The organism is Streptomyces sp. NBC_00490, assembly GCF_036013645.1.
In the GTDB taxonomy this organism is placed as follows: domain Bacteria; phylum Actinomycetota; class Actinomycetes; order Streptomycetales; family Streptomycetaceae; genus Streptomyces; species Streptomyces canus_F.
Map to the genome: position 1 here is coordinate 4,209,256 of NZ_CP107869.1, position 110,809 is coordinate 4,320,064.

The following is a 110,809-nucleotide window of genomic DNA, read 5'->3' on the forward strand; positions in this document are numbered from 1 at the left end:
GACTCCACGGGCCCCACGGCCCCCGAGCTACTTGGCCTTGCGGGCCACCGTGAAGCGGTCGACCTCCTCGCCCGTCTCGGCGATGCCGCGTACCGTCAGCGTGGCCGTCCGGCCCCTGGCCGCGGGCGTGACGTCGACGCGCAGGAACGAGTAGTCGAGGTAGCGCACCCGGGACCAGGTGACGGTCTCGTTCTGCTTGCCGTCCTTGGTGTTGATGAACGAGGCGACGGACTCGACCTCGTTCTCGTGCCCCTCGTAGGACTCCGCCGCGCTGAACGCGTACAGGCTGCGGCCCGCCGCGCCCGCCGTCACGTACACCACGCCCTCGCTCTCGGGGTACGCCGTGCCGCCGACCGGCAGCTTCTTGGCGACCTCGCCCCCCTTGATGACGTCGGTGCGCTCGTACTGGTGGTTGTGGCCGTTGATGACCAGGTCCACGGTGTACTTCTCGAACAGCGGCACCCACTCCTGGCGCACACCCCCCTCCGAGGCGTGCGCGGTGGAGGTGCAGTAGGCGCAGTGGTGGAAGAAGACCACGACGAAGTCGATGTCGTGCGCCGCCCGGAACTTCCTGAGCTGCGCCTCCAGCCACGTGGTCTGGGTGCCACCGGAGAGGCCGAGGTTGGCCGGGATCTCGTACGAGATGTCGTTGGCGTCGAGCGAGATGACCGCGGTGTTGCCGTAGACGAAGGAGTAGACGCCGGGGAGGTTCTTGGCGTCGGGTCCGTTGGCGGGAAGGTTCCAGCGGGCCTCCTCGCCGCCGTAGCCGTTGGGCGAGTACCAGGCCTCCATGTCGTGGTTGCCGTACGCCGGCATCCACGGCACGGACTTGGCGACGGACTCGGTCTGGGCCAGGAACTGGTCCCACACGCGCGAGTCGAAGCCGGTGTCGGCGGTCTTGCCCTGGCCCGCCGGGTCGGCGTACGCGATGTCGCCGGCGTGGAGGTGGAAGGCGGGGTTCTGGCCGAGGAGCAGGCTGTTGTTGGCAAGGCCGTGGTAGCCGACGCCCTCGTCACCGAAGGCGGTGAAGGTGAACGGCTTCTTGTGCGCGGGGGCGGTGGTGAAGGTGCCGAGGGTGCCCAGGAGGTGCGGCTCGGCGGGGTCGAAGCCCTGGTGGCCGACGCCGTAGTAGTACGTCCGGCCAGGCTTGAGCCGGCTCAGCTCGGCGTGCACGTAGTACTGCGTGTGATCGCCGCTCGCCCCGACGCCGGCCGGTGTGTAGAGGGTGCGGACCTCGGCCTCGATCTTGCGGGAGAGGTCCCAGGGGTGGACGCCGATGCGGAGGAAGGGCTTCTTGACGGGGACCGGGACCTGCCAGGAGACGGTGAGCTCGGTGCGCGGGTCGGCGCCGAAGGCGAGGTGGCGGCCGAAGGGGGCGACGAGGGAACCGTCGACCGTCTCGGTGCGCGGCGTGGCCGACGGGGTGGCCAGGGGTGTGGCCTGTGCGGTGGCGCCCGGCACGAACACGCCGCCCGCGACGGCGCCCAGGGTGACGGCGCCGCCTCTGATCATCGTGCGCCGGGAGAATCTGGTGCGCAGGTACTCGTGCTGCTCGGCCATGCTCATGCGCTCGGCGAGCTGCTCGGGTACGCCCATACGAGGAATGTCCATGGCTCCACAAGCTGCTGGTCGGACACATCGGCCCGGGGAACAGCCGGCCAACGGACTCCCATGGGCAGCCCATAAGTGTTCTAAGTGTCCGAACAGCCTCTTGCCCGAAATCGGGCAGGATTCTTGCGAAACCCGTGCCTGTCCTTCAGGATCTACCGGGTGCACGACGAACTTGTTGATCATCTGACGCGCTCCACGCCCCTCCAGCGGGGCGAGGCGCTGCGGGTGATCCAGGACGTGCTCGCCTACTTCGACGAGACGACCGAGGACTACGTCCGTCGCCGCCACCGCGAACTCCAGGCCCAGGGTCTGGTGAACGCGCAGATCTTCGAACGGGTCGAGGCGGACTTGAAATACCGGGCGGTAGCGCCGCCGGAGCTTACGCTCAGGCAGCTGCGCCGCATCGTCTACGGCTGAGACGGCTGAGTCGCAACAGCCGAGGAACGGAATACATATATATGTGCGGAATCGTCGGATACATCGGAAAGCGCGATGTGGCCCCCCTCCTCCTGGAGGGCCTTCAGCGCCTGGAGTACCGCGGCTACGACTCGGCGGGCATCGTCGTCACGTCCCCGAAGACGGCGGGCCTGAAGATGGTCAAGGCCAAGGGCCGGGTCCGTGACCTGGAGGCCAAGGTCCCGGCGCGCTTCAAGGGCACGACCGGTATCGCCCACACCCGCTGGGCCACCCACGGCGCCCCCTCCGATGTGAACGCCCACCCGCACATGTCGGCCGACCTCAAGGTCGCCGTGGTCCACAACGGGATCATCGACAACGCCTCCGACCTGCGCCGCAAGCTGGAGGCGGACGGCGTCGAGTTCCTCTCCGAGACCGACACCGAGGTCCTCGTCCACCTCATCGCCCGCTCCCAGGCCGAGAAGCTCGAGGACAAGGTCCGCGAGACGCTGCGGGTCATCGAGGGCACGTACGGCATCGCGGTGATGCACGCCGACTTCAACGACCGCATCGTCGTGGCGCGCAACGGCTCCCCGGTCGTCCTCGGCATCGGCGAGAAGGAGATGTTCGTCGCCTCGGACATCGCCGCCCTGGTCACCCACACGCGGCAGATAGTGACGCTGGACGACGGCGAGATGGCCACGCTCAAGGCCGACGACTTCCGCACCTACACGACGGAGGGCACCCGTACGACGTCGGAGCCCACCACCGTCGAGTGGGAGGCCGCCTCCTACGACATGGGCGGCCACGACACGTACATGCACAAGGAGATCCACGAGCAGGCCGACGCCGTGGACCGCGTGCTGCGCGGCCGCATCGACGACCGCTTCTCCACCGTGCACCTCGGCGGCCTCAACCTGGACGCCCGGGAGGCCCGCCAGATCCGCCGGGTGAAGATCCTCGGCTGCGGCACCTCGTACCACGCGGGCATGATCGGCGCCCAGATGATCGAGGAGCTGGCCCGCATCCCCGCGGACGCCGAGCCGGCGTCCGAGTTCCGCTACCGCAACGCGGTCGTGGACCCCGAGACGCTGTACGTGGCGGTCTCCCAGTCGGGTGAGACGTACGACGTCCTCGCCGCGGTCCAGGAGCTGAAGCGCAAGGGCGCGCGGGTCTTCGGTGTGGTGAACGTGGTCGGCTCGGCGATCGCCCGCGAGGCGGACGCCGGCATCTACGTCCACGCGGGCCCCGAGGTCTGCGTGGTCTCCACGAAGTGCTTCACCAACACCACGGTCGCCTTCGCCCTGCTGGCGCTCCACCTGGGCCGCACCCGTGACCTCTCGGTCCGCGACGGCAAGCGCATCATCGAGGGCCTGCGCAAGCTGCCGGAGCAGATCACCGAGATCCTCGACAACGAGGCGGAGATCAAGAAGCTGGCCGAGCAGTACGCGGACGCCCGCTCGATGCTCTTCATCGGCCGGGTCCGGGGCTACCCGGTGGCCCGTGAGGCCTCCCTGAAGCTCAAGGAGGTCTCGTACATCCACGCCGAGGCCTACCCCGCCTCCGAGCTCAAGCACGGCCCCCTGGCCCTGATCGAGCCCGCCCTCCCCACGGTCGCGATCGTCCCCGACGACGACCTCCTGGAGAAGAACCGCGCCGCCATGGAGGAGATCAAGGCCCGCAGCGGCAAGATCCTCGCGGTCGCCCACCAGGACCAGGAGAAGGCCGACCACACGATCGTCGTCCCGAAGAACGAGGACGAACTGGACCCGATCCTCCTCGGCATCCCGCTCCAACTCCTCGCCTACCACACGGCTTTGGTACTGGGCAGGGACATCGACAAGCCGAGGAACCTCGCCAAGTCCGTGACGGTGGAGTAGAGGTTTTTAGGGGCGCGGGGAACTGCGCGGGCAACCACAACGCTCCCGCACAGGCCAGACAACAAAACGGACCCCCCACGTGTGCCACCGCACGTGGGGGGTCCGTTTTCATCGCCGGGGCCGCCCAATACCCCGGCGTCGGCTGCCACTTAGCCGGTGGCCGTCACCCCCCGGCCGGCAGCACGTCGAGGAAGCACCGTCGGCCAGTGAGCCATCGCCGCGGTCGCCGCATACCAGGCCACCGCACCCGCGGCGACGGCGAACCATCCACCCACCTTGGTGAGCCCGTCGTTGCCGGCGAACTGGGCGATGGCCATGAGCACCAGCGCCACGAAGAACAACCCGTAGGCGCCCTGCCCGAGTTGGTCCCCGCCCGCGAGGGTGAGAGACAGCGCCACGAGGGCGAAGAGCGTGAGGAACAGCCCGGCCGCGTTGGCGGAACCGGCGTCCGAGACGGCCCAGGTGAACCACAGCGCACCCAGCGCCGCGAAGGCGGTGCCGTTGGCGGTGTCACGGTCGCGGAAGGCCATGAGGCCCGCGACGAAGAGGGCGATTCCGCCCACGTACTGGGCGATTGACACCGCGTCAGCGGCTGTCACGCCGTCGATCACGTCGGTGTGGCCGAGGCCGAACGCCAGGAGGGTGATCCCGAGGGCGAGTCGGCCGACGACGGTGGTGGTTGCTCCCGCGGAGACGTCATTGTCCACGGCGGGCTCCCTTCATGCTGTGCGGTTGCGCGATGTGCGATATATGCCCTTCACAAGGGCACAAACACCTCTACGCGCGAGTAGATTTATGCGCTGCACAAGGGAGTTCGAAAGGGCGGGGACTGTTCCTCCGGCGCATCCCACCAGGGACGACGACGAGTTACGGAATCACGACGACAGGACGCTTCGCACGCTTGGCGAGCCGCCCCGCGACGGACCCGAAGATCCGCCCGACGAGCCCGTGCGTGGAGCCGACGACGATCGCGTCCGCCTCGTACTCGCGCCCGACCTCTTCGAGTTCATGGCAGATGTCGCCGCCCCGCTCGACGAGGATCCACGGCACCTCGGCGAGATAGTCCGCACAGGCGAGCTCGAGTCCGAGCACCTCGGTGCGATGGTCCGGCACGTCGACGAAGACCGGCGGCTCGCAGCCGGCCCACACGGTGGTGGGCAGCCGGTTGGCGACGTGGACGATGATCAGGCCCGAGCCGGAGCGATGGGCCATGCCGATGGAGTACGCGAGCGCGCGCTCACTGGACGTGGAGCCGTCGAAACCGACCACTACGCCGTGCTTGAAGGCGGGGTCGCAGGAATGGCGTGGCTCTTCCGCCGCCAGGGGCTCGGCCGCCGTGGGGTCGGCGACGGGCCGCTTGCGGTCCGCGGGTTCAAAGAATTCGTGACCGGCCATGGCTGTCTCGGCGTTGTGATCCTTTTTGAGAGGAACGACAGTGTGCGGCGGAGCTGTGTCCGGGAATCATCTTCCCAACCCCATACCCCCAAGGGTACGGCGGCACGCCTCCTTAGCCCAGATCCCGCGCACGGTCGGTGGGGGTTCCAGGGAGCATGCACGAGGGGGCGCCCGTAACGCAATGGTTGCTGCGCTGTACAGGCGGTTTGCACAGGATTCACGCCGCCGTGGGTCCTGACGGCCGTACGCGCAGTGACCGACCGCTCGAACACGCGTTGAACCCGGCAGTCACGCCCCAGGGAGCAACGCATGTCCGGACACCGACCCCCCTCCGAGGACTCCGCCACGGACGTGGTCCGCTGGGCGGTGTTCAGCTGCGTCCTCGTCCCCGTGGTCCTTCTCTGGTACGGCACCTCGCTCGCCGGCGCGGCGGGCACGGCCCTCGGTCTGGCCGCCGTCACGGCCGCCTGCCGGGTGCTGCTGCGCCAGTCCGAGCGCGGTGCGGCCCGGCTGCTCGCCGAGGAACGCGCGCCCCATCGTGGCCGTCATCACAGGACCGGAAGCGGGACCCATCGAGGCGGTCGTCACACTGGGGGAAACTCACCGGGCGCTTGACCGGTTTCCGCGCACGGACCCGTATCTTTTCAGCCAACTTCCGGCCACCGCGCATCCGTTGCCGCTCGTACCCCCCACCCCCCGTTCGACCTGCACGGAAAGGGTCTTCAGGGCCCCCCGCACCCTACGTGGATTGGCCACTACGACGAGGCGCACTTCCCTGCACGGCCCGTGAGTGCAACGCTTCGTGATCGAATGCTTCACGCCAAGTTGCCATGTCGACAATGTGCCGGTTGCCGAACTGGTCACCCCGGCACCATTGGACACAGTAGATTCGATCTTGACGTCTTACGGCGGGGGACTCGTGCAGGACCGAGGGGAAACGTGCAGGAGCGACACAACCGAGGAGCCGCGACCACCGAGGGGGGCTTAGCAGTATGAGCCACGACTCCACTGCCGCGCCGGAAGCCGCGGCCCGGAAGCTTTCCGGGCGACGCCGCAAGGAGATCGTCGCGGTGCTGCTGTTCAGCGGCGGCCCCATCTTCGAGAGTTCCATACCGCTGTCGGTGTTCGGGATTGACCGCCAGGACGCCGGCGTGCCGCGCTACCGCCTATTGGTGTGCGGCGGCGAGGAAGGCCCGCTGCGGACCACAGGGGGCCTGGAACTCACCGCGCCACATGGCCTGGAGGCGATCTCACGGGCAGGCACGGTCGTCGTGCCGGCCTGGCGTTCGATCACCTCACCACCGCCGGAGGACGCGCTCGACGCACTGCGCCGGGCGCACGAAGAGGGCGCCCGCATCGTCGGGCTGTGCACCGGCGCCTTCGTCCTCGCGGCGGCGGGCCTGCTGGACGGCCGCCCCGCGACAACACACTGGATGTACGCACCGACGCTGGCCAAGCGCTATCCGTCGGTGCACGTGGATCCACGCGAACTGTTCGTCGACGACGGCGACGTACTGACATCAGCCGGTACGGCGGCCGGAATCGATCTCTGTCTCCACATCGTGCGGACGGACCACGGCAACGAGGCGGCGGGCGCGCTGGCCCGGCGTCTGGTGGTCCCGCCGCGCCGCTCCGGCGGTCAGGAGCGCTATCTCGACAGGTCTTTACCTGAGGAGATCGGCGCCGACCCGCTCGCCGAGGTCGTCGCCTGGGCGCTGGAGCACCTCCACGAGCAGTTCGACGTGGAGACGCTCGCCGCGCGCGCCTACATGAGCCGCCGGACGTTCGACCGCCGCTTCCGCTCACTCACCGGCAGTGCGCCGCTGCAGTGGCTGATCACCCAGCGGGTGCTCCAGGCGCAGCGGCTGCTGGAGACGTCGGACTACTCGGTCGACGAGGTCGCGGGGCGCTGCGGCTTCCGTTCGCCGGTGGCGCTGCGCGGGCACTTCCGCCGTCAGCTGGGCTCGTCGCCGGCGGCGTACCGCGCGGCGTACCGGGCGCGGCGTCCGCAGAGCGACAGGCCGGCCGAGAGCGACGCAGCGGCGGGTCCGGTGGGCCCGGCACCCGTTCTCCACCCGGAGGGCGGCCCGGTCCCGCTCCAGACCCGGCGTACGGCGGCGGCGAGCTCGATGGGCCCGGCGACCCAGCTGTCGGCGAGCCTGCCGGGACAGCGCAGCGGATCGTAACGACGTACCGGAACGCCGGGCGGGACGAGCGACTCGTCCCGCCCGGCGTTCGGGCGTGTGCTCAGGTCCGCCGCACCGCCGGGCCCCTAAAAGGCGACGTCAGCTTTAGGGTGGTCGCATGAACGATCGCATGGTGTGGATCGACTGCGAGATGACCGGCCTCTCGCTGTCCGACGACGCGCTCATCGAGGTTGCCGCCCTCGTCACCGACTCCGAGCTGAACGTACTCGGCGAAGGAGTGGACATCGTCATCCGACCGCCGGACCGGGCGCTGGAGACGATGCCGGAGGTGGTGCGTCAGATGCACACCGCGTCCGGGCTCCTCGACGAGCTCGCCGGCGGCACGACGCTGGCCGAGGCCGAGGAGCAGGTCCTCTCCTACATCCGGGAACACGTCAAGGAGGCCGGCAAGGCCCCCCTGTGCGGCAACTCCGTGGGCACCGACCGCGGCTTCCTGCTCCGGGACATGCCGACGCTGGAGGACTACCTCCACTACCGGATCGTCGACGTCTCCTCGGTGAAGGAGCTGGCCCGGCGCTGGTACCCCCGGGCCTACTTCAACAGCCCGGAGAAGAACGGCAACCACCGCGCCCTCGCCGACATCCGCGAGTCCATCGCGGAGCTGCGCTACTACCGCGAGGCCGTGTTCGTGCCGCAGCCCGGCCCCGACTCGGACACCGCCAGGACGATCGCCGCGAAGTACGTCCTGCCCGCTCAATAGGTGCGTGAGGGTCCGCCGAAGGGGCGCCGTAAAAGGCGTGCACGAGCACCCCTTCGGACCCTGTACACTTTTTCTCGGCCGGTCAGGGAAACCTGAAAGCAGTAAAGCCGGTCGTGGTGGGTGTAGCTCAGCTGGTAGAGCACCTGGTTGTGGTCCAGGAAGTCGCGGGTTCAAGTCCCGTCACTCACCCTGAGTAATCAGCCGGTGACCTTGATACAGAGGTCACCGGCTGGTTCGTTTTCCCGGGAGCCCGCGTGCACACCGAACTCATCCGCACGGCCCGTCTGGACCTCCTCCCCCTGCGCGTGGACCACGCCGGGGAGATGTCGGCCGTACTCGCCGACCCGGCCCTGCACACCTTCATCGGCGGAACACCCCTGACCGTCGAGGAGCTGCGAGCGCGTTACGAACGTCTGGTCGCCGGTTCCCCCGACCCGGCCGTCTCCTGGCTCAACTGGGTCCTGCGCCGGCACGCGGACGACACCCTCATCGGCACCGTCCAGGCCACGGTCACGGGGAAGCACGAGGCGGAGATCGCCTGGATCGTCGGCACCCCCTGGCAGGGCCAGGGCCTGGCCTCGGAGGCGGCCCGGGGGCTGGTGACGTGGCTGGTCCGTCATTACGTCCGGACCGTCACGGCCCACATCCACCCCGACCACTCCGCGTCGGCGGCGGTCGCCGCAGCGGCGGGTCTGCTCCCCACCGACGAACAGCACGACGGCGAGACGCTCTGGCGCCTGTCGCTGAGCGACTGAGCGGACCGCCAACCGCCTTGCGTTCCCGCGGGGTTGGCGGGCGCCCTACGACGACGTACGCTCCACCAGCTCCGTGGCCAGCACCACCTGGCGTCTCTCCAGCCCCCGTGACACCGCCGGACGGCGGTCCGCGATCTCGGTGAGGAGGAGGTCGATCATGTGGCGGCCCATCTCGGCGATGGGCTGGCGGACGCTGGTGAGGGGCGGGTCCATGTGGCGGGCGATGGCGGAGTCGTCGTAGCCGACGAGGGCGACGTCGTCGGGGATGCGGCGGCCCGCCTCGCGCAGTGCCTGGCGGGCGCCGGCCGCCGTGACGTCCGAGGCGGCGAAGACCGCGTCCAGGTCGGGAACGCGGGCCAGCAGCGCGGCCATCGCTCGGGTGCCGCCCTCCTCCGAGAAGTCACCGGCTTCGATCAGGTTCCCGTTCGCCTCCAGGCCCGCCTCGCGCAGCGCGTCCCGGTAACCGTCGATACGGCGCTGGGCACCGTACACATCGAGGCGTCCGGTGATGTGCGCTATGCGGGTGCGACCGCGGGACAGCAGGTGTTCCACCGCCTGCCGGGCGCCGCCGTAGTTGTCCGAGTCCACCGAGGGGAGCGTTTCCGCGGCCGAGCGCGGACCGCTGATCACCGACGGTATCTCCAGCTGGGCCAGCAGATCCGGCAGCGGGTCGTCCGCGTGCACCGAGACCAGCAGCACCCCGTCCACGCGGTGCGCCGCCAAGTACTGGGCCAGGCGCTGCCTTTCACGGTCGTTGCCCGCGAAAATCAGCAGCAGCTGCATCTCCGTGTCGGAGAGCTCGGCCGCGACGCCCTTCAGCATGTCCGAGAAGTACGGTTCGGCGAAGAACCGGGTCTCCGGCTCGGGGACGACCAGCGCGATCGCGTCCGTCCGGTTGGCCGCCAGGGCGCGCGCCGCCGTGTTCGGGACGTAGCCGAGCTCCGCGACCGCCGCCTCCACCGCCGCGCGGGTCGCGTCACTGACCCGGGGCGAGCCGTTGATCACCCGGGAGACCGTCCCGCGGCCGACTCCGGCACGCGCGGCCACCTCTTCGAGGGTCGGCCGGCCACCGCTCCGGCCACGCGCTCCGTGGGTTGCCATGGGCTCCGCCTTCCCGCCGTATGTGGACGCTGGCCTGGAATGTAACAGTCCCGTCCAGCACAGTGAGCGTCTCTGGGGACTGCCGCCCCCAGACCTCCGCGTCGACCCGGAGGGCCTCGCCCTCACATACCGGGCAGGCCGAAAAGGGTCGGCCGGTCTGCGACCCCCGAGTTAGTTAACAGGCCGATAACTGAAGACATATCTCCTCGCCGACTCCCTTGACACCCCCGCCAAGACCGACGACTCTTCAACTCATCACTGATGGGAGCGCTCCCACAGTACCTGACACATACACATCCCGCACGTTCCCCGCCCGAGCCGCCGCGAGAACTAACGGGCCCAACAATGCAGTTGGCCGGGGGGTCGGCACGTCAGGGCAACAGGAGGACTCAATGCGAGCACGTACCCGAACCGCCCGTCGCAGGGTGGTGGTCCTCGCGGCCGTAGCGTCGCTGGGCGCCGGGCTGCTGGCCGGCTGTGCCGACGACGGTAAGAAAGACGAGGGAGGTTCGTCGTCCGGGGGCGGCGGCAAGACCAAGATCACGCTCGGCCTCTTCGGCACCGCCGGCTTCGAGGAGTCCGGCCTGTACAAGGAGTACGAGAAGCTCCACCCGGACGTCGACATCCAGCAGACCGTCGTCGAGCGCAACGAGAACTACTACCCGGCGCTGATCAACCACCTCACCACCAACAGTGGTCTCCAGGACATCCAGATGGTCGAGGTCGGCAACATCGCCGAGATCGTCGGGACCCAGTCCGACAAGCTGCTCGACCTGTCGAAGTACGGCAAGAAGAGCGACTACCTGGAGTGGAAGTGGGAGCAGGCCACCACCAAGGACGGCGCGACCGTCGGTGTCGGCACCGACATCGGCCCGATGGCCATCTGCTACCGCACCGACCTGTTCAAGGCGGCCGGTCTGCCCACCGACCGCGAGGAGGTCGGCAAGCTGTGGGCCGGTGACTGGAACAAGCTCGTCGACGTCGGCAAGCAGTACAAGGCGAAGGGCCCCAAGGGCACCACCTTCCTGGACTCCCCCGGCGGTCTGCTGCAGGCGATCGTCAGCGGTGAGAAGGAGCGGTTCTACGACGCTTCCGGCAAGGTCATCTACAAGTCGAACCCGGCCGTCAAGGACGCCTTCGACCTCACGGCCCAGGCCGCCGAGGACGGACTGATCGGCAACCAGACGCAGTTCCAGCCGGCGTGGGACACCACGATCGCCAACAGCAAGTTCGCCGCGATGTCCTGCCCGCCGTGGATGCTCGGCTACATCAAGGGCAAGTCGAAGCCCGACGCGGCCGGCAAGTGGGACATCGCCCAGGCGCCGAAGTCCGGCAACTGGGGCGGGTCCTTCCTGACCGTGCCCAAGTCCGGCAAGAACACCGAGGAGGCCGCGAAGCTGGCCGCCTGGCTGACCGCACCCGCGCAGCAGGCCAAGCTCTTCGGCGTCCAGGGCAGCTTCCCGAGCACCCCGGCCGCGTACGACTCGACCGAGGTCAAGAGCGCCAAGAACGACATGACCGGTGACGCTCCGATCGGCACGATCTTCGCCGAGGCCGCCAAGAACATCCCGGTCCAGACGATCGGCCCGAAGGACCAGATCATCCAGCAGGGTCTGACCGACAACGGCGTCATCCTGGTGACCCAGGGCAAGTCCGCCAAGGATGCCTGGGAGAACGCCGTGAAGACCATCGACAACAACCTGGACCAGTGACCCGTATGACCACTGGGCACGAAACCGCCGCCGCGCCCCCCACCAAGGAGGGGGGCGCGGCCCCGGCCCGCCCGCCCGCGGGGCCCTCGGACGACGAGCGCCGCCGGGCCCGGCTGTCGCGGCGCTGGCAGCGCGACATGCGCTGGAGCCCGTACGCCTTCGTCTCGCCGTTCTTCCTGCTCTTCCTGGCGTTCGGCCTGTTCCCGCTGATCTACACCGGCTGGGCCTCGCTGCACCAGGTGGAGCTGACCGCGCCCACCGACATGAACTGGGTGGGCTTCAGGAACTACACGCGGATCTTCGACGACGACTTCTTCTGGAACGCGGCGAAGAACACGCTGACCATCGGGATCATCTCGACGGTGCCGCAGCTGCTGATGGCGATGGGCCTCGCGCACATCCTCAACTACAAGCTGCGCGCCTCGACCTTCTACCGGGTCGCGATGCTCGCCCCGTACGCGACGTCGATCGCCGCCGCCTCCCTCGTCTTCGTCCTGCTCTTCGGCCGTGACTACGGCATGATCAACTGGGCGCTGAACCAGGTCGGCATCGACAACATCGACTGGCAGAACGACAAGTGGGCCTCGCAGATCGCGGTCTCCTCGATCGTCATCTGGCGCTGGACCGGCTACAACGCGCTGATCTATCTGGCGGCGATGCAGGCGATCCCGCAGGACCTGTACGAGTCCGCCGCCCTGGACGGGGCCAACCGCTGGCGGCAGTTCCTGCATGTGACGCTGCCCGCGCTGCGGCCGACGATCCTGTTCACGGTGGTCGTCTCCACCATCGGCGCCTCCCAGCTCTTCGGCGAACCGCTGCTGTTCGACGCCAGCAAGGGGGCCTCCGGCGGATCCCAGCACCAGTTCCAGACGCTCGGCCTGTACCTGTACGAGCAGGGCTGGGTCAACCAACACCTGGGCCGCGCCTCCGCGATCGCGTGGACGATGTTCCTGATCCTCATCGTCATCGGGATCGTCAACTACGTCATCTCGCGCCGGCTGCGCGCCAGTAGTTAGGAGAACCGGCCGTGACGACGACATTGACTCCGCCCTCCGACACTCCCCCCAAGGAGAAGAAGCGGGTACGACGTCCCAAGGCCGCCCGTGCGGGCGGCACCCTGCACGCCGGGCCGATCGCTTATGTGATCCTCGCCCTGTTCACCGTCGGCTCGCTGTTCCCGCTGGTGTGGACGGCGATCGCCGCCTCGCGCGACAACCAGCGCCTGGCGCAGAACCCGCCGCCGTTCTGGTTCGGTTCGGGACTGTTCGACAAGCTCGAACTCGCCTGGACCGACGCCAACCTGGGCGAGGCGTTCATCAACACCACGTTCGTGGCGGGGATTTCGGCGATCACCATCGTCGTCCTGTCGACGATCGCCGGGTTCGCCTTCGCCAAGCTGCGCTTCAAGGGCCGTGGCGCCATGATGCTGATCGTGATCGGCACGATGATGGTGCCGCCGCAGCTGAGCGTGATCCCGCTGTACATGATGGTCGCCAAGCTCGACTGGTCCGACCAGCTGCAGGCGGTGATCCTGCCCTCGCTGGTCAGCGCGTTCGGTGTGTTCTTCATGCGGCAGTACCTGATCCAGGCGCTGCCCGACGAGATCATCGAGGCGGCCCGGGTGGACGGCGCGAGCAGCTGGCGCGTGATCTGGCACGTCGTGTTCCCGGCGGCGCGCCCCGCGATGGCCGTGCTGGGCATGCTGATGTTCGTGCAGACGTGGAACGACTTCCTGTGGCCCTTCCTGGTCCTGACCCAGAACGGCAACCCGACCGTGCAGGTCGCGGTGGCGGGCCTGGGCCGCGGCTACACCCCGGACCAGTCCCTGATCATGGCCGGCGCACTGCTCGGCACGCTGCCGCTGCTGATCGTGTTCGCGATCTTCGGCAAGCAGATCGTCGGCGGCATCATGCAGGGCGCCGTCAAGGGCTGACCTCCGCTTTCCCGGGGGCCGGGTCATCGCCGCCTCGGCCCCTTCCCTTCCCCCCATCTACCCGTCGGTCTCCACGACCTCCAATGGGAGCGCTTCCATGCCTGAGCCCGCTACGCCGGCGACCCCGGTGACCTTTCCCCCCGCCTTCCTCTGGGGCGCCGCGACCTCGGCGTACCAGATCGAGGGGGCGGTGCGGGAGGGCGGCCGTACGCCCTCGATCTGGGACACCTTCAGCCATACGCCCGGCAAGACCGCCGGCGGCGAGCACGGTGACATCGCTGTCGACCACTACCACCGCTACCGCGACGACGTGGCGATGATGGCGGACCTCGGCCTGAACGCGTACCGCTTCTCGATCTCCTGGTCGCGGGTGCAGCCGACGGGCCGGGGCCCGGCGGTCCAGGTGGGCCTGGACTTCTACCGCCGTCTGGTGGACGAGCTGCTGGACAAGGGCATCAAGCCGGCCGTGACGCTCTACCACTGGGATCTGCCGCAGGAGCTGGAGGACGCGGGCGGCTGGCCGGAGCGTGACACGGCCTACCGTTTCGCCGAGTACGCGCAGATCGTCGGTGAGGCGCTCGGCGACCGGGTGGAGCAGTGGATCACCCTCAACGAGCCCTGGTGCAGCGCCTTCCTGGGCTACGCGTCCGGCGTGCACGCCCCCGGTCGCACCGACCCGGCGGCCTCGCTGAAGGCGGCCCATCACCTGAACCTGGCGCACGGGCTGGCCACTTCGGCCCTGCGGGCGGCGATGCCGGCCCGCAACTCGGTGGCGCTGAGCCTCAACTCCTCGGTGGTGCGCCCGGTTTCGCAGGACCCCGCGGACCTGGCGGCGGCCCGGAAGATCGACGACCTGGCCAACGGTGTCTTCCACGGCCCGATACTGCACGGGGCGTACCCGGAGTCGCTGTTCGCGGCGACGGAGCTGATCACGGACTGGTCCTACGTCGAGGACGGCGACCTGCGGGCGATCAACCAGCCGCTGGACGCGCTGGGCCTCAACTACTACACGCCGGCGCTGGTGTCGGCGGCGGACAACGATCTGAGCGGTCCGCGCGCGGACGGCCACGGGTCCAGCGAGTTCTCCCCGTGGCCGGGCGCGGACGACGTCGCCTTCCACCAGACTCCGGGCGAGCGCACGGAGATGGGCTGGTCGATCGACCCGACCGGCCTGCACGAGCTGATCATGCGCTACACGCGTGAGGCCCCGGGCCTGCCGCTGTACATCACGGAGAACGGCGCGGCCTACGACGACAAGCCCGACCCCGACGGCCGCGTCCACGACCCGGAGCGCATCTCCTACCTCCACGGCCACCTGGCCGCGGTCCGCCGCGCGGTCTCGGACGGCGCGGACGTGCGCGGTTACTACCTGTGGTCCCTGATGGACAACTTCGAGTGGGCGTACGGCTACGAGAAGCGCTTCGGCGCGGTCTACGTCGACTACACGACCCTCGAGCGTACGCCGAAGTCCAGTGCGCTCTGGTACGGGCAGGCGGCCCGCACCGGAACGCTTCCGCCGGTGGCGGTGGCCGAGTAGGGGCGGCCCCACCACCACCTCGGGGGAAACCGGGGGAGGGGCGCGGCATCCGAGGGGGATGCCGCGCCCCGGCCCGTGGGGGGCGTCAGTTGTAGGCCGCGAACGCCTTCGAGAACGCGTGCTGGTCCTGGAGGATCGAGCTGCAGGTGGCGTCGGCGTAGTTCTTTGCGCCGCCCGCGCACTGCTTGTCGCGGGTGGCCGACCACATGGACAGCCAGCCGATCCCCTTGGACTTGGCGAAGTTCACCAGCTGGGTGGCGTCGTCGACCGTGAAGATCTCGGTGGTGACGTCGTTGACGCCGATCATCGGGGTGACGGCCACGGCCTTCCAGGCGGCGCTGTCGGAGAGGCCCAGCACGCTCTTGACCTGGGCCTGGGTGGCGGTGGCGGCCTGTTCGGCGTAGGTGCCCATGTCGCCGCTGTAGGCCGGGCCGTAGTCCATCGCCATGATGTTGACGGTGGTGATGTCGACGCCGTTCTTCCTGGCGTCGGCGAGCAGGTCCACGCCCGCCTGGGTCAGGCCCTCCGGCATCACCGGGAGGGTGAAGGAGACGTCCAGGTCCGGGTGGTCCTTCTGGAGTTCGGCGATGGCCTGTGCGCGGCGCGTGTTCGCCGCGGTGTCGGGCAGCGCGCCGCCCTCGACGTCGAAGTCGACCTTGGTGAGGTCGTAGGCGGCCACGGCCTTCTCGTACGCCGTCGCCAGCGCGGCCGCCGACGAGCAGGTCGTCGCCAGCTCCGAGCCCGCCGCGCCGCCGAACGACACCCGGACGTCGCCGCCCTTGGCCCGCAGCGCGCCGATCTGGGCGGCGACGGCGTCGCTCGCGAGGTCGGTCACGCCGCCCCACTTCGGGGTGCAGCCGCCGCCGTCGGTGACGAAGGCGAGGTTGTAGTCCTTGACGCCGGTGGCCGCGGCGGCGGCGACCAGGTCGAAGGCCGGGTAGAGGGAGGTGTCGACGTAGGGGGCGAAGCCGGCGCTCGTCGTGGTGCCGGTGCCACTGCTGGTCGAGGGGGACGCGGTGGCCGTGGGGGTGCTGGTCGGCGTGGGGGTGCTGGTCGCCGTCGGCGTCGGGGTGGCCGTGGGGGACGGGGTCGCCGTCCCGGTCGGGCGGCCGGTGGGCTCCGGCGTGGCACCGCCGTCGGCGGAGCACGCGGCGTCGTCGATGCGACAACCGGCCGGGTCGCCGGTGCCGTTGACGACGAAGCCGACGGTGACGGACTTGCCGGGGGCCAGGCCATCGGTGTCCCACTTGGCCGGCCGCACGGTGACGTGCTGTCCGCTGACGCCGGACTCGGCGTTCCAGAGGGAGCTCAGCCGGGACCCGGTCGGCAGGTCGAACTCCAGCGTCCAGTCCTTCTCGGTCTCCCCGCTGTTGTTCGTCACGACGTACTGCGCGGTGTAGCCGGTCGACCAGTCACTGGTCCTGGTGTACGCGGCGCCGACCCCGGCCGCCTGAGCCGTACCGGTGAGCAGGATCGCGCCGCCGCCCACCACGGCCGCGGCGACGGCCCCGGCGATCACCTTGTTTCTGCCGCTCACCTTGCGCCGGTGCGTGCTCATGACGTGCCTGCCTTCGTGGTTCGGGGGTGGGGTGCGGCAGCACGCTAGCGAGCTCGAATCGGGCAAAAGGCCTGTTCGGGACGGGGGTTCGGGATCTTAGGGTGCGCTTAAGGAAGGGATCGGGACCGGTTAAAGGTCGAGACCAATCTGCCGCGCCGGCGGCGTCGTACGCCCCCTCGGTGTCCCCGGCCGGGTGTGCGCTCGCGCCCGGCCGGCTGGATCCAGATCCGCACCTCGGTGCCGCCCAGCACCGACGCCCCGATCCGCACGTCCCCGCCGGTCTCCTCCGCGAGCCGGCGCACGATGTCCAGGCCGAGCCCGGTCGACCCGGCGCTCCCGGACCCCCGCCCACGGGCCATCGCCGCCTCGGGGTCGCGGATGCCGGGCCCCGCGTCCGAGACCAGCACGATGACCGCGTCCTCGCCGTTGTGCACGTCGACCGCGAAGGCGGTGCCCTCGGGGGTGTGCCGGAAGACATTGCCGAGCAGGGCGTCCAGCGCCGCCGCGAGGTCGGCGCGGGCCACGGGTATGCGCACCGGCCGCTCCACACCGGCCACCCGCACCTTGCGCCCCTCGTCCTCGGCGAGCGCCGACCAGAACGCCATCCGCTCCCGGACCACCTCGGCGGCATCGCATCCGGCGCCGGGCCCGGCGGCCGCGGTCTGCGGCTTGGCCTCCCTCGCCGTCCGGATGATCGTGTCGACCTCGCGCTCCAGCTGGGCCACCGCGGCCCGGGTCTGCTCGGCGGCGGGCCCGTCGCCGAGCGAGGCCGTGTTGAGGCGCAGCACGGTCAGGGGTGTCCGCAGACGATGGGACAGGTCGGCCGCCAGCTCCCGTTCGTTCGCGAGGAGTTGGACGACCTGGTCGGCCATGGAGTTGAACGCCGCCGCCGCGAGCCGCAGTTCGGTCGGCCCCTCCTCGGGCACCCGGCAGCCCAGCTTCCCCTCCCCCAGTTCGTGCGCGCCCTCGACGAGCCGCTGGGCGGGCTGCACCATCCGGACGCCCAGCCGGTCCGCGACCGCGACCGAGCCGACGATCAGGGCGAGGCCGACGCCGGCGAGCACCGCCCATGCCGTGGCGACGCCGTGGCCGACCTCGGACTGCGGGACGTAGACCTCGACGACCGCGATCTCACCGGAGCTGAGCGCGACGGGCTGGAGCAGCGTGGAGCCGCCGTCCACCTCGCTGGTGGAGGCGCGGCCCAGCTTCCGTACGGTCGCGATGTCCCTGTCGGCGGCGCGCTGCCGCCCGATGTCGACGGCCCGGGCGCCGGCAGCCGCCGGGATGTGCACGGCCATCTCGGCCTCCGAGCCGGCGGAGGCGACGACCCGCTCCAGCTGGTCCCGGTCGGTGGTGATGGACAGGGCGGGCGCGACGGCCGCGGCCTCGCGCTCGGCGTTGGAGAAGGCGCGATCCCGGGCCATCTCCTTGATGACCAGGCCGAGGGGGACGGCGAAGGCGACCACGACCATGGTGGTGACGGCGAGGCAGACCTTGACGAGTGCCCATCTCACAGCGGCGGCTCCAGCTTCACGCCGACGCCCCGCAGGGTGTGCAGATACCGGGGTCGCGCGGCGGTCTCGCCCAGCTTGCGGCGCAGCCAGGACAGATGGACGTCGATGGTCTGGTCGTCGCCGTAGGACTGCTGCCACACCTCGGCGAGGAGTTCCTTGCGGGGGACGACGACGCCGGGGCGGCCGGCGAGGAAGGCGAGCAGGTCGAACTCACGGCGGGTGAGGTCGAGGCGGTCACCGTCCAGTTCGGCCTGGCGGCGCAGCGGGTCGACGACGAGGCCGCCGACCCGGAGCACGGACTCCGGCTGCGCCTCGCCGACGACGGCCCGGGAGCGTCGCAGGACGGCGGCCATCCGCGCGGACAGGTGCTCGACGGAGAACGGCTTGGTCAGGTAGTCGTCCGCGCCCGCGTTCAGCAGCCGGACGATCTCCGCCTCGTCGTCCCTGGCGGTGGCGATGATCACAGGGACGTCGGTGATGCCGCGCAGCATCTTCAGCGCCTCGGAGCCGTCCAGGTCGGGCAGACCGAGGTCGAGGATGACCACGTCGAAACGGATGTGGGCGACCTCGCGCAGCGCCTCCAGCGCCGTACCGACACTGCGCACCGTGTGGGCGGCGTCGGTGAGATGGCGGATCAGCGCCGAGCGTACGAACTGGTCGTCCTCGACCACGAGCACACTTGCCATGCGCCGCACCGTACGCCATGCCGGGGAGCCCCATCCGGCGCCTGTGGACAACTCACACCTGTGGACAACACGGGGGACGGGTGAGGCAGTATGGCCGCGATGCGCAGAGGACTCCTACACGTACTGGCGTGGTCGCTCGCCACGGGCGCGGCGGTCACGCTGTCGTGGTGGGGCGTCCACACGGTGATGGCGGGCACCGCCTACGACCCGCCGCGCGCCCTGCCGATCACGGCCGCCGACGCGACGACCCAGGAGTCCAGGCCGCTGGCGTCGTCGACGGCGCGGTCGACACCGTCGGCGAGCCCGTCGCGCACACCGTCCCGCACCCCGGCGCCGTCCCCCTCGAAGACACCGACGACGACCCCCAGCCCCTCCCCCTCCGCGTCGGGCCAGGTCAAGAGCTACGACACCGAGGGCGGTCGCGCGGTTTTCGACCTCGGCAAGACCTCCGCGACCCTCGTGTCGGCGACTCCGGGCGCGGGCTGGTCGATGCAGGTGTGGAAGACGGAGACGTGGATCCGGGTGGAGTTCGCCTCGGGCGCGGACCGGGTGTCGGTGTTCTGCACCTGGCACGACAGCGCGCCTCGCGTCGAGGTGGGGACGTACTGACGTATCAGCGGGTACCTGTCGCAGGGCCCGCTAGCGGAAGACCGACGGCGGCGGCGCGGGTGACGCGACCGCCGCGGCGTCCGTCACCGGTACGGCCCCTCCCGTGAAGTCGGTGAGGGACTTGCCGTGTTCGAGGCGGCCGGGGTGGGGGTCGGAGGCGGCCCGGCGGGTGAGTTCGGGGACGGGGAGCGGGGCGTCGGAGGCGACCAGGACCGCGTTGCCGAAGCGTTTGCCGCGCAGGACCGTCGGGTCGGCGATCAGCGCGAGGTGCTCGAAGCGGGCGGCTGCCGTGGCGATCTGGCCGCGCAGATGGGCGAGCGGGGGGCCGTCGGCGAGGTTGGCGGCGTACACGGCGGAGGGCTTGAGGGCCCTGCGGACCTCGTCGAGGAACTCCGTCGAGGTCAGGTGGGCCGGCGTGCGGGCCCCGCTGAACACATCCGCGATGACGAGGTCGGCCCAGCCGTCGGGCACCTTGGCGAGCCCTTCGCGGGCGTCCGTCGAGCGCACCCTGATCCGGGCGTTCGGGTCCAACGGCAGCTCTCGGCGGACCAGTTGGACGAGGGCCGCGTCGCGCTCCACGACCTGCTGGGTGGAGCGGGGGCGGGTGGCGGCGACGTACCGGGCGAGGGTGAACGCCCCTCCGCCGAGGTGCACGGCGTGGACGGGCTTACCGGGCGGCGCGACCAGGTCGATGACATGCCCGAGGCGGCGCTGGTACTCGAAGGAGAGGTACGCCGGGTCGTCCAGGTCGAGGTGTGACTGCGGTGCCCCGTCGATCAGCAGCGTCCAGGCACGCGCGCGCTCCCGGTCGGGTATGAGCTCGGCGAGGCCGCCGTCGACGGCTTCTACGACAGCTTCGGCGACCGCCTGGCCGCGCCGGCCGCTCCTGGACTTTCCCATGGGGGCATTGTCGCAAGCGGCGGGCGGTCGTGCCGCTCAGCGGCAGTTGTCCGCCGCCTCGATCAACCGCGCCGCCTCCCCCAGCGCCGCCCGCAGCACCGCCGGGTCCGTCGCCAGGTCGGCCTCGCCCGGTGGCAGCAGCCAGTCCGAGCCCTCCACCGGAGGCTCGGGGTTCAGCCGCAGTCCCCGCCCGTCGGTCTCCGTACAGGTGCTGCCCGGGACGTCCCACGCGGCGGCCGTGCCCGGCGGGACCACGAAGCCGAGGGTGTCGCCGCCGTCGTCGTGGAGGACCGGCCCCACCGCGTCCCCCGCCCCGCGCCGCAGGATGTCGACGGCCTCCAGGCCCTGCCGGGTCGGCACTGTGACGAGGTCGCACCCGGCCTCCGGGGCCGGCGGTTCGCCGCCCCGCGTCAGCGGCGCACACACGTCGATGCTCTGCCTGGTCTCCATCCCGGCCTCCACCACGGAACCCCTCCTCGAAACGAGCGAGTACGGGAGTCGGGCGGCTCCCGGTCCTGTGGAGTTCAACGCCCGGGAGCGTCAACGGCTACGGCGCAAGTCAGCCACAAAGGATGGCAGTTCATGGCAGATCTCGGATGAGATATCCGGTTTGTAGCCAAACCCTGCGTGGCGGGTCGGGCACAGCGGGTACGTTCATGCCCGCTGGAAACAGGGTGTCACACGCATAACTCACCCCGAATCCGGCATGGTTCGACGGTTCGCACGAGAGGACCCGGCCATGGCGTCGTCAACGATGACCTCGTCCCAGTACCCCAGGCCACCGCGGCCGAACATCGCGTTCCGGGAGTTGCGCGGACAGCGCTCCCCGGCCGAGTTCGCCGCGGCGGTGCGCCGGGCCGCCCGCGAGATCGGCGAGCGGGTCAGCTGTGACGCGCGCTATGTGGGCCGGGTCGAGGCGGGTGAGATCCGCTGCCCCAACTACGCGTACGAACGGGTGTTCCTGCACATGTTCCCCGGCCGCACGCTCACCGACCTGGGGTTCGCCCCCCGCTCGTCCGTACGCGGACGCGGGGCGCGCACCACCGAGGTCGCGCCCCCGGCATGCGTCTCGACTCCCGTGCACGCCGCGGGTGAGACACGGGGGGCGGGCGAGCCGTATGACACGCAGGACCCCTACGAGACGTACGACAACGAGGAGAGCGACGTGCTGCGTCGCGCATTCATGACCGGCGGGGGCGCCACGGTGGCCGCCGCCTCACTGACGCCCATCGGGCTCACCGTCCCCCACCCTCGAATCGGCTCGGGCGGGGGGACCCCCGTCGCCGCGGCCGCGGGACGTCCTGTCCGCCGGGTGGGGGCGGGCGATGTGGACGCCCTGGACGAAGCGGTCCGCAGGATCCGGCTGCTGGACGACCGGCACGGCGCCGACGGGCTGTACCGGCGCGCGGCGACGCCGCTGCGCGCCGCCTACGCGCTGCTGGACGCCGGAGCCACCCGGCAGACGACCGCCGACCGCCTGCACTCGGGCGCGGGCGAGCTCGCCATCTCGGTGGGCTGGCTGGCACACGACTCGGGGCGGTACGACGACGCGCGTTCGCACTACGCGGAGGCGCTCGCGACCGCCCGGATGACCGGCGACGCCGCCCTGGAGTCGCACGCCTTCTGCAACATGGCGTTCCTCGCCCGTGACGCGGGGCGCCCGCGGGAGGCGTTGCGCGCCGCGCAGGCCGCGCAGCGCGTCGGGCGTCCGCTGGGCTCCGCGCGGCTGATGTCGCTGCTCGCGCTGCGCGAGGCGGGCGGCTGGGCGGGGCTCGCCGACCGCACCGGCTGCGAACAGGCGCTGGCCCGCGCCCAGGCCCTCTTCGACCGCGGCCCCTCGGACGCCGACCCCGAGTGGATGAGCTTCTACGGCGAGGCCGAACTGGAGGGCCTGGAGGCGCAGTGCTGGTCGACGCTGGGCGACTGGCCGCGGGCGGCCCGCCACGCGCACCGCGCGGCCGAGCTGCAGGACCCCCACTTCAGCCGGAACATCGCCCTGTACACGGCCGAACTGGCGGACGACCTGGCCCGTGGCGGCCGGCCCGACGAGGCCTCGGCGGCGGGGATGCGCGTCCTGGACCTGCTGGGCCAGGTGCAGTCGTCACGGATCCAGTCGATGCTGGCGGGGACGGCGCGGGTGCTGCTGCCGCACCGCAGGGCGTCGGGGGTCTCCACCTTCCTGGAGCGGCACGCGAGCGTGCCGAGATCGGCCTAGCCCGCCAGATGCCCCAGGTCGTTCCAGCTCTCGATCGCCGGCTCGCCGTAGGCCCAGCCCAGGACCGACAGCGACGTCGGGTTCAGCCGGATCCGCGCGGCGAAGTCGAGCGGCAGCCCCAGCCAGCGTGCGCCTATGGACCGCAGGATGTGCCCGTGCGCGAAGACCAGGACGTCCCGGTCCGCCTCGCGGGCCCAGGCGACCACCTCGTCCGCGCGGGCCGTCACCTCGGCGAGCGTCTCGCCCCCGGGCACCCCGTCGCGCCAGATGAGCCAGCCGGGGCGGACGGCGTGGATGTCGGCCGGGGTCATGCCCTCGTACGCGCCGTAGTCCCACTCGAGGAGCGTGTCCCACTCGCTCGCGCGCTCCTTGAACCCGGCGATCTCGCACGTCTCACGCGCGCGTGCCAGCGGACTGGTGCGCACCTCGACCCCGGGCAGACCGTCGAGCGGCGCCCGGTGCAGCCGCTCACCGAGTAGTTTGGCGCCCCTGCGCCCCTCCTCCAGGAGCGGCACATCGGTCCTGCCGGTATGTTTCCCGACCAGCGACCATTCGGTCTGTCCGTGCCGGGCCAGCAGGATGCGCGGTGCCATGAGCGGAGGGACCTTTCAAGGAAAATGCGGGCGGGCCGCACCCATCATCCCGCACGCTGTGCGGGGGCAACCCGGCGGGCGATCTCAGCGTCCTAGAGGGCCGGGGGCCCTCAACAGGGACAAACACATACACCGTAAAGTGGTAAGACCGGGCAACCGGACGCCGCAACAAGAAGGGGGAGGCGATCGGATGCCGCACGCCGAGACACCAGGCACCGAGGCTGCCTCGCAAACCCGTCTGCGCTGGTGGACGGAGCTGCCGCTGATCCTCCTGGTGTACGCCTGCTACTCGGCGGGCCGGCTCCTCGCGCGGGGCGACGTCACGCACGCCGTCGACCACGGTCTGGCGATCCTGAAGGTGGAGAAGTTCCTCCACATCAACGCGGAGCACCCCCTCAACCGCCTGTTCACCAACGAGACCTGGATCGGCGTACCGGCCGACTTCTGGTACGCGTCGCTGCACTACCTGGTCACCCCCGTGATCCTCATCTGGCTGTTCCGCTCCCGCACGGTGCAGTACCGCGCGGCCCGCACCTGGCTGATGACCTCGACGTTCATCGGCCTGATCGGCTTCACCCTGCTGCCGACCTGCCCGCCCCGGCTGCTGTCGGAGAGCTACGGCTTCGTCGACACGATGGCCCAGTACAGCTCGTACGGCTGGTGGGGCGGCGAGGCGAGCGCGCCCCGGGGCATGGGCGGCATGACGAACCAGTACGCGGCCATGCCGAGCCTGCATGTGGGCTGGGCCCTGTGGTGCGGAGTCATGCTGTGGCGCTACGGCGGCACGCGTACGACGAAGGCTCTGGGTGTCGCCTACCCGCTGATCACCACGATCGTGGTGATGGGCACCGCCAACCACTACTTCCTCGACGCCGTCGCGGGCGCCGCCGTCATGGGTGTCGGCCTGCTGCTCGCCCCGTTGGTGCTGCGCGGCGCGGACCGGTTCAAGGCGCGCGCGGCGGTGGTCCTCGCGCCTGCCGCGGCGAGCACTCCCGCCGCACAGGCCTCAATTGTCAGTGCCGGATGCCAGACTTCCGCGGGTGAGCGAATTCCACGGCAGCGCGAGACACGGTTCGCACCAGGAACCGAGCCGAGTGCCTCCCCCACGGAAGCGGGGGACGGCGCTCCGGCAACAGCTCGCTGAGCTGCGCGGCCCCGACGTACCGGCCAAGGCGCTGGATGCCCGCGCCCTGGCCGCCCTCGCCGCCAACCCGGGCTGCAGACGGCGCGCGATCCTGGACGGCGCCGGGGTGAACAAGGCGGCATTGGCGGGCGCACTCGGCTCGCCGTCGGCGTTCGGCCAGTCGCAGTTCGCGCTCACTCGGGGCAACGCGTTCGAGGCGAAGGTGAAGGCGGACGGCGGCGCGGAGCTGCTGCGCCTGGTCCACGAGCGGCTGGACCGGTCCGCCGAGCCGCCCGCCCACGCGCGGGTGCCGGAGCTGACCGCGATCGGCCCCGAGGGGCGCACGGCCCGGACGGCGCTGGCGCTGCGCGAGGCCACCGAGGCGGTCGGCGAGTGGACCCTGCTCGACCACCCGATGCTCGCGCTGGACGTCGCGGGCTCCCCCGCCTTCCTGGAGCCGGACGCGGTGGTCGTGCACCCGGACGGCACGTGGACGGTCGTGGAGATCAAGTCGTTCCCGATGCTGGACGGTTCGGCGGACCCGGCGAAGGTGGGCGCGGCGGCGCGGCAGGCGGCGGTGTACGTGCTGGCGCTGGAGCAGGTCGCGGCGCGTCTCACCCAGGAAAGCGCCCCCGCTCCCGAGGTGCGCGACCGGGTGCTTCTCGTCTGCCCCAAGGACTTCTCCAACCTGCCCACCGCCTCCGCCGTCGACATCCGCAAGCAGCGCGCGGTGACCGGGCGCCAGCTGGCCCGCCTCACCCGTGTCCAGGACATCGCCGAGACGCTCCCCGAGGGCACCTGCTTCGACCCCGCCCGGCCCGCAGAGGAGCTGACGGCGGCCGTCGAGTCGGTCCCGGCGACGTACGCGCCCGAGTGCCTGGCCGCGTGCGAACTGGCCTTCCACTGCCGTGACCGCTCCCGCGCGGCCGGCGCGGTGACGTCCCTGGGCCGGTCCGTGCGGGCCGAGCTCGGCGGCCTGACCACCGTGCCGGACGTCCTGGCCGCGGCCCGGGGAGAGGCCGGGGACGCCGAGGACCCGGCGGTGGCCGCCCTGCGCAGAGCCGCGCGGCTGCGGGCCGAGGCGCTGAGCGCCATGGCGCCGGGAGCGACCGCGCCGGAGGCACCGGCATGTCACTGATCACCACCCTCGCCCGCCTGGAAGCCGTCACCACCGGCCGCGCCCAGCCCTCCGCCACGGTCCGGCACCGGCACCTCTCCGACCGCCCCCTCGTCCTCGTGCCGCTCACCACCGCCGGTGAGGCCGGCGCCCCGCTCGGCGCGCTCGTCGGCACCGACCGGGACGCCCCGCGCCTCCTCGTCGTACCGCAGCCCCGCGACCGCGATCTGCGGTTCGCGTTCCTGGCCGAGCTGGCGGACATCGTGCTGCCGTACATCGACACCTGCGCGGAGGCCGTCGAGGCGGCCGAGCGCAACGAGACCGATCCGGAGACCGGCAAGCGGGTCAAGGTCGAGGTCGAGCTGTGCGCGGACGCCCCGCAGCTGATCGTGCCGAGCCGCGCGGGCATCGACCTCGTACGGCTGCTGGGCCGCTCGATGCGTTTTCGGCGTACGGCCGAGCAGGACCCCGAGTCCCCGCATCCCGCACCACCGCACGTGCCGTTGCTGGGCCGGTGGCTGACCCACTTCGGGGAGCGGGCGCGGGTCCCCGGCTCCTCCCTGCTGCTCGCCGCGACGGAGGTCCTGTCCCGGCACTGGGCGACCGGCCAGTCCACCCTGGAGGACCAGCACCTGGGCGCGCTGCTCGCCTGGATCGACCCGCCGGAGGGCAGGACAGGCGCCGAGGCCGCCCTGGAGGCCGAGCTCGGCCGGGACGCGAAGGGGCAGCTGCTGCACCCGCCGGCCGGTCCCGCCACCGACCCGGCGTTCGACAACAAACTGCTCGCCCCGGCCATCGAGCGCTACGACCGCGCGCGTACCGCCCTCGCCGCCGCCGAGGACGGACTGGAGGCGGACGACCGGCTCGGGGAACTCACCACCGCCGAGCGGGAGATCAGGAAGCTGGTCGAGAGCCGGACCCGGCCCACCTGGGACGCGGTGTGGCGGGGCCTGGACCTGCTGCGGACGCTGCCCGAGGGCGCGCGCGTCGAGGAGCGCTGGACCCGGGACCGCTGGTCCTTCACCAGCCACCGCGACCGTGTCCTGGCCGGCGAGCCCCCGCAGCCGCGCCGCGACGACGCGGTCACCGCCGCCAACAAGCTCGCCACGCGCGAGCGCGAGCAAGCCCGTCTGGAGGCGCAGGAGGCCCTGGACGACCCGCTGGTGATGGCGGGGCGGCGACTGTCCGGGGAGGCGTTCGCGGGAGAGGTCACGGACGTCGTGATGACGTACAGCGAGGGCAAGCGGCCCAGCCCGCGCCCGCTCGTCACGGTCCGCACGGACGACCGGCCCTACCTCGGGGAGCGCGTGAAGGTGTACCGCTCGCTGGGCGGCAAGCCGCAGACGGCCGAGTTCGTCGGGTACGAGAGCGAGGGCGAGGAGGCCGCCCTGATCGTCCTGCGGATCCTCGACAAGATGGGCCGCGGCAAGGAGCCCGAGACCGGGTCCGTGCCGGAGAAGGGCGACCGGCTCTGCTTCACCCTCTTCGAGCACGAGCAGCGCGGCGGCGCGAAGCTGCCCGACCCGGAGGCCACGCCCTGGACGCACGGCGGGCCGCCCGGCGAGGCGGTCACGGAGGCCGCCGACCGCATGACCGAGGAGGATGTTCTGTGACCACGGTCTTCGACCCGGGTACGGCCGCCGCGCAGGCCACCGACGCGATCCTCCACGACACCCTGCACAGCGACAGGCGCGGTGTCGTCGTCGACTCCCCGCCCGGTGCCGGCAAGTCCACGCTCGTCGTCCGCGCGGCACTCGAACTGGCCGAGGCGGGGCGCCCGCTGATCGTCGTCGCGCAGACCAACGCCCAGGTCGACGATCTGGTGCTGCGGCTCGCGGAGAAGAACCCGGAGCTGCCGGTCGGCCGTCTGCACAGCAGTGACACGGACGCGTACGACAAGGCGCTGGACGAGCTGCCGAACGTACGGACGTCGGCGAAACCGGCGGACCTGGCCGGTCTCCCGGTCACCCTGTCCACCGCCGCGAAGTGGGCGCACGTCAAGGTCGACGAGCCGTGGCGGCACGCGATCGTCGACGAGGCGTACCAGATGCGCTCGGACTCGCTGCTGGCCGTGGCCGGGCTGTTCGAGCGGGCCTTGTTCGTGGGCGACCCGGGGCAGCTGGACCCCTTCGCGATCGTGGGCAGCGAGCAGTGGGCGGGGCTGTCGTACGACCCGTCGGCGTCGGCGGTGACGACCCTGCTGGCCCACAACCCGGAGCTGCCGCAGCACCGCCTCCCGGTGTCCTGGCGGCTCCCGGCGTCGGCGGCACAGCTGGTCTCCGACGCGTTCTACCCGTTCACGCCGTTCCGCAGCGGCACGGACCACGGTGACCGGAGCCTCGCCTTCGCGGTCGCGTCGGACGGCTCCGGCCCCGACCGGGTGATCGACGAGGCGGCCCGGTCGGGCTGGGGCCTGCTGGAGTTGCCCGCGCGGCACACTCCGCGCACCGATCCGGAGGCGGTGCGGGCGGTGGCGACGGTCGTGCGCCGGCTGCTGGACCGGGGTGGCGCGGCGACCTCGGAGCGCTCACCGGACCCGGCGCCCCTCACCGCCGACCGTGTCGCCGTCGGCACGGCCCACCGCGACCAGGCGGCGGCCGTCCGCGCGGCCCTCGCCGAGCTGGGCGTCACGGAGGTGACGGTCGACACGGCGAACCGTCTCCAGGGCCGCGAGTACGACGTCACGGTCGTCCTGCACCCCCTCTCCGGCCGCCCCGACGCCACCGCCTTCCACCTGGAGACGGGCCGCCTCTGCGTCCTCGCCTCCCGCCACCGGCACGCGTGCATCGTGGTCTGCCGGGCGGGCGTGAGCGAACTGCTGGACGACTATCCGTCGACGGAACCGGTGCAGCTGGGGACGGTGGTGAAGTTCCCGGACGGCTGGGAGGCGAACCACGCGGTGCTGGCGCGTCTGGCGGAACACCGAGTCGGATGGCGCCCTTGAGCTGCCGCCCTACGGCACCTGCGCGGCAAACGGCGAGGCCAGTGCCACCCCTCGCCGGACGGAGTCCGGCACGCCGCCGGAGGCGGCTGATGAATACAGCCCCGACGGCTGGGAGGCGAACCACGCGGTGCTGGCGCGTCTCGCGGAACACCGGGTCGGGTGGCGCCCTTGAGCTACCGCTACAGCACGTGTGTGGCAGGCGACGAGGCCAGTGCCGCCCCTCGCCGGGAACACAAGGTGAGCTGGAGGCCTTGAGCTGGCTTTGCCGCGCTCTTGCGCGGCCACGAGACAATGGACGACGGCCCACTCCCGACGGGCGGGTCATCGGCAACGTACGAGGAGGAGAAGACATGGCGGAGCCCACGCCGCGTCGGCACGAACCGCGGCTACGCCCCGCGCCCCTGCTCTTCGAGCCCGCGGAGGTGGCCTCCGATCCGGAGCACTTCTTCGACCTGGAGTCCATCGACGATCCCCGGGCGCTGCTGGCCCGGGCGACGGAGCTGACGCATGCCTTCCGCGCGGCGACGGACCGTGCCGTGGAGTTCCAGGCGCTCGCGGCGGCCCAGCTCGCGGACCCGCGGCGGTTCGACCGGCTGACGGCGGCGGACATCGCGGAACGGGCCGAGTGGACCGAGGACTATGCCAAGAAGATGATCGAGTTCGGCCGGGACCTGATGCGGGGTGCCGAGGGCCGGGGCACCATCGACCCTGCGTAAAGCTCTGGCATATGCCAGGCGGGCAAGATACTCCCCCGCACCCTCCCCTGTCCCGGTTTCCGGCAACCCTCCGAAACGGCACGCTCACGCCCGGTACACCTTGAGGCATGAGCGACACACGCAAGGAGCTCTTCGCCGACCGTTCCGACGTCTACGGCGTCACCCCGGACGGGGCCGAGTGGCTCGCCTCGGCAGGAACGTATCCGCGGAGCACGCTGGCCCTGTGGAGGGACCGGCCGGGCGCGCCCGTCGTCCTGCCCTGCGGTACCGCCTTCGACGTCGTGAGCGTGCCCGCGATCTTCGGGCGCCGGATGCTCGACCAGCTGTGGGGCGAGGGGCCGGGCTCGGGGCCGGTCGCGGTGTTCCGTGGGCGGACCCTGCTGTTCGCCGCGCCGGGCACGGCGCATCGGCTGCCCTCGCTGCTGCGGTGGGAGGAGTTCGGCCGTACGGGAGCGGTTCCGCCGCTGCTGTGCCATGGCGCCGGAGACGCGGTGACCGTCCCCGCCCCGAGGCCGACGGAGGCCGCCCCGACCCCGTTCGACAGCCGCTGGCTCGTCGCCCCCGACACCCGCCACCCCTGGCTGCCGGGCCCCGAGATCCTGCTGTGGGCGGCCGTCCGAGCGGCCCGCGCTGCCGTGCGGATATCGATTTTTCCTCCCGCCGATCAGGATGCTAAGGTCTACGACGTCAGCAGGCGCCGCTAGCTCAGTTGGTTAGAGCAGCTGACTCTTAATCAGCGGGTCCGGGGTTCGAGTCCCTGGCGGCGCACAGACAACGAAGGCCTCTCACTCAGGTGGGGGGCCTTCGTCATGGGCGGGCGAGATCTCTCCGGCGCGGCAGAGGCGGCCGGGGGTCCGGGGGTTGTCCCCCGGGGGATACAGCATCAGCGGGTCCGGGGTTCGAGTCCCTGGCGGCGCACAGACAACGAAGGCCTCTCACTCAGGTGGGGGGCCTTCGTCATGGGCGGGCGAGATCTCTCCGGCGCGGAAAGCGCGAACCGGCCTCGCTGTCGTCATTTCTTCGCGGCTTCGCCGCGCGTGGTGGGGGCTCCGCCGCTCACACCCCCGTTCGGCCGACCGCAGTGGCCGTCGCCCGGGAGCTCACCGGGTCGCGATCCGCACCGTCCACTGTCCCGAAGCCGTGCGGTCCTCCACCTCCACTCGTACGTCTGTGCCCGGCACCGTGAAGCTTTCGCCTAGGGCGACGGGGGCGTCCGCGAGGGGTGGGTAGACCGAGGTTTCCCAGCAGGCCTCGGTGCGGGGGTGGGCGTCGAGGACCTGGACCGGGCCGCCACCAGAGGGGGAGCCGGCGTTCACGCGGTAGACGAGCACGCCCTCGCGGCAGGTCGCCGTGTCGTTGCCGACCGCGCCGCGCGCCTCGAAGCCGAGGGCACTGTCGGGCCCGGTCCTGACCACCGCGAGCTTGGTGCCGCGGCCCAGGCCGAAGGAAGCCGCCCCTGCCGTACCGGCGCCCGCGCCCGCACCCGCCCCGAGCGGCTCCAGCGTCAGCCGTGTCGAGCCCCGCACACACGCCACCTGCCGCGGCTCCAGCCAGCCCAGCTTCCACTTGTGCCAGGCGAACAGGTCCGGCGAGAGTCCGAACTGGCTGCCCATCAGGTCCCAGTCGCCGACGAACGTGTCCCAGTCCCCCTTCCCGTCCACGGGGCGGTGGTAGAGATCGGGCAGGTCGAAGACATGACCGGTCTCATGAGCGAGCACCAGCCGGTCCGGCGGATGCTGCTCGAAGACCGTGACGACCCGGCGGATGTCCGTGCCGTCGGCCCGCAACGGGACGTCCAGGTTGACGACCTTCGTCGCGTCGGAGTCCACGCCGGGCGCGTCCGGATCGGCGACGAAGTAGACGACGTCGTACCGGGAGAAATCCACCAGCCCGTCCACCGCGGTCAGCGCGTCGCGCAGATAGGCGGCGCGGTGGGACGCGCTCCAGTCGCGCTGTATGGCGTACGCCGTGGACGGCTGCGGCATCCGGATCCACTGCCGCAGCGGATGCGGGCGCAGCGTGAACTTGCCGTAGGAGGCCTGTTCGAAGAAGCGGCTGGTGGCCGGGAAGTGGTCGGCGGCCAGTTCGTCGGGCGTGGTGCGCGGGGTCGCGTCCGGGAAGGACAGGAACACCATCACCGCGTCCAGCGCGCGGGCCGGGCGCGGATAGGCGGTGTTCCAGGTGTCCAGACCCTCGGAGTGGTGCGCCTGAGTGCGGGTCAGGGCACAGGGTTCGGCCGAGAAGGGTTCGGCGGCCGACGGACCGGTGATGAGAGAGGTGGCGGCCAAAGCCGACATGGTGGTGAACAAGGCCGCGGTGCTGCGCAGTCGAGGGCGCTGGAAAGGGCGCGGCACAGAGACCTCCGGGTGCGGTTCGCGGGACACCGCACCCAGCCTGTGTGAGATTGTCGTACTACGCCCTGTTTGTCTGCACCAGACGAGTGAGTACGGCGAAGAACCGTCAGAAGCGACACCCCGAATCGCTCACGGAACGTCACACCTGGTCGGGCGCCCCAACAAGCCGTCCAGGTGCGGGCAGAAACGATCTGCCAGAAGGGCCGGTTGTTCCGGGACACCGGACGGTGGCTGGAAGGGGTGGGGGCCAGCCTCTATGATCGGCACACTTTCCTGCACGGACAGAGATCGAGTGCACTGCGGGAGCGAACGGTGAGCGGAACCTCCGAAGGGCCGGCGCCCGCGGCAGATCTCGACCGGGCGGTCGTCACGGACAGTGACTTCAGTGCGTCTCCTCGTACAGAACCCCCGACGTACCAATCGGCGTTCGCGGCCGCGCCGCTGGCCATGGCCGTCGTGGACCGCGAGGGTCTGGTCGTCGGCGCCAACGAGACGCTGGGCGAACTCCTCGGCAGCGTGCCCGAGGCGCTGGCCGGGCAGGTCGCCGCCGAGCTGGTGGATCTGGCCTCGGACGCGCGGACCTGGCACGCGTACCAGGAAGTGCTGCGCGGCCGGCAGGCCAGGCTGCGGTGCACCCGCCGGCTCAAGCACCCGGACGGCCAGTCCGTATGGGTGCAGGTGACGGTGGCGCCGCTGGGCACGGGTGAGCCCGGTGTGCTGCTGTCCCTCGCCGACATCAGCACACAGCGCGAACTCCAGGCCCGGCTGCGGCACTTGCAGATGCACGATCCGGTGACCCGGCTGCCCAACCGGACCCTGTTCTTCGAGCGCCTGTCGGCCGCGCTGGAGGTGGAGTCGTACGCGCAGGGCGGCACCGGGCGGATCGGGCTCTGCTATCTCGACCTCGACGGCTTCAAGGCGATCAACGACACCCTCGGCCACCGGGTCGGCGACCGGCTGCTGGCGGCGGTGGCGGAACGGCTGACCCGCTGCGCCGACGAGGCGGGCCTCACCCGCGGCAGCGCGCCACTGGTGGCCCGACTGGGCGGCGACGAATTCGCCCTGCTCGTCGAGGACTCCACCGGCACCGACCAGCTGGCGGACCTGGCCGAGGCCGTACTGAAGGCGATCCAGGCGCCCTTCGACATCTCCGGGCGCCGGCTCTCGGTCTCCGCGTCGATCGGCGTCGTGGAACGGCACGCGGCCGGCACCACCCCCACCGCCCTGGTCCAGGCCGCCGACACGACGCTGTACTGGGCGAAGGCCGACGGCAAGGCCCGCTGGACGCTCTTCGACCCGGAGCGCAACGCCCACCGGATGACCCGCCAGGCGCTCGCCTCCACGCTCCGGCCGGCCATCGAGCGCGGTGAGTTCACGCTCGAGTACCAGCCACTGGTCGGCATGGAGGACGGCCGTCTGCGGGGCGTCGAGGCGCTGGTCCGCTGGAACCACCCGCAGTTCGGCATGCTGACGCCGAATCGGTTCATCGGATTGGCCGAGGAGGACGGTTCGATCGTTCAGCTCGGCCGCTGGGTGCTGGCCACCGCCTGCCGCCAGGCGCGGCAGTGGCAGCTGGACCACCCCGGTGAGCCGCCGATCTTCGTCAGCGTGAACGTCGCGGTCCGCCAGGTCTGGGACTCCGACCTCGTCGAGGACGTCGCCGAGATCCTCGCGGAGACGGGCCTGGCCCCGGGCCTGCTGCAGCTGGAGCTCACGGAGTCGGCGGTCATGGGCTCGGCCGGCCGCCCCCTCCAGGCGCTCCAGGCCCTCAGCGACATGGGCGTCCACATCGCCATCGACGACTTCGGCACCGGCTACTCCAACCTCGCCTACCTCAGCCGTCTCCCGGTCGCGGTCCTGAAGCTGGACGGCTCCTTCGTGCGGGGCTTCCAGTACGAGGGGACGGGCGCCCCGCCCAACCCGGCCGACGAGGTCGTGGTGGAGGCGATGATCCAGCTGGCCCACCGGCTGGGGCTGACCGTCACCGCGGAGTGCGTCGAGACCTCGGCCCAGGCCTCCCGGCTGCGCCGCATCGGCTGCGACACCGGCCAGGGGTGGCTGTACTCGCGGCCGGTGGCGCCGGATCGTATCTCCGAGTTGATGAGCGGTCAGACCGCCGGCAACCCGTAGGCGTCGGCGATCAGTTCGTAGCTGCGCAGCCGCAGCTCCGCGCTGTGGGCGTGGGAGGTGAGCATGAGCTCGTCGGCGCCCGTGCGCTTCTGGAGGTCGTCCAGGCCGGCGCGGACCTCGTCCACCGAGCCGTGGATGACGTTGGCGTTCCAGGACGTGATGAAGTCGCGTTCCATCGGGCTGAAGTCGTAGGCCTCGGCCTCTTCGGGGGTGGGGACCAGGCCCGGGCGGCCGGTGCGCAGGCGGACCATGTTGAGGCTCGCGGCGAGGACCTGGCGGCGGGCCTCCTTCTCGTCGTCCGTGGCGAGGGCGGAGACGCCGATGAGGGCGTACGGCTCCTTCAGGACCGCGCTCGGGCGGAAGGACTCGCGGTAGAGGTCCAGGGCCGGGACGGTGTTCTGCGCCGAGAAGTGGTGGGCGAAGGCGAACGGCAGGCCGAGGGTGGCGGCGAGGCGGGCGCTGAAGCCGGAGGAGCCGAGGAGCCAGATCGGGGGGCGGTGCGGGGACTGGACGCCGCCGGGGGACGTCGACTGGATGGGGCCGGGGACCGCGTGGATACGGCGGTAGGGGTGACCGTCGGGGAAGTCGTCGTCCAGGAAGCGGGTCAGCTCGACGAGCTGCTCGGGGAAGTCGTCGGCGCCCTCGTTGAGCGTGTTCGTGCGGCGCAGGGCCGCTGCCGTGGCGCCGTCGGTGCCGGGGGCGCGGCCGAGGCCGAGGTCCACGCGGCCCGGGGCCATCGCCTCCAGGGTGCCGAACTGCTCCGCGATCACCAGCGGGGCGTGGTTGGGCAGCATGACGCCGCCCGAGCCGAGGCGGATGCGGGTGGTGTGGGCGGCGAGGTGGGCGAGGATCACGGCGGGGGACGAGGAGGCGACGCCGGGCATGGAGTGGTGTTCGGCGACCCAGTAGCGGTGGAAGCCGCGGGACTCCGTCAGTTTGGCCAGGTCGACGCTGGTGCGCAGGGCGTCCGTGGCGGTGCGGCCGGCACCTACGGTGACCAGGTCCAGTACGGACAGGGGGACGGGGGCGGTGCCGTGGATCGTTCCCCGAATCTCGTCTGCCGTCACTGTGGTGCCTCCTGTGGTGGGTGCCGTGCGCTGTCCTTCGGCGTGTAACAGGAGGGTGGCTCCGGTTATTCCTTCGCCCCCGCCGCCCCTACCCATCCCCGTCCCTGGGGGCTGCCGCCCCCAGACCCCCGCTTCGGCCCTGAAGGGGCCTCGTCCTCAAACGCCGGACGGGCTGGTTGGTCAGCCCGTCCGGCGTTCGAGGAGCGGGGTCGCGTCCTACACCTGGACGATCGGCTCCTTGGTGAACAGGGAGCCCAGGGTCGGGGCGTTGACCCTGCGGTCGGTCAGGCGTAGGCCCTCCCAGACTGTGACCTGGTTGGCGGTGAGGACCGGTTTGCCGAGTTCCTTCTCCAGGGCGGGGAGGTGGGCGGCGGTGTGCAGGGCCGTGTCCGGGAGGAGGATCACGTCCGCGTCGGGTGTGTCGGCCGACCTCGCCAGGGCGAAGACCTCCTTCTCGCCCCAGGTGCCGACCTCGGCCGCCGTGACGATCCCGGCGCCCTTCACACCGGTGACCTCCAGGCCGCCCGCCCGCAGGAACTCCGCGAACAGTGCCGCCACGTCGTCCGGGTAGGTCGCCCCGACCGCGACCCGGTGTGCCCCGACCTCCCGGGCCGCGTGCACGAAGGCGAAGGAGGTGGAGGAGGCCGGCAGGCCCGCCGTAAGGGCGAGGCTGCGCACCTGCTCGTGGGCGCCCTCCCAGCCGTAGACGAAACTGCCGCTGGTGCAGGCCCACACCACGGACTCGGCGCCCGCCATGCGCAGTTGCTCGACACCTGCCGCGAGCCGTTCGGCGGAGCCCATGCGGCGCAGGGCGTCGGGACGGTGGGCGTCCTCGCCGATGTCGGTGTGGACCACGTCGAGGCGGACGTCGCTGCCCAGGAGCTGCTCGATGCGCGGATAGTCGTCCTCGGCGGAGTGGCCGGGGTAGAGAAATCCGAGTGCGGTCATGACCAGCCTTCCTGCTGCTCTTCTTTCGGCTGCTTCTCTTGCGGGAACACGGGGCCGGACCGTGCCGCCGGATCGACCAGCGCCTGGTACGGCCCCACTGCCCGGGTACCCAGTCGGCGCAGCGCCGCCCACATCGTGACCTGGTTGGCCGAGATCACCGGGATGCGCAGTTCCGCCTCCAGTTGCGGGATGACGTCGTAGGTCGGGAGGTTGGTGCAGCTGATGAACAGGGCGTCGGCGCTGTGGCGGACGGCCTTGTGGGCCATGGCGACGACCTCCCGGTACGGGACCTTCCAGATGTGCCTGGTCAGGCCCATGAAGGCGCAGCCGGTGACCGCGATGCCCGCCTCGGCGACGTACTCCTCCAGGGCCCGGGTCACCGACACGGTGTACGGCGTCACCAGGGCGACCCGGTGTACGCCGAGGTCGATCAGCGCCTCCAGAAGTGCGCCGGAAGTGGTCACGGACGGGACCGCGCCCGCCCTCGTCATCGCCTCGCACATCGCCCGCTCCCCGGCGACCCCGCCGACGAAGCTGCCGGAGGTGCAGGCGTAGGCGACGACCTCGGGCGTGATGGCGTTCAGGGTGCGTACCGCGTCGTGCAGTGTCTCGTGCTCGCTGACGAGACGGGCCAGGTCGAGGCTGACCTCGACGGGGACGTACGGCGTGCGGGTCAGATGGAGCGACACCTCGTCGGGGACCCAGCGCCACAGCTCGCGGTCCAGCGCGAAGTCGAAGGGAGCGACGACACCTACACCGCGCTGGGGGCGCGGTCCACCAAGAAAGGAGAGGTCCATGGCAGGCACCGGCCTCACGGTGAGAGACGGGGGGACAACGGACCGTACGCGCGCCCGTGTTGACGAAGGTAGGTTCGGGTGCGAGCGTGGTCAATCCGCGCATGTCAGACGCCTGTGGAGGAACGGCTTCGGATGACCGCCCCCACCCTTCTCGTCCTGGACGCCGATCCCCTCCCCCGCCTCGGCAGTCTCACCGGCCGCGCCCGCGTCGAGCACACGGACGCGTCGGCGCTGGCCGAGCGGCTGCCGTACGCCGATGTCCTGCTGGTCTGGGACTTCACCTCCCACGCCGTGCGCGCGGCCTGGCCGGGTGAGGGGCCCCGGCCACGCTGGGTGCACACGGCGAGTGCGGGTGTGGACCATCTGATGTGCCCCGAACTCGCCGCGTCCGACACGGTGGTGACCAATGCGCGCGGTGTCTTCGACCAGCCCATCGCGGAGTACGTCGCCGCTCTCGTTCTCGCGATGGCGAAGGATCTGCCCCGGACGCTGGACTTCCAGCGGGAGGGTGTGTGGCGGCACCGGGAGTCGCGGCGGGTGGCGGGGACGCGGGCGGTGATCGTCGGGTCGGGGCCCATCGGGCGGACGATCGCCCGCACGCTCAAGGCACTTGAGATCACCACGGCCGTCGTCGGCCGTACCCCGCGCACCGGCATCCACGGTCCGGGCGACCTGGACCGGCTGATCGCCCGCGCGGACTGGGTGATCGCGGCGGCGCCGTTGACCGAGCAGACGGACGGGATGTTCGACTCGCGGCGGTTCGGGGTGATGCAGCCGTCGGCGCGGTTCGTGAACGTCGGGCGTGGCCGGCTCGTCGTCGAGGACGACCTGGCGGACGCGCTGCGCAAGCGGTGGATCGCGGGTGCGGCGCTGGATGTCTTCGCGGACGAACCCCTCGGCCCCGACAGCCCGTTGTGGCAGGTCCCGGATCTGATCGTGTCCCCGCACATGAGCGGCGACACGATCGGCTGGCGGGAGGAACTCGGCTCGCAGTTCCTGGAGTTGTACGACCGCTGGGCGGCGGGCAAGCCACTGCTGAACGTGGTCGACAAGAAGCGCGGATACGTACCGGGGCACTGACGGCGCCACGTCACAGAGAGCCGGAGGGGCGGATGACGGAGCTCACCGAACTGACCGCAGTACAGCTCGTCGACGGTTACCGCAAGGGCGAGTTCAGCCCCGTCGAGGTGACCCGGGCGGCCCTGGAGCGGGCCGAGCGGATCCAACCGGAGGTGAACGCGTTCGTTCGGATCACCGCCGAGGAGGCGCTCGCGCAGGCCCGGGAGTCGGCGGACCGCTGGCGGCGCGGTGAGCCCGCGGGGCTGGTCGACGGGGTGCCGGTCACGGTGAAGGACATCCTGCTGATGCGGGGCGCCCCGACTCTGAAGGGCTCCAAGGCGCTGTCGGAGAAGGGCCGTTGGGACGAGGACGCGCCCTCCGTGGCCCGGCTGCGTGAGCACGGCGCGGTGTTCCTGGGCAAGACGACGACGCCCGAGTTCGGCTGGAAGGGTGTCACGGACTCGCCGCTGTCCGGGGTCACCCGCAACCCGCACGACCCCTCACGCACCGCGGGCGGTTCCAGCGGCGGCGCGGCGGCGGCCGTGGCGCTCGGCGCGGGCCCGCTGGCGCTGGGCACGGACGGGGGTGGCAGTGTGCGCATCCCGGCGGCCTTCTGCGGGATCTTCGCGCTGAAACCGACGTACGGGCGGGTGCCGCTGTATCCGGCGAGCGCGTTCGGCACGTTGGCGCATGTGGGGCCGATGACGCGGGACACGGCCGACGCGGCGCTGATGCTGGACGTCATCGGGGCGCCGGACGCGCGGGACTGGTCGGGAATGGGACCAAGTGCCGTTTCCCACCAGGGCGTTCTGCGGGAAGGCGTACGGGGTCTGCGGATCGCCTACTCCCCTTCCCTCGGCGGACAGGTGCGGGTGCAGCCGGGGGTCTCGGCGGCGGTGCGGCGGGCGGTGGAACGGCTGGCCCGGCTCGGCGCGTATGTCGAGGAGACCGACCCCGACCTCACCGACCCGGTGGACGCCTTCCACACCCTGTGGTTCAGCGGGGCGGCCCGGGTGACCCAGCATTTCGGGCCGTATCAGCGGGAGTTGCTCGATCCGGGGCTGCGGGAGATCTGCGGGCTCGGGGCGCGGTACAGCGCGCTGGACTATCTCGCCGCGGTCGACGTCCGCATGGACCTCGGGCGCCGGATGGGCCGTTTCCACGCGTCGTACGACCTGCTGGTGACGCCCACGGTGCCGATCACGGCTTTCGAGGCGGGCGCGGAGGTGCCGAAGGGCTCGGGACATCGGCGGTGGACGGGGTGGACTCCGTTCACGTACCCCTTCAACATGACCCAGCAGCCGGCCGCGTCGGTCCCGGTGGGGGTGGACGGCGACGGACTGCCGGTGGGGCTCCAGATCGTGGCCGCCCGGCACCGGGACGATCTGGTGCTACGGGCGGCTCATGCGCTGGACGCGGTCACACCCTCCGGAAGCTGAGCGTCTCCCCCGACGCCCCTGACCGCCAGAGGTCGTTGCACGCCTCGGCCAGCTCCGCCAGCCCCTCCACCACCTCTCCCCAGACGATGCCGGGCACCCAGCCCACGTCGCCGTTGAGGAGCAGGTTGTTGCGCTCGTAGAAGAGGGCCAGGTCGACCACCGTCGTGCCCGCGCGGACCTCGCGGTCGTAGCCGTAGGACTTGGTGCCCAGTTCCGTACCCGCGAAGGAGAAATAGCAGAGATCTCCAGGAATGGGGGTGACTGTCGGATTTTCCAGGGGCGGCTCCGATTCCGCGAAGGGCGGGAAAAGGGCATAGATCTCATTGCGGGCATATTTCGCGTGATAGACGTCGCCGGCCAGCGGGAGGGAATCCCAGACGGCCGCGCAGGTGATCGGCGCACGATCGTCCAGCAGCTTTGCCGTACCGGTGATCCCCCGCTTGACCAGCGAGACTTCGATGTAGCGGTCAGCCATACGTTCCATGGTCCCCCGCCGGTCAAGGGCGCCTCGGTCAGGATCGGGCTCGAATCGGTCGGCATAAGTCGCATCCGGTCGGGTAGCCGCGCCGCCATGGCTCCACCGATACGAAACGACATTCGAAACGACGTTCGGACCGACAGAAGCACGCCCGGAACCACTCGCCGATCGCTGCTCGCGGGGGTGGCGGCGCTCGGTGCGCTGGGGGCCGCGGGCTGCTCGCGGGTGGCCACGGCGTCCACGACGGACGGCGGTGATCTGCTCGAACGCCTCAGGGCGGCAGGTGTCGTACGGCTGGGAATCGCCGGCGAGATCCCCTTCGGCTACATCGACAAGGACGGCGAGCTGACCGGCGAGGCGCCCGAGCTCGCGAAGGCCGTCTTCAAGCGGCTGGGGGTCGACCGGGTACAGCCCGTGCCCACCGAGTTCGGGTCGCTCATTCCGGGGCTGAACTCACAGCAGTTCGATGTGGTCGCCGCCGGGATGTATGTGAATCCCGAGCGCTGTGACCAGGTCATCTTCGCCGACCCGGACTATCAGATGCTCGATTCGTTCATCGTGCGCAAGGGCAATCCCAAGGGGCTGCACGACTACAAGGACGTCGTCGAGAAGAAGGCCAGGTTCGCCACCGGGACCGGGTATGCCGAGATCCAGTACGCCGTCGACGCGGGGTACAAGGAGAGCGACATCCTCATCGTCCCCGACCAGGTCGCGGGGCTGAACGCCGTCGAGTCCGGGCGGGCCGATGTCTTCGCCGGTACCGCGCTCACCACCCGCGAGGTCGTCAAGAAGTCCGCCAAGACCGAGGCCACCAAGGCCTTCGCGCCCCTGGTGGACGGCAAGCCGCATGTCGACGGGGGCGCGTTCGCGTTCCGGCTGACCGAGACGAAGCTGCGGGACGCCTTCAACGTGGAGCTGCGGAAGCTGAAGAAGAGCGGGGAGCTGTTCCGGATCCTGCGGCCCTTCGGGTTCACCGAGGCCGAGATGACCGACCTCACCGCGAAGGAGCTGTGCGGCGGATGACCACCGGACTGTGTGAACTCGTACTCAAGGGCGTGTGGACGACCGTCCAACTGCTCGTCTTCAGCGCCCTGCTGGCGGCCGCCGTCTCGTTCGTCGTCGGTGTCGCGCGCACCCATCGACTGTGGATCGTGCGCTTCCTCGCCGGCTTCTACACCGAGGTGTTCCGCGGGACCTCGGCGCTCATCATGATCTTCTGGGTGTACTTCGTGCTGCCGATCTCCTTCGGCTGGCAGCTGGTGCCGATGTGGGCGGGCACGCTGGCGCTCGGGCTCACCTACGGCGCGTACGGCTCGGAGATCGTGCGCGGCGCCCTGAGCGCGGTCGACCCGGCGCAGAAGGAGGGCGGGATCGCGCTCAGCTTCACGCCCTGGCAGCGGCTCAGGCTGATCCTGCTGCCGCAGGCGGTGCCGGAGATGATCCCGCCGTTCTCCAACCTGCTGATCGAGCTGCTCAAGGGCACCGCGCTGGTGTCGATCATCGGCATGAGCGACCTGGCGTTCAGCGGCAACCTGGTGCGGCTGGCGCTTCAGGAGAGCCAGGAGATCTACACGTATCTGCTGGTCATCTACTTCGTGATCGCCTTCGCTCTGACCCGCCTGATGCGTGGCCTGGAGAAGAAGCTGAAGTCGGGCGTCGGCAAGGAACCGGAGCGCGGGGTGACCGCACATGAGCTGAAGCGGGCCGAGACGACGGGCGTCGGAGGTGGTGTCGCGTGAAGTGGGACTGGGGAGCGGTCGGCGACTTCATGCCGCAGTTCTGGGACGGCCTGCTGGTCACCCTGCAGGCGCTGGCGCTGGGCTCGGTGATCTCCTTCGTGCTGGGCCTGGTGTGGGCGCTGCTGATGCGGGCGCCGACCCGGTGGGTGACCTGGCCGGTGGGCGCGGTCACCGAGTTCATCCGGAACACCCCGCTGCTGGTGCAGCTGTTCTTCCTCTTCTACGTACTGCCCGAGTGGGGTCTGACGTTCTCGGCGCTGACCACCGGCGTCTTCGCGATCGGCCTGCACTACTCGACGTACACGATGCAGGTCTACCGGGCCGGCATCGAGGCGGTGCCCGTCGGCCAGTGGGAGGCCGCGACGGCACTGAACCTGCCGGTGACCAGGACGTGGCGGGTGGTGATCCTGCCGCAGGCGATCCGCCGGGTCGTCCCCGCGCTCGGCAACTACGTCATCGCCATGCTGAAGGACACGCCGCTGCTGATGGCGATCACCGTCCTTGACATGCTCGGACAGGCGCGGCTCTTCTCCCAGGAGCACTTCCAGTTCACCGAGCCGCTGACCGTGATCGGCGTGGCCTTCATCCTCATCGCCTATCTGGCCTCCCTCCTCGTGCGAGCCCTGGAGCGTCGTCTTGTCCACTGACATCGAGCAGACCCCCGACATGAACCCCGCCGACAAGCGGCCCGGCGGCGAGCTGATCCGCCTGGAGCAGGTCACCAAGCGGTTCGGGGACAACACCGTCCTGGACCATCTGGACTTCTCCGTCGAGGCCGGCAAGCACGTCACCCTCATCGGGCCCTCCGGATCGGGCAAGACCACGATCCTGCGGCTGCTGATGACGCTGACCAAGCCCGACGAGGGGATCATCACCGTCGACGGGCAGCAGCTGTTCCCCGCGCCGGAGAAGCAGGTCCGCGAGATCCGCAAGCAGATAGGCATGGTGTTCCAGCAGTTCAACCTGTTCCCGAACATGTCGGCGCTCAGGAACATCACCGAGGCGCCCGTCACCGTGCTCGGCATGTCCAAGGACGAGGCGGAGGCGCGCGCGCTCGAGCTGCTCGACCTGGTGGGCCTGGCCGACAAGCGCGACGCCCGCCCCTCCCAGCTCTCCGGCGGCCAGCAGCAGCGGGTGGCGATCGCGCGGGCGCTGGCGATGCGGCCGAAGGTGCTGCTGCTGGACGAGGTGACCTCCGCGCTGGACCCGGAGCTGGTCGCGGGCGTCCTGGACGTGCTCCGGGACATCGCCCACACCACCGACATCACGATGCTCTGTGTGACCCACGAGATGAATTTCGCCCGGGACATCTCGGACCAGGTCCTGATGTTCGACTCCGGGCGGATCATCGAGTCCGGTCCGCCGGAGCAGATCTTCAGCGAGCCGGCGAAGGACCGGACACGGGAATTTCTCAGCGCGGTGCTCTGACTACAAGAAGTGAAGGGCCCGATGTGCGAGGTCCCGTCGATGGGGCATGACTTTGGCATATGCCAACGGGCCAGCGCCGCTGCTGAGAGGGATGGAATATCGTCAACAGGCCCTCACTTCAAGCCTCTTGCCCGTTATCGTGGAGAGGATTAGCTGTCCGGATTACGGCCCCAGTTGTAGAGCGACTGAGCGCAGGGGGAAGACCGTGGCGCTGAAGCACGAGCCGACCGCGCCGAACCACTCGGCCCAGGACGCGCTGCGCGTCCTGGAGGCCGTGGCGCGGCACACCACCGGAGTCACCGATACCGAGCTCGCCAAGCAGACCGACATCGACCCGGAGCGCCTGACCACGCTCCTGCTGATGCTGCGCCGCGAGGGCTACGTCGAGCAGGTCGCCGACGGCGCGTACGTCACGGGGGACGCGCTGACCCGTCTCGGTTCCGCGCACGACCGTGAGCAGGCCTTGCGCGAGACGCTCCAGCGCACGCTGGACCGGCTGCGCGACTCGGTCGGCGCTGCCGTCTATCTCAGCCGTTACGTGGACGGCGAGGTCACCATCACCCAGTACGCGGACGGGCCCACGACCCCGGTGGTCAACGAGTGGGTCGACTTCCGCTACTCCGCCCACGCCACCGCGCTCGGCAAGAGTCTGCTGGGCCAGCTGGACAACAACAGCCGCCGCGACCACCTCTCCCGGCACAAGATGGCCCGCCTCACCTCGCGGACCATCACCAGCGACAAGCTCCTGCTGTCCCGCCTGGAGTCCCAGCCGCCGACGGTGCCCCACCTCGACCTCCAGGAGTACGCGGTGGGCACGGTCTGCGCGGCCGTCCCGATCACCGCGGGCTCATCGGTGGGCTGCCTGGCCCTCTCCCTCCCCGTCGAGCACGCCCACCGGCTCCGCCAGGCGGCGGACGCCCTGAACAGGAACGCGGCCCCGGTACTGCTCAGCCTCGCCATCTGAGGCCCCCCACCGGTGGTCAGAAGCACGCCCCAGGACCGGGTACTATTTTCTTCGTCGCCAGCCGCGAGGCAAGAAAATGCAGCTGGCGAGAGTCATGCGCCGCTAGCTCAGTTGGTTAGAGCAGCTGACTCTTAATCAGCGGGTCCGGGGTTCGAGTCCCTGGCGGCGCACTTCAGAAGGGCCTCTCGTGGGAGCGAGGGGCCCTTCGGCATGCTGGGGGTACGCGAGGGGCGGCCGGGGGTCCGGGGGTTGTCCCCCGGGGGATGCAGCATCAGCGGGTCCGGGGTTCGAGTCCCTGGCGGCGCACTTCAGAAGGGCCTCTCGTGGGAGCGAGGGGCCCTTCGGCATGCTGGGGGTACGCGAGGGGCGGCCGGGGGTCCGGGGGTTGTCCCCCGGGGGATGCAGCATCAGCGGGTCCGGGGTTCGAGTCCCTGGCGGCGCACTTCAGAAGGGCCTCTCGTGGGAGCGAGGGGCCCTTCGGCATGCTGGGGGTGCGCGAGGGGCGGCCGGGGGTCCGGGGGTTGTGCCCCGGGGGATGCAGCATCAGCGGGTCCGGGGTTCGAGTCCCTGGCGGCGCACTTCAGAAGGGCCTCTCGTGGGAGCGAGGGGTCCTTCGATGTCTTGGGGGGTCAGTTTCCGGTAGGTCCGTTCGCCTGGTGGGCGCCACCAGACCGGGTCGGTGCAGCGGAAGCCTTCTCTGCGCAGCAGGGCGCGGTGGATCTTGTTCGTCGCCGTGACCGGCATCCGGTCCAGGACCCGGACGAACCGGGGCGCCATCTTCGTCCCGAGGTCGGGCTGCGCGGCCAGAAACGCGGCGAACCGCTCCGGTTCGAAGCTCCCGGCGATCGCCGCCATCACCTGGTCCCCGGTCACCGGGTCCGGCACCGCGTAGACGGCGACGGAGCCGGCACCCTCGTATCGCGCCAGGATGTTCTCGATCATCGCGGCGGCCAGGTTCTCGCTGTCGACGCGCAGCCGGTCGTCCGTGCGGCCCGCGAAATAGAGGTAGCCGTCGGAGTCCCGGCAGAACAAATCCCCCGTCCAGTACCAGCCGTCCCGCCGCCGCTCCCCCTCCGCCTCCGGATTCCGCCAGTACCCCTCGAAGGGGTTCGGGCCCTGGTTGACCAGCTCCCCGATCGCCTCGTCGCCGTTGAGCAGCCGCCCGGCCGCGTCGAAGAGGGCCGCCGGGCACTCCTTGCGCGACTCCGGATCGAGGACGACGAGCCCGGGCCCCGCCCGTCCGACGGCACCGGACGGCGTGCCCGGCGACCACTGCACGGCCGCCCCGCCCTCCGAGGACCCGTACCCCTCCACCAGCCGCACCCCGAACCGCCGCTCGAAGGCCGCGGCGTCCACGGCCCCGGCCTCGGTGCCGAAGCCCACGCGGAGCGGATTGTCCCGGTCGTCGTCGCGCTCCGGGGTGGCCAGGAGGTACTGCACGGCCCGGCCCACATACGTGAAGTACGTCGCCCGGTAGCGCCGTACGTCCGCCAGGAACCCCGACGCCGAGAACCGCCGCCGCAGCGCGACCCCCGCCCCGGCCGCGAGCGCGGGGGCCCAGTCGGCGATCACCGCGTTGCCGTGGAACATCGGCATGCAGATGTAGTGGACGTCGTCGGGCCCGACCCCGAACTGGTCGGCCAGCGCGCGCCCCGCGGCGGCCAGTCGGCCCTGTGTGCAGATCGCGGCCTTGGGGGCGCCGGTGGAGCCCGAGGTGAAGTACAGGAGGAGGCGGTCGTCCGGGGTGGCGGCGGCGGCGTCCGGTCGGGCGTCGGCGTACGGCGCGAGGACGGCCTCGTACTCCTCCGTGCCGGTCACCAGCACCCGGACGCCCGGCAGTTCGAGGCCCTCCAGCAGTGGCAGCTGGGCCGGCTCGGTGACCAGGACGCGGCATTCGGTGTGCAGGATGTCGCGGGCCAGTTCGGGGCCGCGGCGGGTGGGGTTGATGCCGGCGACGGCGGCGCGGGCGAGGGCGGCCGCGCTCAACCAGAGGGGGTATTCAGGGGTGTTGTCGAGGAGGACGCCGATATGGGCGCCCGGCGGCAGCGAGTCGGTCAGCAGCGCCGCCCGGGCCGCGGCGGCGGCCGCGACCTGGTGATGGGTGAGGGTCCGTTCCTCGAACCACAGCCCCGGCCGGTGGTCGTCCCACCGGGCGGCGACGAGTTCCGCGACCCTGCGCCTGTTGGACTCCATGGCGGCGCACGGTAGTTGATGGACCGTCAGATGTGGAGACCCGTGAGGTCATGGGGTCACGAGCTCACGGGGTCAGCGTCACGCCGTCCACGACGACGGTGTTGGTGGTGTCGTCGACATCGTCGCCGAAGCCGAACTCGTCGGACATCGCGTGGAACGTGACCATGAAGCCGACGCAGAACACCACGAACACCCCGAGGAACGCCAGGATGCCCACGGTGGACGCCGCCAGCCTGCCACGCTGCGGCGGCTTGGCCGTGGCGACCACGTTCTGGCCCTCGGCGTAGTGGATGGTGACGAAGTCGCCCTCGACGTTGGTCGCCGGCCCGTTCTCCTCCTCGAAGCGGACCGTGCGGCCGTCGCGGGCGGTGAACTCGTAGACATGGTGCAGCGTGGTGCTCACGGACGAGTCGCCACCGCCGCCGTGCATCGTCGTGAACACCCGCAGACAGCGCCCCTCGGCCGTCAGCCCGCTGTTCCAGGCACTGCGGATCTGCAGCGAGCGCCGCAGCACCCGGTAGGAGAGGTAGAGAACTCCGGCCAGCATGAGGCTGGGTACGAGGTAGAAGACGACGTCCATGGTGCTTCCCCCGGTCAAAGTACTGATCGTGGAGGGAACGTACCCGCCGGGAGCACCGGACTGTCTCAAGTAAGGCTCAGAGTTCCGGCACGGTCGTCCAGGCGTACAGGATCGCGATGACGGCCGCCCCGATGAAGAACAGTCCGAACACCATGCCCGCCGTGTCCTTGCCTGGCTGCGGCTCGGAAGCGGTGGCCTTCTCGGGGTCCGCGGGCGTGTAGTACACGAGGACCTCCTCGCCGCCGGCGCGGTCCCGGGGGCCGCCGCTCTCCTTGAAGCGGACCGCGAGGCCGTCGCCGGTGGTGTAGTCGTACTCGTGCCACTGCACGCGCCGGGCCACGTTGTTGACCATCTGGGTCGTGGCCCAGGCGCGCACCACCCGTGCCCGGGCGGTCAGTCCGCTCTCCCAGGCGGCTCGCCGCTCCCTGGTCCGGCGTACGAGTGCGTACCCGCCCCAGACCAGGAGGGCGATCATCAGGGGCATCACTATGTTGAAGTAGGGATTCACGGAACGCGGACCCTACCGGAGTTGATCAGTTCGGTCAGAAGGTGACGTCCGAGCAGGCGTAGAACGCGTTGCCGGTGTCCGCGACCGTCCATACCGCGAGGATCACGTGGTGGCCGCTCAGGCCCGACGGCAGGGTGCCGCTGTGGGAGAGGGTGGCCGGGGGCTGCTGGCTGTTGTACGGGACCGTGAGGAACGGGGTCAGGTTGAGGTCGGAGCGGGCGAGGTTGTGGCTCTGGTTCCAGCCCGCCTTCGTGACGTAGTACTTGAAGTCCGTGGTGGCGTGGCGTGCGGTGAACTGCCAGCGGAAGGTGTAGCTCTGACCGCCCGTCACCCTGGTGGTGGGCCAGGCGCCGCCCGAGGGGGTCTTAGGCGAGCTGAGCTGGCTGAACCGGCTGTTACCGCCGCTGCAGATCGTCCCGTCGGCCGGGCCGGACCCGGGGAAGCCCTTGGGGCCCTCCACACTCTGCGGCTCCCACTGGATGTCGCCGCAGTTGGTCACGGTGCCGTTCTGACAGAGCTTCTGCCGGCTGACGGGGAGGTCGGTGTAGCCGTGTCCGCTCGCGCCGCCGGAGGAGAGTACGAGGGCTCCGGCCGCGCTGAGGCCCAGCACGGCGGCGTACCACTTGGTCTTTTTGCGCATGCTGCCGCTCCCTGGAGAACGTGGGGGAAGTTCAGTGAGCCGTGCAGGTCTAGACCAAGTCCCAGATTATTGCCGTTACTTGAGCATGTCCAGACCAATCACTGCCCCGTCTCCCCGCGTCCCGCGCAGAACGCCACCGTCAAGTCCTTGACCAGCGCCTTGCGTTCGTAGTCGTCCAGTTCCACCAGGCCCCGCATGGTCAGCCGGGTCACCGTGTCCTCCACCGAGTCCACGACCGACGTCAGCACGCTCGACCGGTGCTGGGCGTCCAGCGCGGCGATCCGGCGGCGGTGCATCGCGGGGGCGACCTCCGGGGCGTACTCGACGCGTACCGGCTGCACCGAGAACACCTCCAGGCCGACCGGCCCCGCGTCCGCCGCCACCAGCCGGGTCAGCGCGTCCGTCGCCGAGTCCACCGACACCCGCGCCGAGCCCGGCGGCTCCACCGGCACCCGCGCCAGCGCCGCCTCCACGCACTCGCGCAGATACGTCTCGTGGTCCTCGACCCCCAGCGTGGCCCGCGCGGTGTCCCGCACCCGCCACACCACGAGGACGACGACCCGCAGCGCGACCCCGTTGCCGTCGGCGGCCGGCATCGGCTCGCCGCGCCAGTGCCGCAGCCGGACATCGACCCGGCGGCGCAGCAGCAGCGGGTTGACCCACATCAGGCCGGTGCGCCGGACCGTGCCCCGGTAGCGGCCGAAGAGGCCGAGCACCCAGGCCCGTCCGGTCCGCCCGCGCGCCAGCCCGCCGAAGCCGAACAGGCTCAGGGCGCCGGCCCCGGCGTACGCGGCCCACTGGGCGGGACCGAGCCCGGCGCCGGCGTACTCCGGCAGCCGCAGCGCCTCCACGGCGAGCGGCGAGAGCACGCCCGCCCACCACGAGGCGGTCACGCATCCGGCCATCCCGCAGATCCCGGCGAGCACGCCCGCCGAGCCGGGCAGCACCCGCGCGGGCCGCTCCACGAGGTCCGGGTCGACCTGGGCCGCGGGGCGCGGTCCGGCCGGTAGCGGGCGCCGGAAGCGCGGCTGCTCGCCGGTGCCCTGCCGGCGCCCCACGATCGCGGGGCCCAGCGGCACCGGTGCCGGGTCCGGCTCGTCACGGAAGAGCAGGTGGACGGGGATCTCGGTGGTCACCTCGTTCTGGATGAGCCGGGCGGGCCGGGACGCGGTGACTGTCTCGGCAGGCCCTTCGGGTTCCGGTGTCGATGAGGGGGTGTGGGACGTGGTCGTGCTCATGCGTGCCTCCAGCCTCCGCGCCAGAAACGTCATGACAGTGGATGGGTTGGTGCGGGACGGCGGCCTACGCGAACAGCCGCCGCCAGGTCTCCGGCCCCGGATAGCCGTCCGCCGCGCCGCCCCGCCAGCCCTGGGTGCGCTGGAAGGCCTCCACGGCCCGGCGGTCCGCCTCGCCCCAGCGCGGACCGGGGCCGGTTGTGTAGTACTTGCCGAACCCCTTCTTCACCAGCTGCTTTCCGAGCAGGGTGACGTACTTGCTGCTGACGCCGGGCCGGAACACCGCGCGCCCCGGATAGCCGGACACCCCGTGCGAGGAGGGTGGCCCCGGTGCGGCGGGCGCGGCCGCCCCGGTCTCGTTGATGTCCTTGCCCTGGCCCGTCGCCAGCAGCGTCCAGGTCTGCGGCCCCGGCAGCCCGTCCGCGTCCCGGCCCTGCCAGCCCTGTGCCTGCTGGAAGGCCCGGGTGGCGCGGCGGTCGGTGTCCGTCCAGCGGGGGCCCGGGCCCGAGGTGTAGTAGCGCCCGGCGCCGCGCTCGACGAGCATGCGGCCCAGCTCGGTGACGTACTTGTTGTTGGCCCCGGGGCCGAAGTAGGCGGCGCCGGGGTACGGGGCGGCCTCCGTCGGCGACGGCTCGCTCGGCTCGTTCGGCTTGTCGCTGCCCGGCGTGCCCGCCGTCAGCCCCTTGTAGCGGTAGGCGGTGTAGCGGGCCGAGTTGCTCCAGTACGCGTACGGGGTGGCCTGCTTGCGGGCGCGCGGGCGGGTCTCCTCGTAGGCGATGTAGTAGGTGTGCGTGTAGTCCGTCCAGCCGCCGAACATGACCACGTGCGAGCCCTTCTGGGGGTCCGCGGGATTGTGGAACAGCAGGATGTCGCCGGGCTGGAGATCGTCCTTGGGGATCTTCACCCCGTACTGGTCGAGGCTGCCCGTCCATTCGTTGCCCGGCAGGTTCCAGGCCATCGAGACGAAGCCCGAGCAGTCCTGCCGGTAACCGTCGGACCAGTACTCGGACATGCTGTACGGGACCTGCTCGGCGACCCAGGTCTTGGCCCGCGTGATGATCTCGGCACGGGTGGTGGCCGGTGTCCTGATCACCGCCGGCTTGCCGCCCGGGCCGTGCAGCGGGGCCTTGCCGCCCTGCGGGGTGTCGGGCTCGTCACCTGCGGGAACGCCGGGACGGGCGGGGGTGTGCGGGGCGGCGAGGGCGGGGGCGGCGTGGCCGACGAGGACGGTGGAGGCGGCCGCGGCGAGCACGACCGCCCGGTGGGCCGCGGGGTGGGCCGCCGGGTGGCGGCCGGTGCGGGAAGGCGGCAGTACGCGCCGCCAGTGAACACATCCGGGGCAGTCGCAGTCGCTCATGGGATCGAATTCCTCGAATACCGGTTCCTTGAATCCCGGAGCCTCCATGCGATTCCCCTCACACTCCAGATGGAAATGTCCGCGACTGTGCACATTCGTCAGTTTCTCAACTGTCGTCCCGACGCGCATGTTGACGGTCCGAATGATGTACGGCGACCGCTCCGCCCCTGGTGAGGAGGTCCGGAGCACTCCTAAACATCGGGTAGAGTTCTCCGGGTCAGCAGGCGCCGCTAGCTCAGTTGGTTAGAGCAGCTGACTCTTAATCAGCGGGTCCGGGGTTCGAGTCCCTGGCGGCGCACCGACAACGAAAGCCCCTCGCCGAGTGCGGGGGGCTTTCGTCATGGGCGGGCGAGATCTCTCCGGCGCCACAGAGGCGGCCGGGGGTCCGGGGGTTGTCCCCCGGGGGATGCAGCATCAGCGGGTCCGGGGTTCGAGTCCCTGGCGGCGCACCGACAACGAAGGCCCCTCACTCAGGTGGGGGGCCTTTCGTGTTGCCGGGGGTTCGGGCGGGGGTTTACCGGGGCGGTCAAGTGGGTGATCCTTAGCGCGCGTTGGGGTCGAGGGGCGGCTCAGCGGGTGGGGGAATTGGCATGTTCAGGGTGGATCTGTTGGGCTCGGTGCGGGTGCGCGGCGGGGACGGTTCCGTCGACATCGGCGGCGCGCGGCTGCGGATGCTGCTCGCCCGGCTCGCCCTCGAAGGCGGGCGCCCGGTCTCCGTGGACTCCCTGGTGGACGGCCTGTGGGGCGAGCAGCCCCCGGCCGACGCGACCGGCGCGCTGCAGGCCCTGGTGTCCCGGCTGCGCAGGGCCCTGCGCGGCACCGGCACGGTGGACGCCGTGGCGGGTGGTTACCGGCTCTCCGTGCAGGAAGAGGACGTGGACACGTACCGCTTCGAGGAGCTGGCGGCCCGGGGCAGACACGCTCTCGCAGCGGGCCGGACCGAGGAGGCGGCACGGACGCTCACGGCCGCGCTGGACCTGTGGCGGGGCGCTGCCCTCGCGGATGTGCTGGAGGCCCCGTTCGCGGGCGCTGCCGCCACCCGGCTCGACGAACTGCGGGCCGCGGCCGTCGAGGACCGCTTCGACGCCGAGCTGCGGGCGGGGCGGTACGCCGACGTCCTGGCCGACCTCGAGGCAGCCGGCGCCCGACGGCCGTTGAGCGAGCGCCTCGCGGGCCTGCGGATGCGTGCGCTGTCGGCGGCGGGCCGCCAGTCCGATGCCCTCGCCGTCTACGAGGACCTGCGCGGCAGGCTGGGCGACGAGCTCGGCGTCGATCCCTCGGCCGAGGTGCGGGAGATCCACCTCGCGTTGCTGCGCGGCGAGCTGGAGCGTCCGGCGGCACGGCCCACCAACGCCCCGAGCCGACTTCCGGCCCGGCTGACCAGCTTCGTCGGCCGCGACGGCGAACTGGACCGGCTCGCGGATCTGATGGGTTCGGCCCGTCTGGTGACCCTGGTCGGCCCGGGCGGCGCGGGCAAGACGCGGCTGTCCCTGGAGGCCGCGACGCGGGACGCCGCGCACGCCCGGGACCGCGTCCGCTTCGTGCCCCTCGCGGGCGTGAGCCGCCTCGACCAGTTGGCCGACGTAGTGCTCGGCGCGCTCAGCTCCACCGACGGCCGTCTGTACGAGGGCGGCGGGGCCCAGCAGGCCTCGGCGGTGGAGCGGACGGCGGAGCTCCTCGGCAGCGGCGACACCCTGCTCCTGATCGACAACTGCGAGCACGTCGTCGAGGAGGTCGCCGAGCTCGCCGAGCAACTCCTGCTACGCCTGCCCGAGTTGCGCATCCTCGCCACCAGCCGCGAGCCCCTCGCCATCACCGGCGAGTCGCTGTTCCACCTCGGGCCCCTGGACGTCCCCACGGGGTCGCCCGAGCCGGCCGAGGCGATGGCGGCGGCCGCGGTCCGGCTGTTCGTGGACCGGGCCGCCGGGGTGAGGCAGGGGTTCGCCCTCGACGAGTCGAACCTGGATGCCGTCCTGGAGATCTGCCGCCGCCTGGACGGGATGCCGCTCGCCCTGGAGCTGGCCGCGGCCAAACTCCGGTCGATGGGCGTGGAGCAGATCGCGCGCCGCCTCGACGACCGGTTCCGGCTGCTCTCCTCCGGCAGCCGGACCGCCCTGCCGCGTCAGCGCACCCTGCTCGCGATGGTCGAGTGGAGCTGGGACCTGCTCGACGAACCGGAGCGGATCCTCGCCCGCAGACTGTCCGCCTTCCCCGGCGGGGCGAAGCTCGCGGCCCTGGAAGCGGTCTGCTCGGATCCGCAGGTGCCCGCCGACGACGTCCTCTACGTGCTCGGCGCGCTGATCGAGAAGTCGCTGGTGCAGGAGGTCCGGGACGCCGACGGTGAGTCGCGCTACCGGATGCTGGACACCGTCCGCGCGTACGCCGCCCGGCGCCTGGCCGAGTCCGGCGACGACCTGACGGCCCGCTTCACGGCGTACCACCTGGCCCTGGCCCAGCGGCACGAACCGCTCCTGCGCACCGGCGCACAGCTGCGCGCCACCGCCGTCTTCGACAGTGAGCACGACAACCTCACCCACGCGCTGCGGCTCGTCCGGGAGGCCGGGGACCGGGAGACGGCGGTGCGGTTCGGTGCCGCGATGTTCTGGTACTGGGGCATACGGGGGATGAGCAGCCGGCTCGAGACCCATCTGGCGGCCGTGGCCGACTCCGCCGCCGGACCGGCGGCCCTGGGCGGGGACTCGGCGGTGGACCGCGAGTTCCATCCCGCCGGGCTGCTCCTGCGGATGTCCCGGGTGGCCTTCGGGGGCGGCTCGCCGACGGCTGACGATCTGCTCGCCTCGTCCGATCCGTGGGTGCGGGCCAGTGCCCATCTCGCCCGGGACTTCGCGCTCACCGAGCAGGGCGACCTGGAGACCGGGGTCGTGTCGCGGGTCGAGGCGCTGCGGGGCTTCGAGGCGGTGGGTGACCGGTGGGGGATCGTGCTCGCGCTGATGCCGGTCGGCCGTGACCACTCGCTGCGCGGGGAGCACGCCTCGGCCATCGCGACGTTCGAACGGGCCGTCGTCCTCAGCTCCGAGCTGGGCACCGAGGACTACCTCTATCTCAGCAAGGCGCGACTGGCCCGTGAGCGGCGGCGCAGCGGGGACCTCGACGGCGCGTTCCGTGATCTGCGCGCCGCGCACCGCCAGGCCAGGGAGCGCGGCCAGCTGCGGCTGGAGGCCAACATCCTGGTCGGCCTCGCCAACGCGCACCGGATGTCCGGGGACGTGGACCAGGCGAACCGGACCCTGGACCACCTGGAGGCGCTGTCCCGCCGCCGCCCCGACCTCGCGGAACTCGCCCGCGACCTGGTCCTCAGCACCCGTGTCGAGAACCACCTCGCCGAAGGCCGCGCCGCCGAGGCCCGGGCTCTGCTCCCCCGGGCGGCGGGCGCCCTCTTCGGCCAGGGCGCCGGGGCGGGCCTGGCCTGGGTCGCCGAACTCCTGGGCGGACTGCGCACCCTGGAGGGTGACCCGGCCGCCGGAGCGACCGCGTTCGGGATCAGCGAGGTCATGCGCGGCGCCTTCGACGCCGGGGAGCCGGAGCTCCAGGGGCATCGCAGGCGGATGGTGGAGGCGCTGGGCGAGGAGGGGTATCTCGCGGCGTACCGGGAGGGGGCGGCCATGCCTCGGGCGCAGGCGCGGGACTGGCTGGAGCGGGAGGCGCTGGGGGTGCGGGCGGTGCGGGCTCCGGTGCGGGCGGAGTAGCACGACGACGGGGTGGGCGCCGCACGTGATGTGCGGCGCCCACCCCGTCGAGCTCGGTCGCCGGGTCAGCCGTTGTTCTTGCGGTAGGCGCGCATGGCCAGGGGCAGGAACACCACGACCATGCCGGCCATCCACGCCAGGCTGCCCGCCAGGGGGGAGGCGACCGCGCCGTCGCCGAGGAGGCCCCGGGTGGTGTCGGCCATGAGGGAGACGGGGTTGACGTCGGACCAGGCGCGGAGCCAGCCGGACATGTCGTCGGCGGGGACGAAGACGTTGCTGGCGAAGGTGAGGGGCAGTACCAGGATGGTCATCAGGCCCTGCACGGAGCCGGGGGTCTTGGCCACCATGCCGAGCCACACCGACATCCAGGAGAAGGACATCGCGAAGGCGATGAGCAGACCGAGGGCGGCGAGCGCGGCGGGCACGGTGGTGTCGGGGCGGTATCCCATGATCAGCGCGAGGACGACCAGGGTGCCCAGGCACACGGCGTAGCGGACGAAGTCGGCGAGCACGGCGCCGATCAGCGGGGCCGAGCGGGCGATCGGCATGGAACGGAACCGGTCGAAGATCCCGGTGCTCGCGTCCGCGTTGAGGGCGACCCCGATGCCGATGCTGGCCTGGAACACGGTCATCACCATGACGCCGGGCACGATCAGCTGCACATAGGCGTCCTGGTCGCCGCCGGAGATCGCCTTGCCGAAGAGGTAGACGAACATCAGCAGGGAGATGATCGGGGTCAGGACCACGTCGACCAGCTGGAGCGGGGAGCGCAGGAACTTGGTGGCGCCCCGCCCGGCCAGGGCCAGGCTGTGGTGGAGGGTGGGCACGAGACCGATGCGGGCCGGCTTGGCGGGGGCGGACGGCGCGGCGGTGTCGGGGGTGGTGAGGATGTCGGTGGCCATGACGGTGGAGTCCTTCCGGGTGGGCGGGGGCGGGTGGTCAGACGGCGGCCGGTTCGGCGGCGGCTACGGCGGGTGCGTGGCCGGTCAGGGCGAGGAACACCTCGTCCAGGCTGGGCAGCCGCAGCCCGAGCTCGTCGGCCGGGATGCCGACGCCGTCGAGCCGGCGGGCGACCGCGGAGACCAGCAGCGGCTCGTCGGCGGGCACGGTCAGCACGCCCGACTCCTCGGCGGCGGCATGCCCGGACAGCTCGGCCAGGATCGCGGCCACCTGCGGGACGTCGGCCGGCACGGTCGGGCGGACCTGGAGGATCTGTCCGCCGACGCGCCGCTTGAGCTCCCCGGGCCGACCCTCGGCGACCTTGCGGCCCTTGTCGAACACCGTGATGGAGTCGGCGAGTTGGTCGGCCTCCTCCAGGTACTGGGTGGTGAGCAGGACCGTGGAACCGTCCGCGACCAGTCCCTTGACCACGTCCCACACCTCCTGGCGGGCGTGCGGGTCGAGTCCGGTGGTGGGCTCGTCCAGGAAGAGGATCCGCGGCCGGCCCACCAGGCTCGCGGCCAGATCGAGCCGGCGGCGCATACCGCCGGAGAAGGTGGCGATGGGGCGCTTGGCGGCCTCGGTGAGCGAGAAGTTCTCCAGGAGCTCCGCGGCCCTGGCCCTCGCGTCCCGCCGGGACAGTCCGAGCAGCCGGCCGATCAGGACCAGGTTCTCGGCGCCGGACAGCGTCTCGTCCACCGAGGCGTACTGCCCGGTCAGCCCGATCAGCTGGCGTACCCGCACCGGGTCCTTGGCGATGTCGTGCCCGCCGATGGTCGCGTGGCCCGCGTCGGGCCGCAGCAGCGTGGCCAGGATGCGCACGGTGGTGGTCTTGCCGGCACCGTTGGGGCCCAGGACGCCGACGACCTTGCCGGCCGGGACCTCCAGGTCCACCCCGTCCAGGGCGGTGAAGTCCCCGTACTTCTTGACCAGCCCCTCGGCGCGGATCGCGTAGGACATCTCAACTCCTCGTCAGCTGCGTGCCGTTCTCGATGAGCGGGACTCTGCCGGGCGGCGCTGACAGGCCGCGGACATCCCGCTGACAGAGCCGGCGGGCGCGCTGACAGGACGTACGAGCGCTGTCAGGACGTACGCGAGGTGCCAGAGGAGAGGAGGGGAAACGCCAGGTCACGAAAGCCCTTAGGGCGAACCGGGCGCTTCCCGGCCGTTTGGCCCGATACCCTCTCGTCCATGGCAGCTCGTGACCTCCGGGAGCGGCTGGGTGATCCCGTTGAACCGGCCGGGCCCGTGGGCCGTATGGAACGACAGGCCGCGCACGGAGGCGGCGGCCTGGCCGACACCGACCGAGCGTTTCACGCCACCTTGTACCGGGGTGTGGACACCGTGTCGTCGAGCGAGGTGCCGGAGGCGTTGCGGGACGCCTTCCACCGCGTACGCACGGATCCCGGGGGTGTGCCGCGGGATCCGTGGATCATCTGCGGGCGGCACCGGGAGATCTTCGGTGCGGTACGGTCCGGGGATGCGATACGGGCAGAGGGGGCCATAAGAGAGCACTTCGGCAACATCCGTGCCCGACTGTCCACAACCTCCCCACAAGGCCCCCACAGGGGCCACAATGAACGCGTATGACCGGTAAACACCGCGTTTCGCATCTTGCGATCATGCCTGACACCGTAGAAACCTGGTTTTCAAGATGCTGCGGATACGCGGCACTTGGGGGGCACGGAGCCGGTTGCCGGAAATGACGGGGAGGGGGCCCCGTTCATAGGACGATGCCGAGGGGGGCATCATGCAACCGGAAGGTCGCAGTTCCATGTCTATTGGTATGGAGAATGTGGTGACTGCGGCCCACCACTGATACGTCTGTGAAGAGTCGAGGGGGACTCGAGCAGACGTAAGGAACCGACAAAGCACGCGATCACTCGCGTGTGGGGGGATGACTCATGACGTCGACGCCGACGGGCGCCCGGCAGAACTTCGACCCGTCTGAGACCACTCAGCTCAGGGTGGCTTCACAGACCCGGACGGGCACGTTCCGCCGGATCAAGAAGACGCTGCCCAAGTACGACTACGAGCACTACAGCCGGTTGGCCGGACCCCTCACCCAACCCGATCCGTCGAAGCCCTACAAGGTGGAGTACCGATCGCTGATCTCGCAGGAGACGCACCGCCTCAGAGTCGCCCTGATGCTGGCCGCCGCGCCGGTGCTCTCCCTGGTCCTGCTGTTCTGGCTGCTCCAGCCCGAGCACTGGACCGAGCGCGACTACGTGGACTTCAAGTGGCTGCCCGCGCTCGACATAGTGATGCTCGTCTCCATCGGCCTGATCGAGTTCTTCCGCTGCATGAACGTGCTGTCGAACGCGCACGCCACGCTGGTCGCCCGCGACCCGATCCCGGTGGTGCCCGAGACCGGCACGAGAGTGGCCTTCCTCACCTCCTTCGTGCCCGGGAAGGAGCCCCTGGAGATGGTCACCAAGACCCTGGAGGCGGCGGTCAAGCTGCGCCACCGGGGCCTTCTGCATGTGTGGCTGCTCGACGAGGGTGACGACCCCGAGGTCAAGGAGGTCTGCGCCCGGCTCGGCGTGCACCACTTCTCCCGCAAGGGCATCGCGAAGTGGAACCAGGCCAAGGGCCCGCACCGCGCCAAGACCAAGCACGGCAACTACAACGCCTGGCTGGACGCCCACGGCGACGACTACGACTACTTCGCCTCGGTCGACACCGACCACGTGCCGCTGCCCAACTACCTGGAGCGGATGCTCGGCTTCTTCCGCGACCCGGACATCGGCTTCGTCATCGGCCCGCAGGTCTACGGCAACTACGACAACTTCGTCACCAAGGCCGCCGAGTCGCAGCAGTTCCTGTTCCACGCCCTCATCCAGCGCGCCGGCAACTACTACGGCGCCCCGATGTTCGTCGGCACGTCCAACGCGGTGCGGATCAGGGCCCTCAAGCAGATCGGCGGCCTGTACGACTCGATCACCGAGGACATGGCCACCGGCTTCGAGATCCACCGCCACAAGAACCCGGCGACGGGCCGCAAGTGGCGCTCGGTCTACACCCCGGACGTGCTCGCGGTCGGCGAGGGCCCCAGCGCCTGGACGGACTTCTTCACCCAGCAGATGCGCTGGTCCCGAGGGACGTACGAGACGATCCTCAAGCAGTACTGGAAGGGCTGGTACTCCCTGCCCCCGGGCAAGCTCTTCAACTACACGATGATGATCATCTTCTACCCGATGTCCGCCCTCAACTGGATCCTCGCGGCGCTCAGCTGCGCGCTCTTCCTGGGCCTGGGCGCCTCGGGTGTGAACATCGACCCCACCGTGTGGCTGATGCTCTACGGCAACGCCTCCGCCCTGCAGATCGGCCTCTACGTCTGGAACCGCAGGCACAACGTCTCCCCGCACGAGCCCGAGGGCTCCGGCGGTGTGGCCGGCATGGTGATGTCCGCGCTGTCCGCGCCGCTGTACGCCAAGGCCCTGATCGACTCCGCCCTGCGTCGCAAGAGCAAGTTCGTCGTCACCCCCAAGGGCGACTCGGCCAGCCCCGACCGCTGGTTCGGGACCTTCCGCTACCACTGGTACTTCATCGCGATCTTCGGCGCCTCGATCGCCGCCGGTTTCGTCTACGGCCACTCGCACCCGGCGATGATCATCTGGGCGATCTTCGCCATGCTGATCACCGCGACGCCGATCTTCGTCTGGCGGCACATGCTGCGCCAGGAGAAGAAGAAGCCCGCCGAGCCGCAGGACCCGGCGGTCCCGGCGCAGCAGCAGTACCAGCCGCAGCCCCTGCCGGCCCAGCACGCGCCCGCCCAGAAGCCGAGCTGGGCCGCCTCTCAGCCGGGCGGCGGAGGCGGCAACAGCGGGGGCAACGACCAGACCATGCAAATCGCCCTGGGTGGACTTGGGGGACGTAAGGAATGAACGACCGTGCCGGACACCGTCGTGCCCGTCGCCTAGCGATAGGTACGGCGGTGGTACTCGCACTGGCCGGGATGAACGGGCCGTGGCTCTACCGCTTCGGGACCGAGAAATACCACCAGTACCAAATCAACAAACCGGAGTACAAAGCCGACAACGGCAAGTGGGAAGTCGTCGATTTTCCGGAGGAGTTCAGACAGAACACGATCCACGCGGCGCTGCTGCGCACCGGCAAGGTGCTGCTCGTCGCGGGGTCGGGGAACAACCAGGAGAACTTCGACGCCAAGAAGTTCGACACCCGTATCTGGGACCCGGTCAAGGGCACCGTCAAGAAGGTGTCCACGCCCAGCGACCTGTTCTGCACGGGCCACACGCAGCTGTCCAACGGCAACCTGCTGATCGCGGGCGGTACGAAGCGGTACGAGAAGCTCAAGGGTGACGTCACCAAGGCCGGCGGCCTGATGATCGTCCACAACGAGAACCCGGACAAGCCGATCACACTGCCCGCGGGCACCAAGTTCACCGGCAAGGAGAACGGCAAGACGTTCGTCTCCAAGGACTCGGTGCTGGTGCCGCGCGCGAAGAAGGTCTTCGACAAGGCGACCGGCGTGTTCCTGCGCAACGACCCCGGTATCTATCGGGTCTATGTCGAGGCGCAGAAGCAGGGCAAGACGCACGAGACGGGTACGCAGGACAACTACCGCATCCAGGGGCTGTCCGGCACCGACGCGCGCAACACCTACGGCATCGCGCAGAAGCTCGCCCTCGACAAGAAGGACTTCCAGGGGATCCGGGACGCCTACGAGTTCGACCCGGTCGCCGAGAAGTACATCAAGGTCGACCCGATGAACGAGGCCCGCTGGTACCCGACGCTCACCACCCTGAGCGACGGCAAGGTCCTCAGCGTCTCCGGCCTCGACGACATCGGCCAGCTGGTGCCGGGCAAGAACGAGGTCTTCGACCCGAAGACCAAGACCTGGACGTATCTGCCGAAGACCCGCCAGTTCCCGACGTACCCCGCGCTGTTCCTGATGCAGAACGGCAAGGTCTTCTACTCGGGGTCCAACGCGGGCTACGGGCCGGACAACGTGGGCCGCGAGCCCGGGGTCTGGGACGTCGACACCAACAAGTTCAGCAAGCTGCCGGGGCTCAGCGACCCCAAGCTGATGGAGACGTCCGGCACGGTGCTGCTCGCGCCGGCGCAGGACGAGAAGTACATGGTGGTCGGCGGCGGCGGGGTCGGCGAGTCCGACCGGTCCAGCGACAAGACGCGGATCGTCGACCTGAAGGCGGACGACCCCAAGTTCGTGGACGGGCCGACGCTGGAGAAGGGCACGCGGTACCCGAGCATCTCGGTCCTGCCGGACGACTCCATCCTGGTGTCGGGCGGTTCGGAGGACTACCGCGGGCGCGGTGACTCCAACATCCTCCAGGCGCGGCTCTACCACCCGGAGACGAACACGTTCGAGCAGGTGGCCGATCCGCTGGTGGGCCGGAACTACCACTCCGGTTCGATCCTGCTGCCCGACGGCCGGGTGATGTTCTTCGGCTCGGACTCGCTCTACAGCGACAAGGCCAACACCAAGCCGGGCAAGTTCGAGCAGCGCATCGAGATCTACACGCCGCCGTATCTCTACCGGGACTCACGGCCGTCGCTGTCCGGTGGTCCGCAGACCATCGAGCGCGGCGGGTCCGGGACGTTCACCTCGCAGCACGCCTCGACGATAGAGAAGGTGCGGCTGATCCGGCCGAGTGCGGCGACGCACGTCACCGACGTGGATCAGCGGTCGATCGAGCTGAAGTACAAGGTGTCCGGGGACAAGATCACGGTGACGGTGCCGAAGAACAAGAACCTGGTGCAGTCGGGGTGGTACATGCTGTTCGTCGATGACGATCAGGGGACGCCGAGCAAGGCACAGTGGGTCAAGGTGCCCTAGGCGGTAACAGGTGAGGGCGCCCTCCGTATGACGGAGGGCGCCCTTCGCTGTACGGCTACTTACTGGCCTTCGCCAGGTTCAACGCGTACTCCGACCACCACTCCCCCGCCTTCGGGCCGCCCTTGCACTCGCCGTCCGACTCTCCCGGGCGCTTGACCCAGACGTACGCGTCGACCAGCGGGTCCGCGGTCTTCGTCGTCGGGGTTTCGCCCAGGGCGCGGCCGGGCGGGTTGCACCAGCGTTCGTCGGCCTTGCCCTCGTTGTAGGGGCCGTTGCCGTTGCGGCTGGTGTCGATCACGAAGTGCTTGTTGCCGACCTTCGCGGAGAGCTGCTTGCCGTAGGCGATGGACTCTTCGGTCGAGTAGAAGTTGGAGACGTTGACCGAGAAGCCGTCGGCCTTGTCGACGCCCGCCCACTTCAGCGGTTCGAAGATCTGGTCCGGGTGCCCCCAGCCCGCGTTGCCCGCGTCCAGGTAGACCTTGGTGTTCTTCAGGGACTTGAGCTTGGTGATGGCGCCCTGGAGGAGGTCGTAGCGCTCCTCGTGGAACTCGTCCTGGGTGCAGCCGTCGACCAGGTGCAGTACGGCGTCGGGCTCCAGGATGACCGTCGCCGGGCGGTCCCCGATGCCCGCGGCCACCCCGTCGAGCCAGGTCCGGTAGGCGTTGCCGTCGGCGGCGCCGCCCTGCGAGTACTGGCCGCAGTCGCGGTGCGGGATGTTGTAGAGGACCAGCAGAGCCGTACGGTCCGCCTTCTCGGCGGCCTCGGTGAAGCCGCGCGCCTCCTGCTCGGGGTTCTCCGTGCCGATCCACTGCCCGGTGGGCTGCTCGGCGATCTTGCGGATCTGTTCGGCGTCCGCGTCCTTGCCGGCCTTCTCGAACTCCGCGACCTGCTCGGCCGCGGTGCCCTCCGGGTTGACCCAGAACGGATCGGTCCCCTTGGGCTGTTGGGTGATCTTGGCGCCGGACTCGTCGTCCGGATCGTCCTTGTCCCCGGACGAGGAACATCCGGCGATCAGCAGTGCGGCCCCCAGCACTATCGCGGACGTCCTCATTCCGGCCCCCCTCGTGCCGTACATCCAACTCCCCCTCGGTGCTGCAGTCCAAGGTTCAATCCTGACATACGTGTCGTGGGGCACACGAGATCGCCCGAGCCTTGTCGGGGACCTGTTACAGCATCGATGGTCCAGGTAGGCGCGCGCCGGGACCGGGGCGGGCGAACGGCGAAGGGGAGTGGACGGCGTTGTCCTGCTCCCCGAGCAGGGTGGGTCGCTGGACCAATTCGACGGCACAGCCGATCGACCTTCGTAGAACCGCGTGCCACCTGGCCGTATGACGCAGAGCCACCAGATTTTGACATGGCGTCAAACGCCCCCTAGGCCTCGGCGCCCATCCGTTCTAGAGTCTTCGTACAGACGGCCCCAGCCCCCGGCCGACTGCCCACCACATCTGACTCCAGAGCCTCCCGCGCAGGTCGCCGGGTTACTCCCGCAACCCGTGCGCGCGCGGTTGAGGACCAGCCCGGTCGGCGGCTTCGGGGGGAGCGGGCCGTCGACCGGGCCAGGTGGCGCCGACCGGGACTAGAGGCCGGTCCCCGTCAGATACGCCGACACGATCACGTTCGCCGTATAGCTGCGGCTCGCCCGGTCGAAGGTGCCGCCGCAGGTGATGAGCCGCAGTTCGGCCCGGCCCTTCTCGTGTGTCCCGTAGGCCTGGCGGGCGTCGAAGAGGTCGCGGGCGACGACCTGGACGTCGTCGACGGTGAACTCGGCGACCCTGCCGTCGTCGCGGATCACCCGGACCGTCTCGCCCGGCTTCAGCGCGCTGAGCTTGTAGAAGACGGCGGGCCTGGTCTCGGTGTCCACATGCCCCACCATCAGCGCGGCCCCGGCGGCCCCCGGCTTCACCCCGGCGGCGTACCAGCCGACGACGCCGGCCTGGGCAAAGGGCGGCGGATCGATCGCGCCGACCCCGTCGAGTCCACGGGCCACCACGGGCGCCTGCACGCCGAGTCCGGGAATGTCGATGCGCTGCGGCAGCGCCGGCCTCAACGGCTCGGTGGGGGGCGGCAGCTCGACCCCGGGCGGCCGTCCGACCGCCGCCACGTCGCCGGTCGTGGGCGCCGATATCCCGTTGCGCACGTCCGTGACCTCCCGCCCCCACAGCCACAGCCCGAGCAGCAGCATCACCCAGGCCACCCCGGTGAGGAGACGGCCCGTGCCGGAGGAGCGCACGTCAGTCGGTCCCACGGCTCCGGCGGACCCTTCGCAGCACCACGGCCGCGGCCGCCACCCCGGCAAGCACCAGCCCGGTCACCGCCTGTGCGGTCCCGGGTCCGGCTGTGCGGGCGTCGACGGCGCCGAGGTGAGCCGTGCCGCCGCCGCCCGCCTGGACCGGGGCGACGGGGGAGGTGTGCGGGGACGGCTCCTGTACGACGGTGACCGCGGCCTTGTGGGACGTGTCCCCGCAGGTGACCTGGACGTCGTAGGAGCCCGCCCGCAGTTCGGTGCGGACCCGGGTCTCGCCGACGAGGGTGCCGTCCGCCCCGGTGAGCCGTACGTCGGCGACGAACGCCGCGGAGACGGCCGTGCCGGTCCTGTCGGCGCAGCCGCTCACGCGCAGGGCGATGTCGGTGCCGGGGGCGGGGGACGACGGGGTGACTGCGACTGCGGCGCCGTCGGCCGCGTGCGCCGCCGGGGTGGTCAGTGCGGTGACTGCCAGCAGTGTGGTGCAGAGAGTGAGGCGTAGTGAACCCATCGTGAACCTCCAGATATGTGGAGAGTCCCCCGGGGGCGGCGGCCCCGCATCCTCAGGGGGCCGCCACTACTCCGTACGAGTCGTGTTCATGGGCTGTGGGGTTTCAGATCCGGTCCACGAGGTCCGCGATCGAGTCCACGACCTTCGACGGGCGGTACGGGAAGTCCTCCACCTGCTCCGGCCGGGTCAGCCCGGTGAGCACCAGGAACGTCTGCATACCCGCCTCCATCCCGGCCAGCACGTCGGTGTCCATCCGGTCGCCGATCATCGCGCTGGTCTCGGAGTGCGCGCCGATGGTGTTGAGTCCGGTGCGCATCATCAGCGGGTTGGGCTTGCCCGCGAAGTAGGGCTGCTTGCCGGTCGCCTTGGTGATCAGGGCGGCGACGGCGCCGGTGGCCGGCAGCGCGCCCTCGGCGGAGGGGCCGGTCTCGTCGGGGTTGGTGCAGATGAAACGGGCGCCGTCGTTGATGAGCCGGACCGCCTTGGTCATGGCCTCGAAGGAGTAGGTGCGGGTCTCGCCGAGAACGACGTAGTCGGGCTCGTGGTCGGTGAGGATGTAGCCGATGTCGTGCAGCGCGGTGGTCAGACCCGCCTCGCCGATGACGTACGCCGTGCCCTCGGGCCGCTGGTCGTCCAGGAACTGGGCGGTCGCCAGGGCGGAGGTCCAGATGTTCTCGATCGGCACGTCCAGGCCCATGCGCCGCAGTCGGGCGTGCAGGTCACGCGGGGTGTAGATGGAGTTGTTGGTCAGGACCAGGAAGGGCTTGCCGGACTCGCGGAGCTTCTTCAGGAAGGCGTCGGCGCCGGGGATCGGTACGCCCTCGTGGATGAGCACACCGTCCATGTCGGTGAGCCACGAATCGATGGGCCTGCGGTCTGCCATGTGCGGGATCTCCTGCCGTACGCGGTACTGCGTCGGCCCCAGCCTAGACAGTGGCCGGATCTTGAGGGAATGGCCGACTTCCGGTTGGTTCGGCCTCCCGCCGGCTTTCGGGTGTCTCAGCGGCGGCGGGCCAGGAGCAGCGTGCCGCCGGTGGTGAGGAGGAGGGCGGCGGCCAGGAGGCGGGCGGGGGTGCTGGGGCCGGTGTGGGCCAGTTCCGCGGCTTCTTCTGCGTCGGGGAGGGGTTCGGGGAGGGCGTCGGCGGTGCCGGGGTCGGTGTCGGTGCCGGGGTCGGTGTCGGTGTCGGTGTCGGTCGGGGGCTGCTCGGCGTCGTCGGTGGCGACGGCGAAGCGGTAGTCGTTGGACTGGCCCACCCAGTCGCCGTCGTCCTCATGGCGCTGTACGACCGCGGCGTTCGCGGTGACATCGTTCGGTACGGCGTCCGAGGTGAGGGCGAGACGGACCTTCACCGTGCGGGTCTTGCCGGGGGCGACGGTGAGGCCCTGCCGGAACACCCCGACGAGTTCGTCCTCGTCGGTCGTCTCGAAGCGGACCGGGTGGGGGCGCTTGCCCTCGTAGAACTCGAGTTGGGGCTGGTCGGGTTCCAGGGCGTGCTTCTTGTCGATGAGGACCACCACCGGGTGGATGTTCTCGCAGGTGCGGTCCGTGGTGTTGGTGAGGTCGAGGTACCAGGTGCCGTATCCGCCGCCGATCTCGTAGGCGTCGGGGCCGCCGTGGATGCGCGTGGTGAGGGGGAAGGTGCGGGCGTCGGGGGTGGCGCAGGTGGGCGCGGCGGGGGCGGCGGGCGCGGCCCGGGCCGCTTGGGCGGGGGTGGGGGTGAGGAGGAGGGCGGCTGCCGCGGCTAGGGGGAGGGTGGCGGTGGCGGGGGTGCACAGTCGCATAAACACATGACCATGGCGGGTGGGGGTGGGGAACGGGGGGTGCCGCTCCGGGCTGGGGTGGAATGCCGCCCGATCGGCGGTGGGGGTGCGGGGTGCCTGCGGCGGCCTGTGGCGGCTTCGGTGGGGGTTCGCGTTGCGCACTGCGGTCGGATTGTGGGTCGGTGCCGCACCGGGGGGTGTCCGTCCTCGGTCGGGCGGTGCTGTGTGTTGGGGATGTGCTCTTGGTTGGTCGCCCGACGCTGCGGGCGGACACCCCCCGGTACGTCCCCTTCTCGCCGTTGCGCAGGCGCGGGCCCGTCCCGCCTGGGGGCGGTGCGTCGGTGCGCGCCGCTGCGGGGGCGTCCCGCTTGGGGGCGGCGCGCGAGCGTGGGTGCCACCTCGCCTGGGGGCGGTGCGGTGGTGGGGGTGCGTTCCGCCTGGGGCGGTGCACGCGGGCCCGTCCCGCCTGGGGGCGGTGCGTCGGTGCGCGCCGCTGCGGGGGCGTCCCGCTTGGGGGCGGCGCGCGAGCGTGGGTGCCGCCTCGCCTGGGGGCGGTGCGGTGGTGGGGGTGCGTTCCGCCTGGGGCGGTGCACGGGCCCGTCCCGCCGGGGGCAGTGCGCTGGTGTGGGTGCGGGCCGTCCCGTCTGGAGGCTTCGATGGCGGTTCTACGGTGGTCCGCTGCGTGTTGGTCGGGCGGCTCAGGCGGCTGCTCGGCCGAACAGGGGGGCGAGGAGTAGTTGGGCGGCGCCCTCGGCCACGGTCCGGGGGCCGCCGGGGGCGAGACGTACGGGCACGGTGTCGTTTCCCTGGGGGCGGGCGTCCAGGGCTGTCCGTACTCCTCGTACGAAGAGGTTCGGCGCTGCGGTGACCGTGCGTCCGCCCAGGAGTACGACGTCGATGTCGAGCAGGCCGACCAGGTTCGCGGCGCCTGTGCCCAGCACCCGGGCCGCCTCCTCGGTGTCTCCTCTTGCCACGGCTCCCAGGCACAGGGCCTCGATGCAGCCCCGGTTTCCGCAGCCGCAGGGTGGGCCGTCGAGTTGGATGACCTGGTGGCCGAACTCCCCCGCGCCCGTACGGGCGCCCCGGTGCACCTTGCCGCCGATCACCAGGCCGGCCCCCAGTCCCGTACCGAGGTGCAGATAGGCGAAGGAGTCGGCCTCGTCCCCGACGGCCAGGCCCAGGGCTGCCGCGTTGGTGTCCTTGTCGACGGCGACCGGCATGCCGAGCCGGTGCGCCAGTGCGTCGCGGAGGGGGAAGCCGTCCCACTCGGGGAAGCCGGTGACGCGGTGGAGCACGCCCCGCCCGTGGTCGAGCGGTCCCGGCAGGGCCACGCCCACGCCGAGTACCGACTTCGGCCGCAGGACCGAGAGCAGGGCCTCGGCGAGGCCGGCCACCCCCTCCACCACGGCGTCTGCCCCCGACCCGAGGTCCATGGCGACGCACCGCTCCCCCACCACGGTTCCGTCCAGGTCGACCAGCACCGCCCGCAGCTCGTCCCGGTCCAGGTGCACTCCGAGTGCGTGGCCTGCCTCCGGGACCAGCCGCAGTACCGTCCGGGGCTTGCCGCCCGTCGATGCCCGGTGGCCCGCCTCCGTCGCGAGGTCCTCCTCACGGAGCCGGGCGGTGATCTTGCTGACGGCCTGGGGGGTGAGGCCGGTGCGGTCGGCGAGTTCCAGGCGGCTGATGCCCTCGGTTCCCGCGGTGCGCAGCAGGTCCAGCACCAGTGCGGTGTTGTGGCTGCGCAGCCCGAGCAGGTTCACTCCGGCCGTCACCGGGCGTCCGCCGCTCGCCGACTTCTTCGTCCTGTCCACGCCACCATTCTCCCCATGGCTTGCACTTTGGCAACAGCGTTGCCAAAGTGGGAGGCATGACTGGCACCCCTCTCCGCGTGGGCCTCATCGGTTACGGCCTCGCGGGCTCCGTCTTCCACGCCCCGCTGATCGCCGCCACCGAGGGTCTCGTCCTCGACACGGTGGTCACCTCGAACCCCGAGCGTCAGGAGCAGGCCCGCGCCGAGTTCCCGGACGTACGCGTCGCCGCCACTCCCGACGAACTGTTCGAGCAGCGGGGTGGCGAGCTGGATCTCATCGTCATCGCCTCTCCCAACAAGACGCACGTCACGCTCGGCACCCGTGCCCTTGAGGCCGGCCTCCCGGTCGTCGTCGACAAGCCCGTCGCCGGTACCGCCGCCGAGGCGCGGCAGCTGGCGGCGCTCGCCGAGGAGCGGGGGTTGCTCCTCTCCGTCTTCCAGAACCGGCGGTGGGACAACGACTTCCTGACGCTGCGCAAGCTCCTCGCCGACGGTGAGCTGGGGGACGTATGGCGCTTCGAGTCCCGTTTCGAGCGGTGGCGGCCGCAGCCCAAGGGCGGGTGGCGGGAGTCCGGTGACCCGGCAGAGATCGGAGGTCTGCTGTACGACCTCGGCAGTCATCTCGTGGACCAGGCACTCGTCCTCTTCGGTCCCGTCACCTCGGTGTACGCCGAGTCGGACATCCGGCGCGACGGTGCCTCGGTCGACGACGACACCTTCATCGCGCTCACCCACGCGAGCGGGGTGCGGACCCAGCTGTACGCGACGGCCACCACCGCCCAACTCGGACCGCGCTTCCGGGTGCTGGGATCGCGGGCCGGTTATGTGAAGTACGGCCTCGATCCCCAGGAGGCGGCCCTGAAGGACGGCGAGCGGCCGGCCGAGGGCAAGGACTGGGGGCTGGAGCCCGAGTCGCTGTGGGGGCGGGTCGGTGCCGGTGAGTCCCCGCTGACGGGCGGCGGCCGGACCGAACCGACCCTCGCCGGGGACTACCCCGCTTACTATGCGGCCGTGGCGAAGGCCCTGCTCGACGGCGGTCCCAACCCGGTGACCGCACTGGAGGCGGCCGCCGCCCTCGACGTGCTCGAGGCGGCCCGCCGTTCGGCCCACGACGGAGTGGTGGTGAAGCTGTGACGCACAGCGGCGAGTTGACCCCGAAGTTCCACCCGGAACTGACCCCGCCCATCGAGGAGCTGGAGGCGCAGGAACGCCGCCTGGTCTTCCGCCAGTTCACGCATGACGACGCCTGGGCCCTGGGTTCCCTGCTGGTGGAGCTGGCCCGTGAGCGCCAGGCCCCCGTCGCCATCGACATCCACCGTGCCGGCCAGCAGCTCTTCCACGCCGCCCTGCCGGGCTCCGCCCCGGACAACGACGCCTGGATCAACCGCAAGCGCCGCGTCGTGGAGCGCTACGGCTCCGCCTCCTACCTGGTCGGCGCCCGCTTCCGCGCCAAGGGCAGCACCTTCGAGGAGTCCTCACGGCTCGACCCCGACGAGTACGCGGCCCACGGCGGTTCCTTCCCGATCACCGTCGAGGGTGTGGGGGTCGTGGGGGCGGTGACGGTGAGCGGTCTGCCTCAGCTCCAGGACCACAAGTTCGTGGTGGAGGCGCTGGAGGAGTTCTTGAACAAGAACGTGTAGGTGACCCACCCCAGGGGCGCGGGGAACTGCGCGACCAGCCACGCACGGCTCGCGGCTGACGTACGAGCCGCAGTTCCCCGGCTCTCCCAGCGGAGCGGCTACGCGCTCTTGAACTCCTGCCGCTGACGTCCGAGCCCCTCGATCTCCAGCTCGACCACGTCCCCGGCCCGCAGGAACGGCTTCGGCTCCGGCTGCCCCAGCGCCACCCCGGCCGGCGTCCCCGTGTTGATCACATCACCGGGGTACAGCGTCATGAACTGGCTGACGTACCGCACCACTTCCGCCACCGGGAAGATCTGCTCGGCCGTCGTCCCGTTCTGCTTCAGCTCACCGTTGACCCAGAGCTTCAGCGACAGGTTCTGCGGGTCCGGTATCTCGTCCGCCGTCACCAGCCACGGGCCCAGCGGGTTGAAGGTCTCGCAGTTCTTGCCCTTGTCCCAGGTCCCGCCGCGCTCGATCTGGAACTCCCGCTCGGACACGTCGTGCGCCACCGCGTACCCGGCGACATGCGCGAGCGCCGCCTCGTGCGAGTCGAGGTAGCGGGCCGTACGTCCGATGACCACCGCCAGCTCGACCTCCCAGTCGGTCTTCTCGGACTTGCGGGGCACGAGGACGGTGTCGTGCGGGCCTACGACCGTGTCCGCGGCCTTGAAGAAGATGACGGGCTCGGCGGGCGGCTCGGCGCCGGTCTCGCGGGCGTGGTCGTGGTAGTTCAGGCCGATGCACACGATCTTGCCGATCCGGGCGAGCGGCGGTCCGACGCGCAGCCCGGTGGCGTCCAGCGCGGGCAGCTCGCCGGCCTCCGCGGCCGTACGGATCCGCCCGAGCGCGGCGTCGTCGGCGAGCAGCGCTCCGTCGATGTCCGGGACGAGACCGCTCAGGTCCCGCAGCGTCCCGTCGGCGTCGAGCAGCGCGGGCGTCTCCGCTCCCGCCGTACCGACTCGCAGCAGCTTCATGATCACAATCTCCCTCGATCGCGGGGCGCCATCCCATGGGTGCAGCCATCGGATGACTGGTCGATCCTCCAAGGTCGACGTCCAGTCCGCAATACCCGGTTCACGGACTGGACCGAGGCCCGGCTGCTCAGCGGTAGAGCGCCGCCCGCTCCACCGCGCTCCACGTCGTACTGGTGACCACGTACAGCGCGGCCGCCAGCGGCACGACCGCCACGGTGAAGAGCGTGAAGAAGGACATGAACGGCATGACCTTGCTCATCGCCCCCATCCCCGTCATCGGCTGCCCGTCGACCACCGGCACGGCCGGATTCGCGGCCATCATCCGCTTGGTACGGCGGAAGTTGAAGGCGGCGACACAGGCGACCAGCGTGAACAGTCCGACGTAGACGAGCCCCGCTCCCCCGAAGGCGCCGCCGTCGCCGAGCGCGTCCGCCCAGCGGTTGCCGAGGGGGGCGGCGAAGAGCTGATGGGTCAGGAGCGGGTTGGTCGTGTTCGAGAACAGGTGGTAGAGGAGGAAGAAGGCGGGCATCTGGCACAGGCTCGGCAGACAGCCGGACAGCGGGGAGACCTTCTCCTCGGCGTGCAGGGCCAGTACGGCCTTCTGGAGCTTCTCGGGGTTCTTCGCGTGCTTCTTCCGCAGCTCGGCGATCTTCGGCTGGAGTTCGGTGCGGGCCTTCTGTCCGCGCGCCGCCGCGCGGGACAGGGGGTGCACGAGGAGTCGTACGAGCGCGGTGAACAGGACGATCGCGCCGGCCGCGGCGGATGCGCCGAGCAGCGGGTGGAGGAGGTCGGCGAGATGCTCGACCAGGGTGGCGAAGACGGACATGGGTGAGCCCTCCGGGGGTCTCGTCAGTGCCGGGAACCCGGATACGACGATCCGGGAAGGGTGTGCGGCATGACGACCCGCGCGGGGTCCGCGTCACCTGACGAAAACACCCGGGAGTGCTCTCAGGGAGCCTCGGGGTGCTTCGGAGAACGACGTGTGTGTCCCTACGCGGTGGTCGCCAGGAGGGCGTGTCCCGGTGCGCGGGGCCTGGTGCGGCCCTTGGCGTCGGGGTCGCGTTGCGGCAGGAAGGCCGTGCGGCGGGCGCGGTCGCGGATGGCCGTACGGACCCGGGTGGGCGGTACGGCGGGTGCGCAGCGCGCGACGAGCAGGGAGCAGGCGGCGAAGGCGGAACCGGCCGCGGCGGTCGCCGCGAGGGCGACGGCGGCGGAGAGGCTGCCGGTGTCGAGGAGGGCGACCTGGAGGAACAGGAGCAGCAGGGGTACGGCGGAGCGCGGACCGCGGATCACCGGCCACCCCTCCCCTCGCTCACCGGACTACGTACGTTATTCGTACCTGTGTCGGTTATACCTGATCGGTCACTACCGGCTCCAACAGCCGCTTGGGCTTCAGCAGAGCCCGGCTGACCGGATCCACCGGGTCCGGATCGAGTCCGGGGCCCGGCATCATGAGGATGTCGGCGGGCGGTACGACGGTCGCGCAGGCGGGGCACTCGCCGTACGGGCCGAGATCGGTGCCGCACTCCGTGTGCCGGAAGACACGCAGCACCGTCTTGTCGTAGTGCTCGCGGCCCCACCGCCCCAGTGAGCGCACCACGGGCCACAGCTCGATGCCGCGGTCGGTCAGGACGTACTCGTCGCGCGGCGGCGACTCCTGGTACCGGCGCTTCTCCAGGACGCCCTCCTCGGTGAGCATCTGGAGGCGGGCGGCGAGGACGGCGCGGGGGATGCCGAGGTGGCCGAGGAAGTCGTTGTAGCGCCGTACGCCGTAGAGCGCGTCGCGGACGACGAGGAGCGTCCAGCGTTCGCCGACGATCTCCAGCGCGCGGGCGATCGAGCACTCCTGTGTCGCGTAGTCCTTGCCCAGTGCCATGCCGTCCACCTTAGCCACTTTGCGAGCGGTTGGTTCATTCACCGAACTGACCCTGTTACGGTACTCCGCATGACTAGGTTCAGTGAACGAACCATCACCGAGGTGCCCACTCCGGCGCCCCTCCCGCCCGCCGGGCCCACCCTCGCCCTGACCAGTGCCGCCACCGCCGTGGCGCTGATGACGTACACCGCGCCGATGGTCACGCTCCCCGACATCGCCGCCGCCCTGCACACCCCGCTCTCCGCCCAGGCCTGGCTCCTGAACGGCACTCCGCTCGGACTCGCCGCCCTCCTCCTGGTCGCCGGCAGCCTCGCCGACGACTACGGCCGCCGCCGGGTCTTCGTCGCCGGCACCCTCGCGCTCGGCCTCACCACGGTCCTCGGCGCCTTCGCCTCCAACACCTGGCTGTTCACCCTGGCCCGCATCGCCCAGGGCGCGGCCAGCGCGGCCCTCCTCGCGAGCAGCCTCGGCCTGATCGCCCACGCCTTCCCGACACCGGCCGGACGGCTGCGGGCGACCGGGGTGTGGGGCGCGTTCGTGAGCGGCGGGATCGCGGTGGGGCCGATCGTGACCGGTGCCATGCCGAGCTGGCGGTTGTCGTACGTCGTTCTCGGCGCCGCCGCCGTGGTCGTGGGGGCCGTGTCGGCGCGCGCGTTGCCGCATACAGAGGAAAGGAGGACGGCGGAGGAACGGCCGTCGGTGGACCGGTACGCGTCCCGCGCCCCGCGTGGCCGCCGCCCCGACCTCGGTGGAGCCGTGACCTTCGGGTCGGCCCTGATCGCCCTGGTCGCGGCCCTGACACTGGGCCGGGACGGCTGGCTGCGGGCTCCGGTGGGGCTGTTGCTGCTGGTCTCGCTGGTGCTGCTGGCCCTCTTCGTCGTGGTCGAGCGGCGCGCGGCGGCCCCGATGATCGACCTGGGTCTGCTGCGCCGCCCCGGTTTCCTCGCCTCCTCCGCGGGCGGGCTCTTCACGGGGCTCGCGGTGATCGGCCTGTTCAGCTTCCTGCCGGCCCTGCTCCAGCAGACGATGGGACTGTCGGCGATGGACACGGCCTGGCTGTTCCTGCTCTGGTCGGGGCTCTCCTTCGCGGTGGCCCTCCAGGCACGCCGACTGTCCGGACGGGTGTCCCCGCGGCTGCAACTCGCCCTCGGTTTCCTGCTCCACGCGGCCGGCGTCCTGACCATGCTGGGCTCGATCGGCTCCGGCTCCTGGACCCGTCTGCTCCCCGGCCTGGTCGTGGCGGGAGTGGGCAGCGGTCTGCTCAACGCCGCGTTGCCCCTGCTCGCCGTGGAGTCGGTGCCCGCCCAGCGGGCGGCGATGGGCTCGGGGGCCCAGCAGACCCTCCGGTACATCGGTTCGTGCGCGGGGGTCGCCCTGACGATCGCCCTCGCGACCTCGTCGAGCGGAGGCCTGGCCCAGGGCGCGGACGTGGCGATGGTGGTGTCGGCGGGGCTGGCCGTGGTGGCGGGGGTTGTGGTGGGGGTGCTGCGGGAGCGGGGATGAGGGTGAGGGGTGGGGGCGTGCTGCTGCAGCAGGCCGGACGACGGGGCCCACACCCTGTACGACTGCGTTCCGGCCGAGGAGTGGGACGTGCGTTGAGAAGTGGCGCGCGGCGCATGTCCTACCGGGGGCGCATCGAGACCAGCTTGCCCCAGACCACCAGGCGGTACCGGGAGGTGTACTCCGGGGTGCAGGTGGTCAGGGTGATGAAGTAGCCGGGGGCGGTGTAGCCGTGGGCGGGGTGGACCGTCGAGCGGGGGATCTTTCGGAGCACTCCCGAGTCGCGGGCCGAGGTCTGGGTGAGGGTCTTGTCCACGGCGTACGTGTAGACGGCGTCCTCGGTCTCGACCTGGAGCGTGTCCTTGGGCACGAGCCGGTTGAGGTACCGGAAGGGCTCGCCGTGCGTGTTGCGGTGCCCGGCGAGGGCGAAGTTGCCTGCCCGGCCCGGCTGTTGGGTGCCGGGGTAGTGGCCGACGTACCCCTTGTTGAGGACGTCCTGCTTGCCGACGCCCTCGGCGACCGGGACGCGGAGGCCGAGGCGGGGGATGGTGAGGATGGCGTAGGCCTGGGACCAACTGGGCTGTCGGGAGCGGGTGGTGGGCTGTTGCGGCTGCCGCCGGGTGGCACCGGTGTCGGTGCTCGGGGTGTCGGTGCTCTGCGGACTGGGTGCGATGTCCGGACCCCGCCCGGTGTCCCACTCCCGCTCCAGCGCCTCCACCTTCCGCTCGGCGCCCCGCCGTGCCTCCCGGTTGGTCCACCACAGCTGATGAACGACGAGGAGCAGGAGTACGACCCCTACGGTGACCAGGAGTTCGCCGCCCGTCCACAGCGCGCGCCGGCGACGGACACGCCGACGCCGGGTCTCGTGCCCCACGACGGGCACCCGCATGCCGTACACCGCCCTCCGCCTGTGTACGCCGCCTTCACCGAGCCCGCACGATAAGCGCTGCCACCTCAAGTGACCAGCCCCATAAGCTCGTCGGCCATGAGCAAGTACTGGCTCCTCACCCTGGTCCCGTTCCTCGGCGGCCTCGTCCTCACGGCGTACGAGGCACGGGTCGCCCTCACCGAGCATGTGCTGCGCCGCGTCGGCCGCCGTGCGGAGGCGGTCGTGACGGGTCACACCGCGTCCCGGGAGGGGACGTATCCCTCCCTGCATCCGGTGGTGCGCTGGACCGACGAGCACGGCGAGGAGCAGGAGCACGCGGTCGTCGCCGCGGGACCGGGCGCGCACCGGCTGTCGGAGGGCGCGGTGGTCCGCATCATCCACACGCCGGGCGTCCCCGGCACGGCGGCGCTGGACACCCCGGAGCGTTACAGGACGGCGGTGTTCGGGATGTGGCTGGGCGTGCTGCTGTGGGTGGGCGCGCTGGCGGCGGTGCTGATACGGATCGCGACGCTGCTGCCGACGTATCGCTACTGACCGCCGGTATCCACCGCGCTCACTAACCGCTACCCCTTCTGATAACCGTTGGAAAAATAGAAAGCCGGATAGAAAGAAAGCGCTGTCACGCATCTCGACAACCCCGTGCACCACACCCGATGCTTCGTGATGGCACGCGGGGGGCGCGATGGGCGAGCCACTACGTCTTCAGCCCGGCCGCCCGTTCAGGGACAGGCGGTCGAGCCCCACGGAGAGGCGGACAGACAGCCATGATCCGACGCAGAACGCTGCTGACAGCCGCAGGAGGCACCCTCCTCGGCAGCGCCCTGGCGACGGGCACCGCACGCGCGGACGCCACGATCGCCGTCAGCCCCGGTACGTCGTACGGCACTTGGGAGGGCTGGGGCACCTCCCTCGCCTGGTGGGCGAACGTGTTCGGCGCGCGGGACGACTTCGCCGACCTGTTCTTCACCACCAAGTCGACGACCTACAACGGCATTTCGCTCCCCGGCCTCGGTATGAACATCGCCCGCTACAACCTGGGCGCATGCAGCTGGAACTCGGTCGGCGGGCAGTCGATGGTGGCCTCCGCCAACATCCCCGCGTTCAAGCAGATCGAGGGCTACTGGCAGGACTGGAACAACGAGGACCCCACCTCCTCCGCCTGGGACTGGACCGCCGACGCCACCCAGCGCGCGATGCTGACGAAGGCGGTGGCACGCGGCGCGACGACGGAGCTGTTCGCCAACTCGCCGATGTGGTGGATGTGCGCCAACCACAACCCCTCCGGGGCCTCGGGCGGCGGCAACAACCTCCAGACCTGGAACTACCGCCAGCACGCCTCCCACCTCGCCGCCGTCGCCCTCTACGCCAAGAACAACTGGGGCGTGAACTTCGCGACGGTCGACCCCTTCAACGAGCCCTCGTCGTCCTGGTGGACCGCCACCGGCACGCAGGAGGGCTGCCACATGGACTCGACGGTCCAGGCCGCCGTACTGCCGTACATGCGCAGTGAGTTGAACAGCCGCGGACTGTCGGGCGTACGGATCTCGGCCTCGGACGAGACGAGCTACGACCTCGCCCGCACCACCTGGAACTCCTTCAGCTCTACGACGAAGGGGTACGTCAACCAGGTCAACGTGCACGGCTACCAGGGCTCCGCCGGCCGCAGGGACCTGCTCTACACGGACGTGGTGACGACGGCCGGCAAGAAGCTGTGGAACTCGGAGACCGGCGACAGCGACGGCACCGGGTACAACATGGCCTTCAACCTCCTGTACGACTTCCGCTGGCTGCACCCGACGGCCTGGGTCTACTGGCAGGTCATGGACCCGAGCGCGGGCTGGGGCGTGATCAAGTACGACGCGAGCACCCTGCAGGCGGGCGCGATCGAGCGGAAGTACTACGTGCTGGCCCAGTTCAGCCGCCACATCCGCCCCGGCATGCGGATCCTGGACACGGGCGTGAGCTATGCGACGGCGGCGTACGACGCGACGGCGAAGCGGCTCGTCATCGTGGCCCTCAACACCTCGACCTCGGCCCAGACCCTGACCTTCAACCTCTCCAACTTCACCACGGTGACGGGCGGGACGGGTGGCCTGGTCCCGCGCTGGAACACGGTGACGACGGGCGGGGACGCGTACAAGGCGTACTCGGACACGCGTCTGAGCGGGAAGTCGGTGGCGGTGCCGTTCGCGGCGAAGGCGGTGCAGACGATTCAGATCGACGGGGTGACGATCTGAGGGAGTGGGATTGAGTGGGGCTGAGTGAGTGGGGTGGGGTGGGCTGGAGCGGGGTCGGCCGGTCGGGTCGGGTCGGTTCCGCTGGTTCACGCCTGCTCCAGCTGGTTCACGCCTGTTCTATGGGAGAGGGCGAGTGGGCACCGTCAGCGTCGCCGTCGGCGGTCGGCCGTAGGTGGCGGTGGAGCTGCCAGGCCGTGACCGCGACGATCGGTACGACGACGGCGGGCACGATCCACGCCGGAACGCCGATCCACACCGCCGGCAGCCCCACGCCCGCACAGGCGGCCGTCATGACGATCAGCAGCGTCTTGCCCAACGGCCGCCAGGTGAACGGCTCATGACCGAGGGGCCGGGCGATCCGCACCGCGCCGAACCCGAGCCCCAGCGCCGCGAGGAGCCCCAGGAACGTGCCGATGGCGTACGTCATCTGGGGCTCGTCGCGGGGTGCGTCGGAGGTGTTCTGCCGTAGTTCCCCCTTGCTCACCGTCATGACCTCGCCTCGCCAGAGGGTGCCGGTGACCCGGTCGCCCGGTACTAGCCGCTCCAGCACGGGGTCCGGGTCGCCGAAGGACAGGGTTCCGCTCCAGACGGGGGCGCCGTCCAAGGTCGCGGTGTAGCTGCCGCTTCTCTTGCCGGGCTCGTTCCGCGTGCGCTCGACGGTGAGGGGGACCGTGAGTAGGCAGTCCTCCGCCGCCTTTGCCGTTGCCGCCGATCGGTCCGGGCACAGCTCGGCGGCCCGGTACTCCTGATACCGCTCGACGTCGGAGGGCAGCCAGGCGGAGAACACGAGCCAGCAGCTCACGGCCGGGACGAGGGACAGCAGGACGAGCAGGACGCCCGCGAGTCTCGCCCGTATCGAAGACCGCGAGTTCGTATCTGTTCCGGTCACCGTCATCACGAGCCCCCGTATCGCTGTGCCGTGGTGTTGTCACGGCGTGGTGTTGCGATTGCTGTTGCTTTTGCCGCTGCCCGCCATCTTCATCCACGCCGGTGGACGACAGGGCGGGCCAGGGCTCCGCCGGGTGTCCTGGCCTGCGTATATCTCTCCTCATTGAGCCATCGGCAGTACGGTGTCCCCCATGCGCCCCGACACGCCTGCCGAGAACGTCGACCACACCGCCGAAGCGGCACGCCTGGAGCGAACCGCCGGCCTGTATCCCGAGGACGCCGAAGCCCTGCTCCTGCAGGCCGCGGCCCACCTGGAACTGGCCGGCGACCGCCCCGCGGCGACCGCCCTCTACGACAGCCTGCTGGCATCGCAGACCGCCCTGGAGAACCCCTTCCTGGTACGCGCCCTCAAGGCGTCGAACCTCTGGGAGTACGGCCATGAGGCGGAGGCCCGCGCCATCATCGAGGGCGTCCGGGCGGCGTCACCGCGGGACCCGGCGCCCTGGGTGATCGTGGCGGAGGCCCTGGAGGCCCACGACGAGCTGGAGGCGGCCCAGGAGACGTTCACCGAGGGCACCCGCCTGCTCCTGGCGGACGTGCAGGAGCCCCCGTACTCCACGCATCCCCTGCTGTTCGGCCGCCACCGGGTCCGCCGCATGCTGGGCGCGGGCCACGACGACTGGGACATGCTCGCGGACACCCTCCACACGTCCCCGGTCCCCCTGGACGAACTCCACGACCCCAAGCGCGTCTGGTCCCTCGGCTCGGACAACCCCGCGGAACTGGCGGCGGAGATCTCCCGCCTGCGGGCGGAGCTCGGCTCCTTCCGCGAGGCCCTGTCCCGCCCCTTCCCGGTGGCGGTCCTGCACTGGCCGCAGGCCGAACTGACGGAACTGGTCACGGCGTACCCGAGCCTGGCGGAGGACTACCCCTCCCACGAAGAACACCTCACGACGATAGAGGCCTCCCTGAGGGAACTGGCCGCCTCCGGAACGGGGAACCTCGGCATCGTGACGGGGACGGTCCCCTCCTACGAGGCCTTCGCCGCCTCAGAGGGCGCCTCCCCCGGCGACGGGGCGCTGCTGCCGCAGTACGCGACCACACTGGCGGCCCGGGGGCGGGCGGTGGCCTGGCCTCCGCAGCGGGGGGCGGTTTGCTGGTGCGGGTCGGGGCGGGTCTATGGGGAGTGCCACGGCACGCACGCATAGCGGGGTGGTGAGGGGCCGGACATGTCCCAGCCAGATCTGACGTTCGCGTGCCCCTTCGCGACCCTCTGGCTGGGCACCGGCCTGAAGATCACCCGCGTCGCGAGGGGCCCGTGGTCCACCTCGCCCAGGTCAAACCGGGCTCGAAGTCGCGGTTGCCCACAGGGCCATCAACCTCACCTGCTACAACAGAGCCACTGCTGTGTGTGAGGGTCCACATGAGGGGTGGGGGAATCAGCGTGGCTCAGCCGGGGGATCTGTCGCAGCCTGTTGCGGGTGTTTACGAGGAACTCGTCACCCAGCGCATGCAGGCGCAGATGGAGCAATTGAACGCAGCAGGTTGGAAGGCCATCGATGACGAGGTCAGCGAAGAATCGTCACCCCATGTACTCGCTCGGCATATCAGTCGTGCTGTGAGACACCGGCTTAGCCAGCTGCCCCACGACAAGCGTGTCGCCGTCGCCAACCAAATCATCGAGTCACTCGTATCCGATCCTGACGGCCTCGGAAACAGTGACGCCGTCGAGTTGATTGCCGATGGGCCTCGCCAACTCCTCGCACTGGCTGAGAAAGAGGCACCCGGCGTCTACGCAATACGCCCGCTCACGCCTCTTTCGGAGACCGCCCTCATCACCAATGCTCCCGAGGACCCGAACCTCGGCAGTGAGCTGCGAGCTGAGCTGGCCACGGCGGACCGCATCGATCTGCTCTGCGCGTTCGTGAAGTGGTACGGGTTGCGCGTACTCGAAGACTCGCTCCGCGCCGCGGCGGAACGCGGCGTTCCCATCCGAGTCATCACCACCACGTATATCGGCGCTACCGATCGTCATGCCCTCGACCGACTCGTCCGCGACTTTGGTGCTCAGGTCAAGGTCAACTACGAGATCCGCTCGACGCGTTTGCACGCGAAGGCATGGCTGTTTCGACGCGACAGCGGCTTTGACACGGCGTACGTGGGCAGTTCCAACCTCTCCAAGGCCGCTTTGCTCGACGGTCTGGAGTGGAATGTACGGCTGTCCTCCGTGGCCACTCCGGCGGTGCTCAACAAGTTCGAGGCGACCTTCGACGCGTACTGGAACGACATCGCTTTTGAGCCCTACAACCCGGATCTCGACGCCCGGAAGTTGGACGAAGCGCTGGGGCTGGCGGGCGGGTCGTCGTCCAACCAAGACTCCAAGATCACCCTCTCCGGTCTGGAGGTTCGGCCGCACCCCTACCAGGCCGACATGTTGGAGCGGCTGCACGTCGAACGTGAGGTCCGCGGTCGCCAGCGCAACTTGCTTGTCGCCGCAACCGGTACGGGCAAGACCGTCATGGCTGCCCTTGACTACCGCAACCTCTTCAGGCAGGGCGGCCGGAAGCAGTACCCACGGCTCCTTTTCGTGGCACACCGCAAAGAAATCCTGAAGCAGTCGCTGCGCATGTACCGCGAGGTACTCGATGACGCATCCTTCGGGGAAGCCCTCTACACCGGCGAGCTACCGCGCGACTGGAAGCAGGTCTTTGCGAGCGTGCAATCGCTCACCGACCAGCGACTCGACCAGTTCGACCCGGAACACTTCGACATCATCGTCATCGACGAGTTCCATCACGCCACGGCTGCGACCTATCGCCGCGTTCTCAACCACTTCAAGCCGAAGCAGCTCCTCGGTCTCACCGCCACTCCCGAGCGCGCGGATGGGCTTAACGTCCAGGACGAGTTCTTCGATGGGCGAATCGCCGCTGAGATGCGACTGTGGGAGGCCCTCGACAACGACCTCCTCTGCCCGTTCCACTACTTCGGCGTGCCTGACGGTACGGACCTCACTCGACTCAACTGGCGTTCTGGGACATACGACCAGAGCCAACTCGGCGACTTGTTCTCGGCCGATCATGCCCGGGCCCGCATCGTCATCAAGCAGGTCCGGGACAAGGCGTCGGATCCGATGAGCATGCGGGCGCTCGGATTCTGCGTCAGCAGAAAGCACGCTCACTTCATGGCGCAGTGCTTCCGGGATGCAGGATTCAAAGCCGAGGCCTTGGACAGCGCATCGAAGCCCGAAGTCCGTGACCGGGTACTGTCCCAGCTCAAGGCCGGCGAGATCCAAGTCATCTTCTCCGTGGACCTCTTCAATGAGGGCTTGGACATCCCCGACGTCGATACGTTGCTCCTCCTTCGTCCGACGAGCAGCGCCACTGTCTTCCTCCAGCAACTCGGCCGAGGCCTACGCCGCACGCCCGACAAGCCGGTACTCACTGTGCTCGACTTCATCGGTCAGCATCGAGCCGAGTTCCGGTTCGAGGAGCAGTTCCGCGCGATGACCAACCTGTCGCGTAACCGGCTCCTTGAGCATGCCGAGCATGACTTTCCTCTGCTGCCTTCGGGCTGCCAGATCATCCTTGAAGGCAAGTCCAAGGAACTGGTGCTGAACAACATCCGCACCCAGATCAAGGCAACCGTCCAAACCCTCGCCAAGGAAGCCAAGGCCTTCGATACGCCGTTCCTCGCGGACTACCTCAGGGAGAGTCGTCGCGAGATCAGGGAGCTGTACAAGTCGCACAACTCCTGGACGTCTGTCCTACGACGCGCTGGTCTGACTGACCATCCTGAACAGCCAGGTGAGGAAGATCTGTTGAAGCGCGTGCATGCGTTCTTGCACGTGGATGACCTCGAGCGCGCCGAAACGTACACCCGCCTGCTGAGCGATGACGCACCGACGTACGAGTCGCTGAACCAGAGGGACAAGACATATGCGCGGATGCTCTTCTTCAATCTCTGGGACAAGGCTGGCGGGTTCACCTCCTACGCACAGGGACTTGAATCACTCCGTGAGCAGCGAGCCCTGCGCGACGAACTACGGCAGGCACTTGATCACGTCATGGGGCAAGCCGATCACTTCCCCATCCCGCTAGAAGGCCCGCATGCCCACATCCCCTTGAAGATCCACAGTGCATATAACCGCTCTGAGATCCTTGCCGCGCTTGGGGTCGCGCGCCTCGGTGGTCAGATGCCTGGCTCCTTTGCACAGGGCGTCCTGTGGGACGAGCAGAACCAGACGGACGCCTTGCTGATCACTCTCGAGAAGAACGAGAAGGATTTTTCGCCCACCATTCGCTATAAGGATTACGCGCTCAGCCCCTCCCTGTTCCACTGGGAGTCACAGAGCACCACCGCAGACACTTCACCCACAGGGTTGCGCTACCGGCAGCACAAGCAACGGGGAAGCCACGTCCTGATGTTCATGCGGCGCTACAAGGACACCGACATCGGCAAGGCCCAACCTTGGATGCTGCTCGGGCCAGCAACCTTTGTCCGGCACGAGGGCAGCAAGCCCATGGCCATCACCTGGCAACTACATCAGGAACTGCCTGCGGATGTGTGGTCGTACTCGGGCATCACGTCGGGCTAGGCCTCACCTCAGACGACTTCCCCGAGCGCTGCCTCAAAGTGAGTCTGCGCCCGGTCGAGCACGTCGTCGGGGTCATAGCCACGTGCGTGGAGCCAGTGCAGCACGTCGACCATGACCCCGATAGCGGCCTCTTCTGCGGCTACCGCCCTCAGCGCACTGCCGCCGCTGGACAGGGCACAGGCGGCAGGGAAATCGGCGGTAGCGAGTTCGCACCACACCACCTTCGAGTCGCCTTGAAGGAAAACCCCCCAACGGTGGTCCGACAGGATGTCGACGAGAGCCACTCCGCGGCCCGACTCCAGCGCTGCACCCGCAGCGAGCAGAGTGGGCAGTGCGCGCGTATCAGGGTCCTCAACTTCCAGGCGCAGATACGGCTCGCTAAGCGCCATGCGCAGCGTCACGGGAGTTCCTTCTCCGACGTGCTGGATGACGTTGGTGACCAGCTCTGATACGCAGAGCAGTGCCACGTCAACGTGATCGTGTAGTCCCCACAGAATGAGCCGGATCCGCAACGTCCTTCTCAGATCGGCGAGCTCACTCGGCTGAGCAGTGAACAGGTGTACCCAGGGCTCTCGTCCCACGCCTTCGCTCACGTAGATCACCTTCGACCGCCTCCCACACGCTGCGTTGCGCGCTGTGCACGCTCGGATAACTCTCAGTGAGAGATTCGCAGTGAGTATCCCGGCGTGCAACATGCACGAAGGGATTCCCTCCTTAGAGTGATTGGACTTTCGCCTCTCTTCCGATGGGATGGAACATCCGCTATCTCACGAGGAGTTGCTGTGGCCGGATCTCCCACGGCTAGGCGCCGCCGTCTTGCCATCGAGCTCAAGCGGCTGCGCGAAGAGAGTGGCCTGACCTGTAGCCAGGTGGGCAAGGAACTGGACTGGAGCAGTTCCAAGGTCAGTCGCATGGAGACGGGGCAGGGGCGTGTTCAGCCCTCAGACGTTGACGGGCTGTGCCGCTTCTACAGCGCATCCGAAGAGCTGCGCGATCTCTTGAAGTCGCTGGCGAAGGAGTCCAAGACAAAGGGCTGGTGGCACGCACACGGCGACGCGATCCCCACATGGTTTTCGGTGTACGTCGGCCTCGAACAAGCCGCCTCTCATCTGCACACCTATCAAGCTGAGTTCATCCCAGGCCTCCTGCAAACTGGCGCTTATGCGGCTGAGTTGAGTCGCGCATGGGTTGACCACACGCCCGAGGACATTCAGCGCATGGTCGATGTCCGGATGCGCCGCCAAGAACTGCTTACCAGCGAGGACGCGCCCGACCTGTGGGCGGTCGTCCACCAGAGCGCTCTGCTCCACACGGTCGGCAGCAGCCAGGTCATGACTCACCAACTCGAACGTATGCTGGAAATGCAGAAGTTGAAGAACGTGACCGTTCAGGTCCTGCCGTTCAATGCGGGCGCCTACCCCACCACGGGGTCGTTCACGGTCCTCGGCTTCCCGGAGCAGGAGGACCCGGACTTGGTCTACCGAGAAGGGCTCAGCGACTCGGTCTACCTCGAAGAGCACAAGGACGTAACCCTCTACACGAAGGCATTCGACCATCTCAGAGCCTTGGCTCTCAGCCCGCAGCGATCGGCCCTGCTGATCACCAGACTCTTGGAGGAGCACTCCCGATGACGCCGCCGTCGAGCATCTGGCGCAGGAGCAGCTACAGCAACGGCATGGGTGGTGAGTGCTTGGAAGTTGCGACGGTCACTGCAGCAGTCATGGTGCGCGATTCCAAAGTCGCCTCAGGACCACAACTCACGTTGAGCGCGACTACCTGGCAGAAATTCATACAGACTCTGACACTCCGCATGGGGGATGTCACTAGCTGACCGGCTGCAACGGGTCACGAATGATTTCTCCGGCCCTTTGCAGGAAAGCGGCGTAGGCCTGGGTCATCTCACCTCTAGCCTGGTCAAAACTGGACCATTCCACGTCCAGGCCTACGGCACCCGCGCCAGCCGCCTGCGTCAAAGCACCCACCACTGCCATCGACTTCCGCGTTACGGCATGAGCGAGCTCGTAAGCCTCATTGGGGCCCCAAAGAGCCAGTTGGCTTGTTTTCGCCTTAAGGTCCACAGTGCGCTCTCGAAACTCACGCCCAGCGGCCTCATCAAGTCCGCCCCCACCTCGCACTTCAGGCGCGATACGCACCAGCACTTCATCTAAGGCCGCATAGGCCGTAAGGAGAGCGGAAAACGCCTGGTGCCGCTGGCTACGCACCCACTGCCAATGTTCTGCCGCCGCCTGCCCATGCACCTGCGCCAACGCTGCCTCAACTGCCTTACGCCCACCGACCTCGGCCCCACGCTTGGCGTACCTCCCGGCGATGACAGCACCGATGACCGCGGCCACGAAGGCGATTACTGCCGCGATGACCGTCCCCATCGAGTCACTCATCGCGCCATCCTCGCCTGGATGGTGGCGCGGTCACAACGGCCCCCTTAGTAACTTGCTCAACTCCCAGCACTCCATGGGCTCTCAGACCATTAGCCTCTGATCATGACAACACCCACGACCGGGTTCACGCCCGGTGACATCCTCACGCGCGCGCAGATCCACCCCGTCCTCGGCGGCAGCGGTTTCGCCGGAATCTGCCCAGCAAGGGAGAAAAGGAACGTTCTCGTATTCTCCGACAGCAAAGTAGGTAAACGATATGGATACCGGGACGGGTGGCTCACCGAGGACGATTCATTTGGCCCCATATTCACGTACACCGGAGCCGGGAAGCGTGGCGACCAAACCTTAGAGGGCGGAAATTTTGCCATCTTAGAACATGCAAATATGGGTCGCACTCTGCATGTGTTCGTCGCCGTGGGCAATGTCCCGGGAAGCGGCACGCGCACACACAAATACATAGGCGAATTCAAGGTTGACGAACATAGACCGTACGACATACGGGAAGCCAAAGATGAACTAGGTCAAGACCGTAACGTCATTGTCTTCCGATTGCGTCCCACCGGCCCATACATACGGGAAGAATCTGACACGCTGCCGCTGGCGCCCAGGCCTCGGATTCGTTTCCAGCGGACCGCAGGAAATATCGCTCGGGCATACCGGCGCAGGAGACGTCAGCTCCAACCGCAAACTGACATCACTCGAATAGAGGCCCTTCGCGATGATCTAGCCGAAGCCTTTGAGGAACACGAAACCGCAGCTGGGATGACCATAGGGCAGATGGAGTTATCCCTACAGAACTCAGCGGATCAGCTCTCTTTCGAGATATACAACCAAACAAACCACACGGTTTACCAACCGACGGGTAGTGCAGCGGCCGACTCTATTACTCAGGCCCTCGCTCAACTCCTGCATGCACAGCACCATTTGAGCAATGCAGCCCCCGGTCAACCGCTTCACCTGATGGTGCTAACGCCTACGCTCCCTCGCGAGGACCTGCGCAGCCTGCTCGCCGAGCACGGAATTGGCCTTGTGTACCGTAACGACAGCGGCGGCTTCTCTGAATTCACGGGAGGCCCTATCGCGACCGGCGCTCCTCGGTCGTTCCGCTGCTTGGATTGCCCCGTGCCCGCCTAATATGCCACTTCCCGGCTTACGGGCTCGGGGAGCCCTCGACACGGGGAGACTGTCTCGGGTGGACGCGCCAAGCAAGGTCGACTGGGCATCAGCTCCCCTAGCGTGCGACCGGCTCTGCCGTCCCACCTCGCGACGGGTCGCATGGCGACGCTGGACCCCGAGGCGACCCAAGGAAACGATCTCCAACGTCGACAGTGCAGGATAGACCCATGACAACCAAGGTCTACTTCGACATCACCATCAACGACGAGCCCGCCGGCCGTATCAACTTCAACCTCTTCGACGACGTCGTCCCGAAGACCGCGGAGAACTTCCGCGCGCTCGCCACCGGCGAGAAGGGCTTCGGTTTCGCCGGGTCGTCCTTCCACCGGGTCATCCCGGACTTCATGCTCCAGGGTGGCGACTTCACCCGGGGCAACGGCACGGGTGGCAAGAGCATCTACGGTGAGAAGTTCGCCGACGAGAACTTCAAGCTCAAGCACGACCGTCCGGGCCTGCTGTCCATGGCCAACGCGGGCCCGAACACCAACGGCTCGCAGTTCTTCATCACCACGATCGTGACGGGCTGGCTGGACGGCAAGCACGTGGTGTTCGGCGAGGTCGCCGACGAGGCCAGCATGGCCGTCGTCAGGAAGATCGAGTCGCTCGGCTCGGGCAGCGGCGCGACCTCGGCGAAGATCACCATCGCCGAGTCCGGTCAGCTCTGACACCGGTAGCCTCCGCGGACGGCCGGCGCGGTCTTCAGCGCGCCGGCCGTCGCGTATGACCTGGTCCGGGGACCCTGCCCCTCGGCACGCCGCCCACATTGCGCGGCCGCCGCTCCCATGGACGTCTGCCGGGTCAGGTCTCCGGATTCGAGCCGGGCTCGTCCGAGACGGCGCGGATGCCGCGGACCTCGACGCCGTTCCCGCTCACCCCGTCCTCGCCGACCAGCGTGTCCCCCTCGACGCCTGTCCCGCCCATGACCTCGTCGTGCCCTGACACCGAGCCCGCGCAAGACGCCGCACGCGTTTCGCTGGAAGGGCGACCTCCCTTTGCTGTGGCTCGCTTTGAGTACGGGTACTCATGCCCAGCCTCTTGATCGCGCAGAGACTTCGGGCATGAGACGACGACTTACCGGACCTGCCGGCAAGAACAGCCTTTTCGGCCGTACGGCGCTGGCGGCACTGTGCGCACTGGGACTTGCCGCGTGCGGGACCGCGCGGGCAGGTGACACCGAGTCCGAGCGGGGTGCAGCCCGAGCCGAGAACCGGAGCACAGCCTCCCCCGCCGCCCCCGCCGCCCCCGCCGCCAAGGGCCCCGCGGAGACCGAGGGGGCCGACTTCCTCCCGTTCATGGAACTCCTCCTCGACATCGCCGAGCCGTGCCTGCCGTCGGATCTCCCGACCGCACCTCCGCCGGAGGAGTTGGAGGAGGAACCGGCCGAGGAGACGAAGCCCCGCGGCACCGCATCGCCCGAGGAGCCGCCGCCCCTGCCCGACGCCCCGATGCCCACCAGCACCCCCCGTGACCCGGAGGACGCCAAGAAGGAGACGGAACTGAGCTCCGTGGAGAAGTGCGAGGCCCCTCTCCACATCGACCGCATCACCAAGGCCCTCAAGAAGAACCCCGACCCGACACCCGCACAGGTCACCAGGACGCTGCACGACCTCGGCTACATCGAAGAGCGCGTCCACACCCCCCGGCCCGCCTCCGACCACGTCGAGTTCACCCTCGACCTGCGTCTGATGGACAGCCAGTTGTGCCTGTCCGGCACCACCACCGGCACGAGGACGACCATCGAGGCGTACGGCGGCTCCCCGGAGGTCCAGTGCCAGGACGTGCGGCGTACGAGCTGAGCGACGGAGCGACGGGCGCCCTCAACGCCCCCAGTCGGCGCGGGTGAGCGCGTACTCGACCTCCCCGTGCTCCGACCCCTCGATCGCCTCCGGCCACTCGCTGCGGAACCCCCGTACGAACCGTAGCCCCGCCTTCTCCATCACCCGCCGGGACCCCGCGTTGACCGTCATGGTGTTCGCGGTGACCCGTTCCACGCCCAGCTCGCCGAACCCCTTGTCGATCAGCGCCCGGCAGCCCTCGGTGGCGTAACCCCGGCCCCAGGCGGCCTTGTTCAGCCGGTAGCCCAGCTCCACGACCTCGGCACTGTGTTCCTCCAGCGGCCGGAACTCGAACCATCCCAGAAAGCCACCCGTCGTCTTCTCCTCGGCGGCCCAGAAGCCGCGGGTGCCGAGGCAGGGATAGTCGTGGAGGAGGTGCGGGAGGGAGCAGGCGCGGATCGCTTCCAACGACGTCGGCTTGCCGCCGTTGAGGTAGCGCATGACATCGGGGTCGTTGTCCAGCGCGAACAGGGCCGCGACGTCGGCGTCGGCCTCGGTGAACGCGCGCAGCCGTAGCCGCTCGGTGGTCAGGAAGACATCCATGGCGCGATCCTCGTCATCGTCCGGCAACACGTCAGCGGCGGTTCGCGTCGCATCCCACCGACCCCGTGAACTCCTCCACGGCCTGCGCCAGTTGTTCCGGGGCTTCCAGATGTACGTCGTGACCGGCCCCCGGCACCACCGTCACCCGAGTGTCCGGGCGCAGCTCCCGCATGTCGGCGGCCTCCGTCGGACGCATCGTGCCGTTCTCGCCCTGGACCACGAGGGTGGGGCAGGTGATGCGCGACCAGTCCTGCCAGTAGGCGTTCTCGGCGAGTTCGGCCAGTGACTCGACCATGCGGTCCCGGTCGAAGCGCGGGTGCCGGCCGTCCGCGCGTTCCTCCAGCCCCCTCGCCCGCCCCTCATGACCGAGGAAGGCCTCGGCCTCGGCGAGGGACCGGAACGGCGTCGGCCAGCTGTCCAGCCATCCCCTGATCCGCGCGGGTAGGTCCGGACTCGGGCCGGCCGGTCCCGCCTCGACGAGGACCAGCGCGTCCACCAGTTCCGGGCGGGCGGACGCCAGCAGCATCGCCGTATGGCCGCCGAGGGACTGTCCGATGAGGGTCACGGGTCCCGGCGCGAGTGCCTCGATCAGGGTCACCGCGTCCTCGACGTAGGCCGCGCGGGTCACGTCGGGCGGGCGGCGGGTGCTGGCGCCGTGGGCGCGGGCGTCGTAGGACACCGCGCGGAAGCCGGAGGTGAGGAGGCGCGGGATCAGGGCGTCCCACTCCCCCATGTGGCCGGCGAGGCCGTGCAGGAGGAGGGCGGTGCGGGGCGCGCCGGGGCGGGGGTGATCGCGGTAGGCGATGCGGGTGCCGTCGGACATGGTGACGTGGCTCAAGGTGCCCCCCGGCTCTCTGTGCGGGCCCGTCTTCTGTGGCTGCTCTGTTGCCGGAATTGTGGGCTCCACCACAGCCGTGGAGATCGAGCGCTGTTGGACTCGGCGGTTCAGGAGATCACATCAGGGGGCGCGATGGCTTGGCTGAGCTTGCTGTTCTTCGTGATCGCGGCGATCACGGCCGTCGCGCTCACCGGGCGCGGCTTCGGCCGCCTGGCCGACCGTGGCATACGGCGATCCGGTCTCCCGGTGATACTCGGCAGCCTCGCCTCGCTCGCGGGTGCCGCCGCGGTCGCCTTCTACGCCCTCGGGCTGCTGGGGGTCATCGGCGCGATCATGACGGCGCAGGACGGGGGCACGGACTCGGCGCCGCCGCAGTCCTGCCGTACGCCGGGCTGGTGGGAGCGGCACGAACAGGGCATCGAGATCGTCGACTGGTCGGTGCGCTACGTCCCGCTCGGGTTCGTGTGCGAGACCAGCGACGGCGGGAGCTACGACAACGGTGACGTGCCGGGGTACGTCAATCCCGCCGCCCTGGGCCTCGTCCTCACCGCCGCCGGGTGCGCCGTCGGCTCGGGATACGCGACGGAGTTCCGCACCCGCAAGCGCGAGGCTCGGCAGGAGGGCCAGTAGGAAGGCCGTCCGGAGGCGGCGTTAGCCTCGGGACATATCGAACGTGATCGCCAGGAGTCGCCCGCGCGATACGCGTAGCGCGATCACATCAGTTCTCAGGAGGCAGGCATGGCGAAGGTTCCCAGCGCGGTGGTCGCGGCGGGCGGGCTCGTCGGTGGGTACGGGGTGGCCCGCTGGACCGGGAAGCGGCAGCTGGGCGGGGTCGTGCTGGCGGTCGCCGGGGCCGCGGCCGCGCAGCGATGGCGGCAGCAGGCGGGCGGGAAGGCCGCGGGGGCGCTGACGGCCGCGTATGTCGCCGCCTTCGCGGGGTCGCATCCGCTGGCCAAGAAGGTGGGCGCCTGGCCCGCGGTGTTCGGGGTGGCGGGGGCGGTGGCCGTGGCGTCGTGGGCGGTGGCGGACCGGCAGGGCTGAGGAGCGCCCGTCGCCACCTCCCCGTCAAAGGCCACCCGCCGCTTATATCGCGCGCCCCGACCGCCCCCTCGCCGGTACCGTCTCGTCCGACACGAAGGGGAACGGACAGGATGAGGCTGGGGATCACGGAGCACCGGGTGCGGCTCGGTCCGCAGGAGTACCGCGTGCTGCGTACGACCGGGCTGCGCCGTGCGCTGTGCGATGACACCGGGCACTGGCTGGACCTCCGGGTGGACCGGGAAGCCGCCGCGGAACTGGCCGCTGCCTGGCTGCTGGCCGCACGCTCGCCCCGCTCACTGGTGCACGTGCCGCTGCGCAAGCGTGGCGAGCGGCCCGTGGGCGCCCATCCGCCCGAGCCGCATCAGGCCCGTGACCTGCTGCTGGTGCATCACTCCCGGCAGTTCCCGGCCTCCCGCTGGAAGGCGGTCCGGGCCCGGCTCGGGCACGGCAGCCCGCGCACGGTCGCATTCCGCCGGGCGGACTTCCCCAGCACCGAGGACCGCCCCGTCACCGGCGCCCATCACGCCGGGTTCCGCGACCGGGTCCGGCTGACCACCGCCGCCGACACCCTCGTGCTGAGCGGCAGCGCCCTGCCCTTCGCGGACGCCGCCGCGGACTTCCTCGCCCTGGCCGACACGGGTCCCGGCCGGGACATCCGATGCGGCGGGTCCGACGGGCACGCGTGCGCCGAACTGCACCCGACCTCCGGCCTGTTGGACCCTTCGATGCCCCTGATGCACGTCGAGTACTGCCCGGACTGGGAGCCCGCACCGGCGGGCGGCTAACTCCGGTGCGTCAGCACGTTCACCACCTGCCCGTTCGGGTCCCGCACGAAGAAACGCCGCACGCCCCACTCCTCGTCCCGCAACTCCCGTACGACATCCGCGCCCGCCGCCACGACCTGCGCGTACACCGCGTCCACGTCCTCGACCTCCACGCTGAGGTCCGGCACGACGGGGGCCGTGCGCTCCTCGGTGAAGAAGCTGATCTGGGCTGTGGGGTTGGCGGGTGAGGCCAGGGTGACCACCCACCCCATGTCCATCACCTCGCGGAAGCCGAGCAGGCCGTAGAAGTCACGGCTGGCCTTCATCGCCTCCTCCGACTCGACCTGGAAGTCGGGCATGATCCGGCGGACGGTCATGGGTGCGTCTCCTCGCAGTCGCCACGGACTTTCTGTTATTGCCGCTCCCACCCTCGCGTCTCCTGACCGTCCCCAGCCACAGGCACGCGAGGAATGACGCACGTGACTTCGACTTCACTGATCAGCCGCCGCACCATGCTCAGGGCAACCGCAGCCGTCGGTACGGTCGGAGCCTTCGGCGTCGGTACGGCCCTGTCGGCGCCGCCCGCCGCGGCCGCCGGCTCCGGGTACGCGCACCCGGGTCTGCTGCACACCGGCACGGACCTGGCCCGTATGAAGTCCAAGGTGACAGCGGGCACCGCGCCCTACACCGCCGGATACGCCCGGCTGACGGCCAACCGGCATGCGCAGAGCGGCTGGACGCCCAACCCGCGGAAGACCATCACCCGCGGCGGCTCCGGCCAGAACTACGCGATCCTCTACAACGACATCCATGCCGCGTACCAGAACGCCCTGCGGTACCACGTCAGCGGTGACGCCGCCCACGCAGACACCGCCGTGGCGATCCTCAACGCCTGGTCCGCCGAGCTCACCACGCTCGCCGGCAACGCGGACCGGTTCCTCGCCGCCGGACTGTACGGCTACCAGCTCGCCAACGCCGCCGAACTCGTCCGAGACCACCCCGACTTCGAGCTCGACCGCTTCAAGGAGATGCTGTCCGGGGTCTTCGCACCGCTCAGCGACAGCTTCCTCGTCCAGCACAACGGCGCGGTCGTCTCCAACTACTGGACCAACTGGGACCTCGCCGCCATGGCCTGCGTACTGGCCACCGGCATCTTCTGCGACGACAAGGCCCAAGTCGGCCGTGCGGTCGACTACTTCAAGCACGGCGACGGACTCGGCTCGATCAGGAACGCGATACCTGTCGTGCACGACGACGGGCTCGCCGAGTGGCTGGAGGCGGGGCGCGATCAGGGGCATGCGCTGCTCGGGGTCGGGCTGATGGGCACGTTCTGCGAGATGGCGTGGAACCAGGGCATCGATCTGTACGGCTATGACGACAGCCGCTTCCTCAAGGGGGCGCAGTACGTGGCGAAGTGGAGCATGGGTGGGGAGGTGCCGTTCACCGCGAACACGCGCGCCAAGGGGGCCGTCGATGGCTGGTCGGGGTCGGAGACGGTGGCCGGGGCGGCGGGTGTCGATCCCGGCATGACCCGTCCGATCTGGGCGATGATCGCCAACCACTACACCAAGCGGCGGGGGTTGTCCGCGTCGTACCTCACCCGGATCGCCGCGAAGTCCTCGCCGGAGGGTGGGGGCGGGGACTATGGGCCCAACAGTGGAGGTTACGACCAACTGGGCTTCGGAACGCTGACGTTCACCCGGGACCGGCCGACGCCGTCCCGTACGGCACCGGACCCTCGTCCACAGACCGACGCCTCCGCGTCCGCGTCCGCGGCTCCGGCTTCCGGTGAGGACCTCGCGGCCACGGGGTCCACCGACGTCGTCGCCTGGAGCGCCACGGCGGGGCTCACCGCCGTCGCGGGAGGCCTGCTTCTGCTCCGCCGCCGGGACAAGGCCGGTCGCGGGACCGCCGAGTAGCACGAACCCGGGCAGTTCCTCGCCCCCGCCGCCCCTACCCGTCCCATCCTCCAGGGGCTCTGCCCCTTCGACCCCGGTCCCTGGGGGCTGCGCCCCCAGACCCCCATCGGCCCCGAAAGGGCCTCGTCCTCAAACGCCGGACGGGCTGAAAGACACGGGTGGGTGGGGGATCGGGACGGCAGACCCTCGTCCTCGAACGCCAGGCGAGCTGAAATACCTGCGAAAGACACGGACCGACATCGACGGGCGCAGCCGCCTGCGGGTGGGGAATCGGGACGTACCTGGACCGGCACGAGGGGCGCAGCCGCCTGCGGATGGGTGCAGGACTGGGATAGCGAGCCCTCGGACGCCGGACCAGCTGCCCGGCACGGCACCGGGATCGCGCGCCCCGTCCCGGGAAGCCGGGCCGGTCGGCCCGCGCCGCGCGGACCACCGTAGTGCCGTCTCCTGCGCCCCGGCGGGGCACCACCCGCACTTGCGCGCCGTCCTCAGGCGGAAACGCACCCCACCGCCCCCAGACGGGACGGGCCCGCGCCTGCGCAACGGCGAGAAGGGGACGTACCGGGGGGTGTCCGCCCGCAGCGTCGGGCGACCAACCAACGGCACATCCCCAACCCACAGCACCGCCCGACCGAGGACGGACACCCCCCGGTGCGGCACCGACCCACAACCGGACCGGCATGCGCGACGCACGCCCCCACCGAAGCCGCCACGGGCCGCCGCAGGCATCCCCCCACTCACACCGCAGCCGACCGCGACCGCGTCTCCGAAGCCACCGCCGTCAGCGGGCGCGCGACGTCCTCCAGCGACTTCTGCTCCGCCTTCACCGCCAGCGCCGCCGCGACCAGCCCCGCGACGCACATCAGGGCCGCGCCGATCTGGAAGGCGAGCACGGTGTCGCCGACGTGGCCCGTGCCGGTCAGGTCGGCGAAGAGCAGGGGGCCGCTGATGCCGCCCGCCGCCGTGCCGAGGGCGTAGAAGAAGGCGATGGACATCGCCCGGGTCTCCATCGGGAAAATCTCCGACACCGTCAGATACGCACTCGACGCACCCGCCGACGCGAAGAACAGCACCGCGCACCAGCACGCCGTCAGCGTCGTCGCGTCCAGCGCGCCACGGTCGAACAGCCACGCCGTACCGAAGAGCAGCAGCCCCGACAGCAGATACGTCGACGAGATCATCACCCGGCGCCCGACCGTGTCGAACAGCTTGCCCAGCAGCAGCGGGCCGATGAAGTTGCCGACCGCGATCACCGCGAAGTAGTAGCCGGTGTTGCCGGTCGGGACGTCGTAGAACGTCGTGAGGATCGCCCCGAAGCCGAAGGTGATCGCGTTGTAGAGGAACGCCTGCCCGATGAAGAGAGCGAAACCGAGAACCGCCCGCCGCCGGTACTTCGAGAACACCGTCCGGCCGATCTCGACGAACGTCACACTGCGCCGCTGATGGATCGTGAGCTCGGCGTCAGGGGCCGGCGGCGGCAACGGCTCGCCCCGGTCCGCCTCCACCCGCTCCTCGATCGAGGACACGATGCGTTCCGCCTCCTCGTCCCGCCCATGGATCAGCAACCACCTCGGACTCTCCGGGACATGACGCCGTACCAGCAGGATCACCAGCGCCAGCACCGCGCCCAGCGCGAACGTCAGCCGCCACCCCACGTCCTTCGCGAACACGGACGTGTCCAGCGCGACGATCGACAGCAGCGAACCTCCCACCGCGCCCAGCCAGAAGCTTCCGTTGATCATGAGGTCGACCCGCCCCCGGTACTGCGCCGGGATCAGCTCGTCGATGGCCGAGTTGATCGCCGCGTACTCGCCCCCGATCCCGAACCCCGTGAGGAACCGGAACAGGAAGAACCACCAGGTGGAGAAGGAGACCGCGGTCAGCGCGGTCGCCGCGAGATACACCGCCAGCGTGATCATGAACAGCTTCTTGCGGCCCCACTTGTCGGTCAGGCGGCCCCAGAAGAGTGCCCCCGCGCACGCCCCCGCCACATACAGGGCCGCCGCCATACCGGTCACCTGCCCGGAGGAGATCGGCAGCCCGCTCCCCGGTTCCGACAACCTCCCCGCGATGTTGCCGACGACGGTCACCTCCAGACCGTCGAGGATCCACACGGTGCCCAGTCCGATGACGATCGTCCAGTGCCAGCGTGACCATGGCAGCCGGTCGAGTCTCGCGGGGATGTTCGATGTCACGGTCCGGCCCGTCTCGGCCTCGGCAGTGGTCATGGGCTCCCTCCTCCTCGAGTGAGAACCCGGGCCGAGTGCCCAGGAAGGACCCGCCTTACGCCCACGCCCACGCCGGCGCCCCGCCCCCGGCCCACACCCGGCCCACACCCGCCGTAAGCCCCCGCCCTACGCCCTCCCCGAGCGGCCCGCGGCTTTGCCACCGTTCTTCCAGCGGAGCGCCTACGCCCCGAGCGCCCGCGCCACCGTATAGATCAGCAGCCCCGCCAACGAGCCCACCACCGTGCCGTTGATCCGGATGAACTGCAGGTCCCGTCCGATATGAGCCTCGATCTTCCGCGTCGTGTGCTCGGCGTCCCAGCCCGCCACCGTGTCCGTGATGAGCAGGGTGATCTCGCGGCGGTACGTGGTCACCACGTACACCGCGGCCCCCTCGACCCACCTGTCGACCTTGGCCTGCAACCGGGGCTCCACCGCCATCCGCGCCCCCAGCGACAGCAACGACGCCCGCACCCGCAGCCGTAGCTCACTGCGCTCGTCCTCGGCGGCGGAGACGATCATCGACCGTACGGCGGTCCAGGCGGACGCGATCAGGTCCTGGACCTCGCCGCGCCCGAGGACCTCGCCCTTGAGCCGCTCGACCCGCGCCCGCGTGTCCGTGTCGGACTGCAGATCGGTCGCGAAGTCCGTCAGGAAACGGTCCAGCGCGCCCCGCGCCGGGTGCGAGGGCATGTCCCGCATCTCCGTCACGAACCGCAGCAGTTCCTTGTAGACCCGCTCGCCGACCTTCTTGTCGACGAAACGGGGGGTCCAGCCGGGCGCGCCGCCCTGCACCGCGTCCATGACCTGTTCGTCGTGGAGCACCAGCCAGTCGTGGGCCCGCGTCACCACGAGGTCCACGACCCGCCGGTGTCCGCCGTCCGCGACGATCTTGTCCAGCATCTTCCCGATGCCCGGCGCGATCTCCTGCGCGTCGGCCCGCCGGGTGATCGCCTCTCCCACGACCGCCTGCACATCGGAGTCCCGCAGCACGGTCAGCGCCCCGCGCAGTGCCGCCGAGAGCTCCGCCGTCACCCGGTCGGCGTGCTCGGGCTCCGCGAGCCACGCGCCCAGCCGGCTGCCGATGCCCACCGCCCGCAGCCGTTGGCGTACGACGTCCTCGGAGAGGAAGTTCTCCCCGACGAACTCCCCCAGGGAGACGCCGAGCTGGTCCTTCTTGTTCGGGATGATCGCGGTGTGCGGGATGGGCAGACCGAGCGGGTGGCGGAAGAGGGCCGTGACCGCGAACCAGTCCGCCATCGCACCCACCATCCCGGCCTCGGCGGCCGCGGCGACATAGCCGGCCCACGGGCCCGCCCCGTGCCCCGAGGCCACCTCGGCGAGCACGTACACGACCGCCACGAACAGCAGCAGCCCGGCAGCGGTGAGCTTCATGCGGCGTACGCCGCGCTGCTTCTCCTCGTCGGCGGCGCTGAACGCGGTCATCGCGCGGTTACCGGCGGCGACCGGGCGGGCATGCTGCCCTACGTCAGTGGTATCCGATTCGTCTGGTTTCGTGCGTTCCATCCACTCCACCCGTTCGTGATCCCCGGTACACATTGTCCCTTCCTGACCGACTCCTGGAACGGAACAGGAGTTCCCGACGTCTGTCAGGTAGGGGGGAGCTCACTCCTGAACTCCGGTGGCCCAATGGGGGGTCTGTTCACACACCCCTCACCACATGACGCATCATGAGGTGATCACATCGGAGCCTCGGGCTCCCGTCTGCCCGAGGAGATATGCACCGCATGACCAGGCGTAGTGCCGGGGGTGTGGGGGCGCCCCCTGCAAAGCACCGTGCCCTGCTTTCCGCGATGATCGCCCTGATCGTGGCGCTGTCCGCCGCCATATACGTCGGTGTCGCCGCCGACGACGGCAGCACCGACCAGCGGACCACCGTCGCGCAGGGCGCCGCCCCGCACAATCCCGCCGCCCCCGCCTCCACCGGCACCTGGGTCGGCGCATGGTCCACCTCTCCGGCGGGTGCCGAGCCCGGCACCGAGACCGAGGGCATGGCGGGCCGCTCGGTACGCAATGTCGTGCACTCCGCCATAGGGGGTACGAGTGCCCGCATCACGCTGTCCAACCTCTACGGCCAGTCGCCGCTGACCATCACCCACGCGTCGATCGCCGTCGCCGCGGGCAGCGACACCGCCGCCGCGACCGCGCAGACGATGCGGCGCCTCACCTTCGGCGGCAACACCACCGTCGTCGTCCCGGCCGGCGGCCAGGTCATGAGCGACGCGGTCCGCATCGCCATCGCGTACGGCAGTGACGTCCTGGTCACCACGTACTCCCCCACGCCGTCCGGGCCGGTCACCTACCACCCGCACGCCCGCCAGATCTCCTACGTCGCCGTCGGCGACCTCTCCGAGGACGTGACGGGGGCGGCGTACACCGAACAGAGCCCGTACTGGCGCTACCTGACCGCGCTGGACGTGCTGAGCAACGAGTCCGACGGCACGGTCGTCGTCCTCGGCGACTCGCTGACCGACGGCATCACCTCCACCCAGGGCGCCAACCACCGCTGGACGGACGTCCTTTCGGACCGGCTGCGCACGGCGATCGAGGCCGGCCGCGACCTGCCCCGCTACAGCGTCGTCAACCAGGGCATCAGCGGCAACCAGGTCCTCGCCAACGGCCTCGGCCGCCCCGCCGACAACCAGAGCGGTCTGGGCCGCTTCGGCCGGGACGTGCTGAGCCGCACGAACGTGAAGGTCGTCGTCATCGACCTCGGCGTCAACGACATCCTCCGCAACCCGCAGCTCGCCGACCCCGACAGGATCCTCGACGGCCTGCGCACGCTGGTCCGCCAGGCCCACGCCCGCGGCATCAAGGTCGTCGGCGCGACCCTGATGCCCTTCCAGGGCCACCGGGGATACACCGGGGCCAGGGAGGACGTCCGGCAGCGGATCAACGCCGAGATCCGCGACGGCAAGGTCTACGACGCGGTCGTGGACTTCGACGAGGCGCTCAGGGACCCGTACAACCCGCGGAGGCTGCGGTCCGACTACGACTCGGGGGACCGTCTCCACCCAAGCGACAAGGGGTACGCGCGGATGGCGGAGGCCTTCGACCTGGAGGACCTGAAGGGCTCGGCACCGGCGGAGCTGTAGGACGGGGCCGGACGCGGGTCTCGTACCGCCCCAGCCGGCCAGCCCCGCACCCCCCCGGGCGCCGGCCTCCCACCCACCGGCGGCAGCTTCGTACCCGCCCCGGGCGCCGGTCTCGCACCACCCACCGGGCGGCAGCCTGGCACCACCCACCGGGCGCCGCCCTCCCACTGCCCCGGGCGCCGACCTCCCACCACCCGTCGCAGCGGCCTCGTACCCGCCCCGAGCGCCGGTCTCGTACCCGCCCCGGGCGCCGGTCTCGCACCACCCACCGGGCGGCAGCCTGGCACCACCCACCGGGCGCCGCCCTCCCACTGCCCCGGGCGCCGACCTCCCACCACCCGCCGCGGCGGCCTCGTACCCGCCCCGAGCGCCGGTCTCGTACCCGCCCCGGGCGCCGGTCTCGCACCACCCACCGGGCGGCAGCCTGGCACCACCCACCGGGCGCCGCCCTCCCACTGCCCCGGGCGCCGACCTCCCACCACCCGCCGCGGCGGCCTCGTACCGCCCCGGGCGTCGGCCCCGCACCTCCCGCCGGGCGCCGGTCCCGTACCGCCCCGGCTGTCAGTCCTCGTACCGCCGCCGGTCCCGCCGCTCCCGGCGCAGCTCGCGGCGGTCCTCCATCGCCTCGTGGACCTGGTCCATGGCGTCACGGTGGACATCGTGGAGGCCGAGCGGATCGTGGTGGGAAGAGCTCAGCTCCCGGCGCGCGTTCTTCCGCTCCAGCCGCTCCAGCCGCCGCTCCTCCTTCAGCCGCTGTCGCTCCGCCCTGGGCAGCTTCCGGTACACCTCGACGCCGCCCATCAGGGCGAGCCCGTTGACGATCACCCGCGGGGCCTGCGGATCCTCCGGCTCCTCGTGGGCGCGCTCGTCGAAACCGCCCATGATCCCGATCCCGCGCACGACGACCTCGACACCCGGCGGCACGATCACCTCGATACCGCCCATGATCGCCACACAGGTGATCTCGACCTCGCGGTCCGCGAAGTTCGCCTCCCGCAGATCGATCTCGCCACCGCCCCAGAAGGCGAAGCCGGTGAACCGCTTCGGCACGGTCCAGCGCCCCTTGCGCTGGAACCCGGCCATGACGGCGACGCCCCACGTCGACGAGCCCTCGCCGCCTGTGATCCTCGACGCCCAACTCCCGTCCGCGACGGGCTCCTTGAACAGGTTCACCGCCGGCCCGGGCGCGGTCGGCAGGTCCCGGGTGATCGGCGTCAGCTCGCCGTAGGTCCGCGCCTTGTACGTCGCGTCCAGCCGCTCCTCGAACTCCTGCATGTCGAGACGGCCCTCCGCGACGGCGTCCCGCAGGATCTCGGCCACTCGCTCACGGTCGGCGTCGGATGCGCGAAGGTCCGGGAGTTCGTCGTCCGTCATACACAGAAGCCTACGAGTTCGAACGTTCCCGCACTATGCGGTCGCCCGCTCGGCATACATCTTCGCGATGACCGCCTCGATGTCCGGCTCCCGCACCGACAGATCCACCAGCGGATACTCCGCCGCGATCCGCGCCACCAGAGGCGCCGCCGACGCCCCCGCCGGGAACGCCAGCCACTGCCGCGGCCCTTCCACCTTCACCACCCGGGCGGGCGCCGCCTCGATCGGCGGCAGCTCCCGCTCCAGGTCCACCACCAGGATCCGCTCGCTCTCCCCCGCCTCGTGCAGACCGGCGAGCGGACCGTCGTACATCAGACGCCCGTGGTCGATCACCATCACCCGTGAGCAGAGCTGCTCGATGTCCTGGAGATCATGCGTGGTCAGCAGGACGGTCGTGCCGTTCTCGGAGTTCAACTCCCGCAGAAAACCCCGCACCTTGGCCTTGGAGATGACGTCGAGGCCGATCGTCGGCTCGTCCAGGTACAGCACCTCGGGGTCGTGCAGCAGCGCCGCCGCGATGTCGCCGCGCATCCGCTGGCCCAGCGAGAGCTGGCGCACGGGCACGTCCAACAGGTCCGCCAGTTCGAGGAGTTCGACGCAGCGGTCGAGGTTCTCGCGGTAGCGGGCGTCGGGGATCCGGTACATGCGGTGCATCAGCTTGTACGAGTCGATCAGCGGCAGGTCCCACCACAGCGTCGTCCGCTGCCCGAACACCACCCCGATCCGGTGCGCGAGCCGCGACCGCTCCCGGGACGGGTCGATGCCCGCCACCCGCAGCCGGCCCCCGCTCGGCGTCAGGATGCCCGTCAGCATCTTGATCGTGGTCGACTTCCCGGCGCCGTTCGGCCCGATGTACCCGACCATCTCGCCCCGCGCGACCCGGAAGGAGATCGAGTCGACGGCCCGCACCTCACGCCGCTCCCGCTTCATGAACCCGGTCTTCCTGCGCACGTCGAAGACCTTCTCGACGCGGTCCAGCTCGATGAAAGCCTCACCCATGACCTCGCCCACGACCCCTCAGTTCCCCGTGCTCTGATACGTCCGCAACCCGGCCCGCCACGCCAGCCCCGCCAGCGCACAACACCCCACCGCCACCAGCGGCGACAGGAACGCCACCCACGCGGGCAGCCCCAGCGGCAGCGGCACACCCAGCACATACGTGGCCGGCAGCCAGTTGACGAAGGCCAGCGGGAACACGAACGTCACCCCGCGCACCAGCTCCGTCGCGAACACCGTCGGCGGATACTGCAGCATCGTCGTACCGCCGTACGTGAACGCGTTCTGCACCTCGGAGGCGTCCTTCGCCACGAACTGGAAGGCCGCGCCCGCGATGAACACCGCACCGAAGATCCCGGCGCCGCTCAGGATCATCACCGGCATCAGCAGCAGCTTCAGCGCCGTCCAGTCGATGTCGACCGTGGCCAGCCCGTAGCCCAGCACCATCACACCCTGCGTGATCCGGCCCAGGCGCCGCAGCCCGAACTGGTCCGCCGCCATCTGCGCGAGCACCGGCGCCGGACGCACCAGCAGCGTGTCCAGCGTGCCGTCACGCACCCGCCGACCCAGCTTCTCCATCGAGCCCAGCAGCAGATCGGCGAGACCGAACGCGGTGCTGGACAGCCCGTACAGGAAGGCGACTTGGGGCAGCGTGTAACCGCCGAGCGCGTCGACACGGGAGAACATCAGCATGATCGCGACGAAGTCGAGCGCGGTCGCCGTGAAGTTGCCCAGCGTGGTCATGAGGAAGGAGGCCCGGTAGGCCATCGTGGAGCGGATCCACATCGCGGAGATCATCCGGTAGACGCGCAGCCCGTCGACGACCCTGCCGCTCCTGGCCAGTTCGCCGCTTCCGGTCACTTCGCCGCTCTCGACCGCCCCGCCGGTGTCGGCCACCCTGCCGGTGTCAACCACCCTGCACCACCACCCGCCGCGTCGCCGCCCTCTGCACCATCCGCCCGGCCGCCAGCAGCACCACCGCCCACATCGCCTGGAAGGCATAGGTGCCCAGCGGATCGGCGTGCCCCATCAGCACATCCGCGGGCGCCTGGAGCAGAGACGACCACGGCAGGGCCCGTACGACCTCGCCGAGCGTGCCCGGGAAGACGTTCAGCGGCAGGATCATCCCCGAGCAGAACCACCCGACGAACATCACCATCTGCGCCACCCCGGTGCCGTCGAGCAGCCAGAACGCGCTCAACGCCACCAGGTACCGGATCCCGAAACTGACCAGCATCGCCAGCAGCACCGCCCCGAGGAACGCCACCCACGAGGACACGTCCGTCGGCAGCGCGAGGTCGAAGACCAGCGCCCCGAACACGAAGGGGATCACCCCGCGCCCCAGCAGCTCGAACCCCGCCCGGCCCAAGTCGGCCGCCAGCCACCACAGTTGAAGATCGGCCGGACGGTACAGGTCGATCGCGATGTCACCCGTGCGGATACGCTCCATGAGCTCGCTCTCGACGCCCCCGCCCCCGTTGGCGAGCGTCTTGAACAGCGACTGGCCGATCCACACATAGGTGACGGCCTGCGCCAGGTCGTACCCGCCCAGGTGCGGCTTCTCGTCCCACAGCGCGGTGTAGGTGTAGACGAGAATCAACCCGAACACCGTGTTGGTGAACACCCCGGCCGCGGTGGCCGCCCGATAGGTCGCGTACCGTCTGAATCCGCCCGCCGCGACGGCCAGGTACAACCGTCCCGAACCCATCAGTCCCAGCCCTCCCGGCCCGTCCGGACACCGAAGCGCAGGAGCCTAGCCCGCTGGTGGTGACGCATGCCACCCGTTTTCCGGGCGGACGCGCGCCGCTCATCGGGAACGGAACGCATGGTGCGACAGTCTTCATCCGGGGACGCAGAAGACGTACGAGGGCGTACGGCGACGTACGACGTAAAAGCGTGAAACAGGAGTCCGTGCACGACATGAGCGACGAGCCGCAGCAGCCGAACCAGGGCTGGGCACCCAGAGAACCCCAGGCGGCTGAAGAGCCCGGCGGGAAGAAGCCGAAGCGGCCCAAGCGGACCGGATGGCGACGGATCATCCCCACCTGGCGCATGGTGCTCGGCACCTTCGTCCTCGGGATACTGCTGCTGATCGGCCTGTTCTTCCTCGGCTACTCGCTGGTGAAGATCCCGCCCGCCAACGCCCTCGCCACCAAGCAGTCCAACGTCTACCTCTACGCGGACGGCAGCCAGCTCGCCCGCGACGGCGAGGTCAACCGCGAGAACGTCAGCCTCTCCCAGGTCTCGAAGGCCGCCCAGCACGCCGTACTCGCCGCCGAGGACCGCGACTTCTACTCCGAGTCGGCGATCGACCCCAAGGCGATGGTGCGCGCCGGCTGGAACACCGCCACCGGCAAGGGCACCCAGTCCGGCTCCACGATCACCCAGCAGTACGTGAAGAACTACTACCTCGCGCAGGAGCAGACCGTCACCCGCAAGGTGAAGGAGTTCTTCATCTCGATCAAGCTGGACCGGGAGAAGTCCAAGGCCGAGATCCTCGAGGGCTACCTCAACACCAGCTACTTCGGCCGCAATTCCTACGGCATCCAGGCCGCCGCCCAGGCGTACTACGGCAAGGACGCCACCGACCTCTCCGCGGCCGAGGGCGCCTATCTCGCCGCCCTGCTCAACGCGCCCAGCGAGTACGACGTCGTCGCCCACCCCGAGAACAAGTCGGCCGCCGTGGCCCGCTGGAACTACGTCCTCGACGGCATGGTCAAGGAGGGCTGGCTGAAGCAGTCCGAGCGCACCGGCCTGAAGTTCCCGATGCCGAAGGAGGCCACCGTCTCCACCGGTATGTCCGGGCAGCGCGGCTACCTCGTCAACGCCGTCAACGACTACCTGCGCGACAACAAGATCCTCACCTCCGACGAGCTCGACGCCGGCGGTTACCGCATCACCACCACCATCCAGAAGAGCAAGCAGGACGCCTTCGTCGACGCCGTCAACGACAAGCTGATGGACAAGCTCGACAAGAAGAACCGCAAGGTCGACACCTACGTCCGCGCGGGCGGCGCCGCCGTCGACCCGAAAACCGGGCAGGTCGTCGCCATGTACGGCGGCATCGACTACGTCAAGCAGTACACGAACAACGCCACCCGCCGGGACTTCCAGGTCGGCTCCACCTTCAAGCCCTTCGTGTTCACCTCGGCCGTCCAGAACGAGTCCACCACGCAGGACGGCCGCACCATCACCCCGAACACCATCTACGACGGCACCAACAGGCGCCCCGTCGAGGGCTGGACCGGCGGCAGCTACGACCCGGCCAACGAGGACGACGTGTCGTACGGCGACATCACCGTGCGCACCGCCACCGACAAGTCGGTGAACTCGGTGTACGCGCAGATGGCCGTGGACGTCGGCTCCGACAAGGTCAAGGACACCGCGGTCGCCCTCGGCATCCCCTCCGGCACCCCCGACCTGACCGCCTCGCCCTCCATCGCGCTCGGCGTGAACACCGCCAGCGTCCTCGACATGGCGGAGTCGTACGCCACGCTCGCCAACCACGGCAAGCACGGCGCGTACACGTTGATCAAGACGATCACCAGGGACGGCAAGGACGTCGTGGAGCTGCCGAAGCACAAGAGCTCCCAGGTCGTCACCCGCGAGGCCGCCGACACCACGACGTCGATCCTGCAGAGCGTCGTGGAGAACGGCACCGCCACCGCCGCCCAGGCCGCGGGCCGCCCGGCGGCCGGCAAGACCGGCACGGCCGAGGAGGACCAGGCCGCCTGGTTCGCCGGCTACACCCCCGACCTCGCCACCGTCGTCGCGGTGATGGGCCAGGACCCGGTCACCGCCAAGCACAAGTCCCTGTACGGCGTCATGGGCCTGCCGCGCATCAACGGCGGCGGGGCGCCCACCGAGATCTGGGCCCAGTTCACCGAGGCCGCCCTGAAGGGCAAGTCCGCCACCGAGTTCGACCTCGAACTCCAGGAGGGCGCCGACGTGGTCGAGACGCCGACCGAGGAACCGAGCTTCGTTCCCCCGGAGGAAACGGAGGGCGAGGACGACGGCGGCACGACCGACGGGGGCCAGGACACCGGCGGTGAGACCGACGGCGGCACGACGGGTGACACCACGACGACCGGCGGTACGACGGGCGACACCACCACGGGCGGCGCGACGGGAGACACGACCAGCACGGGCGGGACGACCGGCGACACGACCACGGGTGGCACCACAGGGGATCCCACCACCGGCGGCACCACGGGAGACACGACCACCGGCGGCACGACGACCGGGACGACAGGCGGCACGGCGGCGGGCGGAGGCCTACCGACATTTCAGTGACCGGACGTCGCCTTCAGCCCGACGACGGCGACGAGCAGCAGGCACACGAAGAAGATCCGGGCGGCGGTCGCCGGCTCCCCCAGCACCACCATGCCGAGCACCGCCGCCCCGGCGGCCCCGATGCCCACCCACACGCCGTAGGCGGTACCGATGGGAAGGGTCTTCGCGGCGTGGGACAGCAGCACCATGCTGGCCACGATGCCCGCCCCGGTGAACAGGCTGGGGACCAGCCGGGTGAAACCGTCGGTGTACTTCATCCCGATCGACCAGCCGACCTCGAGCAGACCGGCGACGACGAGCAGAACCCAGGCCATGACAGGCACCTCCGAGACGCGGATTTCTTCACGGGGTGCGTCGTCTTTGCCTTACAGCCCGGTACGGCGCGTCTCGTCGGGTCGTCCTTCAAAGGTAGCAAAAAGGTAGCGAAAGGGGCCGGTGACGATGGTCACCGGCCCCTTTCGGCTTCGATCTACAGGTACAGCCCGGTCGAGTCCTCGGACCCCTCGAACCGGTCCGCGGCCACCGCGTGCAGATCACGCTCGCGCATGAGCACATAGGCGACACCGCGCACCTCGACCTCGGCACGGTCCTCGGGGTCGTACAGAACCCGGTCCCCCGGCTCGACGGTCCGTACGTTCTGCCCGACCGCGACGACATCCGCCCACGCCAGACGCCGGCCCACGGCCGCGGTGGCGGGAATGAGGATGCCGCCCCCGGAACGCCGCTCGCCCTCACCGGCGTCCTGCCGCACGAGTACACGGTCGTGCAGCATCCGGATGGGCAGCTTGTCGTGCTGGGTGCTGTTTCTGTTGGCGCTCACGGCTGAGAACCTACCTGCCTGACGGGGATTCGTAAGCGCCCGGGTCAGCCCTTACGACGCCGGGTCCCCAGGGCGAGCAGCCCCACGAGTCCGACGGCGACGAGGGCGACGGGAACGATGCGCTCCAGGCGCGGGGCGCCGTCGCCGTCGACGAACTGGGCCTTGGCGTTGCTGACGGCCCGGTTGACGCCGACGTAGGCCCGCCCGAGCGTGTGGTCGATGTTCGACACGACCTTGGCCTTGGCGTCGCCGACGATCGTCTTCGGGTGCACCCGCACCCCGATCTCGTCGAGCGTCTCGGCCAGGTTCTCGCGGCGGCGCTTGATGTCCGCCTCGATCTGCGCCGGGGATCTGGTGTCCGACGTGTCCGCCACCGTACGGCCTCCGAGGTGTCTGTCGATGTCTGTCGATGCTGTTCTGGACAGTCTGTCAGTTCGCCGGGCGGCCGCACTGTCAGCACCCCCGGTTAGGCTGGTCCGATGAGCGAGCGACTCCAGCCCGGGGACGTGGCCCCCGCCTTCACCCTCCCCGACGCCGACGGCAATGACGTGTCCCTCTCGGACCACAAAGGCCGCAAGGTCATCGTCTACTTCTACCCGGCGGCCCTGACCCCAGGCTGCACGAAGCAGGCCTGTGACTTCACGGACAACCTGGAGGTGCTGGCCGGCGCGGGTTACGACGTCATCGGCATCTCCCCGGACAAGCCGGAGAAGCTGGCGAAGTTCCGCGACAAGGAGTCCCTGAAGATCACCCTCCTCGCGGACGAGGACAAGCAGGTCCTCGACGCCTACGCCGCCTTCGGCGAGAAGAAGAACTACGGCAAGACCTACATGGGCGTCATCCGCTCCACGATCATCGTGGACGAGGAGGGCAAGGTGGAACACGCCCTCTACAACGTCCGGGCGACAGGCCACGTGGCAAAGATCATCAAGGACCTGGGCATCTAGCCCCCGGGCCACCCGAACGAGATCCACACATCAGGAGCGCAGGCCGTCCCACTCGAGCACCGGCCTGCGCTCCTCTTTCCATCCACCGGGGCGAGCGGGGACGCATTTCATACGTGACTGTCCGATTAGCGGTTCGTTACTCCGTACGGTCCACGAACGTGTGGCCGGGAACGGAGGGGAACGGTATGGGGGCCAGCGCGTATCCGAGGGAGCGGCTCGAGGAAGCGGCTCGGGGGGCTCGGACACTGTCGGAGGCGTGCCAGAGGTTGGGGGTGGATCCGAAGAGCTGGAAGCGGCGATACGTCCACGAGCGGATGAAGAAGCTTGGGGTGGATGTCTCGCACTTCGAGCGGGAGGGCGTCAAGTGGACGAAAGACATCCTTGAGCCGGTGGTCGCGGCGTCGAAGAGCGTCAACGAGGTTCTGTGTCGGCTCGGGCTTGAGGTGGTCGGCGGTCACCACACCAACATCTCGCGGCGCATCAAGGCCTACGGCATCGACACCTCGCACTTCACGCCGGTGGTCCGCACAGAGCGGCACCGGTACAACCAGCGCCGCCGGACGGCCGAGGAGATCCTCGTCGAGGACACCTCGGCACACCCCAGGCGCATTCCGAGCGGCCGGCTCAAACGGGCGATGCGCGAGGTGGGCATTGAGGAGTGCTGCGCCCTATGTGGGACCGAGGGGGTGTGGCTCGGGGAGCCACTCCCCCTGGAGGTCGACCACATCGACGGCAACTGGCGGGACAACCGGATCGAGAACCTGCGGCTGCTGTGCCCCAACTGCCACTCGACGACCGACAGTTACCGGGGGCGCGGCAAGGGACGAGCCTCATGAGCGAGGGCTCGCACTACACCCGCGAACGGCTGCTCGAAGCATCAGTTCAGTGTTCCGACCTGGACGAGGTCATCGCCTTCTTCGGCACGCGACCATACGGCTACCTCCGCAAGTACCTCACCAAGCGGTTCGCCCACTTCGGCATCGACATCTCGCACTTCCGCCCCTGTGGGAGGCCTGCCCGACCCACCGCTGACGAACTGCGGGTGGCGGTCGCCGAATCAGTCTCCGTGGCCGAGGTGCTGCGGCGCCTGGGGCGCACGAACAACGGGGCGCAGCGTCAGAATCTGCGTCAGTGGATCGCCGACAATCACCTACCGACGGAGCACTTTCTGGGGCAAGCACACCAACGGGGAAGGCCGGCACTGAACTCCAAGAGGCCCGAGGACGTGCTGGTACAGCACCAAGGCGGGCATCGGACAGCGACGAAGCGGCTACGTCGGGCACTCCACGAAGTCGGCGTCCCCGAGAAGTGCGCCAGGTGCGAGGTTGGTCCGGAGTGGCTCGACAAACCCATGACCCTGGAGGTCGATCACATCAACGGGGACTGGAGCGACGACCGGAGGGAGAACCTACGGTTGCTCTGCCCCAACTGCCACGCGATCACCAGCACCTGGTGCCGAGGGGGACGACGGCGGCAGACGGTCCGGGGCGCCCAGTAGAGTAGGCACCGCTGCTGAGGGCCCGTACCCCAGCTGGCTAGAGGGCGCCGGTTTAGGTCCGGTGTGTCGTGGGTTCGAGTCCCACCGGGCCCACAGAAAGGCCCCGCATCTTCTGCGGGGCCTCTTCGCGTGCTCAGCCCAACAGCTCCCGCACCACCGGCACCAACGCCCGGAACGCCTGGCCTCGATGGCTGATCGCGTTCTTCTCCTCCGCGGTCAGTTCGGCGCAGGTGCGGGAATCGCCCTCTGGCTGGAGGATCGGGTCGTAGCCGAAGCCGTTCGTGCCGGTCGGGGTGTGGCGGAGCAGGCCCCGTAGGCGGCCCTCGACCACTCGTTCCGTGCCGTCGGGCAGGGCCAGGGCTGCGGCGCAGGCGAAGTGGGCGCCGCGGTGTTCGTCGGCGATGTCCGACAGTTGGGCCAGCAGCAGTTCCAGGTTCGCCTTGTCGTCCCCATGGCTGCCTGACCAGCGGGCCGAGAAGATGCCCGGGGCGCCGTTCAGGACGTCGACGCAGAGGCCCGAGTCGTCGGCGACGGCCGGCAGTCCCGTTGCCTGGGCGAGCGCGTGGGCCTTCAGTAGGGCGTTCTCCGCGAACGTCACCCCCGTCTCCTTGACGTCGGGTACGTCGGGGTACGCGTCCGCGCCGACCAGGTCATGAGGCAGGCCTGCGTCGGCGAGGATGGCGTGGAGTTCGGTGATTTTTCCGGCGTTGCGTGTGGCGAGGATCAGGCGGGTCATGGGGTCCAGTATCCCGGCCTCATCGACCGCCGGCCTACGACGTGCAGACCTTCGTCAACTCGCCCGCGGCGTCCGTGATGGGGCTGAGGTCGGGCGTCTCGTCGCCGTTCTTCACCGCCGTACGGACGTTGTTGACCGCCTCGTTGAGGTTGTCGACGGCCTTGTTGACGTCGGCGTTGTCGGTCTTGTCGCCGATCTCGTCGAGGTTCTGGTCGATGGAGCCGAGGGACTCCTCGATCTGGGTCGGGTCGTTGGACGCGTTCTCGACGGCCTGCTGGAGGTCGGTCACGCTGTCGGCGACGGCCTCGGCTGTCTGGACGCAGTCCAGTGCCTTGTTGACCGCGTCGCAGCCGGTCGTGAGTCCCACCGTCAGCCCAACGGCCGCCACTACTGCGGCGATGGCGGTACCTCGACGGCGTCGGCTCTCGGCCATGGTGATGGTCCTCCCTTGCTCAGCCCCAAGGGCCCCCGTGTACTGGCCGGGCGTACGGTGGTGTGCCGTACGCCCGTACCCGTAGTGACGCGGGCGCGGGCGGCCGGGTTGCCCGTGCCGACCGCTTTTCTTGGTGCGTCCTTTACTTTTCGAGGACGGTATCAAGGGCCTTGCGCTGGAGGACAGCGAGTTCCGTGCAGCCCGAAACGGCAAGGTCGAGCAGGGAGTTGAGTTCGTCGCGGGCGAAGGGCTCGGCCTCCGCGGTGCCCTGGACCTCGACGAAGCGGCCGTCGCCGGTGCAGACGACGTTCATGTCGGTCTCGGCGCGGACGTCTTCCTCGTAGCAGAGGTCCAGCAGCGGCACCCCTCCCACGATGCCGACCGAGACGGCGCTCACGGTGCCGGTCAGGGGCTGGCGGCCGGCCTTGATCAGCTTCTTGCCCTGGGCCCAGGCCACGGCGTCCGCGAGGGCCACGTACGCGCCGGTGATGGCCGCGGTGCGGGTGCCGCCGTCGGCCTGGAGGACATCGCAGTCGAGGACGATGGTGTTCTCGCCGAGCGCCTTGTAGTCGATGACCGCGCGCAGGGAGCGGCCGATGAGGCGGGAGATCTCGTGGGTGCGGCCGCCGATCTTGCCGCGGACGGATTCGCGGTCGCCGCGGGTGTTGGTGGCGCGGGGGAGCATGGAGTACTCGGCGGTCACCCAGCCCTCGCCGCTGCCCTTGCGCCAGCGGGGGACGCCTTCGGTGACGGAGGCGGTGCAGAAGACCTTCGTGTCGCCGAAGGAGACGAGGACGGAGCCCTCGGCGTGCTTGCTCCAGCCGCGTTCGATGGTGACGGGGCGGAGCTGTTCGGGGGTGCGGCCGTCGATTCGAGACATGGCGCTGAGCCTAGCGGCACATGCGGAAGGGGCTCCTCCCGCGGTGGGTGGAGCCCCTTTCCGGGGTGGGCTCAGTGGCTCACATCATGTCTTCGATCTCCGCGGCGATGGGGTCGGCGTCGGTGCCGATGACGACCTGGATCGCGGTGCCCATCTTGACGACTCCGTGGGCGCCGGCGGCCTTCAGGGCGGCTTCGTCGACGAGCGCCGCGTTGTGGACCTCGGTGCGGAGGCGGGTGATGCAGCCCTCGACCTCTTCGATGTTGTCGATGCCGCCGAGCCCGGCAACGATCTTCTCAGCTTTGGTGGCCATGTCGGTCTCCTCATGCACAGTTGGCCCAACTTCGCGAGCGATTGCGCTGTATGTACCGAAGGATGACGTCACAGCAACCAATCGTCCGTAACTGGTCTACACCACCTGACAGGCGGTCGCCAACTCATGAGTTCCGAGACCACCGAGATCTCTCCCGCACGCCGACGGTGGCAGTCGGTGTTCCAGGGCCTGCAGAAGATGGGCCGCAGTCTTCAGCTTCCCATCGCCGTCCTGCCGGCCGCGGGCATCCTCAACCGGCTCGGGCAGCCGGATGTGTTCGGGGACGACGGGCTCGGCTGGACGAACGTGGCCAAGGTGATGGCGGGGGCGGGCGGCGCGCTGCTCGACAGCCAGCTGGGGCTGCCCCTGCTGTTCTGCGTCGGCGTGGCGATCGGCATGGCGAAGAAGTCGGACGGTTCGACGGCGCTGGCCGCGGTGGCGGGCTTCCTCGTCTACTACTCGGTGCTGCGGCAGTTCCCGGAGGACTGTCCCGCCGGGGCGAAGACGGTGACCGGCATCGGCTGCGTGGCCTCGGCGGACGGCACGGTGACGGCGTTCACGTTCCAGAATCCGGGTGTCTTCGGCGGCATCGTGATGGGTCTGCTGGCGGCGTTCTTCTGGGCGCGTTATCACCGGACGAAGCTGGTGGACTGGCTCGGCTTCTTCAACGGGCGTCGGCTGGTGCCGATCATCATGGCGTTCGTGGCGATCGTGTTCGCGGCGCTGTGTCTGTGGATCTGGCCGCCGATCGGTGACGGGCTGGAGAACTTCAGCGACTGGCTGAGCGACGCGGGCGCCTGGGGTGCGGGCATCTTCGGTCTCGCGAACCGGGCTCTGCTGGTGATCGGGTTGCACCAGTTCCTCAACGTGCCCATCTGGTTCCAGTTCGGCACGTACACCAAGCCGGACGGCACCGTGGTGCACGGTGACATCAGCATGTTCCTGGCGGGCGACCCCAGTGCGGGGCAGTTCACGTCCGGATTCTTCCCCATCATGATGTTCGCCCTCCCGGCCGCGGCCCTGGCGATGACGCACTGCGCCAAGCCGAGTCGCCGCAAGGAGGTCGGCGGTCTCATGCTCTCCGTCGCGCTGACGTCGTTCGTCACGGGGATCACCGAGCCGATCGAGTACTCGTTCCTCTTCATCGCGCCGCTGCTGTACGTGGTCCACGCGC

105 protein-coding genes, 5 tRNA genes, 1 pseudogene and 1 riboswitch (1 of these 112 cut by a window edge) are annotated in these 110,809 nt (G+C 70.0%); of the genes and pseudogenes, 57 read left to right on the forward strand and 54 right to left on the reverse strand.

Annotated features, from left to right (window positions below; genetic code table 11):
- Nucleotides 1–27: 27 nt before the first annotated feature.
- Nucleotides 28–1,596 (reverse strand): purple acid phosphatase family protein, encoded by a 1,569-nt coding sequence (locus OG381_RS18930; protein WP_327722500.1) that lies wholly within the window; start codon nt 1,594–1,596, stop codon nt 28–30.
- A 174-nt stretch (nt 1,597–1,770) separates the two neighbouring features.
- Here OG381_RS18930 and OG381_RS18935 point away from each other — a divergent pair, with 174 nt between their 5' ends.
- Together OG381_RS18935 and glmS are read left to right on the forward strand one after the other, a co-directional pair.
- Nucleotides 1,771–2,028 carry a hypothetical protein gene (locus OG381_RS18935; RefSeq protein ID WP_046260898.1) on the forward strand — a complete coding sequence of 86 codons (258 nt, stop codon included), beginning with the start codon at nt 1,771–1,773 and terminating at the stop codon, nt 2,026–2,028.
- Between the two features lie 41 nt (nt 2,029–2,069).
- On the forward strand, nt 2,070–3,887 hold the full coding sequence (glmS, locus tag OG381_RS18940) for a glutamine--fructose-6-phosphate transaminase (isomerizing) (protein WP_327717269.1): 1,818 nt from the start codon (nt 2,070–2,072) through the stop codon (nt 3,885–3,887).
- 149 nt (nt 3,888–4,036) lie between these two features.
- On the opposite strand, the gene OG381_RS18945 is transcribed toward glmS, so the two are convergent.
- On the reverse strand, nt 4,037–4,594 hold the full coding sequence (locus OG381_RS18945) for a GPR1/FUN34/YaaH family transporter (RefSeq protein ID WP_327717270.1): 558 nt from the start codon (nt 4,592–4,594) through the stop codon (nt 4,037–4,039).
- 160 nt (nt 4,595–4,754) lie between these two features.
- A complete protein-coding gene (locus OG381_RS18950) occupies nt 4,755–5,282 on the reverse strand; it encodes a universal stress protein (RefSeq protein ID WP_046260901.1) in 528 nt (175 codons plus the stop codon).
- Between the two features lie 309 nt (nt 5,283–5,591).
- On the opposite strand from OG381_RS18950, the gene OG381_RS18955 reads away from it, so the two are divergent.
- The 5 genes from OG381_RS18955 to OG381_RS18975 all read left to right on the forward strand — a co-directional run bounded on the left by OG381_RS18955 (nt 5,592) and on the right by OG381_RS18975 (nt 8,944).
- Nucleotides 5,592–5,897: a hypothetical protein gene (locus OG381_RS18955; RefSeq protein ID WP_327717271.1), complete on the forward strand. Its 306-nt coding sequence runs from the start codon at nt 5,592–5,594 to the stop codon at nt 5,895–5,897.
- Between the two features lie 377 nt (nt 5,898–6,274).
- Complete coding sequence (locus tag OG381_RS18960) at nt 6,275–7,468, forward strand: helix-turn-helix domain-containing protein (protein ID WP_327717272.1); 1,194 nt, start codon at nt 6,275–6,277, stop codon at nt 7,466–7,468.
- Nucleotides 7,469–7,586: 118 nt separating this feature from the next.
- A complete protein-coding gene (gene orn, locus OG381_RS18965) occupies nt 7,587–8,189 on the forward strand; it encodes an oligoribonuclease (protein WP_327717273.1) in 603 nt (200 codons plus the stop codon).
- Between the two features lie 116 nt (nt 8,190–8,305).
- Nucleotides 8,306–8,378: transfer RNA gene (locus OG381_RS18970), tRNA-His, on the forward strand.
- 65 nt (nt 8,379–8,443) lie between these two features.
- Complete coding sequence (locus tag OG381_RS18975; protein ID WP_327717274.1) at nt 8,444–8,944, forward strand: GNAT family N-acetyltransferase; 501 nt, start codon at nt 8,444–8,446, stop codon at nt 8,942–8,944.
- A 45-nt stretch (nt 8,945–8,989) separates the two neighbouring features.
- Here the strand turns inward: OG381_RS18975 and OG381_RS18980 are convergent, their stop codons facing one another.
- Nucleotides 8,990–10,045 (reverse strand): LacI family DNA-binding transcriptional regulator, encoded by a 1,056-nt coding sequence (locus OG381_RS18980; RefSeq protein WP_327717275.1) that lies wholly within the window; start codon nt 10,043–10,045, stop codon nt 8,990–8,992.
- A 392-nt stretch (nt 10,046–10,437) separates the two neighbouring features.
- Here OG381_RS18980 and OG381_RS18985 point away from each other — a divergent pair, with 392 nt between their 5' ends.
- The 4 genes from OG381_RS18985 to OG381_RS19000 all read left to right on the forward strand — a co-directional run bounded on the left by OG381_RS18985 (nt 10,438) and on the right by OG381_RS19000 (nt 15,227).
- A complete protein-coding gene (locus tag OG381_RS18985; RefSeq protein WP_327717276.1) occupies nt 10,438–11,757 on the forward strand; it encodes an ABC transporter substrate-binding protein in 1,320 nt (439 codons plus the stop codon).
- 5 nt (nt 11,758–11,762) lie between these two features.
- Nucleotides 11,763–12,773, forward strand: a complete 1,011-nt coding sequence (locus tag OG381_RS18990; protein WP_327717277.1) for a carbohydrate ABC transporter permease — start codon at nt 11,763–11,765, stop codon at nt 12,771–12,773.
- Between the two features lie 11 nt (nt 12,774–12,784).
- Nucleotides 12,785–13,690, forward strand: coding sequence for a carbohydrate ABC transporter permease (locus tag OG381_RS18995; RefSeq protein WP_327717278.1), 906 nt, complete (start codon nt 12,785–12,787; stop codon nt 13,688–13,690).
- A 97-nt stretch (nt 13,691–13,787) separates the two neighbouring features.
- Nucleotides 13,788–15,227, forward strand: a complete 1,440-nt coding sequence (locus OG381_RS19000) for a GH1 family beta-glucosidase (RefSeq protein ID WP_327717279.1) — start codon at nt 13,788–13,790, stop codon at nt 15,225–15,227.
- An 85-nt stretch (nt 15,228–15,312) separates the two neighbouring features.
- On the opposite strand, the gene OG381_RS19005 is transcribed toward OG381_RS19000, so the two are convergent.
- The 3 genes from OG381_RS19005 to OG381_RS19015 all read right to left on the reverse strand — a co-directional run bounded on the left by OG381_RS19005 (nt 15,313) and on the right by OG381_RS19015 (nt 18,985).
- Complete coding sequence (locus tag OG381_RS19005; RefSeq protein WP_327717280.1) at nt 15,313–16,785, reverse strand: glycoside hydrolase family 18 protein; 1,473 nt, start codon at nt 16,783–16,785, stop codon at nt 15,313–15,315.
- 107 nt (nt 16,786–16,892) lie between these two features.
- A complete protein-coding gene (locus OG381_RS19010; protein ID WP_327717281.1) occupies nt 16,893–18,299 on the reverse strand; it encodes a HAMP domain-containing sensor histidine kinase in 1,407 nt (468 codons plus the stop codon).
- A complete protein-coding gene (locus OG381_RS19015) occupies nt 18,296–18,985 on the reverse strand; it encodes a response regulator transcription factor (protein ID WP_327717282.1) in 690 nt (229 codons plus the stop codon). The genes OG381_RS19010 and OG381_RS19015 overlap by 4 nt, the downstream gene beginning before the upstream one ends.
- Nucleotides 18,986–19,084: 99 nt before the next feature.
- On the opposite strand from OG381_RS19015, the gene OG381_RS19020 reads away from it, so the two are divergent.
- Nucleotides 19,085–19,594: a hypothetical protein gene (locus tag OG381_RS19020; protein ID WP_327717283.1), complete on the forward strand. Its 510-nt coding sequence runs from the start codon at nt 19,085–19,087 to the stop codon at nt 19,592–19,594.
- Nucleotides 19,595–19,624: 30 nt separating this feature from the next.
- Here the strand turns inward: OG381_RS19020 and OG381_RS19025 are convergent, their stop codons facing one another.
- Together OG381_RS19025 and OG381_RS19030 are read right to left on the reverse strand one after the other, a co-directional pair.
- A complete protein-coding gene (locus OG381_RS19025; protein ID WP_327717284.1) occupies nt 19,625–20,494 on the reverse strand; it encodes a spermidine synthase in 870 nt (289 codons plus the stop codon).
- Nucleotides 20,495–20,530: 36 nt separating this feature from the next.
- Nucleotides 20,531–20,944 carry a hypothetical protein gene (locus OG381_RS19030; RefSeq protein WP_327717285.1) on the reverse strand — a complete coding sequence of 138 codons (414 nt, stop codon included), beginning with the start codon at nt 20,942–20,944 and terminating at the stop codon, nt 20,531–20,533.
- Between the two features lie 289 nt (nt 20,945–21,233).
- Here OG381_RS19030 and OG381_RS19035 point away from each other — a divergent pair, with 289 nt between their 5' ends.
- Complete coding sequence (locus OG381_RS19035; protein ID WP_327717286.1) at nt 21,234–22,709, forward strand: hypothetical protein; 1,476 nt, start codon at nt 21,234–21,236, stop codon at nt 22,707–22,709.
- Here OG381_RS19035 and OG381_RS19040 read toward each other — a convergent pair.
- Nucleotides 22,706–23,302 (reverse strand): histidine phosphatase family protein, encoded by a 597-nt coding sequence (locus OG381_RS19040; protein ID WP_327717287.1) that lies wholly within the window; start codon nt 23,300–23,302, stop codon nt 22,706–22,708. The two genes, OG381_RS19035 and OG381_RS19040, sit on opposite strands and share 4 nt — an antisense overlap.
- Before the next feature lie 190 nt (nt 23,303–23,492).
- On the opposite strand from OG381_RS19040, the gene OG381_RS19045 reads away from it, so the two are divergent.
- The 7 genes from OG381_RS19045 to OG381_RS19075 all read left to right on the forward strand — a co-directional run bounded on the left by OG381_RS19045 (nt 23,493) and on the right by OG381_RS19075 (nt 29,970).
- Nucleotides 23,493–24,446: a phosphatase PAP2 family protein gene (locus tag OG381_RS19045; RefSeq protein ID WP_327717288.1), complete on the forward strand. Its 954-nt coding sequence runs from the start codon at nt 23,493–23,495 to the stop codon at nt 24,444–24,446.
- On the forward strand, nt 24,397–25,563 hold the full coding sequence (locus OG381_RS19050; protein ID WP_327717289.1) for a hypothetical protein: 1,167 nt from the start codon (nt 24,397–24,399) through the stop codon (nt 25,561–25,563). The genes OG381_RS19045 and OG381_RS19050 overlap by 50 nt, the downstream gene beginning before the upstream one ends.
- Nucleotides 25,554–27,155: a hypothetical protein gene (locus OG381_RS19055; protein ID WP_327717290.1), complete on the forward strand. Its 1,602-nt coding sequence runs from the start codon at nt 25,554–25,556 to the stop codon at nt 27,153–27,155. The genes OG381_RS19050 and OG381_RS19055 overlap by 10 nt, the downstream gene beginning before the upstream one ends.
- Complete coding sequence (locus OG381_RS19060; protein ID WP_327717291.1) at nt 27,152–28,486, forward strand: AAA domain-containing protein; 1,335 nt, start codon at nt 27,152–27,154, stop codon at nt 28,484–28,486. The genes OG381_RS19055 and OG381_RS19060 overlap by 4 nt, the downstream gene beginning before the upstream one ends.
- 350 nt (nt 28,487–28,836) lie before the next feature.
- The gene (locus OG381_RS19065) at nt 28,837–29,202 is read left to right on the forward strand and encodes a hypothetical protein (protein WP_307030248.1); all 366 of its coding nucleotides are present in this window, start codon (nt 28,837–28,839) and stop codon (nt 29,200–29,202) included.
- A 107-nt stretch (nt 29,203–29,309) separates the two neighbouring features.
- Nucleotides 29,310–29,906 carry a bifunctional DNA primase/polymerase gene (locus tag OG381_RS19070; protein WP_327717292.1) on the forward strand — a complete coding sequence of 199 codons (597 nt, stop codon included), beginning with the start codon at nt 29,310–29,312 and terminating at the stop codon, nt 29,904–29,906.
- Nucleotides 29,897–29,970: transfer RNA gene (locus OG381_RS19075), tRNA-Lys, on the forward strand. Before OG381_RS19070 ends, OG381_RS19075 begins: the two co-directional genes overlap by 10 nt.
- Nucleotides 29,971–30,302: 332 nt before the next feature.
- Here OG381_RS19075 and OG381_RS19080 read toward each other — a convergent pair.
- The gene (locus OG381_RS19080; RefSeq protein WP_327717293.1) at nt 30,303–31,586 is read right to left on the reverse strand and encodes a M6 family metalloprotease domain-containing protein; all 1,284 of its coding nucleotides are present in this window, start codon (nt 31,584–31,586) and stop codon (nt 30,303–30,305) included.
- Nucleotides 31,587–31,868: 282 nt separating this feature from the next.
- On the opposite strand from OG381_RS19080, the gene OG381_RS19085 reads away from it, so the two are divergent.
- Nucleotides 31,869–33,686 (forward strand): putative bifunctional diguanylate cyclase/phosphodiesterase, encoded by a 1,818-nt coding sequence (locus tag OG381_RS19085; RefSeq protein ID WP_327717294.1) that lies wholly within the window; start codon nt 31,869–31,871, stop codon nt 33,684–33,686.
- Here OG381_RS19085 and OG381_RS19090 read toward each other — a convergent pair.
- The 3 genes from OG381_RS19090 to OG381_RS19100 form a co-directional block, all read right to left on the reverse strand.
- Nucleotides 33,665–34,753: an LLM class flavin-dependent oxidoreductase gene (locus tag OG381_RS19090; RefSeq protein WP_327717295.1), complete on the reverse strand. Its 1,089-nt coding sequence runs from the start codon at nt 34,751–34,753 to the stop codon at nt 33,665–33,667. The two genes, OG381_RS19085 and OG381_RS19090, sit on opposite strands and share 22 nt — an antisense overlap.
- Nucleotides 34,754–34,969: 216 nt before the next feature.
- Nucleotides 34,970–35,701, reverse strand: coding sequence for a maleate cis-trans isomerase family protein (locus OG381_RS19095; RefSeq protein WP_327717296.1), 732 nt, complete (start codon nt 35,699–35,701; stop codon nt 34,970–34,972).
- A complete protein-coding gene (locus tag OG381_RS19100) occupies nt 35,698–36,498 on the reverse strand; it encodes a maleate cis-trans isomerase family protein (protein WP_327722501.1) in 801 nt (266 codons plus the stop codon). The genes OG381_RS19095 and OG381_RS19100 overlap by 4 nt, the downstream gene beginning before the upstream one ends.
- A gap of 132 nt (nt 36,499–36,630) precedes the next feature.
- On the opposite strand from OG381_RS19100, the gene OG381_RS19105 reads away from it, so the two are divergent.
- Nucleotides 36,631–37,578 carry a D-2-hydroxyacid dehydrogenase gene (locus OG381_RS19105; RefSeq protein WP_327717297.1) on the forward strand — a complete coding sequence of 316 codons (948 nt, stop codon included), beginning with the start codon at nt 36,631–36,633 and terminating at the stop codon, nt 37,576–37,578.
- A gap of 32 nt (nt 37,579–37,610) precedes the next feature.
- Nucleotides 37,611–38,996, forward strand: coding sequence for an amidase (locus OG381_RS19110; RefSeq protein WP_327717298.1), 1,386 nt, complete (start codon nt 37,611–37,613; stop codon nt 38,994–38,996).
- Here OG381_RS19110 and OG381_RS19115 read toward each other — a convergent pair.
- Nucleotides 38,977–39,471 carry a DUF3830 family protein gene (locus OG381_RS19115; protein WP_327717299.1) on the reverse strand — a complete coding sequence of 165 codons (495 nt, stop codon included), beginning with the start codon at nt 39,469–39,471 and terminating at the stop codon, nt 38,977–38,979. The genes OG381_RS19110 and OG381_RS19115 overlap by 20 nt on opposite strands.
- A gap of 96 nt (nt 39,472–39,567) precedes the next feature.
- On the opposite strand from OG381_RS19115, the gene ehuB reads away from it, so the two are divergent.
- The 6 genes from ehuB to OG381_RS19145 all read left to right on the forward strand — a co-directional run bounded on the left by ehuB (nt 39,568) and on the right by OG381_RS19145 (nt 43,775).
- Nucleotides 39,568–40,497 (forward strand): ectoine/hydroxyectoine ABC transporter substrate-binding protein EhuB, encoded by a 930-nt coding sequence (gene ehuB / locus OG381_RS19120; protein ID WP_443061911.1) that lies wholly within the window; start codon nt 39,568–39,570, stop codon nt 40,495–40,497.
- Nucleotides 40,494–41,213, forward strand: a complete 720-nt coding sequence (gene ehuC, locus OG381_RS19125) for an ectoine/hydroxyectoine ABC transporter permease subunit EhuC (protein WP_327717301.1) — start codon at nt 40,494–40,496, stop codon at nt 41,211–41,213. Before ehuB ends, ehuC begins: the two co-directional genes overlap by 4 nt.
- Nucleotides 41,210–41,860, forward strand: a complete 651-nt coding sequence (gene ehuD, locus OG381_RS19130; RefSeq protein ID WP_327717302.1) for an ectoine/hydroxyectoine ABC transporter permease subunit EhuD — start codon at nt 41,210–41,212, stop codon at nt 41,858–41,860. The genes ehuC and ehuD overlap by 4 nt, the downstream gene beginning before the upstream one ends.
- Nucleotides 41,861–41,879: 19 nt before the next feature.
- The gene (gene ehuA / locus OG381_RS19135; RefSeq protein WP_327722502.1) at nt 41,880–42,641 is read left to right on the forward strand and encodes an ectoine/hydroxyectoine ABC transporter ATP-binding protein EhuA; all 762 of its coding nucleotides are present in this window, start codon (nt 41,880–41,882) and stop codon (nt 42,639–42,641) included.
- A 205-nt stretch (nt 42,642–42,846) separates the two neighbouring features.
- A complete protein-coding gene (locus tag OG381_RS19140; protein ID WP_307030224.1) occupies nt 42,847–43,605 on the forward strand; it encodes an IclR family transcriptional regulator in 759 nt (252 codons plus the stop codon).
- Between the two features lie 96 nt (nt 43,606–43,701).
- A tRNA-Lys gene (locus OG381_RS19145) sits at nt 43,702–43,775 on the forward strand.
- 373 nt (nt 43,776–44,148) lie between these two features.
- Here the strand turns inward: OG381_RS19145 and OG381_RS19150 are convergent.
- The 6 genes from OG381_RS19150 to OG381_RS19175 all read right to left on the reverse strand — a co-directional run bounded on the left by OG381_RS19150 (nt 44,149) and on the right by OG381_RS19175 (nt 50,118).
- Nucleotides 44,149–45,798: an AMP-binding protein gene (locus tag OG381_RS19150; protein WP_327717303.1), complete on the reverse strand. Its 1,650-nt coding sequence runs from the start codon at nt 45,796–45,798 to the stop codon at nt 44,149–44,151.
- 64 nt (nt 45,799–45,862) lie between these two features.
- Complete coding sequence (locus tag OG381_RS19155; RefSeq protein WP_327722503.1) at nt 45,863–46,378, reverse strand: DUF3592 domain-containing protein; 516 nt, start codon at nt 46,376–46,378, stop codon at nt 45,863–45,865.
- A gap of 76 nt (nt 46,379–46,454) precedes the next feature.
- Nucleotides 46,455–46,862, reverse strand: a complete 408-nt coding sequence (locus OG381_RS19160; RefSeq protein ID WP_327717304.1) for a DUF3592 domain-containing protein — start codon at nt 46,860–46,862, stop codon at nt 46,455–46,457.
- Nucleotides 46,863–46,920: 58 nt separating this feature from the next.
- The gene (locus tag OG381_RS19165; RefSeq protein ID WP_327717305.1) at nt 46,921–47,526 is read right to left on the reverse strand and encodes a lytic polysaccharide monooxygenase auxiliary activity family 9 protein; all 606 of its coding nucleotides are present in this window, start codon (nt 47,524–47,526) and stop codon (nt 46,921–46,923) included.
- A gap of 98 nt (nt 47,527–47,624) precedes the next feature.
- Nucleotides 47,625–48,764: an SPFH domain-containing protein gene (locus OG381_RS19170; protein ID WP_327717306.1), complete on the reverse strand. Its 1,140-nt coding sequence runs from the start codon at nt 48,762–48,764 to the stop codon at nt 47,625–47,627.
- Between the two features lie 64 nt (nt 48,765–48,828).
- Nucleotides 48,829–50,118: a peptidoglycan-binding protein gene (locus tag OG381_RS19175; protein ID WP_327717307.1), complete on the reverse strand. Its 1,290-nt coding sequence runs from the start codon at nt 50,116–50,118 to the stop codon at nt 48,829–48,831.
- 224 nt (nt 50,119–50,342) lie between these two features.
- Between OG381_RS19175 and OG381_RS19180 the strand changes: the two genes are divergently transcribed.
- Nucleotides 50,343–50,416: transfer RNA gene (locus OG381_RS19180), tRNA-Lys, on the forward strand.
- Between the two features lie 292 nt (nt 50,417–50,708).
- A complete protein-coding gene (locus OG381_RS19185) occupies nt 50,709–53,825 on the forward strand; it encodes a BTAD domain-containing putative transcriptional regulator (RefSeq protein WP_327717308.1) in 3,117 nt (1,038 codons plus the stop codon).
- 65 nt (nt 53,826–53,890) lie between these two features.
- Here OG381_RS19185 and OG381_RS19190 read toward each other — a convergent pair whose 3' ends face one another.
- A complete protein-coding gene (locus tag OG381_RS19190; RefSeq protein WP_327717309.1) occupies nt 53,891–54,727 on the reverse strand; it encodes an ABC transporter permease in 837 nt (278 codons plus the stop codon).
- Nucleotides 54,728–54,764: 37 nt separating this feature from the next.
- The gene (locus tag OG381_RS19195) at nt 54,765–55,724 is read right to left on the reverse strand and encodes an ATP-binding cassette domain-containing protein (protein ID WP_327717310.1); all 960 of its coding nucleotides are present in this window, start codon (nt 55,722–55,724) and stop codon (nt 54,765–54,767) included.
- Nucleotides 55,725–56,012: 288 nt separating this feature from the next.
- On the opposite strand from OG381_RS19195, the pseudogene OG381_RS19200 reads away from it, so the two are divergent.
- The 3 genes and pseudogenes from OG381_RS19200 to OG381_RS19210 form a co-directional block, all read left to right on the forward strand.
- Nucleotides 56,013–56,354, forward strand: a pseudogene (locus OG381_RS19200) (FCD domain-containing protein); the annotation flags it as partial.
- 314 nt (nt 56,355–56,668) lie between these two features.
- Nucleotides 56,669–58,651, forward strand: a complete 1,983-nt coding sequence (locus OG381_RS19205; RefSeq protein ID WP_327717311.1) for a glycosyltransferase family 2 protein — start codon at nt 56,669–56,671, stop codon at nt 58,649–58,651.
- Nucleotides 58,648–60,585 carry a kelch motif-containing protein gene (locus OG381_RS19210; protein ID WP_327717312.1) on the forward strand — a complete coding sequence of 646 codons (1,938 nt, stop codon included), beginning with the start codon at nt 58,648–58,650 and terminating at the stop codon, nt 60,583–60,585. The genes OG381_RS19205 and OG381_RS19210 overlap by 4 nt, the downstream gene beginning before the upstream one ends.
- A 55-nt stretch (nt 60,586–60,640) precedes the next feature.
- Here OG381_RS19210 and OG381_RS19215 read toward each other — a convergent pair whose 3' ends face one another.
- From OG381_RS19215 to OG381_RS19240, 6 genes are all read right to left on the reverse strand, one after another.
- Nucleotides 60,641–61,660: a glycoside hydrolase family 6 protein gene (locus OG381_RS19215; protein WP_327717313.1), complete on the reverse strand. Its 1,020-nt coding sequence runs from the start codon at nt 61,658–61,660 to the stop codon at nt 60,641–60,643.
- Between the two features lie 501 nt (nt 61,661–62,161).
- Nucleotides 62,162–62,767 (reverse strand): class F sortase, encoded by a 606-nt coding sequence (locus OG381_RS19220; RefSeq protein ID WP_327722504.1) that lies wholly within the window; start codon nt 62,765–62,767, stop codon nt 62,162–62,164.
- Nucleotides 62,768–62,816: 49 nt separating this feature from the next.
- Complete coding sequence (locus OG381_RS19225; protein ID WP_327717314.1) at nt 62,817–63,338, reverse strand: hypothetical protein; 522 nt, start codon at nt 63,336–63,338, stop codon at nt 62,817–62,819.
- Nucleotides 63,339–63,441: 103 nt separating this feature from the next.
- On the reverse strand, nt 63,442–64,221 hold the full coding sequence (locus OG381_RS19230) for an HAD-IIA family hydrolase (protein ID WP_031049199.1): 780 nt from the start codon (nt 64,219–64,221) through the stop codon (nt 63,442–63,444).
- Between the two features lie 116 nt (nt 64,222–64,337).
- Nucleotides 64,338–65,120, reverse strand: a complete 783-nt coding sequence (locus OG381_RS19235; protein ID WP_327717315.1) for a hypothetical protein — start codon at nt 65,118–65,120, stop codon at nt 64,338–64,340.
- Nucleotides 65,121–65,797: 677 nt separating this feature from the next.
- Complete coding sequence (locus tag OG381_RS19240) at nt 65,798–66,910, reverse strand: ROK family transcriptional regulator (protein ID WP_327717316.1); 1,113 nt, start codon at nt 66,908–66,910, stop codon at nt 65,798–65,800.
- Between the two features lie 56 nt (nt 66,911–66,966).
- On the opposite strand from OG381_RS19240, the gene OG381_RS19245 reads away from it, so the two are divergent.
- Both OG381_RS19245 and OG381_RS19250 read left to right on the forward strand, forming a co-directional pair.
- Nucleotides 66,967–68,043: a Gfo/Idh/MocA family oxidoreductase gene (locus tag OG381_RS19245; RefSeq protein ID WP_327717317.1), complete on the forward strand. Its 1,077-nt coding sequence runs from the start codon at nt 66,967–66,969 to the stop codon at nt 68,041–68,043.
- A complete protein-coding gene (locus OG381_RS19250) occupies nt 68,040–68,549 on the forward strand; it encodes a heme-degrading domain-containing protein (protein WP_327717318.1) in 510 nt (169 codons plus the stop codon). Before OG381_RS19245 ends, OG381_RS19250 begins: the two co-directional genes overlap by 4 nt.
- Nucleotides 68,550–68,647: 98 nt before the next feature.
- Here OG381_RS19250 and OG381_RS19255 read toward each other — a convergent pair whose 3' ends face one another.
- The 4 genes from OG381_RS19255 to OG381_RS19270 form a co-directional block, all read right to left on the reverse strand.
- Nucleotides 68,648–69,505, reverse strand: a complete 858-nt coding sequence (locus OG381_RS19255) for a fumarylacetoacetate hydrolase family protein (protein WP_327717319.1) — start codon at nt 69,503–69,505, stop codon at nt 68,648–68,650.
- Nucleotides 69,506–69,632: 127 nt separating this feature from the next.
- Complete coding sequence (locus OG381_RS19260) at nt 69,633–70,331, reverse strand: YidC/Oxa1 family membrane protein insertase (RefSeq protein WP_327717320.1); 699 nt, start codon at nt 70,329–70,331, stop codon at nt 69,633–69,635.
- 164 nt (nt 70,332–70,495) lie between these two features.
- Entirely contained in the window at nt 70,496–70,798 is a 303-nt protein-coding gene (locus OG381_RS19265; protein ID WP_327717321.1) for a DUF6412 domain-containing protein, read from the reverse strand.
- Between the two features lie 55 nt (nt 70,799–70,853).
- Nucleotides 70,854–71,381, reverse strand: a complete 528-nt coding sequence (locus OG381_RS19270; protein ID WP_327717322.1) for a winged helix-turn-helix transcriptional regulator — start codon at nt 71,379–71,381, stop codon at nt 70,854–70,856.
- A 69-nt stretch (nt 71,382–71,450) separates the two neighbouring features.
- On the opposite strand from OG381_RS19270, the gene OG381_RS19275 reads away from it, so the two are divergent.
- Nucleotides 71,451–72,884, forward strand: coding sequence for an MFS transporter (locus OG381_RS19275; RefSeq protein ID WP_327717323.1), 1,434 nt, complete (start codon nt 71,451–71,453; stop codon nt 72,882–72,884).
- Nucleotides 72,885–73,002: 118 nt separating this feature from the next.
- Here OG381_RS19275 and OG381_RS19280 read toward each other — a convergent pair whose 3' ends face one another.
- Nucleotides 73,003–73,770, reverse strand: a complete 768-nt coding sequence (locus tag OG381_RS19280) for a class E sortase (protein WP_327717324.1) — start codon at nt 73,768–73,770, stop codon at nt 73,003–73,005.
- A 96-nt stretch (nt 73,771–73,866) separates the two neighbouring features.
- Here OG381_RS19280 and OG381_RS19285 point away from each other — a divergent pair, with 96 nt between their 5' ends.
- Nucleotides 73,867–74,304, forward strand: coding sequence for a DUF3592 domain-containing protein (locus OG381_RS19285; protein ID WP_327717325.1), 438 nt, complete (start codon nt 73,867–73,869; stop codon nt 74,302–74,304).
- Nucleotides 74,305–74,534: 230 nt separating this feature from the next.
- Complete coding sequence (locus tag OG381_RS19290) at nt 74,535–76,007, forward strand: beta-1,6-galactanase (RefSeq protein ID WP_327717326.1); 1,473 nt, start codon at nt 74,535–74,537, stop codon at nt 76,005–76,007.
- Between the two features lie 106 nt (nt 76,008–76,113).
- Here OG381_RS19290 and OG381_RS19295 read toward each other — a convergent pair whose 3' ends face one another.
- Nucleotides 76,114–76,896: a hypothetical protein gene (locus OG381_RS19295; protein WP_327717327.1), complete on the reverse strand. Its 783-nt coding sequence runs from the start codon at nt 76,894–76,896 to the stop codon at nt 76,114–76,116.
- Nucleotides 76,897–77,086: 190 nt separating this feature from the next.
- Here OG381_RS19295 and OG381_RS19300 point away from each other — a divergent pair, with 190 nt between their 5' ends.
- Nucleotides 77,087–78,103 (forward strand): SEC-C domain-containing protein, encoded by a 1,017-nt coding sequence (locus OG381_RS19300; protein ID WP_327717328.1) that lies wholly within the window; start codon nt 77,087–77,089, stop codon nt 78,101–78,103.
- 215 nt (nt 78,104–78,318) lie between these two features.
- Nucleotides 78,319–81,489 (forward strand): DUF3427 domain-containing protein, encoded by a 3,171-nt coding sequence (locus OG381_RS19305; RefSeq protein WP_327717329.1) that lies wholly within the window; start codon nt 78,319–78,321, stop codon nt 81,487–81,489.
- Nucleotides 81,490–81,497: 8 nt separating this feature from the next.
- Here OG381_RS19305 and OG381_RS19310 read toward each other — a convergent pair whose 3' ends face one another.
- Nucleotides 81,498–82,082, reverse strand: coding sequence for an ATP-binding protein (locus OG381_RS19310; protein WP_327717330.1), 585 nt, complete (start codon nt 82,080–82,082; stop codon nt 81,498–81,500).
- A gap of 189 nt (nt 82,083–82,271) precedes the next feature.
- Between OG381_RS19310 and OG381_RS19315 the strand changes: the two genes are divergently transcribed.
- Together OG381_RS19315 and OG381_RS19320 are read left to right on the forward strand one after the other, a co-directional pair.
- Complete coding sequence (locus tag OG381_RS19315; protein WP_327717331.1) at nt 82,272–83,120, forward strand: helix-turn-helix domain-containing protein; 849 nt, start codon at nt 82,272–82,274, stop codon at nt 83,118–83,120.
- The gene (locus OG381_RS19320) at nt 83,117–83,320 is read left to right on the forward strand and encodes a DUF397 domain-containing protein (RefSeq protein ID WP_327717332.1); all 204 of its coding nucleotides are present in this window, start codon (nt 83,117–83,119) and stop codon (nt 83,318–83,320) included. The genes OG381_RS19315 and OG381_RS19320 overlap by 4 nt, the downstream gene beginning before the upstream one ends.
- On the opposite strand, the gene OG381_RS19325 is transcribed toward OG381_RS19320, so the two are convergent.
- Nucleotides 83,313–83,888 (reverse strand): hypothetical protein, encoded by a 576-nt coding sequence (locus OG381_RS19325; RefSeq protein ID WP_327717333.1) that lies wholly within the window; start codon nt 83,886–83,888, stop codon nt 83,313–83,315. The genes OG381_RS19320 and OG381_RS19325 overlap by 8 nt on opposite strands.
- 102 nt (nt 83,889–83,990) lie before the next feature.
- Here OG381_RS19325 and OG381_RS19330 point away from each other — a divergent pair, with 102 nt between their 5' ends.
- A complete protein-coding gene (locus tag OG381_RS19330) occupies nt 83,991–85,022 on the forward strand; it encodes a hypothetical protein (protein ID WP_327717334.1) in 1,032 nt (343 codons plus the stop codon).
- Nucleotides 85,023–85,231: 209 nt separating this feature from the next.
- Entirely contained in the window at nt 85,232–85,729 is a 498-nt protein-coding gene (locus OG381_RS19335) for a peptidylprolyl isomerase (RefSeq protein ID WP_327717335.1), read from the forward strand.
- 133 nt (nt 85,730–85,862) lie between these two features.
- On the opposite strand, the gene OG381_RS19340 is transcribed toward OG381_RS19335, so the two are convergent.
- Nucleotides 85,863–85,985 carry a hypothetical protein gene (locus tag OG381_RS19340; protein ID WP_327717336.1) on the reverse strand — a complete coding sequence of 41 codons (123 nt, stop codon included), beginning with the start codon at nt 85,983–85,985 and terminating at the stop codon, nt 85,863–85,865.
- Between the two features lie 137 nt (nt 85,986–86,122).
- Between OG381_RS19340 and OG381_RS19345 the strand changes: the two genes are divergently transcribed.
- Nucleotides 86,123–86,860: a hypothetical protein gene (locus OG381_RS19345; RefSeq protein ID WP_327717337.1), complete on the forward strand. Its 738-nt coding sequence runs from the start codon at nt 86,123–86,125 to the stop codon at nt 86,858–86,860.
- Nucleotides 86,861–86,881: 21 nt separating this feature from the next.
- Here the strand turns inward: OG381_RS19345 and OG381_RS19350 are convergent, their stop codons facing one another.
- Both OG381_RS19350 and OG381_RS19355 read right to left on the reverse strand, forming a co-directional pair.
- A complete protein-coding gene (locus tag OG381_RS19350; protein ID WP_327717338.1) occupies nt 86,882–87,442 on the reverse strand; it encodes a GNAT family N-acetyltransferase in 561 nt (186 codons plus the stop codon).
- Between the two features lie 31 nt (nt 87,443–87,473).
- Nucleotides 87,474–88,265: an alpha/beta fold hydrolase gene (locus OG381_RS19355; protein WP_327717339.1), complete on the reverse strand. Its 792-nt coding sequence runs from the start codon at nt 88,263–88,265 to the stop codon at nt 87,474–87,476.
- Between the two features lie 147 nt (nt 88,266–88,412).
- Here OG381_RS19355 and OG381_RS19360 point away from each other — a divergent pair, with 147 nt between their 5' ends.
- From OG381_RS19360 to OG381_RS19370, 3 genes are all read left to right on the forward strand, one after another.
- Nucleotides 88,413–88,910 (forward strand): hypothetical protein, encoded by a 498-nt coding sequence (locus tag OG381_RS19360; RefSeq protein ID WP_327717340.1) that lies wholly within the window; start codon nt 88,413–88,415, stop codon nt 88,908–88,910.
- A gap of 108 nt (nt 88,911–89,018) precedes the next feature.
- Nucleotides 89,019–89,321: a hypothetical protein gene (locus OG381_RS19365; protein WP_327717341.1), complete on the forward strand. Its 303-nt coding sequence runs from the start codon at nt 89,019–89,021 to the stop codon at nt 89,319–89,321.
- Between the two features lie 110 nt (nt 89,322–89,431).
- Nucleotides 89,432–90,106, forward strand: a complete 675-nt coding sequence (locus OG381_RS19370) for a hypothetical protein (RefSeq protein ID WP_327717342.1) — start codon at nt 89,432–89,434, stop codon at nt 90,104–90,106.
- On the opposite strand, the gene OG381_RS19375 is transcribed toward OG381_RS19370, so the two are convergent.
- Nucleotides 90,103–90,462 carry a VOC family protein gene (locus OG381_RS19375; protein WP_046263735.1) on the reverse strand — a complete coding sequence of 120 codons (360 nt, stop codon included), beginning with the start codon at nt 90,460–90,462 and terminating at the stop codon, nt 90,103–90,105. The two genes, OG381_RS19370 and OG381_RS19375, sit on opposite strands and share 4 nt — an antisense overlap.
- 93 nt (nt 90,463–90,555) lie before the next feature.
- Between OG381_RS19375 and OG381_RS19380 the strand changes: the two genes are divergently transcribed.
- Nucleotides 90,556–92,004 carry an alginate lyase family protein gene (locus OG381_RS19380; RefSeq protein ID WP_443061912.1) on the forward strand — a complete coding sequence of 483 codons (1,449 nt, stop codon included), beginning with the start codon at nt 90,556–90,558 and terminating at the stop codon, nt 92,002–92,004.
- Between the two features lie 737 nt (nt 92,005–92,741).
- Here the strand turns inward: OG381_RS19380 and OG381_RS19385 are convergent.
- Nucleotides 92,742–94,232, reverse strand: coding sequence for an MFS transporter (locus OG381_RS19385; protein ID WP_327717343.1), 1,491 nt, complete (start codon nt 94,230–94,232; stop codon nt 92,742–92,744).
- A 180-nt stretch (nt 94,233–94,412) separates the two neighbouring features.
- Nucleotides 94,413–95,789 carry a DUF445 domain-containing protein gene (locus tag OG381_RS19390; RefSeq protein WP_327717344.1) on the reverse strand — a complete coding sequence of 459 codons (1,377 nt, stop codon included), beginning with the start codon at nt 95,787–95,789 and terminating at the stop codon, nt 94,413–94,415.
- Between the two features lie 188 nt (nt 95,790–95,977).
- Between OG381_RS19390 and OG381_RS19395 the strand changes: the two genes are divergently transcribed.
- On the forward strand, nt 95,978–97,345 hold the full coding sequence (locus OG381_RS19395) for an SGNH/GDSL hydrolase family protein (protein ID WP_327717345.1): 1,368 nt from the start codon (nt 95,978–95,980) through the stop codon (nt 97,343–97,345).
- Between the two features lie 561 nt (nt 97,346–97,906).
- Here the strand turns inward: OG381_RS19395 and OG381_RS19400 are convergent.
- Genes OG381_RS19400 through OG381_RS19415 form a run of 4 tightly spaced genes read right to left on the reverse strand, consistent with a single transcriptional unit; the run spans nt 97,907 to nt 101,423 of the window.
- Nucleotides 97,907–98,719, reverse strand: coding sequence for a DUF1707 SHOCT-like domain-containing protein (locus tag OG381_RS19400; protein WP_327717346.1), 813 nt, complete (start codon nt 98,717–98,719; stop codon nt 97,907–97,909).
- A gap of 33 nt (nt 98,720–98,752) precedes the next feature.
- Nucleotides 98,753–99,718: an ABC transporter ATP-binding protein gene (locus tag OG381_RS19405; RefSeq protein WP_327717347.1), complete on the reverse strand. Its 966-nt coding sequence runs from the start codon at nt 99,716–99,718 to the stop codon at nt 98,753–98,755.
- An 18-nt stretch (nt 99,719–99,736) separates the two neighbouring features.
- The gene (locus OG381_RS19410; protein ID WP_443061913.1) at nt 99,737–100,630 is read right to left on the reverse strand and encodes an ABC transporter permease; all 894 of its coding nucleotides are present in this window, start codon (nt 100,628–100,630) and stop codon (nt 99,737–99,739) included.
- Nucleotides 100,623–101,423, reverse strand: a complete 801-nt coding sequence (locus OG381_RS19415; protein WP_327717348.1) for an ABC transporter permease — start codon at nt 101,421–101,423, stop codon at nt 100,623–100,625. Before OG381_RS19415 ends, OG381_RS19410 begins: the two co-directional genes overlap by 8 nt.
- 212 nt (nt 101,424–101,635) lie before the next feature.
- Between OG381_RS19415 and OG381_RS19420 the strand changes: the two genes are divergently transcribed.
- Nucleotides 101,636–104,008: a transglycosylase domain-containing protein gene (locus tag OG381_RS19420; RefSeq protein WP_327717349.1), complete on the forward strand. Its 2,373-nt coding sequence runs from the start codon at nt 101,636–101,638 to the stop codon at nt 104,006–104,008.
- On the opposite strand, the gene OG381_RS19425 is transcribed toward OG381_RS19420, so the two are convergent.
- The 3 genes from OG381_RS19425 to OG381_RS19435 form a co-directional block, all read right to left on the reverse strand.
- Nucleotides 104,002–104,322: a DMT family transporter gene (locus tag OG381_RS19425; RefSeq protein ID WP_327717350.1), complete on the reverse strand. Its 321-nt coding sequence runs from the start codon at nt 104,320–104,322 to the stop codon at nt 104,002–104,004. The genes OG381_RS19420 and OG381_RS19425 overlap by 7 nt on opposite strands.
- Before the next feature lie 34 nt (nt 104,323–104,356).
- Nucleotides 104,357–104,422: riboswitch (guanidine-III (ykkC-III) riboswitch) on the reverse strand.
- Between the two features lie 55 nt (nt 104,423–104,477).
- Nucleotides 104,478–104,828 (reverse strand): GroES family chaperonin, encoded by a 351-nt coding sequence (locus OG381_RS19430; RefSeq protein WP_266826473.1) that lies wholly within the window; start codon nt 104,826–104,828, stop codon nt 104,478–104,480.
- 44 nt (nt 104,829–104,872) lie between these two features.
- Entirely contained in the window at nt 104,873–105,202 is a 330-nt protein-coding gene (locus tag OG381_RS19435) for a DUF3618 domain-containing protein (RefSeq protein ID WP_327717351.1), read from the reverse strand.
- 105 nt (nt 105,203–105,307) lie between these two features.
- Here OG381_RS19435 and bcp point away from each other — a divergent pair, with 105 nt between their 5' ends.
- The 4 genes from bcp (at nt 105,308) to OG381_RS19455 (ending at nt 107,366) form a co-directional block, all read left to right on the forward strand.
- Entirely contained in the window at nt 105,308–105,775 is a 468-nt protein-coding gene (gene bcp / locus OG381_RS19440) for a thioredoxin-dependent thiol peroxidase (protein WP_327717352.1), read from the forward strand.
- 185 nt (nt 105,776–105,960) lie between these two features.
- The gene (locus OG381_RS19445) at nt 105,961–106,611 is read left to right on the forward strand and encodes an HNH endonuclease signature motif containing protein (RefSeq protein WP_327717353.1); all 651 of its coding nucleotides are present in this window, start codon (nt 105,961–105,963) and stop codon (nt 106,609–106,611) included.
- Nucleotides 106,608–107,273: an HNH endonuclease gene (locus OG381_RS19450; protein ID WP_327717354.1), complete on the forward strand. Its 666-nt coding sequence runs from the start codon at nt 106,608–106,610 to the stop codon at nt 107,271–107,273. The genes OG381_RS19445 and OG381_RS19450 overlap by 4 nt, the downstream gene beginning before the upstream one ends.
- An 18-nt stretch (nt 107,274–107,291) precedes the next feature.
- Nucleotides 107,292–107,366, forward strand: a tRNA-Leu gene (locus OG381_RS19455).
- Between the two features lie 40 nt (nt 107,367–107,406).
- Here OG381_RS19455 and rdgB read toward each other — a convergent pair.
- The 4 genes from rdgB to OG381_RS19475 all read right to left on the reverse strand — a co-directional run bounded on the left by rdgB (nt 107,407) and on the right by OG381_RS19475 (nt 109,635).
- Nucleotides 107,407–108,009, reverse strand: a complete 603-nt coding sequence (gene rdgB / locus OG381_RS19460; RefSeq protein WP_327717355.1) for an RdgB/HAM1 family non-canonical purine NTP pyrophosphatase — start codon at nt 108,007–108,009, stop codon at nt 107,407–107,409.
- 34 nt (nt 108,010–108,043) lie between these two features.
- Entirely contained in the window at nt 108,044–108,442 is a 399-nt protein-coding gene (locus OG381_RS19465) for a hypothetical protein (protein ID WP_307030109.1), read from the reverse strand.
- Nucleotides 108,443–108,584: 142 nt separating this feature from the next.
- Nucleotides 108,585–109,322, reverse strand: a complete 738-nt coding sequence (gene rph, locus OG381_RS19470; protein WP_109498535.1) for a ribonuclease PH — start codon at nt 109,320–109,322, stop codon at nt 108,585–108,587.
- A 79-nt stretch (nt 109,323–109,401) separates the two neighbouring features.
- Nucleotides 109,402–109,635 (reverse strand): glucose PTS transporter subunit EIIB, encoded by a 234-nt coding sequence (locus OG381_RS19475; protein WP_171144364.1) that lies wholly within the window; start codon nt 109,633–109,635, stop codon nt 109,402–109,404.
- A 126-nt stretch (nt 109,636–109,761) separates the two neighbouring features.
- On the opposite strand from OG381_RS19475, the gene OG381_RS19480 reads away from it, so the two are divergent.
- A protein-coding gene (locus tag OG381_RS19480; protein ID WP_327717356.1) for a PTS transporter subunit EIIC crosses the window boundary here: on the forward strand, nt 109,762–110,809 show its 5' portion. 248 nt of this gene lie beyond the right edge of the window; only the first 1,048 of its 1,296 coding nucleotides appear in the window; the start codon lies at nt 109,762–109,764; the stop codon falls past the right edge of the window.

What these genes read in the sequence shown, in the direction of transcription:
- OG381_RS19300 (WP_327717328.1), top strand. Translation starts at nt 77,087, where the DNA reads ATGCGCCCCGACACGCCTGCCGAGAACGTCGACCACACCGCCGAAGCG.
- ehuB (WP_443061911.1), top strand. Translation starts at nt 39,568, where the DNA reads ATGGCTCCACCGATACGAAACGACATTCGAAACGACGTTCGGACCGAC.
- OG381_RS19375 (WP_046263735.1), bottom strand. Translation starts at nt 90,462, where the DNA reads ATGACCGTCCGCCGGATCATGCCCGACTTCCAGGTCGAGTCGGAGGAG.
- OG381_RS19340 (WP_327717336.1), bottom strand. Translation starts at nt 85,985, where the DNA reads ATGGGCGGGACAGGCGTCGAGGGGGACACGCTGGTCGGCGAGGACGGG.
- OG381_RS19110 (WP_327717298.1), top strand. Translation starts at nt 37,611, where the DNA reads ATGACGGAGCTCACCGAACTGACCGCAGTACAGCTCGTCGACGGTTAC.
- OG381_RS19150 (WP_327717303.1), bottom strand. Translation starts at nt 45,798, where the DNA reads ATGGAGTCCAACAGGCGCAGGGTCGCGGAACTCGTCGCCGCCCGGTGG.
- OG381_RS19000 (WP_327717279.1), top strand. Translation starts at nt 13,788, where the DNA reads ATGCCTGAGCCCGCTACGCCGGCGACCCCGGTGACCTTTCCCCCCGCC.
- OG381_RS19445 (WP_327717353.1), top strand. Translation starts at nt 105,961, where the DNA reads ATGGGGGCCAGCGCGTATCCGAGGGAGCGGCTCGAGGAAGCGGCTCGG.
- OG381_RS19095 (WP_327717296.1), bottom strand. Translation starts at nt 35,701, where the DNA reads ATGACCGCACTCGGATTTCTCTACCCCGGCCACTCCGCCGAGGACGAC.
- OG381_RS19305 (WP_327717329.1), top strand. Translation starts at nt 78,319, where the DNA reads ATGAGGGGTGGGGGAATCAGCGTGGCTCAGCCGGGGGATCTGTCGCAG.
- OG381_RS19400 (WP_327717346.1), bottom strand. Translation starts at nt 98,719, where the DNA reads ATGACGGACGACGAACTCCCGGACCTTCGCGCATCCGACGCCGACCGT.
- OG381_RS18955 (WP_327717271.1), top strand. Translation starts at nt 5,592, where the DNA reads ATGTCCGGACACCGACCCCCCTCCGAGGACTCCGCCACGGACGTGGTC.
- OG381_RS18985 (WP_327717276.1), top strand. Translation starts at nt 10,438, where the DNA reads ATGCGAGCACGTACCCGAACCGCCCGTCGCAGGGTGGTGGTCCTCGCG.
- OG381_RS19160 (WP_327717304.1), bottom strand. Translation starts at nt 46,862, where the DNA reads ATGCCCCTGATGATCGCCCTCCTGGTCTGGGGCGGGTACGCACTCGTA.
- OG381_RS19450 (WP_327717354.1), top strand. Translation starts at nt 106,608, where the DNA reads ATGAGCGAGGGCTCGCACTACACCCGCGAACGGCTGCTCGAAGCATCA.
- OG381_RS19275 (WP_327717323.1), top strand. Translation starts at nt 71,451, where the DNA reads ATGACTAGGTTCAGTGAACGAACCATCACCGAGGTGCCCACTCCGGCG.
- OG381_RS19465 (WP_307030109.1), bottom strand. Translation starts at nt 108,442, where the DNA reads ATGGCCGAGAGCCGACGCCGTCGAGGTACCGCCATCGCCGCAGTAGTG.
- rdgB (WP_327717355.1), bottom strand. Translation starts at nt 108,009, where the DNA reads ATGACCCGCCTGATCCTCGCCACACGCAACGCCGGAAAAATCACCGAA.
- OG381_RS19175 (WP_327717307.1), bottom strand. Translation starts at nt 50,118, where the DNA reads ATGAGCGACTGCGACTGCCCCGGATGTGTTCACTGGCGGCGCGTACTG.
- OG381_RS19280 (WP_327717324.1), bottom strand. Translation starts at nt 73,770, where the DNA reads ATGCGGGTGCCCGTCGTGGGGCACGAGACCCGGCGTCGGCGTGTCCGT.
- OG381_RS19220 (WP_327722504.1), bottom strand. Translation starts at nt 62,767, where the DNA reads ATGCTGCTGCTCGGGCTGTGGCTGTGGGGGCGGGAGGTCACGGACGTG.
- OG381_RS19380 (WP_443061912.1), top strand. Translation starts at nt 90,556, where the DNA reads ATGACGCACGTGACTTCGACTTCACTGATCAGCCGCCGCACCATGCTC.
- OG381_RS19105 (WP_327717297.1), top strand. Translation starts at nt 36,631, where the DNA reads ATGACCGCCCCCACCCTTCTCGTCCTGGACGCCGATCCCCTCCCCCGC.
- OG381_RS19345 (WP_327717337.1), top strand. Translation starts at nt 86,123, where the DNA reads ATGAGACGACGACTTACCGGACCTGCCGGCAAGAACAGCCTTTTCGGC.
- ehuC (WP_327717301.1), top strand. Translation starts at nt 40,494, where the DNA reads ATGACCACCGGACTGTGTGAACTCGTACTCAAGGGCGTGTGGACGACC.
- rph (WP_109498535.1), bottom strand. Translation starts at nt 109,322, where the DNA reads ATGTCTCGAATCGACGGCCGCACCCCCGAACAGCTCCGCCCCGTCACC.
- orn (WP_327717273.1), top strand. Translation starts at nt 7,587, where the DNA reads ATGAACGATCGCATGGTGTGGATCGACTGCGAGATGACCGGCCTCTCG.
- OG381_RS19425 (WP_327717350.1), bottom strand. Translation starts at nt 104,322, where the DNA reads ATGGCCTGGGTTCTGCTCGTCGTCGCCGGTCTGCTCGAGGTCGGCTGG.
- OG381_RS19195 (WP_327717310.1), bottom strand. Translation starts at nt 55,724, where the DNA reads ATGTCCTACGCGATCCGCGCCGAGGGGCTGGTCAAGAAGTACGGGGAC.
- OG381_RS19190 (WP_327717309.1), bottom strand. Translation starts at nt 54,727, where the DNA reads ATGGCCACCGACATCCTCACCACCCCCGACACCGCCGCGCCGTCCGCC.
- OG381_RS19045 (WP_327717288.1), top strand. Translation starts at nt 23,493, where the DNA reads ATGCCGCACGCCGAGACACCAGGCACCGAGGCTGCCTCGCAAACCCGT.
- OG381_RS19065 (WP_307030248.1), top strand. Translation starts at nt 28,837, where the DNA reads ATGGCGGAGCCCACGCCGCGTCGGCACGAACCGCGGCTACGCCCCGCG.
- OG381_RS19360 (WP_327717340.1), top strand. Translation starts at nt 88,413, where the DNA reads ATGGCTTGGCTGAGCTTGCTGTTCTTCGTGATCGCGGCGATCACGGCC.
- OG381_RS19285 (WP_327717325.1), top strand. Translation starts at nt 73,867, where the DNA reads ATGAGCAAGTACTGGCTCCTCACCCTGGTCCCGTTCCTCGGCGGCCTC.
- OG381_RS19165 (WP_327717305.1), bottom strand. Translation starts at nt 47,526, where the DNA reads ATGCGCAAAAAGACCAAGTGGTACGCCGCCGTGCTGGGCCTCAGCGCG.
- OG381_RS19415 (WP_327717348.1), bottom strand. Translation starts at nt 101,423, where the DNA reads ATGGGTTCGGGACGGTTGTACCTGGCCGTCGCGGCGGGCGGATTCAGA.
- OG381_RS19245 (WP_327717317.1), top strand. Translation starts at nt 66,967, where the DNA reads ATGACTGGCACCCCTCTCCGCGTGGGCCTCATCGGTTACGGCCTCGCG.
- OG381_RS18960 (WP_327717272.1), top strand. Translation starts at nt 6,275, where the DNA reads ATGAGCCACGACTCCACTGCCGCGCCGGAAGCCGCGGCCCGGAAGCTT.
- glmS (WP_327717269.1), top strand. Translation starts at nt 2,070, where the DNA reads ATGTGCGGAATCGTCGGATACATCGGAAAGCGCGATGTGGCCCCCCTC.
- OG381_RS19365 (WP_327717341.1), top strand. Translation starts at nt 89,019, where the DNA reads ATGGCGAAGGTTCCCAGCGCGGTGGTCGCGGCGGGCGGGCTCGTCGGT.
- OG381_RS18980 (WP_327717275.1), bottom strand. Translation starts at nt 10,045, where the DNA reads ATGGCAACCCACGGAGCGCGTGGCCGGAGCGGTGGCCGGCCGACCCTC.
- OG381_RS18930 (WP_327722500.1), bottom strand. Translation starts at nt 1,596, where the DNA reads ATGGGCGTACCCGAGCAGCTCGCCGAGCGCATGAGCATGGCCGAGCAG.
- ehuA (WP_327722502.1), top strand. Translation starts at nt 41,880, where the DNA reads ATGAACCCCGCCGACAAGCGGCCCGGCGGCGAGCTGATCCGCCTGGAG.
- OG381_RS19355 (WP_327717339.1), bottom strand. Translation starts at nt 88,265, where the DNA reads ATGTCCGACGGCACCCGCATCGCCTACCGCGATCACCCCCGCCCCGGC.
- OG381_RS19235 (WP_327717315.1), bottom strand. Translation starts at nt 65,120, where the DNA reads ATGCGACTGTGCACCCCCGCCACCGCCACCCTCCCCCTAGCCGCGGCA.
- bcp (WP_327717352.1), top strand. Translation starts at nt 105,308, where the DNA reads ATGAGCGAGCGACTCCAGCCCGGGGACGTGGCCCCCGCCTTCACCCTC.
- OG381_RS19035 (WP_327717286.1), top strand. Translation starts at nt 21,234, where the DNA reads ATGGCGTCGTCAACGATGACCTCGTCCCAGTACCCCAGGCCACCGCGG.
- OG381_RS19475 (WP_171144364.1), bottom strand. Translation starts at nt 109,635, where the DNA reads ATGGCCACCAAAGCTGAGAAGATCGTTGCCGGGCTCGGCGGCATCGAC.
- OG381_RS19395 (WP_327717345.1), top strand. Translation starts at nt 95,978, where the DNA reads ATGACCAGGCGTAGTGCCGGGGGTGTGGGGGCGCCCCCTGCAAAGCAC.
- OG381_RS19290 (WP_327717326.1), top strand. Translation starts at nt 74,535, where the DNA reads ATGATCCGACGCAGAACGCTGCTGACAGCCGCAGGAGGCACCCTCCTC.
- OG381_RS19005 (WP_327717280.1), bottom strand. Translation starts at nt 16,785, where the DNA reads ATGAGCACGCACCGGCGCAAGGTGAGCGGCAGAAACAAGGTGATCGCC.
- OG381_RS19270 (WP_327717322.1), bottom strand. Translation starts at nt 71,381, where the DNA reads ATGGCACTGGGCAAGGACTACGCGACACAGGAGTGCTCGATCGCCCGC.
- OG381_RS19070 (WP_327717292.1), top strand. Translation starts at nt 29,310, where the DNA reads ATGAGCGACACACGCAAGGAGCTCTTCGCCGACCGTTCCGACGTCTAC.
- OG381_RS19210 (WP_327717312.1), top strand. Translation starts at nt 58,648, where the DNA reads ATGAACGACCGTGCCGGACACCGTCGTGCCCGTCGCCTAGCGATAGGT.
- OG381_RS19185 (WP_327717308.1), top strand. Translation starts at nt 50,709, where the DNA reads ATGTTCAGGGTGGATCTGTTGGGCTCGGTGCGGGTGCGCGGCGGGGAC.
- OG381_RS19040 (WP_327717287.1), bottom strand. Translation starts at nt 23,302, where the DNA reads ATGGCACCGCGCATCCTGCTGGCCCGGCACGGACAGACCGAATGGTCG.
- OG381_RS19390 (WP_327717344.1), bottom strand. Translation starts at nt 95,789, where the DNA reads ATGTGTACCGGGGATCACGAACGGGTGGAGTGGATGGAACGCACGAAA.
- OG381_RS19170 (WP_327717306.1), bottom strand. Translation starts at nt 48,764, where the DNA reads ATGAGCACGACCACGTCCCACACCCCCTCATCGACACCGGAACCCGAA.
- OG381_RS19255 (WP_327717319.1), bottom strand. Translation starts at nt 69,505, where the DNA reads ATGAAGCTGCTGCGAGTCGGTACGGCGGGAGCGGAGACGCCCGCGCTG.
- OG381_RS19350 (WP_327717338.1), bottom strand. Translation starts at nt 87,442, where the DNA reads ATGGATGTCTTCCTGACCACCGAGCGGCTACGGCTGCGCGCGTTCACC.
- OG381_RS19260 (WP_327717320.1), bottom strand. Translation starts at nt 70,331, where the DNA reads ATGTCCGTCTTCGCCACCCTGGTCGAGCATCTCGCCGACCTCCTCCAC.
- OG381_RS19030 (WP_327717285.1), bottom strand. Translation starts at nt 20,944, where the DNA reads ATGGAGACCAGGCAGAGCATCGACGTGTGTGCGCCGCTGACGCGGGGC.
- OG381_RS19230 (WP_031049199.1), bottom strand. Translation starts at nt 64,221, where the DNA reads ATGGCAGACCGCAGGCCCATCGATTCGTGGCTCACCGACATGGACGGT.
- OG381_RS19020 (WP_327717283.1), top strand. Translation starts at nt 19,085, where the DNA reads ATGCGCAGAGGACTCCTACACGTACTGGCGTGGTCGCTCGCCACGGGC.
- OG381_RS19420 (WP_327717349.1), top strand. Translation starts at nt 101,636, where the DNA reads ATGAGCGACGAGCCGCAGCAGCCGAACCAGGGCTGGGCACCCAGAGAA.
- OG381_RS19025 (WP_327717284.1), bottom strand. Translation starts at nt 20,494, where the DNA reads ATGGGAAAGTCCAGGAGCGGCCGGCGCGGCCAGGCGGTCGCCGAAGCT.
- OG381_RS19405 (WP_327717347.1), bottom strand. Translation starts at nt 99,718, where the DNA reads ATGGGTGAGGCTTTCATCGAGCTGGACCGCGTCGAGAAGGTCTTCGAC.
- OG381_RS19325 (WP_327717333.1), bottom strand. Translation starts at nt 83,888, where the DNA reads ATGAGTGACTCGATGGGGACGGTCATCGCGGCAGTAATCGCCTTCGTG.
- OG381_RS19370 (WP_327717342.1), top strand. Translation starts at nt 89,432, where the DNA reads ATGAGGCTGGGGATCACGGAGCACCGGGTGCGGCTCGGTCCGCAGGAG.
- OG381_RS19385 (WP_327717343.1), bottom strand. Translation starts at nt 94,232, where the DNA reads ATGACCACTGCCGAGGCCGAGACGGGCCGGACCGTGACATCGAACATC.
- OG381_RS19335 (WP_327717335.1), top strand. Translation starts at nt 85,232, where the DNA reads ATGACAACCAAGGTCTACTTCGACATCACCATCAACGACGAGCCCGCC.
- OG381_RS19330 (WP_327717334.1), top strand. Translation starts at nt 83,991, where the DNA reads ATGACAACACCCACGACCGGGTTCACGCCCGGTGACATCCTCACGCGC.
- OG381_RS19155 (WP_327722503.1), bottom strand. Translation starts at nt 46,378, where the DNA reads ATGGACGTCGTCTTCTACCTCGTACCCAGCCTCATGCTGGCCGGAGTT.
- OG381_RS19115 (WP_327717299.1), bottom strand. Translation starts at nt 39,471, where the DNA reads ATGGCTGACCGCTACATCGAAGTCTCGCTGGTCAAGCGGGGGATCACC.
- OG381_RS19100 (WP_327722501.1), bottom strand. Translation starts at nt 36,498, where the DNA reads ATGGACCTCTCCTTTCTTGGTGGACCGCGCCCCCAGCGCGGTGTAGGT.
- OG381_RS19215 (WP_327717313.1), bottom strand. Translation starts at nt 61,660, where the DNA reads ATGTACGGCACGAGGGGGGCCGGAATGAGGACGTCCGCGATAGTGCTG.
- OG381_RS19205 (WP_327717311.1), top strand. Translation starts at nt 56,669, where the DNA reads ATGACGTCGACGCCGACGGGCGCCCGGCAGAACTTCGACCCGTCTGAG.
- OG381_RS18990 (WP_327717277.1), top strand. Translation starts at nt 11,763, where the DNA reads ATGACCACTGGGCACGAAACCGCCGCCGCGCCCCCCACCAAGGAGGGG.
- OG381_RS19055 (WP_327717290.1), top strand. Translation starts at nt 25,554, where the DNA reads ATGTCACTGATCACCACCCTCGCCCGCCTGGAAGCCGTCACCACCGGC.
- OG381_RS18950 (WP_046260901.1), bottom strand. Translation starts at nt 5,282, where the DNA reads ATGGCCGGTCACGAATTCTTTGAACCCGCGGACCGCAAGCGGCCCGTC.
- OG381_RS19015 (WP_327717282.1), bottom strand. Translation starts at nt 18,985, where the DNA reads ATGGCAAGTGTGCTCGTGGTCGAGGACGACCAGTTCGTACGCTCGGCG.
- OG381_RS19225 (WP_327717314.1), bottom strand. Translation starts at nt 63,338, where the DNA reads ATGGGTTCACTACGCCTCACTCTCTGCACCACACTGCTGGCAGTCACC.
- OG381_RS19320 (WP_327717332.1), top strand. Translation starts at nt 83,117, where the DNA reads ATGACGCCGCCGTCGAGCATCTGGCGCAGGAGCAGCTACAGCAACGGC.